General features: G+C 53.9%; 91 protein-coding genes, 1 tRNA gene and 1 pseudogene (2 of these 93 cut by a window edge). 57 read left to right on the plus strand and 36 right to left on the minus strand.

Annotated features, from left to right (window positions below; translation table 11 throughout):
* From H6F59_RS21200 to H6F59_RS21210, 3 genes are all read left to right on the plus strand, one after another.
* Positions 1–39: the 3' end of a hypothetical protein gene (locus H6F59_RS21200; protein ID WP_190705226.1), read on the plus strand. 267 nt of this gene lie to the left of the window's left edge; only the last 39 of its 306 coding nucleotides appear in the window; its start codon lies off the left edge, out of view; the stop codon is at positions 37–39.
* Positions 40–198: 159 nt separating this feature from the next.
* Positions 199–1,272, plus strand: coding sequence for a hypothetical protein (locus tag H6F59_RS21205; RefSeq protein WP_190705229.1), 1,074 nt, complete (start codon positions 199–201; stop codon positions 1,270–1,272).
* 113 nt (positions 1,273–1,385) lie between these two features.
* Positions 1,386–3,338, plus strand: coding sequence for a CHASE2 domain-containing protein (locus H6F59_RS21210; protein WP_190705232.1), 1,953 nt, complete (start codon positions 1,386–1,388; stop codon positions 3,336–3,338).
* Positions 3,339–3,649: 311 nt separating this feature from the next.
* Here the strand turns inward: H6F59_RS21210 and rpe are convergent, their stop codons facing one another.
* Together rpe and H6F59_RS21220 are read right to left on the minus strand one after the other, a co-directional pair.
* Entirely contained in the window at positions 3,650–4,357 is a 708-nt protein-coding gene (gene rpe, locus H6F59_RS21215) for a ribulose-phosphate 3-epimerase (RefSeq protein WP_190705235.1), read from the minus strand.
* A 419-nt stretch (positions 4,358–4,776) separates the two neighbouring features.
* Positions 4,777–5,958 carry an aldo/keto reductase gene (locus H6F59_RS21220; RefSeq protein WP_190705238.1) on the minus strand — a complete coding sequence of 394 codons (1,182 nt, stop codon included), beginning with the start codon at positions 5,956–5,958 and terminating at the stop codon, positions 4,777–4,779.
* Positions 5,959–6,303: 345 nt separating this feature from the next.
* Between H6F59_RS21220 and H6F59_RS21225 the strand changes: the two genes are divergently transcribed.
* Positions 6,304–7,158 carry a manganese catalase family protein gene (locus H6F59_RS21225; protein ID WP_190519164.1) on the plus strand — a complete coding sequence of 285 codons (855 nt, stop codon included), beginning with the start codon at positions 6,304–6,306 and terminating at the stop codon, positions 7,156–7,158.
* A gap of 432 nt (positions 7,159–7,590) precedes the next feature.
* Here the strand turns inward: H6F59_RS21225 and rpiA are convergent, their stop codons facing one another.
* Positions 7,591–8,298 carry a ribose-5-phosphate isomerase RpiA gene (gene rpiA, locus H6F59_RS21230; protein ID WP_190519168.1) on the minus strand — a complete coding sequence of 236 codons (708 nt, stop codon included), beginning with the start codon at positions 8,296–8,298 and terminating at the stop codon, positions 7,591–7,593.
* 239 nt (positions 8,299–8,537) lie between these two features.
* Between rpiA and H6F59_RS21235 the strand changes: the two genes are divergently transcribed.
* Positions 8,538–9,479 (plus strand): alpha/beta fold hydrolase, encoded by a 942-nt coding sequence (locus H6F59_RS21235; protein WP_190705241.1) that lies wholly within the window; start codon positions 8,538–8,540, stop codon positions 9,477–9,479.
* 6 nt (positions 9,480–9,485) lie between these two features.
* On the opposite strand, the gene H6F59_RS21240 is transcribed toward H6F59_RS21235, so the two are convergent.
* From H6F59_RS21240 to H6F59_RS21250, 3 genes are all read right to left on the minus strand, one after another.
* On the minus strand, positions 9,486–10,568 hold the full coding sequence (locus H6F59_RS21240; protein WP_190705244.1) for a serine/threonine-protein kinase: 1,083 nt from the start codon (positions 10,566–10,568) through the stop codon (positions 9,486–9,488).
* A gap of 467 nt (positions 10,569–11,035) precedes the next feature.
* A complete protein-coding gene (locus tag H6F59_RS21245) occupies positions 11,036–12,757 on the minus strand; it encodes an ATP-binding protein (protein ID WP_190705247.1) in 1,722 nt (573 codons plus the stop codon).
* Positions 12,758–13,050: 293 nt separating this feature from the next.
* Positions 13,051–13,593, minus strand: a complete 543-nt coding sequence (locus H6F59_RS21250) for a hypothetical protein (protein ID WP_242021615.1) — start codon at positions 13,591–13,593, stop codon at positions 13,051–13,053.
* Positions 13,594–14,092: 499 nt separating this feature from the next.
* On the opposite strand from H6F59_RS21250, the gene H6F59_RS21255 reads away from it, so the two are divergent.
* Complete coding sequence (locus tag H6F59_RS21255; RefSeq protein ID WP_242021616.1) at positions 14,093–14,713, plus strand: hypothetical protein; 621 nt, start codon at positions 14,093–14,095, stop codon at positions 14,711–14,713.
* A gap of 34 nt (positions 14,714–14,747) precedes the next feature.
* Positions 14,748–15,272 carry a hypothetical protein gene (locus H6F59_RS21260; RefSeq protein ID WP_190705251.1) on the plus strand — a complete coding sequence of 175 codons (525 nt, stop codon included), beginning with the start codon at positions 14,748–14,750 and terminating at the stop codon, positions 15,270–15,272.
* Between the two features lie 13 nt (positions 15,273–15,285).
* On the opposite strand, the gene ppc is transcribed toward H6F59_RS21260, so the two are convergent.
* Positions 15,286–18,399 carry a phosphoenolpyruvate carboxylase gene (gene ppc, locus H6F59_RS21265; RefSeq protein WP_190705253.1) on the minus strand — a complete coding sequence of 1,038 codons (3,114 nt, stop codon included), beginning with the start codon at positions 18,397–18,399 and terminating at the stop codon, positions 15,286–15,288.
* Positions 18,400–18,578: 179 nt separating this feature from the next.
* A complete protein-coding gene (locus H6F59_RS21270; protein ID WP_190705256.1) occupies positions 18,579–18,812 on the minus strand; it encodes a hypothetical protein in 234 nt (77 codons plus the stop codon).
* 406 nt (positions 18,813–19,218) lie between these two features.
* On the opposite strand from H6F59_RS21270, the gene H6F59_RS21275 reads away from it, so the two are divergent.
* From H6F59_RS21275 to H6F59_RS21285, 3 genes are all read left to right on the plus strand, one after another.
* On the plus strand, positions 19,219–22,401 hold the full coding sequence (locus tag H6F59_RS21275) for a DUF1574 domain-containing protein (RefSeq protein ID WP_190705259.1): 3,183 nt from the start codon (positions 19,219–19,221) through the stop codon (positions 22,399–22,401).
* Positions 22,398–23,879: an MBOAT family protein gene (locus H6F59_RS21280; RefSeq protein WP_190705262.1), complete on the plus strand. Its 1,482-nt coding sequence runs from the start codon at positions 22,398–22,400 to the stop codon at positions 23,877–23,879. Before H6F59_RS21275 ends, H6F59_RS21280 begins: the two co-directional genes overlap by 4 nt.
* 110 nt (positions 23,880–23,989) lie before the next feature.
* Positions 23,990–24,553, plus strand: a complete 564-nt coding sequence (locus tag H6F59_RS21285; protein WP_190705265.1) for a GNAT family N-acetyltransferase — start codon at positions 23,990–23,992, stop codon at positions 24,551–24,553.
* Between the two features lie 160 nt (positions 24,554–24,713).
* Here H6F59_RS21285 and H6F59_RS21290 read toward each other — a convergent pair whose 3' ends face one another.
* Positions 24,714–26,450 (minus strand): pseudouridine synthase, encoded by a 1,737-nt coding sequence (locus H6F59_RS21290; protein WP_313887280.1) that lies wholly within the window; start codon positions 26,448–26,450, stop codon positions 24,714–24,716.
* 185 nt (positions 26,451–26,635) lie between these two features.
* Between H6F59_RS21290 and treZ the strand changes: the two genes are divergently transcribed.
* From treZ to H6F59_RS21310, 4 genes are all read left to right on the plus strand, one after another.
* Entirely contained in the window at positions 26,636–28,471 is a 1,836-nt protein-coding gene (treZ, locus tag H6F59_RS21295; RefSeq protein ID WP_190705269.1) for a malto-oligosyltrehalose trehalohydrolase, read from the plus strand.
* Positions 28,472–28,589: 118 nt separating this feature from the next.
* On the plus strand, positions 28,590–31,409 hold the full coding sequence (gene treY / locus H6F59_RS21300; protein WP_190705273.1) for a malto-oligosyltrehalose synthase: 2,820 nt from the start codon (positions 28,590–28,592) through the stop codon (positions 31,407–31,409).
* A gap of 263 nt (positions 31,410–31,672) precedes the next feature.
* Entirely contained in the window at positions 31,673–32,794 is a 1,122-nt protein-coding gene (locus tag H6F59_RS21305) for a nuclease-related domain-containing protein (RefSeq protein WP_190705275.1), read from the plus strand.
* Between the two features lie 145 nt (positions 32,795–32,939).
* Positions 32,940–33,323 (plus strand): hypothetical protein, encoded by a 384-nt coding sequence (locus H6F59_RS21310; RefSeq protein ID WP_190705279.1) that lies wholly within the window; start codon positions 32,940–32,942, stop codon positions 33,321–33,323.
* A gap of 47 nt (positions 33,324–33,370) precedes the next feature.
* Here the strand turns inward: H6F59_RS21310 and H6F59_RS21315 are convergent, their stop codons facing one another.
* Entirely contained in the window at positions 33,371–34,285 is a 915-nt protein-coding gene (locus H6F59_RS21315; RefSeq protein WP_190705283.1) for a diacylglycerol kinase family protein, read from the minus strand.
* A gap of 115 nt (positions 34,286–34,400) precedes the next feature.
* On the opposite strand from H6F59_RS21315, the gene surE reads away from it, so the two are divergent.
* Positions 34,401–35,135 carry a 5'/3'-nucleotidase SurE gene (gene surE, locus H6F59_RS21320; protein WP_190705295.1) on the plus strand — a complete coding sequence of 245 codons (735 nt, stop codon included), beginning with the start codon at positions 34,401–34,403 and terminating at the stop codon, positions 35,133–35,135.
* Between the two features lie 75 nt (positions 35,136–35,210).
* Here surE and hpsU read toward each other — a convergent pair whose 3' ends face one another.
* The 6 genes from hpsU to H6F59_RS21350 form a co-directional block, all read right to left on the minus strand.
* Positions 35,211–35,819: a hormogonium polysaccharide biosynthesis acetyltransferase HpsU gene (gene hpsU / locus H6F59_RS21325; RefSeq protein ID WP_190705300.1), complete on the minus strand. Its 609-nt coding sequence runs from the start codon at positions 35,817–35,819 to the stop codon at positions 35,211–35,213.
* A gap of 22 nt (positions 35,820–35,841) precedes the next feature.
* Positions 35,842–36,804 carry a glycosyltransferase family 2 protein gene (locus H6F59_RS21330; protein WP_190705304.1) on the minus strand — a complete coding sequence of 321 codons (963 nt, stop codon included), beginning with the start codon at positions 36,802–36,804 and terminating at the stop codon, positions 35,842–35,844.
* Between the two features lie 49 nt (positions 36,805–36,853).
* Positions 36,854–37,792, minus strand: a complete 939-nt coding sequence (locus H6F59_RS21335) for a glycosyltransferase family 2 protein (RefSeq protein WP_190705307.1) — start codon at positions 37,790–37,792, stop codon at positions 36,854–36,856.
* A gap of 157 nt (positions 37,793–37,949) precedes the next feature.
* Positions 37,950–39,032 (minus strand): fatty acid desaturase, encoded by a 1,083-nt coding sequence (locus H6F59_RS21340; protein WP_190705310.1) that lies wholly within the window; start codon positions 39,030–39,032, stop codon positions 37,950–37,952.
* Positions 39,033–39,324: 292 nt separating this feature from the next.
* Positions 39,325–40,950, minus strand: coding sequence for an alpha-amylase (locus H6F59_RS21345; protein ID WP_190705313.1), 1,626 nt, complete (start codon positions 40,948–40,950; stop codon positions 39,325–39,327).
* A 148-nt stretch (positions 40,951–41,098) separates the two neighbouring features.
* A complete protein-coding gene (locus tag H6F59_RS21350) occupies positions 41,099–42,136 on the minus strand; it encodes an AEC family transporter (RefSeq protein ID WP_190705317.1) in 1,038 nt (345 codons plus the stop codon).
* Positions 42,137–42,785: 649 nt separating this feature from the next.
* Here H6F59_RS21350 and H6F59_RS21355 point away from each other — a divergent pair.
* Positions 42,786–43,058, plus strand: a complete 273-nt coding sequence (locus H6F59_RS21355; protein WP_190705320.1) for an Npun_R1517 family heterocyst differentiation transcriptional regulator — start codon at positions 42,786–42,788, stop codon at positions 43,056–43,058.
* Positions 43,059–43,267: 209 nt separating this feature from the next.
* Positions 43,268–43,942, plus strand: a complete 675-nt coding sequence (gene psb32 / locus H6F59_RS21360; protein WP_242021617.1) for a photosystem II repair protein Psb32 — start codon at positions 43,268–43,270, stop codon at positions 43,940–43,942.
* A gap of 219 nt (positions 43,943–44,161) precedes the next feature.
* On the opposite strand, the gene H6F59_RS21365 is transcribed toward psb32, so the two are convergent.
* A complete protein-coding gene (locus H6F59_RS21365) occupies positions 44,162–46,066 on the minus strand; it encodes a polysaccharide deacetylase family protein (RefSeq protein ID WP_190705327.1) in 1,905 nt (634 codons plus the stop codon).
* 198 nt (positions 46,067–46,264) lie between these two features.
* Here H6F59_RS21365 and pheA point away from each other — a divergent pair, with 198 nt between their 5' ends.
* Positions 46,265–47,170 carry a prephenate dehydratase gene (gene pheA, locus H6F59_RS21370; protein ID WP_190705330.1) on the plus strand — a complete coding sequence of 302 codons (906 nt, stop codon included), beginning with the start codon at positions 46,265–46,267 and terminating at the stop codon, positions 47,168–47,170.
* On the opposite strand, the gene H6F59_RS21375 is transcribed toward pheA, so the two are convergent.
* The 9 genes from H6F59_RS21375 to H6F59_RS21415 form a co-directional block, all read right to left on the minus strand.
* Entirely contained in the window at positions 47,151–47,792 is a 642-nt protein-coding gene (locus H6F59_RS21375; RefSeq protein WP_190519642.1) for an LON peptidase substrate-binding domain-containing protein, read from the minus strand. The two genes, pheA and H6F59_RS21375, sit on opposite strands and share 20 nt — an antisense overlap.
* 190 nt (positions 47,793–47,982) lie before the next feature.
* On the minus strand, positions 47,983–48,300 hold the full coding sequence (gene rpsJ, locus H6F59_RS21380; protein WP_017300626.1) for a 30S ribosomal protein S10: 318 nt from the start codon (positions 48,298–48,300) through the stop codon (positions 47,983–47,985).
* A gap of 109 nt (positions 48,301–48,409) precedes the next feature.
* Complete coding sequence (gene tuf / locus H6F59_RS21385; protein WP_190519247.1) at positions 48,410–49,639, minus strand: elongation factor Tu; 1,230 nt, start codon at positions 49,637–49,639, stop codon at positions 48,410–48,412.
* Between the two features lie 23 nt (positions 49,640–49,662).
* A complete protein-coding gene (gene fusA, locus H6F59_RS21390) occupies positions 49,663–51,738 on the minus strand; it encodes an elongation factor G (protein ID WP_190705334.1) in 2,076 nt (691 codons plus the stop codon).
* Between the two features lie 123 nt (positions 51,739–51,861).
* Complete coding sequence (rpsG, locus tag H6F59_RS21395) at positions 51,862–52,332, minus strand: 30S ribosomal protein S7 (RefSeq protein ID WP_190519252.1); 471 nt, start codon at positions 52,330–52,332, stop codon at positions 51,862–51,864.
* A 187-nt stretch (positions 52,333–52,519) separates the two neighbouring features.
* Complete coding sequence (rpsL, locus tag H6F59_RS21400) at positions 52,520–52,894, minus strand: 30S ribosomal protein S12 (RefSeq protein WP_190519254.1); 375 nt, start codon at positions 52,892–52,894, stop codon at positions 52,520–52,522.
* Between the two features lie 131 nt (positions 52,895–53,025).
* Complete coding sequence (locus tag H6F59_RS21405; protein ID WP_190705337.1) at positions 53,026–53,412, minus strand: iron-sulfur cluster assembly accessory protein; 387 nt, start codon at positions 53,410–53,412, stop codon at positions 53,026–53,028.
* 93 nt (positions 53,413–53,505) lie between these two features.
* Positions 53,506–53,925, minus strand: a complete 420-nt coding sequence (locus H6F59_RS21410) for a cupin domain-containing protein (RefSeq protein WP_190519258.1) — start codon at positions 53,923–53,925, stop codon at positions 53,506–53,508.
* A gap of 285 nt (positions 53,926–54,210) precedes the next feature.
* Entirely contained in the window at positions 54,211–56,031 is a 1,821-nt protein-coding gene (locus H6F59_RS21415; protein WP_190705340.1) for a phosphodiester glycosidase family protein, read from the minus strand.
* 447 nt (positions 56,032–56,478) lie between these two features.
* Here H6F59_RS21415 and gltB point away from each other — a divergent pair, with 447 nt between their 5' ends.
* Together gltB and H6F59_RS21425 are read left to right on the plus strand one after the other, a co-directional pair.
* Positions 56,479–61,176, plus strand: coding sequence for a glutamate synthase large subunit (gene gltB / locus H6F59_RS21420; RefSeq protein WP_190705344.1), 4,698 nt, complete (start codon positions 56,479–56,481; stop codon positions 61,174–61,176).
* Between the two features lie 311 nt (positions 61,177–61,487).
* A complete protein-coding gene (locus H6F59_RS21425; protein ID WP_190705347.1) occupies positions 61,488–61,667 on the plus strand; it encodes a hypothetical protein in 180 nt (59 codons plus the stop codon).
* 7 nt (positions 61,668–61,674) lie between these two features.
* On the opposite strand, the gene H6F59_RS21430 is transcribed toward H6F59_RS21425, so the two are convergent.
* Positions 61,675–62,745, minus strand: a complete 1,071-nt coding sequence (locus tag H6F59_RS21430) for an NAD(P)/FAD-dependent oxidoreductase (RefSeq protein ID WP_277882447.1) — start codon at positions 62,743–62,745, stop codon at positions 61,675–61,677.
* 85 nt (positions 62,746–62,830) lie between these two features.
* On the opposite strand from H6F59_RS21430, the gene H6F59_RS21435 reads away from it, so the two are divergent.
* From H6F59_RS21435 to H6F59_RS21450, 4 genes are all read left to right on the plus strand, one after another.
* Positions 62,831–63,682 carry a YaaW family protein gene (locus tag H6F59_RS21435; protein WP_190705354.1) on the plus strand — a complete coding sequence of 284 codons (852 nt, stop codon included), beginning with the start codon at positions 62,831–62,833 and terminating at the stop codon, positions 63,680–63,682.
* 48 nt (positions 63,683–63,730) lie between these two features.
* Positions 63,731–64,339 carry a J domain-containing protein gene (locus H6F59_RS21440; RefSeq protein WP_190705357.1) on the plus strand — a complete coding sequence of 203 codons (609 nt, stop codon included), beginning with the start codon at positions 63,731–63,733 and terminating at the stop codon, positions 64,337–64,339.
* 43 nt (positions 64,340–64,382) lie between these two features.
* Complete coding sequence (locus tag H6F59_RS21445) at positions 64,383–64,652, plus strand: DUF3143 domain-containing protein (protein ID WP_190519274.1); 270 nt, start codon at positions 64,383–64,385, stop codon at positions 64,650–64,652.
* A gap of 937 nt (positions 64,653–65,589) precedes the next feature.
* Complete coding sequence (locus tag H6F59_RS21450) at positions 65,590–66,303, plus strand: hypothetical protein (protein ID WP_190705360.1); 714 nt, start codon at positions 65,590–65,592, stop codon at positions 66,301–66,303.
* 355 nt (positions 66,304–66,658) lie between these two features.
* On the opposite strand, the gene H6F59_RS21455 is transcribed toward H6F59_RS21450, so the two are convergent.
* From H6F59_RS21455 to H6F59_RS21490, 7 genes and pseudogenes are all read right to left on the minus strand, one after another.
* Positions 66,659–66,740, minus strand: a tRNA-Leu gene (locus H6F59_RS21455).
* Positions 66,741–67,163: 423 nt separating this feature from the next.
* Positions 67,164–67,982: pseudogene (locus tag H6F59_RS21465) on the minus strand (DUF2235 domain-containing protein).
* A gap of 31 nt (positions 67,983–68,013) precedes the next feature.
* Positions 68,014–68,679: a ribonuclease HII gene (locus H6F59_RS21470; RefSeq protein WP_190705366.1), complete on the minus strand. Its 666-nt coding sequence runs from the start codon at positions 68,677–68,679 to the stop codon at positions 68,014–68,016.
* A complete protein-coding gene (locus H6F59_RS21475; protein ID WP_190705369.1) occupies positions 68,663–70,816 on the minus strand; it encodes an Rne/Rng family ribonuclease in 2,154 nt (717 codons plus the stop codon). The genes H6F59_RS21470 and H6F59_RS21475 overlap by 17 nt, the downstream gene beginning before the upstream one ends.
* 576 nt (positions 70,817–71,392) lie before the next feature.
* Positions 71,393–73,276 (minus strand): ribonuclease J, encoded by a 1,884-nt coding sequence (locus H6F59_RS21480; protein ID WP_190705373.1) that lies wholly within the window; start codon positions 73,274–73,276, stop codon positions 71,393–71,395.
* Between the two features lie 416 nt (positions 73,277–73,692).
* Positions 73,693–74,601, minus strand: coding sequence for a 4-hydroxy-tetrahydrodipicolinate synthase (gene dapA, locus H6F59_RS21485; protein ID WP_190705376.1), 909 nt, complete (start codon positions 74,599–74,601; stop codon positions 73,693–73,695).
* Positions 74,602–74,926: 325 nt separating this feature from the next.
* The gene (locus tag H6F59_RS21490) at positions 74,927–75,955 is read right to left on the minus strand and encodes an aspartate-semialdehyde dehydrogenase (protein ID WP_190705388.1); all 1,029 of its coding nucleotides are present in this window, start codon (positions 75,953–75,955) and stop codon (positions 74,927–74,929) included.
* Between the two features lie 304 nt (positions 75,956–76,259).
* On the opposite strand from H6F59_RS21490, the gene tig reads away from it, so the two are divergent.
* From tig to H6F59_RS21530, 8 genes are all read left to right on the plus strand, one after another.
* Positions 76,260–77,768 carry a trigger factor gene (gene tig, locus H6F59_RS21495; protein ID WP_190705393.1) on the plus strand — a complete coding sequence of 503 codons (1,509 nt, stop codon included), beginning with the start codon at positions 76,260–76,262 and terminating at the stop codon, positions 77,766–77,768.
* 185 nt (positions 77,769–77,953) lie between these two features.
* Positions 77,954–78,643, plus strand: a complete 690-nt coding sequence (clpP, locus tag H6F59_RS21500) for an ATP-dependent Clp endopeptidase proteolytic subunit ClpP (protein WP_190519297.1) — start codon at positions 77,954–77,956, stop codon at positions 78,641–78,643.
* A 12-nt stretch (positions 78,644–78,655) separates the two neighbouring features.
* Entirely contained in the window at positions 78,656–79,996 is a 1,341-nt protein-coding gene (gene clpX, locus H6F59_RS21505; protein WP_190705396.1) for an ATP-dependent protease ATP-binding subunit ClpX, read from the plus strand.
* A 2-nt stretch (positions 79,997–79,998) separates the two neighbouring features.
* Entirely contained in the window at positions 79,999–80,853 is an 855-nt protein-coding gene (locus tag H6F59_RS21510; protein WP_190705401.1) for an alpha/beta fold hydrolase, read from the plus strand.
* A gap of 81 nt (positions 80,854–80,934) precedes the next feature.
* Positions 80,935–81,273: a nucleotidyltransferase domain-containing protein gene (locus tag H6F59_RS21515; RefSeq protein ID WP_190705405.1), complete on the plus strand. Its 339-nt coding sequence runs from the start codon at positions 80,935–80,937 to the stop codon at positions 81,271–81,273.
* Positions 81,266–81,604: a DUF86 domain-containing protein gene (locus tag H6F59_RS21520; protein ID WP_199325916.1), complete on the plus strand. Its 339-nt coding sequence runs from the start codon at positions 81,266–81,268 to the stop codon at positions 81,602–81,604. Before H6F59_RS21515 ends, H6F59_RS21520 begins: the two co-directional genes overlap by 8 nt.
* A gap of 35 nt (positions 81,605–81,639) precedes the next feature.
* A complete protein-coding gene (gene bioA / locus H6F59_RS21525) occupies positions 81,640–82,926 on the plus strand; it encodes an adenosylmethionine--8-amino-7-oxononanoate transaminase (RefSeq protein ID WP_190705928.1) in 1,287 nt (428 codons plus the stop codon).
* A 19-nt stretch (positions 82,927–82,945) separates the two neighbouring features.
* Positions 82,946–83,152 carry a hypothetical protein gene (locus H6F59_RS21530; protein WP_190705409.1) on the plus strand — a complete coding sequence of 69 codons (207 nt, stop codon included), beginning with the start codon at positions 82,946–82,948 and terminating at the stop codon, positions 83,150–83,152.
* 79 nt (positions 83,153–83,231) lie between these two features.
* Here the strand turns inward: H6F59_RS21530 and H6F59_RS21535 are convergent, their stop codons facing one another.
* A complete protein-coding gene (locus H6F59_RS21535) occupies positions 83,232–84,524 on the minus strand; it encodes a pentapeptide repeat-containing protein (RefSeq protein WP_190705413.1) in 1,293 nt (430 codons plus the stop codon).
* 249 nt (positions 84,525–84,773) lie between these two features.
* On the opposite strand from H6F59_RS21535, the gene H6F59_RS21540 reads away from it, so the two are divergent.
* Positions 84,774–86,249 carry a site-2 protease family protein gene (locus H6F59_RS21540; protein ID WP_190705932.1) on the plus strand — a complete coding sequence of 492 codons (1,476 nt, stop codon included), beginning with the start codon at positions 84,774–84,776 and terminating at the stop codon, positions 86,247–86,249.
* Between the two features lie 81 nt (positions 86,250–86,330).
* Here the strand turns inward: H6F59_RS21540 and H6F59_RS21545 are convergent, their stop codons facing one another.
* Complete coding sequence (locus H6F59_RS21545; RefSeq protein WP_190705416.1) at positions 86,331–87,260, minus strand: isopenicillin N synthase family oxygenase; 930 nt, start codon at positions 87,258–87,260, stop codon at positions 86,331–86,333.
* A gap of 219 nt (positions 87,261–87,479) precedes the next feature.
* On the opposite strand from H6F59_RS21545, the gene H6F59_RS21550 reads away from it, so the two are divergent.
* From H6F59_RS21550 to H6F59_RS21665, 24 genes are all read left to right on the plus strand, one after another.
* Positions 87,480–88,265: a peptidylprolyl isomerase gene (locus tag H6F59_RS21550; RefSeq protein WP_313887283.1), complete on the plus strand. Its 786-nt coding sequence runs from the start codon at positions 87,480–87,482 to the stop codon at positions 88,263–88,265.
* 137 nt (positions 88,266–88,402) lie between these two features.
* Positions 88,403–89,539, plus strand: a complete 1,137-nt coding sequence (locus H6F59_RS21555; protein WP_190705420.1) for an SLBB domain-containing protein — start codon at positions 88,403–88,405, stop codon at positions 89,537–89,539.
* 134 nt (positions 89,540–89,673) lie between these two features.
* Positions 89,674–91,965: a polysaccharide biosynthesis tyrosine autokinase gene (locus tag H6F59_RS21560; protein WP_190705424.1), complete on the plus strand. Its 2,292-nt coding sequence runs from the start codon at positions 89,674–89,676 to the stop codon at positions 91,963–91,965.
* Between the two features lie 63 nt (positions 91,966–92,028).
* On the plus strand, positions 92,029–94,080 hold the full coding sequence (locus H6F59_RS21565; protein ID WP_190705428.1) for a hypothetical protein: 2,052 nt from the start codon (positions 92,029–92,031) through the stop codon (positions 94,078–94,080).
* 68 nt (positions 94,081–94,148) lie between these two features.
* On the plus strand, positions 94,149–95,156 hold the full coding sequence (locus H6F59_RS21570; protein ID WP_190705431.1) for a hypothetical protein: 1,008 nt from the start codon (positions 94,149–94,151) through the stop codon (positions 95,154–95,156).
* 940 nt (positions 95,157–96,096) lie between these two features.
* The gene (locus H6F59_RS21575; RefSeq protein ID WP_242021618.1) at positions 96,097–97,350 is read left to right on the plus strand and encodes a glycosyltransferase family 4 protein; all 1,254 of its coding nucleotides are present in this window, start codon (positions 96,097–96,099) and stop codon (positions 97,348–97,350) included.
* 223 nt (positions 97,351–97,573) lie between these two features.
* A complete protein-coding gene (locus tag H6F59_RS21580; protein WP_190705439.1) occupies positions 97,574–97,999 on the plus strand; it encodes a hypothetical protein in 426 nt (141 codons plus the stop codon).
* Positions 98,000–98,032: 33 nt separating this feature from the next.
* Positions 98,033–98,899, plus strand: a complete 867-nt coding sequence (locus tag H6F59_RS21585; protein WP_190705441.1) for an ABC transporter permease — start codon at positions 98,033–98,035, stop codon at positions 98,897–98,899.
* Between the two features lie 41 nt (positions 98,900–98,940).
* Positions 98,941–100,215 carry an ABC transporter ATP-binding protein gene (locus H6F59_RS21590; RefSeq protein WP_190705444.1) on the plus strand — a complete coding sequence of 425 codons (1,275 nt, stop codon included), beginning with the start codon at positions 98,941–98,943 and terminating at the stop codon, positions 100,213–100,215.
* A gap of 3 nt (positions 100,216–100,218) precedes the next feature.
* On the plus strand, positions 100,219–100,929 hold the full coding sequence (locus H6F59_RS21595; RefSeq protein ID WP_190705447.1) for a bifunctional 2-polyprenyl-6-hydroxyphenol methylase/3-demethylubiquinol 3-O-methyltransferase UbiG: 711 nt from the start codon (positions 100,219–100,221) through the stop codon (positions 100,927–100,929).
* Between the two features lie 207 nt (positions 100,930–101,136).
* Positions 101,137–102,420 carry a glycosyltransferase family 1 protein gene (locus H6F59_RS21600; RefSeq protein WP_190705449.1) on the plus strand — a complete coding sequence of 428 codons (1,284 nt, stop codon included), beginning with the start codon at positions 101,137–101,139 and terminating at the stop codon, positions 102,418–102,420.
* A gap of 46 nt (positions 102,421–102,466) precedes the next feature.
* A complete protein-coding gene (locus H6F59_RS21605) occupies positions 102,467–103,564 on the plus strand; it encodes a glycosyltransferase family 1 protein (protein WP_190705451.1) in 1,098 nt (365 codons plus the stop codon).
* Positions 103,565–103,739: 175 nt separating this feature from the next.
* Positions 103,740–104,795, plus strand: coding sequence for a glycosyltransferase family 2 protein (locus tag H6F59_RS21610; protein ID WP_190705452.1), 1,056 nt, complete (start codon positions 103,740–103,742; stop codon positions 104,793–104,795).
* Positions 104,785–105,369, plus strand: a complete 585-nt coding sequence (locus tag H6F59_RS21615; RefSeq protein WP_190705454.1) for a class I SAM-dependent methyltransferase — start codon at positions 104,785–104,787, stop codon at positions 105,367–105,369. Before H6F59_RS21610 ends, H6F59_RS21615 begins: the two co-directional genes overlap by 11 nt.
* A complete protein-coding gene (locus H6F59_RS21620; protein ID WP_190705458.1) occupies positions 105,369–106,457 on the plus strand; it encodes a glycosyltransferase family 4 protein in 1,089 nt (362 codons plus the stop codon). Before H6F59_RS21615 ends, H6F59_RS21620 begins: the two co-directional genes overlap by 1 nt.
* A complete protein-coding gene (locus H6F59_RS21625) occupies positions 106,444–107,571 on the plus strand; it encodes a glycosyltransferase family 4 protein (protein ID WP_190705461.1) in 1,128 nt (375 codons plus the stop codon). Before H6F59_RS21620 ends, H6F59_RS21625 begins: the two co-directional genes overlap by 14 nt.
* A 207-nt stretch (positions 107,572–107,778) precedes the next feature.
* Positions 107,779–108,654, plus strand: a complete 876-nt coding sequence (locus H6F59_RS21630) for a sulfotransferase (RefSeq protein ID WP_190705464.1) — start codon at positions 107,779–107,781, stop codon at positions 108,652–108,654.
* A 145-nt stretch (positions 108,655–108,799) separates the two neighbouring features.
* Positions 108,800–109,918, plus strand: coding sequence for a glycosyltransferase family 1 protein (locus H6F59_RS21635; protein ID WP_190705467.1), 1,119 nt, complete (start codon positions 108,800–108,802; stop codon positions 109,916–109,918).
* Positions 109,915–110,616, plus strand: a complete 702-nt coding sequence (locus tag H6F59_RS21640) for a bifunctional 2-polyprenyl-6-hydroxyphenol methylase/3-demethylubiquinol 3-O-methyltransferase UbiG (RefSeq protein ID WP_190705470.1) — start codon at positions 109,915–109,917, stop codon at positions 110,614–110,616. The genes H6F59_RS21635 and H6F59_RS21640 overlap by 4 nt, the downstream gene beginning before the upstream one ends.
* A gap of 79 nt (positions 110,617–110,695) precedes the next feature.
* Complete coding sequence (locus H6F59_RS21645; protein WP_190705472.1) at positions 110,696–111,610, plus strand: FkbM family methyltransferase; 915 nt, start codon at positions 110,696–110,698, stop codon at positions 111,608–111,610.
* 37 nt (positions 111,611–111,647) lie between these two features.
* The gene (locus H6F59_RS21650) at positions 111,648–112,670 is read left to right on the plus strand and encodes a glycosyltransferase family 4 protein (RefSeq protein ID WP_190705476.1); all 1,023 of its coding nucleotides are present in this window, start codon (positions 111,648–111,650) and stop codon (positions 112,668–112,670) included.
* The gene (locus H6F59_RS21655) at positions 112,667–114,085 is read left to right on the plus strand and encodes a hypothetical protein (protein WP_190705479.1); all 1,419 of its coding nucleotides are present in this window, start codon (positions 112,667–112,669) and stop codon (positions 114,083–114,085) included. The genes H6F59_RS21650 and H6F59_RS21655 overlap by 4 nt, the downstream gene beginning before the upstream one ends.
* Positions 114,039–115,292, plus strand: coding sequence for a glycosyltransferase family 4 protein (locus tag H6F59_RS21660; protein ID WP_190705482.1), 1,254 nt, complete (start codon positions 114,039–114,041; stop codon positions 115,290–115,292). The genes H6F59_RS21655 and H6F59_RS21660 overlap by 47 nt, the downstream gene beginning before the upstream one ends.
* A gap of 18 nt (positions 115,293–115,310) precedes the next feature.
* On the plus strand, positions 115,311–115,343 hold the 5' end (the start) of the coding sequence (locus H6F59_RS21665) for a glycosyltransferase (protein WP_190705486.1). 1,161 nt of this gene lie beyond the right edge of the window; 33 of the gene's 1,194 nt are visible here — the first part of the coding sequence; its start codon is at positions 115,311–115,313; its stop codon lies beyond the right edge, outside the window.

Raw genomic sequence — 115,343 nt, forward strand, 5'->3', positions numbered from 1 at the left:
CAGGTGCACGACCCCAATCTGCCCGATGTGTTCAGCTAGCTTTCTGGCAGGTTAAGTTTCGCAATCTATGCTGAATTTGGGATGTTGCCTGTGTATAGATCCTATCAAGGCAACTCAGTGGAATTTATGATGGCGTCTTTTTGGATATCGGGGCTTAGACTACAATCCAGCACAAGCTGGGGACGTTTTGCGCGACTCATGGGAGCGGCGCTGGTAGGCAGCAGCCTGCTAGCCATACCGGGGCAGCGGGCCCAGGGCCAGTCGATCTCGGCCGCTACCGTGACCGAAATTTTAGACAGCAACCAGGTCTACATTCAAAACCGCGCAGCCCAGGTCAACAGCGTAGCTCAGCAGCGCCAGCAGGTCAGAACGAGGGATGCTCGGGCGTCGCTGCGATTCAACACTGGGGCCGTGGCGCGCCTAGCCCACAACTCTAGTCTGGTGGTGGGTCAATGTGCCCAACTCAACCGAGGCACGCTACTGGTCAACGGCAACCTCAACGGCTGCTCGACCTCAGTCGTTGCTGGAGTGCGAGGCACAATTTATACCATCGAAGTCACCGAGACTGGGGAAACCATTGTTCAGGTGTTCGAAGGGGAAGTGGTGGTGGCGCGCAACCCCGAACCCATTGAGCCGATGGCCGACGACTTTGACCCACGTAACCCATCCCTAGACCCGGCGGTGCCTTCCACCGACCCGGTAGTACCCTTCGTTAATCCTATGGAGCCATCTACGTCTCCGGCTGAGCCATCACCTGTAGGCTCCCCTGACCCTGTCGTTACCCCTGACCCCGTCGTCACCCCTGACCCCGTCGTCACCCCTGACCCTGTCGTTACCCCTGAACCAACTACGCCAACAACTACGCCAACTACGCCAACTACACCGACCGGCGGGCCATTCACTGGACCGTCTCTTTTCCTCACTGCCCCTAAGCAGAGCAACTCTTCACCGGTCGATAGCGAAGACGCTAAACCAACTGATGAAACCCAGTCAGAAACCGTAGACTTTGCGCCAGCGGATTCGATTACCCTGGCAGAGGGGCAGCAGGTCATCGTGGATGCCGAAGATGACGAGGCGGTGATTACACCCCTAAGCCCAGAGGATTTTATTGACCTTTTAGAAGGTCCGCTGATTGACGGTTTTGCGGTAGAAATACCTGGCATGGCTAACCTGCGCCGCTCCTTCGAGCAACTGTTCCCAGGGATACCATTGCCCTACTATTGGGTGCCCGCCATTCCCACCCCGCCAATCCGATTTCCCTTTCCGTTCTAGAGGTAAGCTTCCAGCATGGGAAGCTTGCAGACAGTGAGGAATAGGGGTGCTGCCAGGCTCTGGCACATCCCAGAGCCACTCGTTCAGCGTTGGCGTCTTAGGGAGCGGTTGCCATGGTTAAATCCTATCGACGTATCTTTCAGATTGGGCATGGGCTGATGGTAAGCTGGGCGGTGTTTGGGGCGATCGCCCTCACCTCCCAGCACCCGTGGATTGTGTTGATTGAGGGCCAGGCTCAGTCGTTTTTGCTGCGGCTGCGGGGGCCGGTGCCCCCACCCGAGGAAATTGTGATTGTGGGCATTGACGAATATTCGCTGACCCAGGGCGACCTGTACCAAGCCGATCCAGAACGCTATCCGTTTTTGGAGCCTCTGGCGATCTGGCCGTGGCAGCGCCAAGCCTATGCCCAAGCGATTGAGCAGCTGATGGCCGCTGGGGCTAAGGCGGTGGCCCTTGACGTGTTGCTAGTTGACCCTAGCGGCTACGGACCCGACGATGATGCGGTTTTAGAAGAAACCCTGACTCGGTGGGGCGATCGCGTAGCCCTAGCCGCCGCCTACGACGTTTCAAGCAGCGACTTTGGTCTATTTACCAACCTGTTACAGCCCGTCTATAGCAGCCAGACTCAGGTGGGCCTCATTAACCTAGAGGTCGATGCCGACGGCAAGCATCGCGCCTTTCCCGATCGCGGCATTGAAACCCTGCGGCAGGCCCACAAATTCTCCGATGATTTACCGTCCCTCGCAGGCGCCACCCTGGCGGCAGCCAACTACCCCAACCCAAAGCGCCAGAGCCAACAGCTCTTCTTTTACGGCTCAGCAGGCAGTTTTCCGGTGGTGTCGTTTGTGCAGTTGCTTGACCCTAATAACTGGCCCCTAATCGCCGATCAGTTTGAGGGCAAGATCGTGCTAATTGGCCCCATGGCCACGTCGTTTCAAGACCGCAAGCGCACCCCCAGCGATGAGGCCATGCCGGGGGTTGAAATCCATGCCCACGCCCTCGCCGCGCTGATGGAGGATCGGGTGGTCAACGCTGCGATTGCCAACCCTCTAGCCCAAGGATTGCTGACGGCGGTCGCCATTGGGGCCATCGGTCTATGGCTCGGCTATCGCTTTACGCAGCCCGTGCCCAGGCTAGTGGGCTTTTTGGGTGCGATCGCCACCTGGGGAGCGCTGGCCTATCTACTGATGGTGCATGGCGATCGCCTCATGCCCGTCGCTATCCCCGTCGCCTGTCTGGGCATGGGTGGTGTTACCTACATCGCCACCGGGGCCGTCAGCAACCGACTCGAAGAACAGCGCTTGCGCCGCACCCTAGAGCGCTACGTGGCCCCGTCGGTGGCCCAAGAAATTCTCAACCAGCCCGAAGACTTTACTAGCCTCACCGTGGGGCAAAAGTTTCAGGCGGCGGTGCTGTTTTCAGATATTCGCGGATTTAGCCGCATTTCATATCAGCTGGGGGCAGTTGAAACCGTCAGCTTGCTCAACTCCTACCTGGATGTGATGGTGGATGCCATTCTGGAGCACCGGGGCACCATCGACAAATTCATTGGCGACGCGGTGATGGCCGAGTTCGGCGCACCCAAATCCCTCGGGCCAGAGCAAGATGCCTTGGGGGCTATCTCTGCCGCCCTAGCCATGCGAAAGGCGCTCGCCAGCCTGCGCATTATTCTCAAAGAAAAAGGACTGCCGCCGCTCTACAACGGCATTGGTATCAGCTATGGCGAGCTAGTGGTGGGCAATGTGGGGTCGGTGCAGCGGCTAGAATATACCGCCATTGGCGACACCGTGAACGTGGCCAGCCGCATTGAGGGGCTGACCAAAATGGTGGGCACCGATCTGCTCATCACTCAGCCCTGCTACGACCTGGTGAAAGACCACATCATCACCGTCGATCACGGCACCCACTTCCTGGCCGGGCGCGAGCAAGAATCGGTTCAGGTGTACGGCGTCGTGGCCTTCAAGGGCGAAAGCGATGACCTCTACCAGCAGGTGCAAAAAGACCTCATTCAACACTTGAGCCAGCCGAAGACAATCACCTTGACCAGCAGGGAAAAACCGACCTGATACCAAACCCGCATCACATAACCCCGACTCCCGACAAGCGAAACCGTAAGGGCTTAGGCATAGTCGAGCCAGAGGCTCTATGGCACTTGCCCAATAGAATCGGAGGTTTAACCAAGCAGAATTTAGTGTGACGTTGCGAAAGAAAGCAGGGTGAAGAACAGGGAATAGACTTGGATTTTGGCAATTCTGGATGGTCTTGACGGACGCTTTCCCACAACAAAAAAGGGGGAGTCAGCTTAGATGCTGATCTCACCCCCCTAGCGTCTACAACTCAGAGAAGTAGACAGTGTTAAATTCCACTGTTGAGCGAACTAGACAGCGGCCAGCTCAGGAGCAGGGCGCTTGCTGTGGCGAATGCCTTCGATCGCCGCCGCATAGTCGGGCGCATTGAACACCGCTGAACCAGCCACGATCGCATTGGCCCCAGCTTCTAGCACCTGCCAGGTATTGTTGGCCTTCAGACCACCATCCACTTCAATCCAAGGATCTAGACCACGCTCGTCGCACATGGTGCGCAGGGCGCGAATTTTGTCGACCATGGTGGGGATGAAGCTCTGGCCACCAAAGCCAGGGTTAACGCTCATAATCAGTACCAGATCGCAGAGGTCGAGCACATTCTCAATCAGCGACAGCGGGGTGCCGGGGTTAAGCACCACGCCCGCCTCTTTGCCCAGCTCTTTGATCTGGCCCAGGGTGCGGTGCAGGTGGGGTGAGGCGTTGTGCTCGCAATGAACAGTGATGATGTCAGCGCCAGCCTTAGCGAAATCGGCCACATACTTTTCAGGCTCAACGATCATCAGGTGCACGTCGAGGGGCTTTTGGGTGACGGGGCGAATCGCCTCAACGATCAGGGGGCCGATGGTAATGTTGGGCACAAAGCGACCATCCATCACATCCACATGAATCCAGTCGGCACCGGCTTCATCAGCGGCCTTGATCTCTTCGCCCAAGCGGCTAAAATCCGCCGAGAGAATGGAGGGAGAGATAACAACGGACTTTTGAGAAGAGGTGTGAGGCATGGGGAATGGTTCTCCTGTGCATTTGTGTTTATCGTAACAAAGTCTTAAAATCTCTTCTCAGAAAAGTTCTGAATTTGAGAGAATTCACCATCAATATATGATGAAGCCCTGGCATGGCCTATGGGGCAGTGGTTTCATAAAGTTAAAAAATTAGCTCCCCGTAGGTTGGTGAAATGCAGCGAAACCCAGCGCCGGACTGGGTTTTGTTGAATTCTGCGATCGCGCCATTCGACTCAGTAGATTGCAAATTCTCCGCAGGCCTCACCCCCGGCCCCTCTCGCAGGGATGAGAGGGGAGCCGGAATCAGACTTCAAAGCCCTCTTTCAACTTGGGAGAGGGATGTAGGGTGGGGGCTAGATGAAGACAAGAAAGCATGTCTGTAATCTGCTGAACCTACATATTCAACTTTGATAAACCATTTAGGCATTCGACAGTCGAGCCATCGCTTGACCGGCCAATGCGGCGTGGGTCTCGGCCAGCAGATGCGGAATTTTCTCGGCGTGAGGGCTGCGGCATAGGCATTCGGATAGATCTACCTGGCTCAGATTCTCGGCCTTTTCGCCAGGGAACCAGTGACCCGCGTTGCCCAGCATGTTGTAGCGAGCCTTGGCGTAGTCTTCCATATCAAAGGCGAGCAGCAGGTTGCGCAGCCGCAAAATAGCAGGGATGTTGATGTGGCCCGGAGTCTCGTCGGCGCTGGGCAAACCGATTTTCCAGGTGTGCAGCCAGTCCTCGCCCAGTACAGTTTGGGCGTGGCGGTGCAGGCGATCGAGCACGGGTTTGAGGTGCGCGTCGGCGTCTTCTAGCAGAGGCAGGGTCTTGAGGTGTTCGTCAAAATCAGTGGGGCGCGCCGCACCAATGCTGAGGGTGTGCACCTGGGGATGGCTGAGGCAAAACAGATCGTTGAACACCATTGGGCTGAGCGGATTGCACAGGTCCACTAGCTTGGCCGGGGGACTGTAGAGGTGGCCCCCTTTATCGGATGGGCTAATGATGAAGACGCCGACATCGTGGCGCTGGGCGGTGTCGAGCGCAGCCCAGTTATCCTGATTCACGTAGTACCAGTGCAGGTTGACGTAGTCGAAGGCATCGGAGGCGATCGCTTGCTGAATCACTGCCGTCGGCGCATGGGTCGAAAAGCCAATAAACCGCACCCGCCCCTGGCGCTGAAACTCGCGAGCCACCTCCATGCAGCCGCTAGGACGCAGGGTCCAATCTAAAATTTCGGCGGTGTTGATGCCGTGGAGGCCAAGCAGGTCGACAGTGTCTAAGCGCAGGTTGGCCAGCGATTGAGTTAGATTTTGGCGAAACTCAGCGGGGTCAGCCGTGGGGGAGACTTTAGTTTGCACAATCAGGCTCTCTCGCTCTAACCCCGGCAAAATCTGTCCCAGCTGAATTTCAGACGTGCCATAGCCCCGCGCGGTTTCGATATGGTTAATGCCCACCTCCAGCGCTCGGCGAATAGTGGCCTCTAAATTCTCCTGATTCTTGCGAGGAATATCGGTTGGCGGTACATCTTTCCATGAGTGCTGATACCGCATGCCACCGCAGGAAAATACGGGCATCTGAAGCTCAGTGCGACCAAAGCGGCGGTACTGCATAGGAGAATTTCACAAAAGGGCAAAGGGCTATCCCTCACGGTAGTTAAGGGATTGCTGGTTGTAAAGGTGCGCCTGAGGCAGGGGTGAGAAGAAAGGAGGTTGTAGGAATGCTCAGCCCGTCGAACAACAATGTAACCACAGAGACTAAAGCGTTCTACTAATTTAGCAGGAGGAGCAGATAGACCTTTAGCACGAGCCTCTCTACAGCTATGGGGGCAGATTGATCAAGAGTGCGTTTTAATGACCCCTTTGAGAGATAAGAAACCATTTTCATTTCGCAACCATGTGTGCAGTAGAGGAGCAAACTTCTAATGCTCTTTCCAATGCTGTTCACCAAAAAGATTCATGTTTTACCACAAGAAGCGCTTGCAATATTTCACTAAGCCTGAAAAGCCCGATCCGGTTTATGCAAAACAGCTACAAGAGTTGATTGGCGGGCCTTTCGGTGAAATGTCTGTGATGATGCAGTACCTATTTCAAGGCTGGAACTGCCGAGGTCCTGCAAAATACAAAGACATGATGCTCGACATTGGCACCGAGGAAATTGGCCACGTTGAGATGTTGGCCAATATGATTGCTCATTTGGTTGACAAAGCCCCTGCGGATGTTCAAGAAAAATCCGCTTTGGACCCCATTGTAGAAGGGGTAATGGGCGGCATGAAAACTGAAGATATCATCATGTCTAGCATGAACCCCAAACATGCCATCGTAGCTGGCGGTGGTGCGCTGCCCGCCGACAGCACAGGCTATCCCTGGAACGGTAACTACATCGTGGCCTCGGGCAACCTGATGGCTGACTTTTACTCCAACGTGCAGGCTGAAGCTCAGGGCCGTCTCCAGGCCGTGCGCCTGTACGAAATGTCTACCGACCCCGGCGTCAAAGACACCTTGAGCTACATGATTGCTCGCGATACTATGCACCAAAATCAGTGGCTGGCAGCGATCGAAGAACTCAAGGCCGATGGCTTAGAAGACGTGCCGGTGCCCAGCCGATTCTCGCGATCGCAGGAGAAACAGGACGTCTCTTACCAGTTCTGGAATCTGTCAGAAGGCACCGAAAGCGAGCAGGGGCGTTGGGCCAAAGGTCCTAGCCCTGATGGCAAAGGTGAGTTTGAGTATCTGGAAAATCCAGAACCTCAAGGTCCTGAGGGTGAGGCTCCGATTCCCAACCCCAAACTTTACTCCACTCCTAAGAAGTAGAGTTTCTTGACGCTCAAGCGTAAGTGTTGCTAGACGTTGCACCCTGCGGCGCGCCGACGCGCCGCAGGGTGCAACTGTGCTGTTAGATTCTGCATTGCCTCAATCGAATCTGTCTGCAAAATGCCTAGGAACCCAAGGTGAGGTTCGAGGTGGTGGGCACGCCGTTTTTGGAACAGTTCTGTGCGATCGCTATGTCCGGGAGTAGCCCCTATTGCACCCCAGTCAATCAGACCATTCTGACCCTGCACATGGAACGACACCTATCGCAGGTGGTTTAACGTGAGGAATGCTAAGCCACTGCTGCTCAAACTCTGTGGACGTTGGCAGCGAGCTTTTAGGGTTGATCATTTGCTCTTAAGTTTAGGATGCTGGGCGATCGCCCAGCATCCTAAACCTCATTCGGAACCCGCAAGCAGAAGCCCTAGGTTCGCTTTACAGCTTGCGAACGCTAGCCTGGCCGTCTTTGACTTCGCCTACCAACACTTCGGTGGCTACGCCCACAAAAAGGCCGTTGTCGAGCACTCCGGGGATATTATTGATGGTCTTTTCTAAGCCCGCAGGGTCGTCGATCGCATCAAATTTCACGTCTAAAATCATGTTGCCCTGGTCGGTGATGACGGGACCGTCTTTTTTAATGCCCATGCGCAAGTCGGGCTTGCCGCCGAGGGCTTCCAACGCCTTGGAAACCGGGGTAACGGCCAACGGCATGACTTCCACGGGCAAAGCGAAGGTTGTGCCCAGTTTATCCACCAGCTTCGAGCTATCGACAACGACGATAAATTCTTTGGCAAGGGAATCGACGATTTTCTCGCGGGTGTGGGCAGCGCCACCTCCCTTCACCAAGTTCATTTGAGGGTCAACTTCGTCGGCTCCATCAATAGCCAAAGCAATCTCGTCGCCTTCGTCAAGCGTGGTGAGGGGAATGCCGTACTGCTTGGCCAGCACTGACGCTTGAAAGGAGGTGGGCACGCCCTTGATGTTGCTGATTTCGCCGCTAGCTAGCCGCTCGCCAATGAACTGGATGGCATACGCGGTAGTCGACCCAGTACCTAGGCCTACCACCGTGTTTGACTGCACCCGCGCCGCCGCCTGGCGACCCACTTCCTGCTTCATCAACTTGACAGGATCCATCTCGGTCATGGCTCTAGTTCCTCTTGCAAATCACTGCGTTTTCGGGATCTAGCATGACCTAAAGCGGGGCGGCTGCATAGGGAGGGGTAAGGGGTGGGTGAGTAGATGGGTGGATGGGTGGGGGATGTTTCAATTTGTTGGGATTCTTGATGCTGGGAAGGGGGGTGATCCGCTTTGAAGTAGGAGCCTCTGACTCGCTAACATCGTAGAGTGGGTAGTGCCCACCATCCTCAACTGGGCTTTGTGCCGTGCCTCAACCTCCAACGTTACTCAGCAGTTTATCTTCTGGCCTCAGCGAGGCGGGCTATCAGCGCTTTTGGCACTGGCGGGGCTGGCGCATTCGCTACTGGTTTCACCCTGGGCCAGGGGATGCAGCGGTTCCGCCAGTGCTGCTGATTCACGGGTTTGGGGCCAACCTTAACCAGTGGCGGCACAACTTGCCGGCCTTGAGTCGGGTGGCTCCGGTGTATGCCATTGACCTGCTAGGTTTCGGCGATTCTGAGAAGGCGGCAACGCTCTACGGCGCAGAGCTGTGGGCGGCGCAGGTGGCAGATTTCATTCGTCAGGTAATTGGTCAGCCAGTAGCACTGTTGGGCCATTCCCTCGGGGCTTTAGTGGCGCTAACGGCTGCCCACAACCACCCTGATTGGGTGAAGCAGCTGGCGCTGATTACTCTGCCGTTGGAGGCCAACCGCGAGGATCTGGTGGCGGGCTGGGTGGCGGCTTTGGCGCTGCGAGTCGAGAGTTGGGTGGCCAACCCGCTGCTGATGCGATCGCTCTTTGCCCTGGTGCGTCGTCCCAGCATTTTGCGGCGAGCGCTGGCGGGCATCTACACAGTGGCTGAACGGGTAGACGATGACCTAGTGAATTTATTTGCGCTGCCCCCCAACGATCGCGGTGCGGCCCGAACGCTTTGTTATCTGGTGCGATCGCGCACCAATTCCAGCTTTAGCCCCTCAGTCAAAGACATGGTCGCCACGCTGCCGGTACCCACACTGCTGCTCTGGGGCGACCAAGACCGTGTCATCCCTGTAGCGCTGGCCGCAGGGTTAACGGCCCTAAACCCGCAGCTTTCCCTAGAGGTGGTGCCCGATGGTGGCCACTGCCTCTATGACGAATCTGACGTTGACTTCAACGCTCGCATACAGGTATGGCTGCAGGGAGCAAGCCTATCTTTGCAGCAGTCCTAAGGTTGCCTAGGGCCGCGACACCGGCCCTGCAGAACGCCCCTGCTCTTGGGGCAGCGCTCGCTTTTTGCGCCACTTGCGAATCGCCTGGGCCTCCCGCTGAATGGGGGTCAAATAGGCATCGCTGGGTAGATCAGCAGACTGATCGCCAAATTCGTCGGGCGGGTGCTGACGCGTATTCATGCAGCCGGCCAGCACGTCGAGGTGGGGCTCTAGCTCCAGGGCGCGCTCCAGCTCGTCGATGGTGGTGTAGCGGTCCTGGGAGTCGGGCAGCAGCATGCGATCGAGCACCATGGTCAGGTGGGGGCTGACGGTGACCGTGTGGTGCCAGCGAATCACCCCGCTGTGGGGGTCTTGGTCAAACTCGATGGGGGTGCGGGCGGTGAGCAGATATAGGCAGGTCATGCCCAGGGCGTAGACGTCGCTGGCGTAGCAAGGGCGCAGGGCTAGCTGCTCGGGCGGGGCAAAGCCAGGGGTGCCGACAAACTGGGTGGCCGGAGCCTGCATCGAGCCTTGCTCCTCCACGTCGGACAGGAACTCGCGCACGGCCCCAAAGTCGATCAGCACCAGGCGGCGATCGCGCTCACTGCGAATAATATTGGGGGGCTTAATGTCGCGGTGAATGATGCGATTGCGGTGAATGAACTTCACCACCGGAATAATTTCACGCAGAAAATATTTGACCTGGGCCTCGGTTAACCGCCCGGCACGACGCACCTCTTGGGCCAGGGTTTCGCCATGCACGTACTCCTGCACCAGGTAAAATTCGCCCCCAGTGGTGAAGTAGTCAAGCAGCTGCGGAATCTGCGAATGGCTGCCAAGATTAGCCAAGGCCCGAGCCTCGCGGCGAAACCGTACCTTGGCGCGCTCTAGGGATAGCTCACTGCCCGCTTTGGGGCAAAGTTGCTTAATCACGCAGTAGGGTTCCCCGGGCAGGGTGGCGTTTTGAGCTAAATAGGTAACACCAAAACCGCCCTGGCCCAGCTTCTTCAGCACGCGGTAGCGATCGCGAAACAGCCGGTGCGACTGGTAATAGTGGCGAATTTCAGAATTGGCTGCCCGGTCGAGGGCTTGGCCCGGTGAATTGACCATATATGCTTGTCCTGGCCTCAAAAGAGGGGAAGATGCCTGTTTCCCGGTTCAATGATGAGCCAACCGGGCCGTAGCCCAATGGCAGCTAAAAATGCGCAGGAACACAAAACGCTAGTACATCCGGAGCTAACCGCAGTGCAGGGTTATCCACTACCTTACCAATTCTCCCAACAATACTTAGAAACTTAATAGTTGAGTGGCGGCAATACTACATTAGTAGCAACGATTGAAATTAGGGTATCACGACAGGCCAGCTCTACTCAGCTATAGGTCTCATCTCTATCCAAAGGTGGACTTTTCCTCCGGAAGGATTTGGCTCCTGTGTTGATCGGGCGATGCCGAGACTGTTTTTTCCGCATTGCCCCCTTAGGTAGCATGCCCCAAAGCGACCTCGTCGCAACGGTTAGAACCATTCCAGGGATCTGACCACAACGGATCCCCTCTCCTGCGTGGCCTCTAAAGTTTCATTAAAACCCCAGATCGGCACGGGCCATTTCTGAGGCTTTAAACACCACCTCGTCAGGCAGCTCTTCCCAGGCAGTGGCTCCTACTTGAGTATAAAAAGTGCTGTCGTAGGGACGGGTGCGCACCACCACGGGCATGGGCACGGCATGGCCCAGTACCAGGGCCTGCTGCTTGGAGTCGAGCTTGGCCAGCACCGATCGCAAACTCTGCCCCCCCGACACACCGGTAAAGATAGCGTCAATATCTTTCTCGTCGTTGAGTAGGGCGGTGATGCGGGTGCCAATTTGCGACATCACCTCATTGTCAATGCCCGAGGGCCGTTGATCAACTACCAGCAGGGTGACAAAATATTTGCGCATTTCTCGGGCAATGGTGCCAAAGATGGTCTGCCGCGCTGTGGCTGGGTCGAGAAAGCGGTGGGCCTCTTCGATGGTGATCATCAGCTGACGGGGCCTGTCCACCACGTTCTTGGTCTGCAAGAAGCGATCGGCCTTTTTGACGTAGCTGGCGTGGATGCGCCGGGCAATTACGTTGGTGGCCAACATGTAAGCCAGCATGTTCGACTGGGAGCCAAACTCCACCACCACATGCTTGCCCTCGTCGATGGCTGCGAGAATCTGGGTGATGTAGTTGGTGCCGCTGGCCGCCTTCATATATTTAATGTCGGCCAGTCGGGTGAGCTTGCGCTGCAGCGCCATGATTGATGACTTGCTGCCCATCTTGGTCTCGCAGAATTCCTGGATCTCCTCGTTGGTCATGGTTAGCAGGCGATTGATCCAGGCCTTGCCAAACTCGTTGCGCAGAATGATGGCGTTTTCCAGGCTGGCCTCCGATAGATTCAGCTCGCCCCGCACCAGATTCAGGTCTTCCACATCGATCTGGTCAAAGCTGATGTATAGCTCCTGGGCATCGCGCACGCCGCGTCGCTGGGTAGCCTCGGGGTCGAGGGTAAACATCTGCACCTGACCAGGAAACAGCTGCCTCAGCCCCTTGACGGTGCTAAACTGCTTGCCCTCGCTAACGGCCTCCCAGCCGTACTCGGAGTGCATGTCAAAGATCAAATTGACTGCCGCCTGGCGTTGAATAATGCCCGCCAGCAGCAGCCGGGTGAGAAACGATTTGCCCGTACCCGACTTACCAAAAATGCCGTTGCTGCGCTCCACAAAGCGATCGAGATCCAGACAGACTGGCACCTCCATGTCGATGGGTTGACCGATCGCAAAGTTCCGCCGATGGGGGTCATCTTCCCAACCAAAGATGATGCGAAAGTCGCGATCGCTGGCGTCATACACTTGACTAAAGTGGGCCGGAATCGTCTTCACTGGCAGCAATTCCACGTCAGCGCTACTCTGCACTTCCATCGATCCGTAGCTGCTGTCAGCCCCTTTTTTCTTCGCCTTTCCCTTGCTCCCTACTCCCTCACTCTCCTGCTGCGTAAACATCAGCATCGGCGTCAGGTTGATCGTGCCGTAGGTGCCCGTCCCGGCCAGCACCTCCTGCAAAAACAGGTTCGACGGCTCTGGCGGATGGGCCAAAATGCGCTGGCTGCCGGTGCCTAAGGTGACGTCGGTGAGCATGCAGAAAAACTGCGATCGCTGCCCCTGCACCACCAGAAACTTGCCCACCCGCATGTCTTCTACCGAAATATCGGGGTGCAGGCGCACCTCTAGCCCCTGGCTCAGCGAACCCTGGATGACCGACCCCAGCGGCTGACTCATCCCCATCAGGCAGTCCTCGTACGTATTGTGTTGCCCCTAAGGGCTTAGAGTGGAGCGCCAGCGGCACACAACATGCCTTGGAGTTGGGTTCCACTTTGTTTCACCCAACCTACGCAGCCCTTCAGTTTTCTTTTGACGGCGCTTTCGCCTCGTCAACTCCGCCAATTCTAATACACTTGTCCTGGTTGGCTCAACTTTGATCAAAAATGTCCCGGGCTACCGAGTTCGATAGCTCAGGACAAAATCGTAACCAAGACATTGGCAAGTTCAAAGAGTAGAGTTAAAACCAAATCAAGCCGCTAAAACTGGATGCCGACGCCGCCCTGCACCGAGATAGCCATATTGTTACCTTGGCGGTAGGCATCGAAGGCAAAAATAGCGTTGCCAAAGGCGACTAAGTTGCTATTGGGAAACAGATGGTCAATTCCCGGCTGAACGACAAAAGCTGTCTTGTCACCCACAATAGAGGGGTCGTCGCCACCGCCGCCGACAAACGAGGCCCCGGCTCCCACATACACATCGGTATTCCAGCTCAGCGGCACGTCGTAGGAAACAGTGGGCACGAACGCAAAGTCACCGCCAAAAACAAAGCCCTGAGCCCGCAGCGAAACCGGATACTGCAACAGGCGATAGCGGCCCGAGATCACACCCTGTACACCGCCGCCCTGGCCGGTAGCTGCGTCGCTGGTTAAGCCTATGCCGGCCCCAATGCCGACATAGCTACCGTAGGCTACCTGGGCCTCGGCGGCCTCTGGAGCGATCGCCGCACCCGTAGCGGTAGCGGCCACTGCTAGCAGAGCAGCCCCTGCCGTACGCCCCATCCAACGCCCTAAGCTTTTCATGGAGTTACTCCTCAACCCTTCAAACGATTGTGTGTTGGCTGACTGTGCGGGCTTACCGATGCCGACCCGAACCCATGGCTGTAGGGCGATTTTGGCCCTTATACCCTTAGTCTGCCGATAAGCTTACTGCATGGTTCAGATTTCGACACACCGAATTTTCCCAGTCGGTAAGATTGTTGAGAAATCCGAGGCAGGGGCAGAGGTCTCGCTAGAGAAGCAGCACATCGACGAAAAAGGCGTGTCCATCTACCGCAAATGGCGTGTCTAAGCACCAAGTCTATATAGCTTAAGTGAAGGAACCAACGGGAGGACTCAGACTCAATGGCAGACGGGTATTCTGAGGTTAACTAGCTGACAACTAACACTGCGATCGCTGTGATGAACGATTCCAAAGCCCTCTTTGACTACTGGCACAGCAAAGTACGCCTCAAAAATCTGAGCATTGTCTCTTCCCCTGGCCACGTTGAGACCCATCGCCTGCGCCACGATTGCACCAACTATGATCAACCTCCGCGCCAGCCGCGAAGTCGCGCTGCTAGACGAGCTAGAACGCAGTCAGGTCATTGCCGTCATCAAATACCAGTGCACAGCCCAAGTGCTTCAACGGCGGGCAGGCTTTCTCAACAGCCATATTGCAGAACTTCAGAGCGAAGTTCAAGATCTCGCCCATACCAAGGGCAAGTTTCAAAAGATTATCCAAGCGCTGCAGGAAATCATCTTTGGTAAGGATCAAGATATTCAGGCGCTGCAAAACCGCATCTCTATTCTGGAGACAGAAAACGAGACCTTAAGAGCCGAAACAGAGCAGGCCAAAGCGTATAGCGAGCTTCTCCAAGAGTTTGAAACCCTCAAGAAAGAATTTGAGAAAGTCGCTAAGCGCAAGCAGGAACTTGCCAAAAACAATCAGAGTCTTGGCGGTCGAGTAAGCCATACTAACCGCTTCCGGAACGAGCGCGACGCAGCGCGGGCAGCGGCAGAAGAGCTGCGCCAAAAGCTAGCTCAGGTTACAGACCATAACCAGCACCTCCACAGCGAAAACGAGGCGCTAAAGTCAGAACTATCTCAGCTCCGTCAGCAGACCAAGCTAGGCATTGTAGAAATTCGCCGCAATGGGAATTAATGATTTAAAGGCTAGAGCCTATGAGTTAGCCGGTGTGACTACTACCCGGCAGCTCAAAGCTAAATACGCGGCGATTGCTCAACTCAACCTCCGCCTTAAAGCCTCCTGGCAAGAGGCGAGCGCCGTTCTACAGACGAACCCAGTCAGCGATAGCACCCCAGCCAAAACCATCGCCGAGTTAAGAGCTGAGGTTTATACGCTGGCCCAGGTCTCCACAACTCAGCAGCTCAAAACTAAGTACGAGCATTTAAGAGCACTTAACTTCAGCTTCAAAACGTCCTGGGAAAAGGCTCTCACCCTCTTGAGTGCCAACCAACAGGACTTTCGAGCCTGGCTGGCCAACCCGCCCGAAGAGTACAAGGCCCTATTTGCCGAAATTGAAACAGTTTCCGATAGCTTTAACTCCAAGCTAGAGAAGGTCAAACAGTTGGGGCAAGAAGCTCGGGCGATGGCCATCAGCCTTGAACAGCTAGCCGAGGAATCCCAAGAGGAAGCAGAACAGCTGCGGCAAGAGGCCGAAACTGCCCACCAGATTGCTCAGCAGGCGAATCTCAACTAGCTGAAACCCGTAATCAGCCGGTATTGCGCATCCCTGCTGCGATGCCGTTGATGGTAAGCAGTGCGCCGCGCAGCAACTCGCCTTGGCTGTAGCGCGATCGAATCACCCCCGTCGCCGCCTGGTCTTTGTACTGGCGCAGGCGCTTCAACAGGGCCACCTGCAAAAAGCCCAGAGGCACGATGGTGCCGTTGCGCAGGTAGACCGATCGCTGCAAATCGGGGTCACCATCGAGCAGCCGCTCGCAGTCGGTAATTCGCAGCACCATGTCACGGGTCAAGTAAAACTCTTGAGAAATGGTGCTAAACAGATCCAAAAACCGCTCTTTGTCTTCGGGGGTGGTGAGTTCGCGCACGTAGTGCTCAGCAATTTGCAGATCGACCTTAGCCAGAGTCATCTCCACCTTGGAGATCACCATCTTGAAGAAAGGCCACTTGCTGTAGAAGTAGCGCAGCACCTTGAGGTGTTCTTCAGGCGCTTCGTCCACAAACTCTTGCAAAGCCGTGCCCACCCCGTACCAGGAGGGCAGCAAAAACCGGGCCTGGGTCCAGCTAAACACCCAGGGAATCGCCCGCAGACTACCGAGGTCTTTCTTACCTCCCCGGCGCGAGGGGCGCGAGCTGATCTGGAGCTGGCTAATTTCCTGAATGGGAGTGACTTGGTGGAAGAAGTTGACCAGATCGGGCTGTTCGTAGATCAGCTGACGGTAGTGGCTGCGGGAGCGAGTGGCCAGCTCCTCCATGGTCTCGTTCCAGGGCTGAATGTCGTCGACACTGTTACTCAGCAGGCTGGCCTGAATGACGGCAGTGGTCACCGTCTCCAGGTTGTAGAGAGCCAGGTCAGAGAGGTTGTACTTAGAAGCCAGCACCTCTCCCTGCTCGGTGATTTTGATGCGGCCTTTGATGCTGCGGCCCGGCTGGGCCAAAATCGCCTCGTAGGCCGGGCCGCCGCCGCGCCCTACCGAGCCGCCGCGTCCGTGGAAGATCCGCAGGGAAACGCCGTAGCGATCGGCGGTGGTCTGAAGCGCCTGCTGAGCCTTGTGGATTTCCCAGTTGCTGCTGAGAAAGCCGGAGTCCTTGTTGCTGTCGGAGTAGCCCAGCATCACCTCTTGCAGGGGCACGGCTCGGGGCGTGGCCACGCTGCCGGGGCCTTCGTTGGCGGGCTGCTTGGCTTGGCCTTCTAGCAGGTTGCGATACAGGGGCAACTGAAACAGCTCCTCCATGACCGCTGGGGCGCGCTGGAGGTCTTCGACGGTCTCAAATAGGGGCACCGGCTGCAGGCTGCTCAGCTCGGCGCTGGGGTCGTAGAGACCCGCCTCCTTGGCCAACAGCAGCACCTCCAGCAGGTCGCTGACGGTGTGGCTCATGCTGATCACATAGCTGCCGCAGATGTCAGGGCCAAACTCCTGGTGGAGCTGGCGCACCATGTGCAGAGTAGCGATGGTCTCGCGGGTTTTGGCGGAGAAGGGCAGCTCGCGGGGGGTGAGGGGGCGGCGGGTGGTGAGTTCGCTGACCAGCCAGGCAATTTTGTCGGCCTCGGGCAGCTCGCTATAGGGCTGGGGCAAAACTTGCAGGTACTCGGCGATCTCGTCGAGGGCGTCGGAGTGGCGGGTGCTCTCTTGCCGCAGGTCAAGCTGGGCCAGGTTAAAACCAAAGATTTCGACCTGGCAGATCAGGGTGTTGAGGTCTTGGCAGTTGAGGCCGGTGGCTTCTAAGTTGCGCTGAATCAGCCGCAGCTCGGCTAGAAACTCGTGGCCATAGCGGTAGATGGGCAAGCCGCTGGGGTCGTTGGAGTGGTCGGCAAAGGGGTCACTTTGATAGAGGCGCTGGCTGCGATCGCAGGTGTTCTTGAGCCGCTGCTTGATATAGGCCAGCTTGAGGCGGTAGGGTTCTTGACGGTAGCGAATGGCCAGCTCGTCATAGATGTCGGCCATTTTGACCTGGTCTTGCTCCAGCGATTCGAGCAGCTCGGGCAAAACCTCGCTCCAGTGGAGGGAAAGGCTAAGCAACTCGACCAGGCGATCGATAGATGCCATGTACTTGTTGAGCACCAGGTTGCGCTGGTAGCAGGCGGTCTTCCAAGTGACCTCGGGGGTAACGGAGGGGTTGCCGTCGCGATCGGCCCCTACCCAGGAGCCAAACCGGCAAAAGCGGTGGCGGGGAGGGTCAAGTTCGGGGAAGGTGGTGGCGATCGCCCGCTCAAACCGCTGATATAGCTGGGGCAGGGCATCAAACAGCACCACGTTGAAGTAGTGCAGGGTATAGTCAACTTCGTCGAGCACCGAGGGCTTAAACTGGTGCAGCTCGTCGGTGCGCCACCAGAGGCGAATTTCTTCGGTGAGCTGTTCTTTGAGTTCCTCGATCTCCCAAGAGGAAGCCAGGCCTAGGGTTTGGGCGCTCTCTTCAGCCTGATCCATCTGGCGCAAAATACTGGCGATCCGCCGCTGCTTGTCACGGATAGTGTGGCGCACAATTTCGGTGGGGTGGGCGGTAAACACCAGCCGCACGTCAAGCTGATCGATCAAGTTTTGGATTACCTGGGGCGGCACGTTCAGCCGCTTGAGGGTAGGGAATAGCCAGTGGAAGGTACCTGCCTCTTTGCGGCTGCTGGGGGGGTCGGCAATGCTGCGGGTCAGCAGGTCAGCCTGGAAGAGGTTGCTCGACTCGCTGTCGCTGCTGCTATTGCCAAAAATCGATTGGCCGATGCGCTGAGCCAGCTCCGAGGTTTCGTAGGCGGCCCGGTACTGCTGCTGCTGATCGCGCTGCTCGTAGTGCTGTTCGACGATGTTAATCAGCTGAAAGTAGAGGGCAAAGGCCCGCGAAGCCCGAATGGCGTCTTCGAGGTCAAGAGCTTCGACCACGTCGACCACGGCTTTAACCCGAGCCTCAGCGGCGGTGGGGGCCTGCCCATCAGGGGAGCACATGCGCCGCAGCTGCTGGAGCAGTTTTAGGAGTTCAGGGCCACAGGCGTGCTCCAAGACGTTTTCCCACAGGTCTTCGACCACGCGCAGCCGGTGGCGCAGCAGCAAATCTTGCCACGAGGACTGATCATCCACCGCTGCGGGCAGGCTAGCCGGGTCAGTCTGAGCTGCGGGCCGGGCATCCCCGGAGGAGTGGAGCGTTGAACTCATGGGTATGACAGCAGAGAGAACGGGGATATCGCAAAGATTCTATAGGATTACCCTGACCGGAAGAAGTTTGTCCAGATGAACAAATTGAAATCGTTACAGCGTTATCAGCGCTTATCAAAGCTGTCAGATCCTTCTCTGGCAAAGGTTTTCGAGAAAGCAAAAACCCTGTCAAAACAGACCTAACTCTCCGATGCCGGGGTTGCGATATCGGGTGCACCTAGCGGCATTTTTAAGTTGGGCAAGCGATCGCCTGCGAAGAGCTGCTCGCTGACTAGACCCAGCTGGGTCAGCCCATCGGCCAGGGCACGGGTCACCAAAATACCGAGCAGCACCGGGGGCACCAACAGACCCACCGCCACCTCAGCAGACTGGCGGTTAACCGGGGCAGAATCAGAACGGCGCGACGAGGTCATAGGATAATCACAAGTTGGGGCACAAATGGAGGAAAATCTAGGGTCAAGGCCGCCGCTGAAAGCTCCGTTAGAGGGGTCTCGGGGAGCGATCGCCCAAGCGTACCGTCGGCGCAATTGATCACTAATATATTAGACAAGGGGCCTTACGCTTGACTAGGCAGCCTTGGCCAGGGCGTCCCTGTCATCCCCCCCATTGTTGAGCCAGGTTGTTGAGCAGGTAGGATGGGGCAAGTAGGATGGGGTCAATGGCTGAGCACCCCTGGGCTGACCCAGTTTTGAAATTGCCCCAAAAGAAATCGGCTGATTGGCGCTGGAGTTGGTATAAATTAAACCGACTGCGCCACGGCCAGGCGCTGTCTCACAATTCGGGAGTGTGGCCCTAGCCTAGCCGTTACCCTGACCCCCTATGCCTGTGTCTTTATCCAACCCCACCCTTAGCCCCAACTCACCAACAGCCACCGTGTTGGGCTGGCTGAAGCAGGCCATGGGGTTGCCCACGGCGGAGCTGCACATCAAGCTGCGGGGCAACATTCTCCACGTGCTCTGCGAGACCCCAGCGGCGCTAGATCAGTCGGCGGTGCTGCTCAAGCTGGTGCGATCGCTGATCGAAGGCGGCGACGACCTGGTGCGCCAGCACTACCCCCAGGTGTATCAGCTCTACGTCTACAGTCGGCTAGAGGGCAACCCTACCCCTGAATGGACGGCCCCCATCTATCTCAACCGGCTGGAGCGTCACCTGGCCCAGCTGGTGCTCGAAAACCAGGATGAGGCCGATATCAAGGCCACCCACTCGCTGCTGGAGAAATATAACCAGGGCCAGTCAGCCCGAGGGGTTGAGGGCGGCAGCGGGGCGATCGTACTGTCGAACCTGAGTCTGGCCCGCAAGGGCGATCCCGAGGCAATCGCCTGGTACCTGAGCGAGACCCTCAGCAGCCTTGACGTTGGGGTGTGGGTCAGCATTAAGGCCATACCCGGCACCGCCCACCTGCACCGGATGGCGATTCCCGTTGGGCTAGCGTCGCGGATCGCCGGCGATGATGGCGAAGCCACGGCAGACGACCCAGCGGGCACCGACACAACCATCTCTCGGCTGTGGATTCTCTGCGAGGCTACCTACAGCCCCGACCCCTCGCTGATTGCCCGCCCCACGGCAGAACGGCTACGGCAGCTTCAGCTCACCCAGTTTAAGGATGCGGTGCTGCTGCTCCAGGTGCGGGGCGAAACCAAGCCCGACTGGAGCCTGCGCATTGACCTCACCCCGCCCGAGGAAATGCTGCGGGAGTGGGGCCGCTGGGGCGATACCGATGCGATCGCCCGCCTGCTCTCGGCAGCGGTGGCCAGCTGGCACTTGGGCGTCACCGCCGAGTTGACCAACGGCACCCTGCACCTGATCTGCTCACCCCAGAGCGGCGACCACGATACCCAGCAGGCCGAGGGGCTAGCCGCCCAGGAGGCCGTGCTCGAAGCCCTGACGACACCCCTCAACGACCTCGCCCCCCAGGGCATTCCCCGGGCCGTGATCTACGGCCAAGCCGGGGCCAACGCTACCCCCGCCTGGGTGCAGTACCTCGACCTGCCCGCCGCCGAGCACAGTGCCCTAGCCGACACCCCCGAGTACCTAGGCCAGACCGGCGACCTGCCCGCGATCGCCTTCCTGCTCACCCGGCTGCTCAACCCCAGCCTCGACGACCGCCTGGCCACGGGCGGCCAGCGGGTGCAGCTGCTGCGCCGCGACGGGCTGCTGCACGTCATGGTCGATGGCCCGGTGGCCCCCCGCCGCCGTTTAGTGGCCCCGCCCATCAACGACTATTTGCACTCCCTCAGCCCCATGGGCATTGAAGGAGTGAGGATCTACGGCAGGCGATCGGGGCAGTCGCAGCCCGCCTGGACCTTCGGCCAAGATTTTTTGGCTCGCCGCCGCCTGGTGCCCGAGGCCACCCCAGAGTTCACCGCCTCTGACTCCTACGTCAACGAGCTGCTGGTGCGGCCCGACGGCCCCGTCACTGCCGCCGAAATTGAAGCCGAGTTAGAGGAGGACGTTGCCCTCAGCCAGTGGGTGCAAGACGTATTGGCCCAGGGCCGCCACCTGCTGCTGCGATCGCAGCTGCTGACCAGCGCTACCCCCGACCTGGGCGACGGTGTCGAGAGCCTAGACAACCTGGGCCGCTCCGACGGGTTCAAAATTGCTGTCGTGTGGGCCGCAGTAGGCGTCCTCGTCGCCCTTCAGGTGGATTGGCTGCTGGGGCAGATTATCACCCCGCCGAGCCAGCAGGCCAAGGCTGAAGACATTGCCCCCCCTCCAACCGAGGCTCCTCTAGCCAGCGACCCATTGGCGGAAGATCTGGCAGAGCTTGACTGGCCCGGTTCCCAAAGCAGCGACAACGGCTGGGGCGAAGGTGGCTTTACCAGCGATTCAAACGGCGATACCGCTGGGGCACAATCCCTCGACACCAGCCCTAGTCAGCCCATCGTCGCCATCAATGACCTGGTCGAGCAGGCGTCGTTCTCCAGCTTTAACAGCGACCAGATGAACGAGAAGCTAGCGCTTTACTACCAGCGCCTAGAGCAGTCTGGCCCTCCCGATGTGATGATCGTGGGTAGCTCCCGCGCCCTGCGGGGGGTTGACCCCGTGGCCCTGCGCCAGGAGCTAGCTACCATCGGCTACGACAATGTCAGCATCTTCAACTTCGGCATTAACGGGGCCACCGCCCAGGTGGTTGACCTGGTGATTCGCCAGGTGCTGGAGCCCGACCAGCTGCCCCAGCTAATTATTTGGGCCGACGGGGCGCGGGCCTTTAACAGCGGCCGAGTCGATGCCACCTATAACGCCATTGCGGCCTCCCCCGGCTACCGCGAGGTGGCCAACCGCCGCGCCGAAGAGCTGGAGGCCGTCGCCACCCCCGGCGACCCCACGACCCCGGGTAGCCCCGAAACTTCAACCGGGTCGTTGCCCAAGAGCTACGCCGCCATGGATGAGTGGCTCAGCGGTCGACTGGCCACGGTCTCGGCGGTGTATGCCGATCGCGATCGCCTCAAGGGTTGGTTTCAGCAGCAGCTGATGGTTGCCACCCCTACCCCCACCGGTTCCAGTGAAGAGGGCCTCGACGCCGCCATGCCCGAGGGCAGCACCATCGACTTCGATGGCTTTTTGGCCCTCTCGGTGCGGTTTAACCCGGCCACCTACTACCAAGATTTTGCTCGAGTTTCCGGTCGCTACGACGGCGACTACGACAGCTTTCGCCTAGAGGGCCAACAGGTGGAGGCCTTCGCCAATCTGCTCAGCTTTACCCAAGAGCAGGACATTCCCATCGTGTTCATCAATACCCCGCTCACCGATGAATACCTTGACGACTACCGGCGAGATGCTGAGGCCGAGTTCTTGCAGCACATGCTCAAGCTCTCCACCACCGAGACCGGGTTTCTCTTTCGCGACTTTGCCCAGCTCTGGCCCGATCGCTACGACTACTTCTCAGACCCCAGCCACCTGAACCGCTACGGCGCCTATCAGGTCTCTAGCCAGCTGGGGCAAGACCCGCTAATTGCCTGGCCCCGCCCCGCCACTCCCCCTGCTCCCCCCGCTCTACCATGACCCTGCCCTCCCTGGTCTACGCCCTGTTTTTGCTCAGCGTCGTCGGCGTGTTTTGGACGCTGGAATCGCTCCAGGCGCGGCTGTGGCTGCTGGTGGTGGCCAGCCTGATCTTCTACGCCTCGATTCAGGTGCAGTATCTGCTGCTGATGGTGGCGGTGCTGATCGTGACGTTTTTTGTTGGCAATGCGATCGCCGCCCCCCTCGACTGGCGCATTCCTAACCCCCGCTGGCAGCTAGCTGAACGGGGCTGGAACCAGCGGCGCACCCAGCTGCTGTGGCTGGGCGTAGGCATCAACGTGGCGCTGCTGCTGGGGTTTAAGTATGCCGAAGGACTGTTTCGCTGGCTGGGGATCGAGCTGGGCACCGCCCCGGACGATACTCTTACCCGCATCATCATGCCCCTGGGGCTGAGCTTCTTTGTCTTTGAGTGCATCGCCTACCTGGTAGACGTGTATCGGGGGTCGCCAGCGGCGCTCAACTTCTCTGACTTTGCCGCCTACAAGCTCTACTTCCCAAAGCTGATCTCTGGCCCCATCACCCGCTTTCACCCCTTTATCGACCAGGTTGAGCAGCAGAAGCCGCCGGGCCTCAACACCGCCGTCGAGGGGCTGTGGCTGATCGCCTATGGCGCAATGAAAAAGCTGCTGATTGCCGACCACATAGCCATTTTGGTCAACCTCAGCTTCGACAACCTGGAGCGGGCGGGCAGCGCCGACATCTGGCTGGCCACCTTTGCCTACGGCCTGCAGCTCTACCTCGACTTCAGCGCCTACGTCAATATTGCCCGCGGTAGCGCCCTGCTGATGGGCATTAACCTGCCCCAAAACTTCGACGCCCCCTACTTCACCACCAGCCTGGCCGACTTTTGGCGGCGCTGGCACATCACTCTGGGCGACTGGCTGCGCAACTACCTCTACTTTCCCCTGGGGGGGTCGCGGCGGGGGCTGGTGCGCACCTGCCTCAACCTGATGGCGGTGATGCTGATTGCGGGGGTCTGGCACGGCAACAACTGGGGCTTTTTAATCTGGGGCGGTCTGCATGGGGCGGGTCTGGTGATCCACCGGCTGAGCCTAGCCTGGGGCAAAGCGGTGCCCAAACTCAAGGCGTTTTGGGGCACGCTGCCGGGGACGGGGCTGGGCTGGCTGCTCACCCAGGGGCTGGTGTTCTTTAGCTGGCTATTCTTTCGGCTGCCCGAGCCCGATCGCTACACCCTGGCCCTACAGCGGCTCTGGGGCACCCCGTCAGATGCCCAGTTTAGTCAGCTGGTCTATCTAGAGTCGCTGGGCTTTACCTTTACGCAGCTGCTGCTGCTGCTCTGTGGTGTGGTGGGGCTGATGGCGGGGGCCTACGTGATCAAGCGGGGGCTAAAGCTAGAGCTGAGCTGGCCGGTGAAGCTGCTGCTGGTGCCGTTGTTTAGCGTGCTGGCCTGGCTGCTGGCTCCGGCGGAGACGTTGCCGTATATTTATTTCGACTTCTAGGCTGGCTGGGAGTAAAGAGTTGGAGGGTGGGAGAGTTGGAGGGTGAGAGGGTGGAGTTAACGCCACTTGCCAGAGGTTGAGGGAAGTCGGAACCGTCCTACCCAGAGGCAATGGATTTACCAGCTGAGCAACCAATTCTGTATACGTCGCGGTTGGTGCTGCGGCCGTTTGTGCTGGCGGATGTGGCGGCGGTGGTGGCGCTGGCGGGCGATCGCGCCGTGGCCGAGAATACTCTCTCTATCCCTCACCCCTATAGCGAAGCCGAGGCGGAGGAGTGGATTAACCAACGGCCAACGGCCTGGGCAAAGCAAAAAGCTATCAACTACGCCATTACGCTGCCTGACGACACTCTCTGCGGTTCGGTTGGGCTAGCTTTGTACCCGGTCTACAACATGGCCGAGCTGGGCTATTGGATCGGGCGGCCTTACTGGGGGCAGGGCTATGCCACGGAAGCTGGGGCCGCCGTGGTTGACTTTGGGTTTAGCGCCCTGGGGCTGAACCGCGTCAATGCTGTGTATTTTGGCGACAACCTCGCTTCAGGCCGGGTGATGGAAAAGTTGGGCATGGCAAAGGAGGGCTATCGGCGGCGGCAAACCCCGAAGTGGGGAGTGTATCGCGATGTGGCTCTCTGCGGTCTGCTGCGCGAAGACTGGGAAAAAGGCAGGCAACCATAGAACGGGCGTAGGGTCGAGTAATGGCCTGCATTGAGATTCACCAGGCTGATCATCGGTTTAAATTTAGGTTTTGCCAATGGGCTGGTTGGCGACAAGCGACTCCGTGTCTGGTAGGGCACTGCCCACCAGCAAATAAACTGTTTCCTAAAAGCTGCTTCAGCTAAAACGGCACAGCGGAGTTTAGGAGAATTGCATTCTGGCTGTGGGGATGCGTAAATTGCAGGGTTTGGGCGTGGAGGTGCAGGCGCTGCCCCGGTTCGCTGTGACCATAGAGGCGATCGCCCCAAATCGGCGCGTTCAACCCCTGAGAATGGGCGGCGTGGACGCGCAGCTGGTGAGTACGCCCCGTTAGCGGGTAAAAGGCGATTCGCGTTAGCTCTCCCTCGCGGTCCAGCACCTCAAACTTGGTTTGGCTGGGTTTGCCGTGCTGCCAATTCACCTGCTGCCGGGGCCGCTGCGTCGGGTCGCCCCACAGCGGCAAGTCAATGATCCCCGCCGATGCGGCAATATCCCCCACCACGATCGCCTGGTAGGTCTTCTGCACCTGGCGCTGCTCAAACTGCTGGCCGAGCAGGCGGTGAGTCTCGGCATCGAGCGCCAGCACCAGCACCCCAGAAGTGTCTTGGTCGAGCCGATGCACAGGCTGCAAAAACGCTCCCTCAGGCAAGGCCGATTCGCGAAGCGATCCCAAGGGGAATCGCAGGCGGGTGAGCACGCTGTCTTGGCGATCGCTGTAGCGCCCCGGTACCGACAACAGCCCCGCAGGCTTATCCACCGCGATTATCCACGGGTCTTGATATAGAACGGAAATCCCCAATTCTGGTTGGATGTCCCCAGTTTGCGCGAGTTGTAGGGGCGCAGCATGCTGCGCCCCTACGGGGATATCGCTTGATCCCAACACCTGAGCCGACAACCCCGACAACAGAAACCCCATAATCGGCTGGCAGCGATCGGCGCAGGCCCCGTGAAACTTTCCCGGTTGCTTGTCGCCCTGGGGTGGCCCCCACCAAAACTCGGCCATCGCCAGTGGCTCAAGGCCGAGCTGAGCCGCCGCGTGCAACAGCTTAGGAGCGCAGCAGTCGCCCGTGCCCGTAGGCAGATTGCCCTGCCCCACTAAATTCTGGATGGCCAGAGATTCGCCCGCAAAGTTGGTGAGGGTACAGGCGGCGTGCATCTCGGCCTGGAGCTGGCGGGAGAGATCTCGTCGCCGCTGCCTGAGAATGACGATTTCGGCATCGGCAGATTGAATGGTGGCTTCTAGAGGGGCAATGCGATCGCGCCACCGTTGCTTAAACTGCCGCAGCTCGGCCTTGTCGCCCCGACTCTCCTGCTCCAGAGCTGCTAGGGCTGCCGTGAGGGATTCTCCTGCTAGCGTGCAGACTAGGGTTTGGCGTTGGCGATCGCGGCAATGTTTGCGATCGCGGTGCCTTTGGTTGAGCTGGGTGCGATCGCGGGCCTGCTCTTCCTGCAACCGAGCGTAGGTCTCTCGCTCGGGCAACCGCTGCAACACCAGCAGCTGGTCTTTAATTGCCCCCAGCGCGTCGAGGGTGCGGGCCTCTTGCAGCGCCACCTGCGATCGCCCCGGTATCGGCGGCACCCAGCCGGGCACCCGCTCTTGCCCCTGCCACAGCCCCGAAAACGCTTTGAGCACCCCGGTTTGCCCCTCCGGCGATTGCACCACCAGCACCCCAAACATCTTGCCCTCAGACAAGTGGGCGTCGCCGAGCTGGGCCATGAGGGTTTGGGCGATCGCCCGAGCCATTGCTGTGCGGGGCAGTTGGTAGTGCTGCCCCGTGCGAGGACAATAGCCTTGGTAATAGTAGTCAGCCGCCTCTAGAGCAGACAGCCGCACCCCGTCTAAAAAGGCATCGAGCAAATGAAATGGTAGGTCAGACACGGCCAGAGAAGTCTCTAATCCTTCTGACTATAGAGCGCTTACGCAGGGCCATGATTTCCGTCGAAGTGAAGAGCAAGATCTATCTAAGAGGAGATTGGGGATCAATTCGGCGCTGATAAAGTAGCGGAGCGTGATGCTTCCCTTAGAGCATTGCCCCCTACTTCAGCCACCAAATATTATTCCCCATGAGATCAGACCTCAAAGTTGGAGCCATTCTCCAAGACAATGGACAGTGCCATTTTACACTTTGGGGGCCTGAGCTAGACTCTGTCGAGCTGCGGCTTCTCTCGCCTAAAAAAGCCTCTTTTCCAATGCAGAAAAGTGAGGAAGGCTATTGGACAATTTCGGTTGATGACGTAGCCGAAGGCACACAGTATCAATACTGCATAAACGAGGCCGATGTGCGGCCCGACCCAGCTTCGTTTTATCAGCCCGAGGGGGTGCATGGCCCCTCGGCAGTGGTTGACCTCAATACTTACAAATGGAACGACGACGGCTGGCAAAATATTCCCTGGTCAGACTACGTCATCTACGAGCTGCACATCGGCACGTTTACGGCTGAGGGCACCTTTGACTCGGCGATCGCCCAGCTAGCCGACCTCAAAGCCCTCGGCATCACCGCCGTCGAAATTTTGCCGGTGTCGCAGTTTCCCGGCGAGCGCAACTGGGGCTACGACGGCGTGTTTCCCTTCGCCACCCAAAACTCCTACGGCGGCCCCAACGGGCTCAAGCGCCTGGTCGATGCCTGCCACCGCGAAGGGCTGGCGGTAATTTTAGACGTGGTCTACAACCACCTGGGGCCAGAGGGCAACTACACCGGCAGCTACGGCCCTTACACCACCGACAAATACAACACGCCATGGGGCAATGCCATCAACTTTGACGACACCTGGTCGGATGGGGTGCGGCACTACTGCATTCAAAACGCGCTCTACTGGCTGCGCGAGTTTCACATCGACGGGCTGCGGCTCGACGCCATTCACGCCATCTACGACTTCAGCGCCAAGCACCTGCTAGCCGAGATGGCCGAGGCCGTGGCAGAGCTATCTGAGCAGGTCGGCAAGCCGCTGTACGTCACCGCCGAAAGCGACCTCAACGACACCCGTATCATTCGCCCCGCCGAGCAGGGGGGCTTTGCCCTGCGCGCCCAGTGGAGCGACGATTTTCACCATGCGTTGCACACCATGATTACCGGCGAACGCTACGGCTATTACCAAGACTTTGGCACCTGCGAAGCCCTGGCGACAGCAATTCGCGATCGCTTTGTCTATAGCGGCACCTATTCGCCCTTTCGGCATCGACGACACGGCAACTCAGCCACCGATTTGCCCTCCGATCAATTCATTGTCTGTGCTCAAAACCACGACCAAATTGGCAACGCGAAGGGATGCGATCGCCTCACTAAACTGGTGCCCTTTGATGCCCTCAAACTGACGGCGGGGGTGCTGCTGACCTCACCCTATATTCCCCTAATTTTCATGGGTGAAGAATACGGTGAAGAAGCCCCCTTTAACTACTTCATTGACCACAGCGATCCCGATTTAATTGAAGCCGTCTATGAGGGACGCAAACGCGAGTTTAAAGAAGCCCATGGCTTTGGTGAACCCGCCCCCGCCCACGAGGTGGCCACCTACGAAGCGTCAAAACTAAACTGGCACCTGCGCGGCGAAGGCAAGCACAAAACGATGTTGAGCTACTACCAACGTCTGCTGGAGCTGCGGCGACAGCTCAAGCTTAATGCGCCGTCCTATTCCAAAGATATGGAGATTAGCAGCGACGAAGACACCAAGGTGATTGTCTATCGCCGGGCGATCGCCGATGGGCAACTGCTCTGCCTAATGAACTTCAACCCAAACGCTAGCGTAATTGAGCTAGCGCCGCCCCAGCAGCCTTGGGTGCTGACCTTTGACTCGGCCGCCACCGAGTGGGCTGGGCCAGGCTCCTCCCTTCCTGAAAAAATCACTGAGGCCCAGTCCTTAGAAGTGCCACCTCTTGGGTTTGTGCTCTATACAACAACGTAGGAACGGTTGTCTTTCTAAACGCTCTAGCATTAACCAGAGCGTTTAGAAAGCTATGGACCCCAACGGCAATTTCGGCCTGGCACAAATTATTTAATCCTTCATCTTTTCTGAGTTCGCTATGCGTATCCCTACCGCGACCTACCGGCTTCAGTTCAACTCAGAGTTTGGGTTTGCTGCGGCCCAAGATATTGTGGAATATCTCAAAAACCTTGGGGTTTCAGATATCTACGCCTCGCCGATTTTCAAAGCGCGAAAGGGCAGTACCCACGGCTACGATGTGGTTGACCCCACCCAACTCAACCCCGAGCTGGGTGGCGAAGCGGCGTTTCAGCCGCTGATTGATACGGTGCACCACCACGGCCTGGGCTGGCTGCAAGACATTGTGCCCAACCACATGGCCTACGACGGCCAAAACCCGTACCTCATGGACATCATGGAGTACGGCCCCGACTCAGAATATTTCAACTTCTTCGACATTGAGTGGGAAGGGCCCGAGGAGCTGGGGGGCCGAGTTTTGGCTCCCATGCTAGGCGATTTTTACGATCGCTGCCTAGAGCGGGGCGAAATTCAGCTTAGCTACGACGAGACTGGGCTGAGTGTTAACTACTACGGACTGCGGTTTCCGATGCGCATCGAGTCCTACGGGCGGTTTTTGAGCTACCAATCGGGGCGGCTGGCCCAGCAGCTCGACACCAGCGATCGCACTTTCGTCAAGATTTCAGGCATTCTCTACCTGGTCAAAAATGCGATCGTCGATCTCAAGGGCCGTGAATACCGCGATCAGGCTCAGTTTGCCAAAGGGCTGCTGTGGGATGTTTACCAAGAAAGCGACGCCGTTCGCGAGTTCATCGACCAAAACCTGGTGATCTTTAACGGCACCCCCGACCAGCCCAGCAGCTTTGATCTCCTCGACGAACTGCTCTCAGAACAGTTTTACCGCCTGTCATTCTGGAAAGTGGGAGCCGAGGAACTCAACTACCGCCGCTTCTTTACCGTCAACGAGCTGATCTGCCTCAAGATCGACAACCAGGAAGTCTTCGATCAGACCCACGATCTGATCTGCAAACTGGTCAAAAACGATCAGTTTAACGGCGTCAGAATCGACCACATCGACGGGCTCTACGACCCCACTCGCTATCTAGAGCGGCTGCGCGATCGCCTAGGCGACACCTACATCGTCATCGAAAAAATTCTTGAAGACGAAGAAACCATACCTCCCGAATGGCCAATTCAAGGCACCTCGGGCTACGACTCACTGATTCAGCTTAACGGCGTCTTTTGTCAGCAGGATAATCAAGACGCCTTTACCCGCATCTATCAACAGCTGACCGGCGAATCCACTCCCTACCCCGAGCTAGTAGCCGCCAAGAAACGGCTGATTGCCGAGACCAACCTGGTCGGCGACATCAACAACCTGGCGCGGTTTCTCAAGCGCGTCTGCCAGCAATATCGCTACGGGCGCGACCTCACCCTCTACGGTCTGCGCACTGCCATCGAAGAGGTGCTGATTGCCTTCCCGATCTATTGCACCTACGTCAACCAGGAGAAGATCTCTGAGCGCGATCTGGCCTACGTGCAGGAGGCGATCGAGGCCGCCCGCAAGCGCATTCCTCAGCTGATCAACGAGCTAAATTTAATCGAGCGATTCCTATCGCTCAATTTTGAAGGCTCGCTGCCCGAGGAGGAAAAGGCCCAGTGGCTGCACTTCGTCATGCGCCTCCAGCAGTTTACCGGCCCGCTGATGGCCAAAGGACTAGAAGACACCCTGTTCTACGGCTATAACCGCTTTATCAGCTTGAATGAGGTGGGTGGCACACCCGGGCATTTTGGCCTTTCGATGCGGCAGTTTCACCAGCGGCAGCAGCAGCGGCAGCAGCAGTGGCCCCACGCCATGAACGCCAGCTCGACCCACGACACCAAGCGCAGCGAAGACGTGCGCGCCCGGCTCAATGTGCTCTCTGAAATCCCCAGCGAATGGGAGACGGTCGTCAACCTCTGGCGCAGCCTCAACGGCAGCCACAAAACGGTGGTGCGCGACCAGGTGGTGCCCGACGCCAACGACGAATATTTTCTCTACCAAACCCTGGTGGGGGCGTTTCCGTTTGAAGATAGCGAGCTGGCTAGCTTTAGCGATCGCGTTGCCGACTACGTGGTCAAAGCCGTGCGCGAAGCTAAGGTGCACACCGCCTGGCTGCGCCCCGACGCCGACTACGAAGACGGCTATGTAGCCTTTGCTCGCGCCATTTTGACCCCCGGCGAAAAGAACAATTTTCTCCCCGAGTTTCGCAAGTTTCAGCAGCGCATTGCTGAATATGGCATCTACAACTCGCTCTCCCAAGTGGTGCTCAAGCTGATGCTGCCAGGGGTACCCGATATCTACCAGGGTCAAGAACTGTGGGATTTTAGCCTGGTTGACCCCGACAACCGCCGCCCCGTTGACTACAATCTGCGCCGTCACTGGCTGCAAGAGTTGCAGCAGTGGGGCGACGATCGCGCTGCCCTGCTCCAGAACCTATTGGAGTACCGCCAAGACGGACGCATTAAACTGTGGGTGACCCACTGCGGGCTGTCGGTGCGGCAAGCCTACCCCGAGCTGTTTGAGCAGGGCGACTACCAGCCGCTGTTTGCGCGCGGTGATGCAGAGGAGCACATTTTGGCCTTTGCTCGCCAATGGGGCAACCAGTGGGTGGTGGCGATCGCCCCCCGTTTTCTCACCAGCCGCATTGAGCCTGGCGAATACCCCATCGGCAAGGTATGGGGTGAGACTACTCTTGCCCTGCCCAGCGGTGCTCAGCACTGGCAAAACTGGATCACAGGCGAATCGGTTACTACCACCGAAGATGCCGCCCTGTCGGACCTGTTAGCCACATTTCCGTACGCTATCTTGGTTGGCACAGCAGCCGACCAGCCAGCCCCAGAAGCCACCACTGAATCCTAAAGCGATCGCCGCTCCCTATTCAAACAGGAGTATTTATGACCTTGTGGGACAGCCATCTTGGCTGTCCCACAAGGCTTGTAATTTTGGTTGATCGGCTGATAACTCACGCAAGAGTCTAGTCAATCTCTTCAAAAGCCTCTTTGCCAATTGGGGAATATTACCTAGGGCCAGACCCTACGTCACAGCAGGGCTTCTAGCTACCCACGAGACTGGAGAGTAGAAATTGGGCACTGTATTAAGCGAAAGCCCTAAATCTACTATTCATGATTGTTAAAGAGCTAGATCCTCTCGCCCCTAACGCCAATAAGCAGATGCAGGCGGGGCACAGGGCTGAAGAACAGATGGCGTTTTACCTGCGCCGGGCATTTGGCGAAGATCCCAAAATCAAGGTACTAAACGGATTGCGGCTAGAGCGCCGGGGAGAGGTGGCCCAAATTGACCATCTGCTGATTAGCACCCACGGCTTTATTTTGATCGAGAGTAAGAGCGTCACCACACAAATCCGGGTCAATGAGCAGGGGGAGTGGTCGCGCCAGGTGGGGTCAGTTTGGCAGGGCATGCCATCTCCTCTCCTGCAAGTTGAGCGTCAGGCAGAGTTGCTCAAGGCCCTGTTAAACGACCACGTTGATCAGTTCTTCCGCAAGGTGCTAACGCTCCAACTCACCTTTGCCTCAGTTCCCTTTGATGGGCTGGTGGCTATTTCTGACATTGGGGTGATTCAGCGGCCTCCCGGTTTTGCTACTCAGCAGGTACTCAAAGCCGATCAGATCACTAAACGAATTCAGGAAATGCATGCTGCCTATCGTCGGGCCAGCAGTTTATTCTCCCTCAACGTGAGGGATGCCGGGGCCGAATTTAACGACAGGAAAGTAACCAACCTGGCGGAGTTCTTGCTGCAACAGCACAGTCCCCAAACCCAGCTGCCTCCTCTAGAGGTTCCTACAGCGTTGCTCAGTTCTGTAGAACCGCCATCTATTTCGAGATCTAAGCAGGTTGTTCTTCCTGTCGCCAAACCTCAGTCTGATCGGCCACCCTTACCCCAGTCTCAAATGGCACCAGCTCCAGTTATCCTCAAGAGCTCTGCCCCGACTACCGTTAAACCCCAGCCACGGCCAGTTCTCTCACCCCAACCTCAAGCATCTGTTCCATCATCTGCTGGAGCCGCTTTGGTTCCTGCCTGTCGCACCTGTGGCAGCAGCCACTTAACAATTGTGTATGGCAAATATGGCTACTACTTCAAGTGTGCCGATTGTGAGGGCAACACGCCGATTAAAGTAACCTGCGCCAATGGCGAAAAAGCCAAAATTTCAAAGCAAGGACGGGAGTTTTATCTAGTGTGCCAGGACGCACCACAACCCCAACTCTTTTACATCAATCCGACTTAATGAACGAGGCGCATAACCAATACGCAGTGCAATGACACTTGCAATCAGTTGCTTAGCCAAGCGGTCGCCATATAGGTGTCTCCCCGCGGAAGGATGGCAAAGCTAGATCCCGTACCTAAGCTTAAGGCATTGTATGGGAGGCATTATGGGCGTTCGCAAGCGGATATTTATACTGAGTTCTGCGATCGGCGCTGGTATTGTCACTATCGCCATTGGGCTCATTCTTTGGAGCACCACCCTATCCCCAGCCAGCCAAGCCAAGGGTGTCGGGGTTGAGCCAGCGCCTATTCAGCTTGAGCAGGCTGCCAACCAAGCAGAGGACCTCTCAAAGGATGTCTACAGCGGGCTTGACACTACTAAAGAGATTATCGGTAAGACTGAACCCCGCAACCAAGCTATTGAGCGTGGCCGAGACGCCGCTAGCCAAAAAATGAAGGAACTGAGCGATCGCGCCCGTCAAGCAGAAGAGCCTGGGGAAGACGTACTGTCTGCTACCGACAAGCGAGTGCTCAAGCACATCACAGAGTAAGTTAGCAAACCCCAATACCAAAACTACGCTTCCTAAAAAACCATTTATTAGGATTTAGGCAAGAGAAATTCAAGTGATTGGGGGGCAACGCTTACGTCAATAACGATAGAGCCATCTGGCGAGGCTAAATTGTCCTTAGACAGAATTTTGTCATCAACGTGAATATCAAACCCTTCTCCCTGAATCTGTAAGTGTCGGCCCTGATACTGCGTGAACGGGGCTAGATCACATTTGCCAGCTAAGCAGTCAGATAAGTAATTGGTAATCTTATCTTGCTCGCCCTCTCGCACCAGCACAACGGTCAACAGCCCGTCATTGAGGCTAATATTTGGGGCAAGGTGGAGGTTGGGTCCAACATATTCGATGTTCATAACCTCCAGCAAAATATATTCGCCTGAAATATCTTGCCCATCTAAAGAAAGGGTTAGAGAGCGGGCAGGACATCGAGAAACCCGCTGTTTTAGCAGGTCTAAGACAGTTGCAAGTTCCTCTTCAGCAGTTGCCACATGCTTTAGATGACCGCTGTGCTCAACCTTAGACATGGTTCGAGCAAATAGTCCCATACCCAAACTTTCAATCAATTGAGTTGTGCCCCAGGCTCCGCTGGCGATCGCACTATCAAACTTGATGCGTGGCGCAGTAGCCCATCCCTCAACAAGCTGCTCCAGAGGAATGTCCATCAGGCCCAACGTTTTGGCAATATTATTGGCTGTTCCCATGGGCAAGACAGCCATCGGAATATCTTGCCCGACCAAGCGTTGAGCCACCTGACCAACGGTGCCATCCCCCCCAGCAGCGATTACTAAGTCGCCAGGATTTTCCAAGGCAGCAACCCATTTGTCGTGTTTGGTCGACTGGTAGTTAACCTCATAACCAGACTGTTCAATTAGAAATAAAAGTACATCTTTGGAAGGGTGTTTATCATCGCCTGCCTTGGAATTATGAATCAGCGTAACTTTCATAAAAATTCTCTAAAAAGCCCAAAAACAAGATTTGAACAGTTTAGAACCTGTGGTTTTGCCATCCCTCGGCACAGAGGCAGATGGTAATAACCCTAGAGGAGGAAAAGAGGTTTAGATGCGGATACTTATTGCTAACGACGACGGAATTTACAGCCCTGGTATTGCAGCCCTGGCAGAGGTAGCCGCAACCTTTGGCCAAGTGCGTATCGTCGCACCCGATGTAGAAATGTCTTCGGCGGGGCACTCCATTACGGCTTCGCGCCCCCTCTCCTACAAGCGCACACCCCTGCGAGATTTTGAGGCCTACCGCGTCAACGGTACCCCCGCCGATTGCGTAGCACTAGGTGCTTACAACTGGGACAAAGTGGATGTAGTGCTGTCGGGTATCAATTTAGGCAGCAACTTAGGCAATGCAATGTGGCATTCAGGCACTCTTGCGGCGGCCAAGCAAGCAGTTCTGTTGGGGATGCGCGGCATTGCCCTCAGTGCGCCCGCGACTGAGAGTGAGCCCGATTTTGACCTACTAAAGCCCTACCTGGCAAAGGTTCTAGAGTTACTCTTGCCAGATCCAGACCTAGCCTTAGTCAACGTCAATTTTCCTAACCAGGCTCCTCAGGGCTTGCGCTGGACTCGCCAGTCGGTGCGACAGTACGACGGCCAGGTCATGCCTAGTAAGGATCCGATGGGGCGGCAGCACTTCTGGTTCACAGTGATACCGCTGGAGGCTCCTGAGGCCGGGACCGATCGCTGGGCTGTAGACCAAGGCTATGTCTCGATGACACCCCTGCGCCTCGACCTAACCAATGAAGATGCCCTAGCTCAGGCACAGATAAGGCATCCCTGCGACTGAGTTCGAACTAGCACTGATAGTTACTTGGGCTCAGTTCGACAACAGAGGTTGGCAATAACGGGGCAAATTTCAGCCCTAGCCATTCACCATCTGACGCGGCGCTACGGCACGGCAGGGGGTACCGTAGCAGATCTGCCCCGACGGCAAAGACTTCAATACGCTGCTGCGGGCTCCTACTACACTGTTGGCTCCTACCGTTACCCCAGGGGCCACGAAGCAGTCGGTCGCTACCCAAGCACCGTTCTCAACGGTCACTGGCGCAACTATCAAGCCAAAGCGCGGGTCGTGAACGTCGTGGCTACCGGTGCATAAATAGCTTTTTTGTGAAATTACGCAGTGTTGGCCAATGGTGATCTGGGCCAGGCTATAGAGCACTACGTCATCCCCAATCCAGCTGTGGTCGCCGATACTCACATTCCACGGGTAGGTGAACCGAGCGGTAGGGCGAATCACCACACCCTGGCCAACAGTGGCCCCAAACTGACGCAGCAGCCAGCGCCTCGGTGCGTGGGAGGCATGGGGCGTGAGGGGAAATAGCACCGCCTGCAACAGCCACCACAGCAGAATGACGACCTTCGATCGCCCCGGTTTGTACCACGACTGGTCGTAGGCATCGAGCCGTACCCAGGGGCGCTCGCCGCCGCTATCCAAAGGGCTATAACTAAAATCAGGGGGAGCCGTCATATTCAGCCGCCATCAAGAGGTATTAAGGGGCTGATTCTACCGAAATAATCGATGGCTGAACTACTGGCTGTGGTAGGGTCGCATTTTCTTTGGGAGTGACATTAAGCTGCCCGCCAAACTGCCTCAGCTCGAACAGTTTTACCCCAATCTGGTACTCATACTGGCTCAGCAGTCGCCCATAAATATAGCCCGCTCGCCCGTCTAAAAAGCCTAGCCGCAGTACATAAAACAGCACAAACCGCAGCAGCGGTTTAAAGGGCAACCGCACCCAAATTTTCTTGAGAAATCGCTTGCGCTGCACCGCATCGCCAAACAAATTTGCGCCGATAGTGCCGCCGTCACCCATGCCGGTGAGCAGGTTGTAGTAGACCTGGGCCTCCCAGTTGGAGTAGCGGTTGTGGCGGGCTAGCCAGTGGTACAGGTCGCGAAAGTCTTCGTGGAGCATGTCGTGCTTTAGATAGCCCACGGCACCTTCGACCATGACGTGCTCGTGCACTTCGTTATCGCCAGTGTTGGGAATATCGGCAGTTTGCAGATTTTCGTAGCGGCCCTTCTGGTGGCGAAACAGGCGCAGGTTCCAGTCGGGGTACTTGCCGCCGTGGCGAATCCAGGTACCCAAGAAAAACACGCGGCGGTTCAGGTAATAACCGTCAAACTCGTTCCGCTGAATGGCGGTAGTAATCTCATCCCACAGTTCTGGGGTAATGCGCTCGTCACAGTCGACAATGAGCACCCACTCGTGGCTAAAGGGCAAATTGTCTAAGGCCCAGTTTTTCTTTTTGGGCCAGTGGCCGTTGAAGTCAAACTGCACCACCTTAGCCCCAGCAGCGGTGGCGATCTCGATGCTGCGATCGCTGCTGTTTGAATCCACTACAAAAATCTCCGCCGCCCGCTCTAGGCTGGCCAGACAGGCAGGCAGATTTTGCTCCTCATCCTTAGCCGGAATCAGCACAGAGATGGGGACTTTGGGGGTCGTCTTAACCATGGTGAATTCCATTACGTGAGGGGTTTACTCAACAAACGCTAGGCGGTGCTTAGGGGCAGACCTTCGCCCCAGGGCGAGGCAATAGGTGGCGCAGACCGCCCACCACATAGCCCAATTGCCCGTAGGCGTAGACCAAATTTTCAAACCGCAGTGCTGGGTCAGACCAGTAGCGCAGAGTCTTAACCAGCCCCCGCAGAAGACACAAGCTTCGCACCCGCACCCGCTCTAGGGTTAGGGTGTGGCTGAGCTGCTCGCGGTAGCATTCGCTAATGCCCTGCCACCAGCTGCGGCGCAAAAACCAGCCCTGACGCAGTCGTTCGGGAGCCACGTTGTGGGCCACCTGGGCTTGGGGCACAAACAAAACCTCATGCCCAACGGCCAGGGCCAGCTGAGTCAGGTGCAATTCTTCGTTCGAGAGCAGGTTTTTGCCCACTCGACCGAGCTGCGGGTCAAAGCCGCCCACAGCCTCTAGAAAGCTTTTTTTGACGCCGTAGTTGAGCCCTCGAGGGGTTTGACCTGGGTTAGTGATGAGTCGCGTCGTAGTGCCCAAATCGTAGGCACCCAGGCTCTCAGAAAGCGTGGACGACAGCCAGCGAGGCGGGGTCATATCCTGGGGCCAGATCAGGCTGACGTAGCCGCCCGCGATCGCCGCCTTGGGGTGCTGTTCAAAGGCCGCCGCTAAGGCGACCAGCCAGTGAGGAGAGGCTTCGGCATCGTCGTCGAGGTAGGCAAGAATAGTACCCTTGGCGATCGCAGCACCCCGGTTTCGCGCTGCCGACAGCCCCAAGGTGCTCTCATACACATAGGTCAGCGTGGGATGAGATAGGTAGGTTTCTACCACGGCCCTGGTGTCATCCGTCGAGGCGTTGTCCACCACAATAATTTCGTAGGCAGCGTAGGTTTGCTCTAGCAAGCTGGCGATCGCTGCCCCCAAGTAGCAAGCCCGGTTGTGGGTACAAATAATGGCTGAAATCAGGGGTTGAGTCATCACCAACACTATTGCTGTAGGGCTGCTAAACCAATATCTTCCGCCTGTTCAAACACTGAAATGGGCAGCCTAGAACCGCGCTGATTCTAAACTGCCCATTTCAGTCTATAGACTACCGAAGCTTCCCGTCTGTGATGCGACGGACATCACCAACCAGTTACTGGCGGTAGCTAGGATGGGGTTGGTAATAGACCTTCGCCCCTTGGTCCGCCACATAGTGGCAGGCCCAAAACGATCGGGCAAAGCTTTTCCACACCGGTTCCTCAGAGCGGCGATAATAATCGCCCAAAATTGGCTTAATCGCCTCTGTTGCTGTCTTCAGGTGATAGTGGGGAATAGCCAAGAAAATGTGGTGGGCCACGTGGGTGCCAATGTTGTGGTGAATGGGGTTGATAAACCCATAGTCACGGTCAATGGTCGACAGCGCCCCCTTGAGAAAGTACCACTCGTCCCCCCGATACCAGGGAATATCTGGCTCGGTGTGGTGCAAAAACGTCACCAAATCAAGCCACACGATAAACACCAGGTAGGGTGCTATGTAGTAAGTTGCCAAAAACAACAGCCCCTGGGTTAATCCTACCCAGGCCAAAAACACGACCGTAGCCGACCAGCACAGAGTGCTCACCAGCACGTCACGCCGCTCAGAGGGACGAAACAACGGACTGCTGGGCATGAAGTGAGAGCCACTGCGCCCCGACGACCGAAAGAACAGATAGAACGGATAAGCAAACAACGCGCCGTAGAAACGCACCATCTTTTGCGCCCAAGGCATAGCTTGATAGGTCGACTCGTCCATCGGGTACCAGCTTTCGTCAGTGTCGATGTTGCCCGTGTTGGCGTGATGGGTGCGGTGGCTAATTCGCCAGCCGTGGTAAGGCACCAAAATAGGCGTGTGGGACAGATGACCGACCAGACTGTTGAGCCACTTGTAGCGAGAAAATGACCCGTGGCCGCAGTCGTGGCCAACCACAAAAAGAGCCCAGAACATCGTGCCCTGAGCCAGCCAAAATACTGGGAAAAATAGCCAAGAGTTAATTGCGTGGGCCACGGCATATAGCGCCGCAATAATCCCTAAATCTAAAAAGAAGTAGGCCAGCGACTTAAGCACGGAAGGCTGAAAACAATGGGCCGGAATCGCCGCCTTGAGATCTTGAAGGGTAAAGTCTAGCTCCTGGGCTGAGCGAACGTAGGCCGAAAATTCTGCGTCTGTAGCTCCTGGAGGAACACGATCTACTTGCACGAAAGTACCAATTTAACCATAGAGACGAACGCCCAGCTGCTTCCAAAAAAATGAGCGGGCGTTACACAGCTTAACTTTTCGCGGCATAAAATTCTATCCCGCGATGGAGGAGCATAGTCAGTGAGTTAAAGCAATCTTTCTGCTTAGCTGGAGAAGGAAGGGTAGGTTGAAGTTCTGAGACTGTCTGTTGAGATTACAGATAGATGGACTTTATTGCGCGATCGCGAAGCAAGTGCTGTGCCCTCAACCTCTCCAAGCGGGGCGATCGCCGATCTCAACCCGGCAGCAGTCCTTACTTAGGGCGCTCCTCTACCCACACCGACACCGAGCCACCATTGCAGCGAAACTCCGCCCAGCCGTCGCCATTGGTCGTGATAGTTTGAGAAGTATGCCCAGTCAAGTCGTAGAACGTGGTGTTGGGCTTACCCACCTCCATCCACTTGGTGCCTTCTGATCCATTGCTCAGCAGCACTGCCATGGCGTGGGGGTGGCCATCAGAGCCGAGCCGCGTCCAGCCCACAACATTGGGATGGTCAAAATAGTCGTACTGGGGGCCATAGGCAAAGTGCTGGCGGCCAATCAGCAATCGATCCAAAATCTCCCGATGCGAGTCCATCCAGATCTCGTACTCGTTGCCATCACGTCCCTTATCCACATAGTGGGCACCGTAATAGTCGCAGTAGAAAATACAGGGATAGCCTTCGTCTCGCAGCAAAATCATGGCGTAGGCCAGGGGCTTAAACCACGATTCCACCACAGACTCCAGGGCTTGTAGGGGCTGGGTGTCGTGATTTTCGACCAGGGTAACGGCCAGCAGCGGCATCTCTTTAACCACGGTGTTGTCAAAGATAGTGCGCAGGTCATAGTTGTTGCCCGCCTTACTGGCTTGGTAAAAGTTGTGGTGTAGCGGCGCGTCAAATAGGTCGAGCTGCCCGCCCGAGTTGCCGGCATACCAACTCAGCGCCCCCAGGTCATAGGTCCAGTATTCGCCCACGCAAAACAGATCGCGCTGGGCATAGTGTTCCAAGTGGGCCAACCAATCCACAAAGAAGTCACCGCAGATGTGCTTGATAGCGTCTAAGCGAAACCCGTCTACCCCAATGTGGTCGAGCATCCACTCGCCCCAGTATTTCAACTCGCCGCTCACTTCAGGATGGTCAATATCTAGATCACAGCCCATCAGGTAGTCAAAACTGCCCCGTTCCCAACTCACCTTGTCTTCAAAGGTTTTGCCCTCAATTAGCCATACGGCTTTGTAGTCGGGTTCATAGCTGTTGTAGTCAACGCCGTCAAAGTGGTACCAATGCCACTTCATGCTTGAATATTTATCGCCTCGTCCGGGAAAGGTGAACTCTGTCCATGACTTGATCTGGCGCATTTCTCCCAGAGGACGGTGGCGATCGCTTGGATCCATCGGAATTGCCTTAAATTCCTCTTCACCATCGGCCGCCATTTTGTGGTTGAACACCACATCGGCGTAGACGTTAATCCCTAAATCGCGGCAGGCTTTGACCGCTGCGACGTACTCATCCTTAGTGCCGTACTTCGTTCGCACTGTGCCCTTTTGGTCAAATTCTCCCAGGTCAAACAGGTCGTAAACTCCGTAGCCAACGTCATAGCACCCGCCAATGCCTTTGTAAGCAGGCGGTAGCCACAGAGCAGTAATGCCGGCGTTGGCGAGGGCCTCAGCCTCCTCCTTAACGCGGTTCCAGTGGCTACCATCAGCGGGGGTATACCAGTGGAAGTACTGCATCATAGTGCCGTTAAACTCCCCCCGCTTACGCCGACTCCGCAAGATGTCGGCGTTAGCCTGCAGCCACTCCTGTAAAGACGTTTTAGCGGTTTCTGCTCCCTCTGGAGTGAGATTAGGGCCAATCGCCTTAAACCTATCCTTAAGCTGCCGAAAGGGATTAGACATAGCGACCCCCAGGGGAATAATTTCCACCAGAATAGGGGCAAACCCTAAGAGTTTGGTAAAAATTAGAGCTCAATTCCAGAAAACTCACGTTTCCCTAGCCTAATTACTAAGACCTTTTCCCACTGCCTCTCCCCCCTATGCAAACTGCCTAGCCAAACACTAGGAGCCACAGCGGAATAGTGAGTAGCAGGCCTCCTGTAGATAGGGCAATGCTGGCGGCGGCCAGTTCTCGGTCGAGATCGTACTCTTCGGCCAAAATTAGTCCCGCGAACGCGCTTGGCATTCCCGACATCAGCACCAGCACTAGCACCCCATCTTTGGGCAGGCCTGCGCCCAAGGTCACCGCCCCTACCATCACGGGCAGCACCAGCACCTTGAGCATCGCCGGTACCAGCGCTGGCTGTAGACTACTCCACCCCTGCAGCTGGCTCAGCCGCAGCCCCATCAGCACCAGCGCCACCGGAATCACCAACCACACTGACTGATGCAAAGCCTCGTCAAGCAGGGGCGGCCAGGCCCAAACCTGGGAGACTGAGCCTAACGCAAAGGCCCATAGCGACGGCACGGTCACCACGTCACGCAGCTGCTGCCAACGCGATTTGGTCTGGGCACCGCGTCCAAACCAACTGGCGATAAACACTCCTAGTCCATAGGTGCCGACCACGTTTTGGGTCACGCTATAGAACACAGCCCAGCCTAAGTAAGGACCACTAACCAGAGTAGGCACGATGGCTAGCCCGACAAACCCCGTGTTACCCAACATAGAGGCCAGCACAAAGCTGCCCTGGCGGGGTTTATCAACCCAGGTCATCGTGGCGGTGTCAGGCCACAAAGCCAACTCCACCGGCTGTGAGGGCAGTAGCTCTGACCCTGGAGCGACCCCGATTTCAATAGCGACGGCCTCAGCCGGGATGGTAGCGGCCAGCGATCGCACCACCGCTAACCCCACCAGCCCCAACCCCAGCCCCAGCCCTAGCGAAACAACGGTATACAACGGGGCTAGACCTGTGTCTTCCGCAAAGTGAGTCTGACGAGCCAGGGTAAAAATTTCGAGGGGAATGCCAATCCAATACAACCCTCGTCCCAGCAATCGAGGTAACGCCGCCGGCAAAAATCGGCCCAGCCCAGCCCCCAGCCCCACCCAAATGACCAGCGGCAGATAGGCTTGAATCAGAGAATTACGCATTTTGGCAGTTCGCTATGGCACTTACCCCACTCAGTAGTCTACGGAGTTTTGGTCATGTTGACGTTTATTTAGTGCGATCGCAGCTCTAGCCGTAGACCCGACTTCAATGCCAACCACCAATCGCTCAATATGTTTTTAAACAAAATCATTGATCCATTGAATGTTAGTTTCTTACCTGTCTTAAAAAAAAGCTGAAGTGACCCTACAACAGACCTTTAGACGACAGCTTGGCTCTAAAAAGGGCGTTGAAATACAACTAACTACAACATCTAGACGGGCTTAAAGTATAAAAAAATGAGCCTCTTCTGAAATTGTACGGACGAGTTTCAATACTATTAATCTTGGCCTCACAAAACTGTATCAATCCTGTAAAAACAGGTTAGAAAACCCAGGGTTAGCTGTTTTTTTTGATTTGATGATATCAGGTGGTTCAATCTGCGCGATCGCTGCCTAGTAACAGGCAACATCACTTTGGCTCAAAGCCACCTCATCGTCATCAATAGGGATTGCATCACCGCTACAACTGTGAAATTCTCCACAGCCTACAACGCTTCGATGCCCCTGCCAGCCCTCAGCAGGACAAACACCCTAGCCCCCGGTCTCCTTTGATGACTCCTTTCATGCTTAGTTAGGGAGTACATATTTGACTATGGCTACGTCTGCACCCCGTTCGTCGGTTGAGCCTCAGGTTGGCGTTTATGAGTGCGCCATTACTCTCAAGTTTCGTATTTTAGAAGACAGCCACGTCATGGCCGATCGCGAACACCTGCTGGAACAGCTGATCGATGCCTTTTCTTATGGCAGTGACGAGTTCGTTGAGCAGCTTGACGCCCAGGTAGAGGTTGCCGAGGTTGCCGAACTCCAAGCATCACCACTGATGCGGCGACAGCTAATTCGGCTACGCAATTTGCCTTCAGCCTAAGAATACAGCCTCCAGTTGACTGACCTTTAAGGGGCAAACAAAACGACCTAGTTCCCTCGGGGCTCTTAGCCCCGTATATTGGTTAATAGGCCAGGGTAGAACCCAGTTAGTTCCTTCTGGCTCAGCCGTTGTTGTAGCTTAGGCCCATGAATAGTTACCCTTCCCAACGAACGCATAGCCGCTGGATTCAGGTCTGCTGGAGCGCGCTCTTGGGCCTAGTTTTACCCCTGGTCGTGCTAGGGCTATTCGCCGAGCCTGCTGAGGCCGTAGCCGTATTCCAAGTTCCAACAGTAGCGGCGGGCGAGCCTACCTGGGTGGTTGACGAAGCCAATATCATCAGCCGTATCAATGAAAACAAAATTTCGAGTCGTTTCAGCGAGCTGGCGGCCGCTACCGGCAACGAGGTGCGCCTCGTAACTATCCACCACTTCGACTACGGCGATACCATTCAAAGCTTCACCGATAAGCTATTTGAGCGCTGGTACTCCACCCCAGAAGAGCAAGCCAATCAAACCTTGCTGGTCCTTGACGAAGTCACTAAAACCGTGGGCATTCGCGTTGGCGATCAAGCTGCGACCCTACTTACCGACGATATTGCTACTAGCGTTGCCCAAGAAACCGTGCTGTTTCCCTTACTGGAAGGCGACAAATATAACCAGTCGTTTTTGGCTGCCAGCGATCGCCTCGGGGCAGTACTAGGCGGCCAAGCAGATCCCGGCCCGCCAAACTTTGACGACTCCTTTGACAGCGAAAGTACCTTTGCCTCCGCCGAAGAAACCGCCGAAAACCGCGGCAACAGCACAGTGGTTCTAATCGTTTTGCTAGTACTTGCCACCGTTATCCCGATGGCAACCTATTTTTGGTACGTTGGATTCGGCAACTAAATCAGACGACACTCGCTGCCCAAATCTGAGTTCGAGATAAGCAAGTGGCTTGAGTTACTAGCTAATTTGCCAGACCGAATAGCCTAAGCGCTTGGTCTGAAAACGAGTTATCTAGCCTCTAAACCTTGCTTCAAGTTATGCATGCGTCTATAGGAAACTTGAGCTAACTAGTTTTGAGCCCAGGACACTGCCGCCCTGGGCTCAAAATCATTAGGCGTTCTATCGCTTAATTGTGGTTGGGTTCTCTTGATCCAACACCAAAGGGCACGGACTGCCGTCGTTGGCTTCAGGAGGCACCAGTCCTAGAACGTGGGGTACCGGGCGCGGAATATAGCCCACCAGGGAATCTCCCTGATAGGCCAGCGAAGTACTAGCCCCAGAGTCAAGCATGACAGCATCACGCAGACCGGCCTGGTGCAGCAGTTCGCCTAGCTGTACCGAATCAACCATGGTGTGGGTCACCCCAACTACCGGCTGCCCAGCAGTATTAATACCCCAAAAGGCTCGATGGCGACGGGCATCATAGTCAAACAGGGTGCCAAAACTACTAGCGGGCTGGGGTAAACCATCTTTAACTAACCAGCCAGCCGCCACAAAGGCATCGGTTACCCCAGGTAGCTGCTGGGCTAAACCTGCCAGCGTATTGTGACGGGTAGCGTCAAAGGGCACAAACTGAACCTCGTTAGGAGCAATTAGCACCAGAGGGCGGCTGTTGAGCTTAGGCGTTTCTCCCGGATAGCCTGGAACAAACTGCCGTGTGCTTTGGCTCAGGACTGGACCGATCATGACGTTGGAGTCCAGGTACTTGAGGGAGAAAAAGCCCCCGTCAACAGCTCCGGCAACGTTGCTGCCCGCTAGCATTTCTGGCAACTGGTAGCGACTGTTGGCGTGGATAGTAACCGGATGCCCGCCGCTGATCAGCGAGAACGACTGATCATCTCGATCTATCTTTTGCACAGCGACGGGAGTAGCAAAATTAAACGCAGAATCGGCGGCAACAGGCATTACTCCAGCCGCCGTAGGGCCACCCCAGGCCACCTCAAGCAACGACTGAAGATTGGATTGACCAAACCGCTCGATGGCTAGCAGCGATTCTGAGGCACCGGCAAATTTTTCGTCACTCTCGCGCATCGTGAACCCCGCCAGATAGCCGGCATCGGCCACGGCTTGGGCAACCCGCTCATCATAGTGACCAGTGGGATAGCCAAAGTACTCGATAGGAATACCTAGTTGAGCCTCTAGTTGCCGCTTCGACTCAACCACTTCATAGACTAGGTCCTCATCGCTGAGGGTTCGCAGGTCAGGGGGGTGAGTCACGCTATGGGAGGCAATGGTTACTAAAGGGTCAGCTGCCATAGTCTTGAGCTGATCCCACGTGAGGGTTGAGCGCCCAGCGACGGTACCATCGACCTTACCCGGGAAGACAAAGAAGGTGGCTGGTACCTGATACTTTTGCAGCAGCGGATAAACATGCTCGTAGTGGCCGAGATAGCCATCATCAAAGGTGATGAGCACAGGTTTTTCGGGCAGTGCCACACCGGTACGTAAGTGCTGCACCAGTTGGTCAGGGCTGATTGGCGTTAAGCCATTATCCAGTATGGTTTTTAGGTGAGCCTCAAAGTCTGCGGGGGTAAGGTCAAAAAAGACTTCCGGTGGATCGAGGACATCGTGGTACATCAACACCGGCACCCGGGCTTCGGCTGCTAGAGGATGAATACTGGGCCAGGGTGCGGCCCCTAGCTGAGCGAGCGCCTCGACAGCCTGAGTTACAGCAGTACTAGGGCTAGAACCATGAAAGAGGCTTTCGCCCGCTGTAGCGCTACTAATCTCTGCCTGATTCAGACCCGCAGGGCGACGGCACAGCCTCTCACTGCTGACTACGGTAGGAAACGCATCTACCCCAGGGGCATCGGCTAGAGTCAGGAAACTTGGGTTGAGGGCTTGGGGCTGGTCGAGGGCCGCAGGGGCGGCAAGCCCCACGCTGCCAATGCTGATTAAGCCGGTACTGAGGGCACCGGCCAAAGGCACAGCGGCCCCAAGCAAAAATGCTCCCGACCCTAACGTAACCAGTGTTCGCACCTTAGACGGCTTAGCGCCATCTGTCTTCTTTTTGCCCTTGACCATTGCTGCCACTCCCCACCAAGTTAGGCCCCGCCTAAGACCCATTACATATTACTGGGCAATGCCGACTTTGTTTGCCCAGAGTAGGCCGCATTTCGGTTAAGGAGCTGTTAATTTAGGCCGGTCAGAGATCGGTGGTCAGAGGGCGCGATCGCGACAGCCTCGTCTTACTATGAAACAAGCCCGCTATTGCAAGTCCTCATGACCGTCACCATTGCCTACCTAGGGCCTGAGGGCACCTATACCCAGCTTGCTGCCCTAGCCTATAGCCTTAACCTGGAGCAGCACACCAGCCCACCGGTCAACTTAGTGGCCTTCCCAAGCATTCCCAAAGCCATGCAGGCCACTGCTGATGGCATGACAACCTTGACGATTGTGCCGGTCGAAAATTCTACCGAAGGGGGAGTTACTACAACCCTAGATACTCTTTGGCAGCTTCAGCAACTTAAAATTCACCACGCTGTGGTCATGCCCATTCGCCACGGGTTGCTATCTCAAGCAACTTGCCTCAGCGTCATAGAAACAGTTTTCTCCCATCCCCAAGCGCTGTCTCAATGTCAGCGGTGGCTCGAGCACAACCTGCCCCAGGCAAACCTGGTTGCCACCCGTTCTACCACAGAAGCCCTCGACCACCTGACCGATAACAGCACAGTAGCCGCCATTTCTTCGGAATGGGCAGCCCAGCTCTACAACCTACCGATCTTGGTCCACAACATCAACGACCATTCCGACAATTGCACGAAGTTTTGGGTGCTTAAAGATGACAATAGGGAAGCAGATCCGGTCAAAGGCCGGTACACTTCTCTAGCTTTTAGCCTGCCGGTGAACAGTCCTGGAGCGCTGCTTAAACCGCTGGACGTATTTGCCCGTTCCGGCATCAATCTCAGCCGCATTGAGTCGCGACCCACCAAGCGATCGCTGGGAGAATACCTATTCTTTGTCGATTTAGAGACTGATGCGTATAGTCAAACGGGACAGCAAGCCCTTAACGAGCTCCTGTACTGCACCGAATCCTTGGTTAATTTTGGCACCTATGACGTGGTCACCGCAGACCCTAGCCTAGCTGCCGCCAAAGCTAAAACTCAATCTACTCAAGCACTTCCTTAAGAGCAGTACGGGCTGCCAGGTGATTGCGGGTAGAGGTTAGAATCTCAGCCTCACGCTCTAGCCTCACGCTGGTATCGTCCATCTCGAGCAGTGCTTGCTGCTCAAGGGCCACCCCGTGCAAGTTACTAGCTACCCAATACGACAGCTCAATGGGAATATCGGGGATATTATCGGGTAGATCAATATCTTGATTGGTCAGCTTAGCTGATAGATGAACCACGTCCCGCAGCAGCTGGTCCACGTCGGAAGCAAGCGGGCTGAGATCTTGGTTGGTGGGTTTATCTTCAACCCATTCTACTAGCCCAACTCGATAGGGCTTATCGCGCACGTAGCTCAACACCCGAAACCGCTGCTGGCCTAAAGTGAGAATTTTGAGACGATCATCAGGCAGTCGCTGATAGTGAAGAATTTCAGCGCAACAACCGACATTGGCTGGCTGCCCCGTGGCAGGGTCTAGCATCAGAACTCCAAAACGGCGATCGCTCTGGAGAACAGTGTTCATCATGATCCGGTAGCGAGGCTCAAACACATGAAGCGGCAGATGTCTTCCCGGAAATAAGACCAACTCAGGCAACGGAAAAAGCGGTAGTTCTCGCACAGATAAGGACTCGGAGAATGACATCATCGCCTCTTGCGAATTCAAGCGCACCGCACTCTGGCACGGCAGCTGCAACACTTGTTTACATAGAGGTATTCTAACCCAACTCCCTAGTGGAATGCTGCGGTTCAGAACATAGTCTCTTCGTAACTCAATCTAGTCAGCACAAAGAACCCGCCAAATATTAAGCATTCAGCGGGTTCAGCATCAGGACTTAGAGCTTAACTTCGATATCAACCCCGGCAGGCAGGTCCAGTTTCATCAAAGCATCAATGGTTTTAGAAGAAGGCTGGTAGATATCAATGATTCTGCGGTGGGTACGGCTTTCAAAATGCTCCCGAGAGTCCTTATCCACGTGGGGAGAACGCAGGACGCAATAGATACGTCGTTTAGTCGGCAAGGGGATAGGGCCAATAGCTGTGGCGTTGGTGCGATTGGCAGTATCTACAATCTTTTCGCAGGAGGTGTCAAGCAGTCTGCGGTCAAAGGCTTTGAGGCGAATTCGAATTTTTTGTTGCTGAATAGTAGCCATAGGTTTTAGAAGAATGAGTTGTCAAGGTACAGCGGCAAAAGCTCTGGAAACAAAAGACAGGAGCAAACCCTGGAGGCTTACTCCTGCCCTTAGTAAAGTAGTCCAGAAACTACTTCAGGATTTTAGAAACCACACCAGCGCCCACAGTGCGTCCGCCTTCGCGGATTGCAAAGCGCATGCCCTGCTCAATGGCAATGGGGTTAATGAGTTCGACAGTCATCTTGATGCGATCGCCGGGCATAACCATTTCAGCGGCGCTACCGTCGTCAGAGGTAAAGGCAATGATGCTGCCGGTTACGTCGGTGGTACGCACGTAGAACTGAGGCTTGTAGCCGGGGAAGAAGGGAGTATGACGACCACCCTCTTCCTTCTTGAGGATGTAAACCTCAGACTCAAACTGGGTATGAGGGGTGATGCTGCCAGGCTTAGCCAACACCATGCCGCGCTCGATGTCCTCTTTTTGAAGACCTCTTAGTAGCAATCCAGCATTGTCACCGGCCATGCCTTCTTCAAGACTCTTCTTAAACATCTCAACCCCAGTAACAGTGGTGCTACGGGTGTCGCGAATACCGACCAACTCAACAGTTTCGCCAACCTTGACCTTGCCGCGCTCAATTCGCCCGGTAGCTACGGTACCACGACCGGTGATCGAGAACACGTCCTCAACAGCCATTAGGAAAGGCTTGTCGATATCGCGCTCAGGGGTAGGAATGTAATCATCAACGCTGTCCATCAGCGCTAGGATTTTGTCGACCCACTCGTTTTCACCGCGGCTAATTTTGGGAGTAGCCGTTAGGGCTTCCACAGCCAGCAGGGCAGAACCAGAAGTGATGGGAATATCATCACCGGGGAAATCGTAGGAGCTGAGCAGTTCGCGCACCTCTAGCTCAACCAGCTCCAGCAGTTCTTCGTCATCAACCTGATCTTGCTTGTTCAGGAAGACCACAATGCTAGGTACACCTACCTGCTTGGCTAGCAGAATGTGCTCCCGGGTCTGGGGCATAGGGCCGTCAGCAGCAGAACAAACTAGGATGGCACCATCCATTTGAGCCGCGCCAGTGATCATGTTCTTGACATAGTCAGCGTGCCCGGGGCAGTCCACGTGGGCGTAGTGGCGAGTCTCAGTCTCGTACTCCACGTGGGCCGTATTGATGGTGATACCACGAGCCTTTTCTTCGGGTGCCGCATCGATCTCGTCATATTTGCGAGCTTTAGCGCCACCGGCTGCCGCCAGTGTCATGGTGATGGCGGCCGTCAGAGTGGTTTTGCCATGGTCAACGTGACCGATAGTGCCGATGTTGACGTGGGGTTTATTGCGTTGAAACTTTTCGCGTGCCATTTACGTTACGTGTCCTTTCCTTTCTAAGCGTTCCCAGTGTTTTTAGAGATAATGGCCTCAGCCACGTTCCGAGGAACCTCACCATAGTGGCTAAACTCCATCGAAAAAATGCCCCGACCCTGCGTTTTAGAGCGGATGTCGGTAGCATAACCAAACATCTCAGCTAGGGGAACATGGGCTGTAACCTTTGCAACGTCAACCTCTGTTCCCATACCCTCGATCTGGCCACGGCGGGAGTTTAAATCTCCCATGACGTCACCCAGAAAATTTTCTGGAACTTCAACCTCGACCTTCATGATCGGCTCTAGAAGGACGGGAGACGCCTGCATGACGGCTTCCTTCATCGCCATTGACCCGGCAATTTTAAAGGCCATCTCTGATGAGTCTACATCGTGGTAAGACCCATCGACCAGAGTAACCTTTAAATCAATTACGGGGTACCCAGCTAGGATACCAGATTCGCAGGCCTCTTTCATGCCCTGTTCAGCTGGGGAAACATATTCTTTAGGAATTGTCCCTCCAACAATCTTAGACACAAACTCGAAACCGCTGCTTTCTTCAGAGGGTTCTACCTCGACTACTACGTGACCATACTGGCCTTTACCACCGCTCTGGCGAATAAATTTGCCTTCGGCTCTTGTAGCTTTACGAATGGTTTCCCGATAGGCCACCTGGGGAGCGCCGATGTTGGCCTCTACCTTAAACTCGCGCAGCATACGGTCGACCAGAATATCAAGGTGAAGCTCCCCCATACCAGCGATCACGGTCTGGTTAGTCTCTGGATTAGTGCTAACTCGGAAGGTGGGGTCTTCCTCTGATAGGGATTGCAGAGCCTTAGACAGCTTGTCCATATCCTGCTTGGTTTTAGGCTCTACCGCCACGGAGATCACCGGCTCGGGCACAAAGAGCGATTCAAGCACGATTGGATCCGCAGGATCGCAGATGGTGTCACCAGTAAAGGTTTCTCTGAGGCCAATGGCAGCGCCCAGATCCCCAGCTCGTAATTCGTCGACCTCAATGCGATCGTCAGCTTTCAACACAATGAGGCGAGAAATCCGCTCTTTTTTGTCTTTGGTGGCGTTGTAGATATAGCTACCCTTCTTGAGCACCCCAGAGTAGACCCGCACAAAAGTGAGCCGTCCGTAGGGATCGGCCATGATCTTAAACGCCAGGGCAGCTAGAGGAGCGTCGTCATCGGCAGGTCGCTCGCCTAGTTCGCCATTGGGCAAATGCCCTTGAATCGGCGGCACCTCAATGGGAGAAGGCAAATAATCCACAACAGCATCTAACAGCAGCTGCACCCCTTTATTTTTAAAGGCAGAGCCACACAGAACCGGTACGATAGTGCCCTGAATTGTTCCTTTACGCAAGGCAGCAGCGATTTCAGCTGAAGACAGCGGCTGCCCTTCAAAGTATTTTTCCATCAGGGAATCGTCGGTCTCAGCCACTGCTTCAACTAGCTTGGCTCGATACTCCTCCGCCACATCCTGGACATCAGTCGGTATCTCTGTGTCGTCGAAGTTTTGACCTAGATCGTCATGATAGATACGGGCGCGCATGGCAACTAGGTCAACAACGCCCTGGAAGTCGCCCTCAGCCCCAACGGGAATTTGAATTGGTACGGCATTTGCCCCCAAGCGATCGCGCAGCTGACCGCAGACTTTCAAGAAATCGGCCCCAGTGCGGTCCATCTTATTGACAAAGGCAATGCGAGGAACGCTGTAGCGATTGGCTTGACGCCAAACGGTTTCTGATTGAGGTTGTACCCCTCCCACCGAATCAAATACAGCGATCACCCCGTCCAAAACGCGCATAGAGCGCTCGACCTCAATGGTGAAGTCGACGTGACCAGGGGTATCGATAATATTGATTTGGTGGTCGCGCCAGCTAGTGGTAATAGCCGCAGCCGTGATGGTGATTCCGCGTTCCCGCTCCTGCTCCATCCAGTCGGTGACGGCGGTACCCTCATGAACCTCACCAATTTTGTGCACCATGCCTGAGTAGAACAGGATGCGCTCTGTGGTGGTGGTTTTGCCAGCATCAATATGTGCCGCAATCCCAATGTTTCTAACCCGCTCTAGGGGCGTTGTTCGTACCACAGCTCCTTCCTCGTGACTCTATCGATCGCTTCGGCAAACCCGAACAAACAAATTTATTCTAGGAAATTGAAACAGCGATCGCCAATCGAGCAGAAGCTCTGCGGCCACAATCACCGTTTCAACTTAGTACCGGTAGTGAGCAAAGGCTTTGTTCGCTTCTGCCATCCGGTGAGTTTCTTCACGCTTGCGGACTGCACCACCTGTCTCATTGGCGGCATCCATCAGCTCATTAGCCAACCTAATGGCCATCGACTTACCAGGGCGCTGACGAGCGAACTGGGTCAACCATCGCAATGCCAAGGCAACACTACGCTCGGAGCGAACTTCCATAGGCACTTGGTAGGTAGCACCCCCCACTCGGCGGGCCTTTACCTCAACCAGAGGAGAAGCATTACGCACCGCCCGTTCAAAGACATCCAAGGGATCGCCACCACTACGCTCCTTAATAATTGTGAAGGAGTTGTAGATGATTTTGTCAGCCAAAGACTTTTTGCCACTGGTCATGAGGCGACGGCTCATCATAGTAATGAGCCGGCTGTTGTAGACAGAATCGGGTGGAATTGGGCGCTTTTGAATAACGGTACGGCGAGACATGATTCAAATTCCAGTGATTGAAGGCTAGCTGAGTGGACAAAAAAGATTCGTTAGCTTAGCTGAGACGAATTGAAAGGCTGGGTCAGTACGACCTATAGCTCAAAATAGAGTTAATGACAGGCTTAAGTTATAAGCCTAAGCATGCAACCCCGTACTAAATTTAGGCCATCCTGACGCTTTATCCAGCTTAGGCTTTAGGACGCTTGGCGCCGTACTTGGAACGGCCCTGGCGACGGTCTTTTACGCCAGCGGTGTCAAGGGTGCCGCGAATGATGTGGTAGCGAACACCGGGAAGGTCTTTGACCCGGCCGCCACGAATCATGACTACGGAGTGTTCCTGCAGGTTGTGACCAATGCCGGGAATGTAGGCAGTGACCTCAAATCCGGAGGTCAAGCGCACCCTAGCCACCTTCCGCAGAGCCGAGTTGGGCTTCTTAGGAGTTGTGGTATACACACGGGTACAAACCCCCCGACGCTGCGGACAGCTCTTTAGAGCAGGGGATTTGGTTTTTTTGTCGGCTTTTTGGCGCTCACTCCGGATGAGTTGCTGAATCGTGGGCATAGGACGCTTCTGCTGCTACGGCTGATAATACTCGAGTTTTCACAAGATCCAATGCTAGCACTCTGACGAAGCTTTGGTCAAACGCCGTAATTTATACCAATCTAGAGCGTTGCCCGCTTGAGATCCGGATCTCATGGCGTTGGCAAATGAGCGGCAGTGCAGTCTTGAGTAACTGGGGTGTCAGCACTCAAAGCGAAGGCATTGCCGCAGCCGCAGGTGCGCTGGGCCAGCGGGTTCGTAAAGCGAAACCCGCCGCCCATCAAATCTTCGGCATAGTCGATGGTGAGGTCTTCGACTAACTCCACCTGATCGACAGGCACTGCCAAGTTGATATCACCGCAGGTCAGGGTTGCCAGCGGCCTTTGAGGCGTAATATTTGAGGTTAGTTGGTAGGTCCAATCGGCACAGCCACCCGGCTCAAGGGTTAGACAGATCTGAGACGAAGATCCGGTGTGGGCAGTATGCTGATGCAGCAGTCGTTTGAGTTCTTGAGCAGCGGCGGGACGAATTTGAACCATAGGAACTTTGCAGTAACGGTCAAAAAACGGCGGTAATGCTGAGCTTAGCACCACCGCCGTTTTTCATTGTGCTGATTTAGTCAGGACAATAGCCTAGATGTTCTCGGCCCGAGAATAGTCGTCTTGAAAGCGAACAATGTCGTCTTCGCCTAGATACTCGCCATTTTGGACTTCAATCAGCACCAGGGGAATAACGCCTACATTCTCTAGGCGGTGCTGGGTGCAGGGCGGTACGTAGGTAGATTGGTTGGTAGACAGAAGAATCTCGTTTTCGCCGCAAACCACTTTGGCAGTGCCGGACACCACAATCCAGTGCTCACTGCGATGGTGATGCATCTGTAAGCTCAGGCGATGCCCAGGCTTGACTTCAATACGCTTAATTTTGTAGCCTCGGCCCTCTTCCAGCACTGTATAAGAACCCCAGGGGCGCAGCCCGGTTTCAGCAATTTCTTTGCCGTTGCTGGTGGCCAGGGCCAACGCGGTGGGCTGAATCGACTCTTGTAGTTTTGGCATACCGAATAATTCTCCTAGAACCTGAATGTATAAGACTGTGGCGGAATAAGCGACTTGGGAGAATCGCGTTGTCCTATGGTGCCCATTGCGATCAGACTTTTGTTTTGGCCCAAGAGTTTCAGATGCACAAGGCTCGGGCGAGGTTTTCAGGCAATAGTCTAACAAGCGCACATTGGCAGAGCGGAGTATCTGGGCAGAGCAAGACACAAAAACACAGATTCTTTATACCTCCTTTGAGGTTTTAAAGAATTTGGGGCAGATACTGTGGCGATGCGACCCAAAAAGCTACGGGAAAAACAAGCCGATGCCGTTATTGACCCTAGCTGCCGTGCGGGGAGAACGATTGATCAGCCGACCGCCTAGATAAAGACTGGCGGAGCTACCGCCATCTAAATTAAGAGCGTTGGTGCTGCCCAGCTGAAGCATGATTTGAGCCAGCTGATCGAGGGTGGGGCCTGGGCCTTGAGGGCTGTTGTGAACGGCTACTAGCAGAATTTCGCCGGTGGCGGTGAGGCCGATAGCGCTACGAGGAGCAGCCTGGGTGCTAAAAGCTGTGCCGAACTGCTCTAGATTGGCATCGAGGACGAGGGCGCGATCGCGAATCAGCAACGGTCCACCACCAATCAAGTTGGGAAAGGGAGCCATCGTCGCGGGGAGGAGATCAGAGGCGATGGTAACCCGCTGCCCTGGGGGCAGGGCTTGGGCAGCAGTAGCGTAGGAGCGCAGGGCCAGCAGATAGCCATTGGGAGGAATTGGTAGCCCCCCGGAGCCAATGGTAGCTGCAGGCTGCTGGGCCGTAACCACGTCATCCACCACCGTAACTACAGTTTCGCTCTCAATTACAGGGCGGTAGGTTGATCCCCAGGCGGGAGTGTAGAGGCCGATACCTGCCTGTACATAGCCGCTGTTGATCGCCAGTACTGGATAGCTTTGACCGCTGGCGGTGGTAAGGGTCTGCTGCAAAGCGAGACGCTCCATGCGCACCTGACCCTGATCGTTCCACCCCACGACACCACGGCTGAGAATGGGGCCTGAGATCCAGGTGTTGTTAGCCCGTACGGCCCCAAGGGGATATTGATTATTGCGGTTGAAGAACCCGGCGTTGATGGCAGCGGCAGCCTGCCACCGTTGGGCAATGGTTGTTAACGGGGCAGTGCCCACCGCCGTAGTGGGGTCAGTCCAAATGGGGCGCAGGCTGGTTTGGGTAGGGTCGATTTGTAAGTAATAGACGGGAAACGGCCGACCGGCTACAGAGACGTACCGCTGCTGCCAGCGCACTCCAGGGGCCCAAGCAATGCTGTGGGGTTGGAGATTGTCGGCACGAATGTCGATCACGATCTGGTTGGGGTTAGCCTGGGTCACCAGACGGGGCGGAGAACTGGTGCTGGCCTGAAGGCGGATGCCGCCAGTAGTGGGAGAGACGCTCAGCGCTCCTAGATACGAGCCAGCAGGGGCAGCGATCGCATCCCCAACTACTCGACTATCGGCGGTAGCCCCCAGCGTGAGGGTCAGGGCATCAGCACTGTCGGCTAGAGTAGCGGGTACTGGGCCTGATAGGTCCACGATCAAGCGCTCACCCCCAGGTTGAGCAATTCGACGCAGCGCTATCACTTGGGCCGGAGCAGTGGTAATTTGCAACGTGCCCCCCTGGGGCTGCACCTGCCAGCCATGGCGGACAGCTAGGGGCATGATGTCAAGAAACCGATAGCCGCCCTGAACCCATGCGGAGAGTTCTACAGGGCTACCAGGTGCAGTAAACCACTGTACAGGCTGTCGATTGGGGTCACTATTGTTGAGTAGGGTAGCCCCTAGGTACGCAGTCAAGCCGTAGTCGGCTAGGCCAATTTGACCATTGACCATCATCCAGGGAACGGCGACAGGACTGCCATTAATGGTCAGAGTTTGGCCTTGGGCGGCAGGGTTTACAGCTGCATCGGCTATGACTGTCTCAGCAGGTGGCGAGGCAGGGGGGACAGCTAGAATGGGAGCGGGGGCGATCGCAGCCACAATACTTAGCCCCAACCAGCCAACCCAGCCTCCCACAACCCAGCGGCGTTTCAGGCAAAAGTGAAAGAGTAATAGCGTCAAGGCTGGCCATTTAACCATAAAAACCATCGCCGTATGAAGGTCTAATGCTGACTGGGTAAACGGCAAACCACCAAGCAATCAAACGCTGTTTAGGAGGATTTTGAAACAACCGCTACCGTTACTGCCGCTTAATTCTAAGAAGCTGTGGCTACATGCTGAGTCTAAGGTTTGTAAACTACTGATAAAGTCTGTAAATTACAGATAAAGCGCCGATCGCGCCAATGCTTTATGACTAGGACCACTGCCCCTAGTTCCCTCTGACAGACCGAGATAATTGACTGAGTCGCAGGCACTAACCCCTAAGTCTGCCCGAGGTTGCCGCGGGATTGGCTCCCCGTTCTAAGACTGTACCTAGCAATTTGATCTCAAAGGCGTTGCCATTTTGCTATGGGATGTGTGCTGCTAGGCTAGTTCTCCCAGCTAAATTCGTTGCTCTGCTTTTACCACACCTTATCTTCCTCTTCCATGGGACGTACACCTGTGAATCACCCCTACCAACCTCGGCAGCACACCCGTTCTGAATGGCCAAATTGGGGGCCAAAGTCGCTAGTTGAAGAACGCGATGCTTGTGGCGTAGGCTTTTTGGCCGATCGCCAGAATCGCGCCAGCCACGATCTAGTGGCCAAGGCTCTAGCGGCCCTCGACTGTATGGAGCACCGAGGGGGGTGCTGCGCCGACCAAGCTTCTGGTGACGGGGCCGGGGTGATGACGGCCATCCCGTGGGCGGTGCTAAATCGCTGGGCGGAGGAGCAGGGGTATGGAGCGCTAGAGAGCGATCGCACCGGCGTAGCGATGATTTTCCTGCCCAACCATAGTGAGACCGCGGCCTTTGTGCGCGACACCTTTAACCAGGTGGTCAAAGACGAAGGGCTAAGCGTGGTGGGATGGCGACCTGTGCCTGTACACCCTGATGTGCTGGGCCCCCTAGCGAAGCAGTACCAGCCTCACATTGAGCAGCTAGTGATCGCTTCAGCGACAGAAACCGGCGAAGACCTGGAGCGGCGGCTTTACCTGGTGCGTCGTCAGGTGCTGCATTTGGTTGCCAAGGCGGCCGCCAATCCTGACGAGCGGGCAGCGGTCTCTGTAGCTGATCTGAAGGAGTTCTATGTGTGCTCCTGCTCTTGCCGGACGATTGTGTACAAGGGCATGGTGCGATCGCCGGTGCTGGCCGCCTTTTACGACGACCTCCGCGATCCCGACTACATCAGCTCGTTTGCTGTGTATCACCGTCGGTTTAGCACCAACACTATGCCCAAGTGGCCCCTGGCCCACCCCATGCGGTTGCTGGGTCACAATGGCGAAATCAACACCCTGGTGGGCAACATCAACTGGATGGTGGCGCGCCAGGCCGATCTCCACCATCCGGTGTGGGGCGATCGCGTGGATCTGCTCAAGCCCATCGTCAACGCCGAGAACAGCGATTCTGCCAACCTCGACAACGTCATGGAGCTGCTAGTGCGATCGGGCCGTTCTCCTCAGGAAGCCTTGATGATGATGGTGCCTGAGGCCTATAACAACCAGCCCGAGCTAGACGCCTATCCTGAAATCACCGATTTCTACGAGTACTACAGCGGCCTGCAAGAACCTTGGGATGGTCCGGCACTGATCGTCTTCAGCGACGGCACCCAGGTAGGAGCCACCCTCGATCGCAATGGCCTGCGTCCGGCCCGCTACGTGATCACCAAAGACGATCTGCTGATGGTGTCGTCGGAGGCAGGAGTACTCGATGTAGCTCCCGCAGACATCGTAGAGAAGGGTCGTCTTGGCCCTGGCCAGATGATTGCGGTCAATCTACAGAGTCAGGAAATTCTCAAAAATTGGGCCATCAAGCAGCGGGTTGCCACTCGGCACCCCTACGGCCAGTGGCTCAAGGACAACCGAGCCGAGATCCAGCCCCAGCTGTTTGCGGAAGCAACTCTCTACCCCGCTGCCGACCTGCTGCCCCAGCAGAGCGCCTTTGGCTATACCGTCGAAGACGTCGACATGATCATTCAAGACATGGCGGCCCAGGGCAAAGAGCCCACTTTCTGTATGGGCGACGACACGCCCCACGCCGTGCTGTCAGAGAAGCCCCACCTGCTCTACGACTACTTTAAGCAGCGCTTTGCCCAGGTCACTAACCCAGCCATTGACCCCTTGCGCGAGCGGTTGGTGATGTCGCTTGCCACCCAGCTTGGCGGCCAGGGCAACCTGCTGGATGAGCAGCCCGAGTACGCCCACCTGCTCAAGCTGGAAAGCCCGGTGATCAATGAGGTAGAGCTAGAGCAAATTCACGAGTCGGGCTTTGCCACCGCCACCCTATCCACGCTGTACGCCACTGTGGATGGCCCTACGGGTTTGGCAAAAGCGGTGGCGGCGTTGTGCGATCGCGCCGACGCAGCCGTTAAGGCCGGCAAGACAATTTTAGTGCTGAGCGATCGCGTCGATGCCGAAGGAAATCCTACTTGGCTGAGCGCGGACGTCAGCTACATTCCCCCCCTGCTGGCGGTGGGCGCGGTGCATCACCATCTGATTCGCGGCGGGTTGCGCATGCGTGCCTCCCTGGTGGTCGATACGGCCCAGTGCTGGAGCACCCACCACTTTGCCTGCCTAATTGGCTATGGGGCTAGTGCCGTGTGCCCTTACTTAGCACTAGAGTCGGTGCGCCACTGGTGGGCCGACAGCCGCACCCAAAAGCTCATGGAGACCGGTAAGCTGCCGGTGATCACCCTCAACGGCGCTCAAGACAACTACCGCAAGGCGGTGGATGCGGGCCTGCTGAAAATTCTCTCGAAGATGGGTATCTCGCTGATTACCAGCTACCGAGGCGCGCAAATCTTTGAAGCCATTGGCATCGGCTCCGACCTGCTAGATCTGGCCTTCCGGGGTACTACCTCTCGGTTAGGGGGCCTTTCCATCATAGATTTGGCCCAAGAGACGATTCAATTTCACCAGCGGACGTTTCCTGAGTTGTCAGTCAAGCGCTTGCAAAACATGGGCTTTGTGCAGTCTCGGCCCAGTGGCGAGTACCATATGAACAACCCCGCCATGTCGAAGCTGCTGCACAAGGCAGTGGCCGATCGCCAGTACGACCACTACGAGCTGTACCGCGCCCAGCTCGAAAATCGTCCGCTCAGTGCCCTGCGAGATCTGCTTGATTTTGAGAGCGATCGCCAGCCCATTGCCATCGATCAGGTGGAATCGGCAGAGGCCATTATGCGCCGCTTCTGCACCGGAGGCATGTCGTTAGGAGCACTGTCGCGCGAGGCTCATGAGGTGCTGGCAGTGGCAATGAACCGCATCGGCGGCAAGTCGAACTCCGGCGAAGGGGGCGAAGACCCGGTGCGCTTTAAGGTGCTCTCCGACGTCGATAGCGAGGGTAATTCTCCTACCTTCCCCCACTTGCGGGGTCTAAAGAATGGCGACACCGCCAGTTCTGCCATTAAGCAGGTGGCTTCAGGACGGTTTGGGGTTACTCCCGAGTACCTGATGCACGCTGATCAAATTGAGATCAAGCTGGCTCAGGGGGCTAAACCCGGTGAGGGAGGTCAGCTACCTGGCAAAAAGGTGAGCCCCTACATTGCCATGCTGCGCCGCTCAAAGCCTGGGGTAGCACTGATCTCACCGCCGCCCCACCACGACATCTACTCCATTGAGGATCTGGCCCAGCTAATTTTTGACCTGCACCAGATCAACCCCAAGGCTGGGGTATCGGTGAAGCTGGTGTCTGAGGTGGGCATCGGCACCATCGCTGCCGGAGTCGCCAAGGCCAATGCCGATGTGATTCAAGTGTCGGGCCATGACGGCGGCACCGGAGCCTCCCCCCTCAGCTCGATTAAGCACGCCGGTGTGCCCTGGGAATTGGGCCTGACCGAGGTGCACAAAGTGCTGATGGACAACGAGCTGCGCGATCGCGTCACCCTGCGCGTTGATGGCGGCCTCAAAACCGGTTGGGACGTGGTGATGGGTGCCCTAATGGGAGCCGAAGAATTTGGCTTTGGCTCCATTGCCATGATCGCTGAGGGCTGCATTATGGCTCGGGTTTGCCATACCAACAACTGCCCAGTAGGGGTGGCCACTCAAAAAGAAGAGCTGCGCCAGCGGTTTACCGGCATACCCGAGCACGTGGTGAACTTCTTCTTCTATATCGCTGAAGAGGTGCGATCGCTGCTGGCTCGCCTAGGCTACAGCTCCCTGATCGACATCGTGGGCCGAGCCGATCTGCTCAGACCCCGTACGGATGTCTCCCTGGCTAAAACCAATGCCCTCGATCTCACCACCCTGATGGATCTGCCCGACGGGCGGGGCGATCGCACTTGGCTGAACCACCAAGCCGTCCACAGCAATGGCCCAGTGCTCGACGACGATATGCTGGCCGATGCTGATATTCAGCACGCCATTCAGAACCAGGGAACGGTGACTAAAGCCTATAGCGTGGTCACCACCGATCGCACGATCGGAGCTCGGGTTGCTGGGGCGATCGCCGAAAAGTACGGCAATAACGGCTTTGAAGGGCAGCTCAACCTAAACTTTGAAGGCAGCGCCGGTCAGAGTTTTGGGGCGTTTAACCTACCGGGTATGACCCTAACCCTAGTGGGCGAGTCTAACGACTACGTCGGCAAGGGCATGCACGGCGGCGAAATTGTGATCAAGCCCCCCGTTGACATTACCTACGATCCATCGACCAATGTGATTGTTGGCAACACCTGTCTCTACGGAGCCACCGGCGGCACCCTCTATGCATTGGGCACCGCTGGCGAACGCTTTGCCGTACGCAATTCAAAGGGGCAAGCGGTAATTGAGGGCGCTGGGGATCACTGCTGTGAATACATGACCGGTGGTGTGGTTGTCGTGCTGGGGCCGGTGGGCCGTAATGTCGGTGCCGGCATGACCGGTGGTTTAGCTTACTTTTTAGATGAAACCGGTGGTTTTCCAGTGCGAGTCAATCCCGAAATTGTCAAGGTTCAGCGGGTCATCACCCCGACTGGGGAAGCACAGCTTAAAGCGCTGATTGAGGCCCACCTAGCCCACACCGGCAGCCCCAAGGCCAAAGCAGTTCTAGCCAACTGGAACGACTATTTGCCTCAATTCTGGCAGGTGGTACCGCCCTCTGAGGCCGATACGCCAGAAGCCAATCCCGAGACTACCGGAGCGGAGAAGGTGCTGAGTTCCAGCCAGTCGTAGGGCTTTAGGGAAACGATAGTCGACGACGGCTGCCCGCCCCTACTATCGTTTCCCTTTTAACCCATGTTGCTCACCCCTTTGTTCCGGCAACATCAAAATAGGGACCTGCCCTGGTATCCCTTTGTGCTACAGTAAATCTCTAGTTTTGGCATGTCGTAAGTTAACGAATGCCGGTGCGGGCAGATCGTCCGGCTTGAGATTTTTGTTGGCCTTGAGTGCCTTCTTAAGCCTGAGATCGGGGTTATATCCCTGCTGTAGGTGCCGTGTCCTTGTTTACTGATCTCGTCTGCCCTGTTGTCTGAGGTTATTTAATGTCTAAGCGTCGCAACCCGAAAAAAGAAAAAGCTCTACGCAACCAGGCCTATGCCCGCAAATTCCGCAAAAAGCGGACGGGTAATCAGCGCTTCTTCCGCCGCAACAATACTGGCGCAACAGATGAGGACAACAGCGAAGACAAAGAGAATAGCGAATACTCTAACAACAACGCTTAGACCAACGCTATTTCAGGGCTGTGGCGATAAGTTCAGCAGCGCGGTAGCCTGAGGCGATCGCGCCCTCAACATTTCCCCCACTGCACCAGTCGCCGCAACCCACTAGAGTCGGCATTGCTGGGGAATGCAGCAGAGGAGATCCTAGGGGCTGTCGCACAAACCCGTAGCGCCAGCGATGAACCTGCATCCAAGTTGGGGAGCCGAGCCAAGACGCTAAGCTCCCTGCAGCAGCAGCGAGTAGTTCCTGACCGACAGACTCTAGATCGCTGCGATCGATGTTGTTGGCCGCGAAGACTGCGCTGCTGTGCACCACCGTCACCGGCTCTTGAGGGTCGGTGCGCTTGCTACTGTCTAAGGCAGCCCAGCGCAAGATTGGGTGGCTGTTGCCACCCACCATCCAACCACCCCGAGAGGTTTGATTCGGAAGGTTGGCAGATTCATCAGAGCTGTACCCAGCCATTGCGGTAATGACGGCGTCAAACTCTACGTTCTGAAGCTGGTGCATGAGCTTGAATAGGCCTTCGTTCTGGGGCGCAGCCTTATCCATTAGAGCGGCGGCTTGCGGGGCAGGAATGGCTACAACCACAGCCTTTGCCTTTATCGAGCTAAGTTGTTCCTGGCGATCGGCGCTCAAGGTTTCTCCCTCAATTCGCCAACCCTGGGGCAGCGGAGTTAGCGCTGTGGCACGCCACTGGCGGTGAATAGTCAGTCCTGGGGCTAGAGCCTTGGCGACAGCGCTCATGCCCTGGGGCGCTGTGTAGAGTGTCTCCGGCAACCCTGCCTTTAAAGAACCACCGGCCTCTAGAGTAAATGGCTCTGGCTCCCAAGACTGTAGTACACCAGCCTCCAGCAGCGCAGGCAAAAAACTGAGTGTGGAGTCAGAAAAAGGCTGTAGATGCCGACAACCGTGATCTACAGCAGTAAAACCACGGCGGCGAGTGGCTAAGCGCCCCCCAAGCCCACGAGACTTATCGATCACTATCACCTGGTGGCCGGCTTGCTGGAGCTGCCGGGCTGCCGTCAGCCCACTGAGACCAGCTCCGATGACCACGACATCTTCCATACCCATTTCTTCCAAATTTTGGTGTGTAGCCGTTGCTCAACATCCTATCTTGGGGAATTGTGTAAAAATGTAAGACAGTTTTTAAATATGGTGATGCCCAGTGGATGAGCTGCGGTCTGCCCTGGAGCTAGCAACAGACGAAGAACTCGAGGCCTTAACAGAAATGCTGTTTCGGCCGCGCTTTAACCCATTAGATTATCTGCAAAAATCTGACCCACTGACGGTCAAGAGCGGCACGCGGCAGCAGTGGCTCGATCAATTAGAGCAGCGCTTTCGTTTTTTGGCAGCGGATGGGCTGACGGTAATCAATGGCCAGAGCCAGCGGGTCAGCTATCGTCAAGCGCTGGTTCAGATTTGCCACTACCTCAAGGTGCCTTACCTGACCGCTTGGTCTACCGACGATTTAGAGGCAGAGGTGTTTTTACACCTGCTTCGCAGCAATCTCAAGAAGCTGCCAAAAGCAGAGCGCGATCGCCTTCAGCAGTCGGTGCAAAAGTCTCTACAGGGGTCAGCCCAGTTTCAATCCTTGCCCTTGGCCTTGCAGGCTAACCCCTTGAGTCTATTGGCCAAGGGCAGCAGCGCCGTGGCGATTAGCACAGTCCTACAGCCCTGGCTGCTTCAGCATATTGCTCAGCAGATGGCCTTCCACATGGCCCGCTACGAAATAACCCGGCAGGCGATGATCAAAGGGGGTGGCACAATGTTGACCCAAGTACACCGGCAGTTTGCTCTACGCATGGCCTCCCGAGGGGTAGCCACTAGTGCCGCTCGTTACGGAGCTACTCGGGCCGTATTTTCGGTGCTAGGGCCTGCGTTGTGGGGCTGGTTTTTAGCCGATTTGGGCTGGCGCGCGATCGCAACCAACTACGGTCGGGTGATTCCTGTCGTATTCACTCTGGCTCAAATTCGCTTAACCCGCTCCTTTGACGATTGGGACTTAGCTCCGGGATAGGAGACAACAGCCTATATCCCTTGCTAATTGCCCTACTAGTGGGACGCCATGCCTGACGTAAACCCAAGACCCAAAACCCACTACGACCAACTAGGGGTCAAGCCTACTGCTAGCCCTCAACAGATACGGCGTGCCTTTCGCGACCTCAGCAAGCTCTACCACCCCGACACCACTAATTTGCCCGCCACCGAAGCAACTGAAAAGTTTCAGCAACTCAATGAAGCCTACGCCATTCTCAGTAGCCCCGATCGGCGCTGGACCTACGATCAAAAAGTAGGCTACTCTCGCATATCAGTCATGCAGCCTCTGGAGCCACTAAGTCGTCCAGCCTCCTTTCAGCGACGAGAGCCTGCCAATATGTATCTCGACCCCACCGATCGCCCCCTATCAGCTGGAGAAATTTTTGCTCTCTTTATCTTAGGGCTCACGTTTGTGGCTTGCTTAGCCTTGGTGGTGACCGTGAGTCTGACCCGAGGAGATTACACTGCCAACCTAGAGATTTTGCCCGCAGAGGCAAGCCCTAGCATTGAAGTGACTCTAGACCAACAGCCACAGGCAGAACCTCCGGCAGGGGATACTTCCCTGAGGGCTCCTTCTTTGCCAAAAGCGCGACCTAATCCAAAATCCTTAACATCTGCACCACCTACCTGGCTTTAGATACGGTATCTCTGTCTACTCTTTGTTTCTATAACTCATAGCCATGGCACTTCCCTCCGCAACCACACCTCTTTATAACTACCCGCTACCCGACATCGAAGCTTGGCTACAACAACAGGGCTGTACCCAAGACGACGCTCTCCACTGTTGGCACGTGATTCGTCCCCGATGGGAAGCTGAAATTTTGCTTGAGACCGACTGTATTGTGGTGCGCTATATCAGCGCCGGGTCAGACAATAAGGACATTCAGCGAGTGTTTAAATACTCTCTCAGTCGCCAAGATTTGGAAGAAGCCATTTTTTCTGGCCCTTAAGTCTAAAACCGACTTTTTAGCATAGTTGTATTAAGTCAATACTTTCGACCTATAGGGCCTAGTCAAGGTCGATTCTGAGAGGTTGTTTGAGAAGAGTTCTGTCATAGCATAAAACACCTTCAACGTCCAACCTCTTCTAGACAGAGGGCCTGAACCAGTTCAATGCTCTTTTTGAATTCTTTAAAGGAAATTCAAAAAGAGCATTGAACTTTGCTACCAAAGCTACGAGCTTTCAAGCAGTCTCTTACAGTCTTTCGCCGTAGAGACTAAGCAAAGATATTTTTGAAACTTCCTAACCCCGATTGGGCAGCAGCTACAAGCCCAATCAGGTTAACTCTTGGCGCAATTTATTAGATCGTAGGTACTGGCAGAAAACATTAAGAAAGGGTCATTCTCTGCATCACCCTTCATTAGTTAATTCTTAGTCATAGGGCTGTGCTGAGAGAAGCGCATCGTTCTTGATACTTAGGGCAAAAATTGTCCTGATATTTTTCGCTATATTTCCAAATCAAGTTTATAAAGACATTCTATTTATGCCCGTTGGCAAGCAGCCATTTCCAAAAAACTCTATGTCGATGTAGGTGTTTTCACAAAAAACCTACGTTTACCAGGATGTTGTTCGCAAGCGCTTTATAAAGTCGAGGCGAAACTATGGTTAAATCTAGGTTAACCGAGAGCGAAGAGAAGTTCATGCTTAGGTTATGAAAAGCGGCTTGAGGAGCACTTTGGTTTATGGAACTGCTTCTCGTAGTTCGTTTGCATACTCTAACCTGCTCTTCTTCACTGTGCGATCAGTGATTTTTTAGCTGCTACCTAAACCTGCTTCAACACGCATATGCGCCTTCCAGAAGGCGGTGTTTCCTGAAAAAGCGTTCGTGTATTTACCATTTAGAACACCTGTCTAAAAATTACCTTTTACACTTTTTGAGGAGGCGTTATGACGACTTTGAATGAAACCCAGGCTAAAGTTCGACAACAGGGCGAACAACCTAGATACGACATTTGGCTAAACTGTTTCATTACGCTATTAGCGACCAACCTACTTAGCATTTATATTGCTACCAACGGTACCTCTGACTTAGGCTTCGTGTTTCAAGAAGACGGTGTGCTCGAGAGTCTAAGCGCTGTATTCTATTTTTCTGCCGCGGGCATTTTTGCCTTTGGCTTTAAAAATAAATTCGCTCCTCTAAGGTTTTGGTGTTTATTTTTCGCAGTTTTAATGTTTATGGTAGGTGGCGAAGAAATTAGCTGGGGACAGCGCATCTTCGGTATTGCTACACCAGCATCTTTAGACTCTGTCAATGTTCAGAATGAATTCAACATTCATAATATTGATGGAATCCATCAGCATGTTCGTATGGCTGGAGTTGCCTTTGTAGGAATTTTCTGTTTTCTTATTCCTGTCTCCAACCGATTCAGTCAGCAGATGAGGCAGTTTTACACCCAGTGGGGCGTACCTCTATTTCCCTTAAACACAGCTTGGCTAGTCGTGCTATCTACGCTGTTTATGGTTATTCCACGAGCTATTAACTTGCCAGATCTCTTTGTTCCAGATGAAATTGGGGAGTTTCTACTTTCCTTTGCCTGGATTCCTTTTGCCCTTAACAATTCCTTAGAAAGCCGCTTTGGTAAGCTCGAGCATTACCACTAGGTCTATTCTTTCAATTACGAGCCCTAAAAGCCGCCACAGTTTGAGACCGTGGCGGCTTTTTAAGCTATCCATAGCTGTTATGGGCGATCCAAGCGCGGCTGAAGAACTCGAACTTTCTGCTACCGTTACTTATGTTCGAAGTGAACTGCTTAACGCTATAGTTTTAGCCCTCAATCAGGTTAGGGAGTGTAGCCACAACCGAAGACTCTTCGCCACGACTACAAGTCTCGCATTCACTTCAAAAGTGTGCCTCTCCTTAGAGGGCATCTGTGTGGCAAGCTTAGAAGAATTTTGGCTAGTCAGTCAAAGCAGTATGTGAAGCGGCTAGCTGCTTCACATACTGCTTTACCAACAATGCGGATGAAAGGACTTGAACCTTCACGTCCGAAGACACTAGAACCTAAATCTAGCGCGTCTACCAATTCCGCCACATCCGCGTTCGGTGATTTAGCATAGCAAACAACGGTGGACTGTGGGAACCTTTTGACCCGTTCTTTTTAAATTAAATTGCTTGGCTCAGGTGGAGATGTACGAGTTGAGCTGACTCACTAATTCTGGGGGAGATTGCTGGGACGGTAGCCAGCACCTAGTGCTTGCCAGCGCTGGAACACGCTGGGGTGAAGAACTGCCTCTGGAGGAATACTACGGGGCTGGAAGCCTGTCAGTCGAAACAGCCAAGAAATAGGTCTAAAGGTGAAGCGGTTGGGTCAGGGCGAATGCTGGGCGTCTGAAATGAGTTTGGAGACGTTGAAGCAGGCTGTAGTAGACTCAGGTCGAACTTTAGACCTAGGCCAAGACTGGTTTGTATGGTGTCAATCATCCACAGCAAAGCACCATCTGCGAGGGGCAAGGACCCCAACTCACCGCCGCCAACGGCCCCATGGTCGCCTGGAACCAAACTTGTTGAAGGGTTTGACCCGCATCAATGTTCTTCTGACTTTGCTGCATGGGGGTTTAAAGTCAAAAACTTTGCGCATTTCATCGATAGCAACGGCATGGAGAGCATGATCGATGATGTTGCTGAGCTGGTAGTCGTGGAATTCATACTTTTTGTTGAGCAGTTAGCTGAGCAGCGGAATAGTGCGAGGCACTCCAAGGGCGCCTACTGTCTCCCAGCAGCCCAGTACGGTGACTCTGGCGGGGCGCACGCTGGTGCTAAGAGACTGCATGGCCCTCTTTTTGCGCTCTAGCTCGCGAAGGTTAAAGTCGTCTTTGCCGATCCGGCGTTCGTCATTGTAATGGCCTTGACTGCGGCAGATGTCGCAGACAGCTGGTACTTTGAGCACTTCGGCGCTGGGCAACAAACCGCCAGCAATGCGCATTAGCCCGGCTAAGCTACGCACGGTATAGGCTCCACGGCTAAAGCCAAACAGGTAGATTTCATCGCCATCATCATAGTTGAGGCAGAGAAAGCGATAGGCTGCCTGGATGTTTTCGTCAATGCCCCAACCAAAGGCTCCGCCAGCGAGGCGATTGAGCAGCTCACCACCAGAACCGATACCGGGGCTGTATTCCACTAGCTGAGGCTGTTGCAGATCTTTATCGTTAGTTTGAATAGTTTGGGCTAGCTTGACCACGTTGGTAGGAAGTTTTTGGCTAGCTTTTTGCCAGGTGCCATTGCAGCAGACTACAAGACGTTTCATGGCAGGTTCCTCTGGAGCGGGTTGAGGGCAATCCATGCTTCGATGGCTTGCGGCTTGGGGCGCATTGCTATTGAAGGTTTTGTTGAGCGCTGGTAAGGGTAGCTCTAGCCTGATGCGAGCCACACCCCTTGAAGGAACGGCGGTGCTGGGGCGTTGGTCCTAGCGTTTGCAGAGCTAGACGATGGGCAGCACTGCCGTAACCTTTGTTGCGCGCCAGGTGATAACCGGGGTAGCGACGATCGAGGCGCACAATGAGGCGATCGCGCCATACCTTAGCCAAGATGCTGGCAGCGGCAATCTCAGTGTGGATGCGATCGCCCTGCACCACCGTTCGCTGAGGCAGGTGTAAGTGAGGAATGAGCTGGTTGCCATCAACTAGGCAGAGGTCTGGCAGAGTAGACAGGCGGCGCAACGCCCGGCTCATCGCCAAAAGACTGGCGTAGAGAATATTAAGTCGCTCAATGTCGTGGATAGTGGCTAAGCCCAAGGCATAGTCCGTAGCCAGCCGTTGAATGGGCTCCACCAGGCTTTCGCGGCGGGCTTCGCTCAGGCACTTGCTATCGGTCACCCCCAGCGACTGAAGTTGCTCACAGGCTTGGGGCGACAGCACAACCGCCGCCGCTACCACGGGTCCAAATAAACACCCTCGCCCCACCTCATCAACCCCAGCAATCTTGGTTGCTGGGTGATACTCACAAGCCTCAGGGGTCAGTAACCTACTCGTCGCCACCATCGCCAGCCGAGGAGGAACGACGGCGGCGGCGACGGCGCACGCTGCTAGACGATTCTTCTGGCTCGGCTTCGGGGGTAACCTCTATGGAGTTCAGTTCAACAACGGGAGCAGGTTCAGCAATGGGGGTGGGTTCGATCGTCGGCTCTGGGATTGAGGCGATCGCTTCAGGAGATATGACATCTGCCTCCTGGGCTTGAGCACGCGCCGAGCGCGTGCGCACTACGCGGCTAGGAGACGGCTTAGGCAATGCAGGCTCTGGTTCTGTCATATCTACCAGCGGCATCTCAACGGGCTCCTCAGCCGGAACTTCCATTGGGGTCAGTGACACAATCTCTGGCGGGGCCTGCCCAGGCAACACCACTGACACCACTACGTTGCGGGGGTCAGCCACCTCTTGGGTCGACAGAACCATGGGTGAAATGCCCATCATGGCGTAGATACGCTGCTCGTCGGCGGTCATTTCCACAGTTACTACCTGAGGAGGCACAACGGACTTCCGATTCCGAGCCGGCTCGCTCTGTGAATCAACCCGTCCCCCAGTTCGTCCGCGACCTCGGGGCGCAACCTTTTCGTCTTCAGTTTTGGGGGTTACCAGTGGTGGCAACGACTCAATTGGCTCTTTAAAGTCAACCGGGGCCGGCCCGTTATCTTTCACCACAGGCGCTTCTTTGCCATTGCTTCGGGTCGGCAGAGGGTCGCGGCGGCGACGGCGGCGGTTGTTGCCGCGGCCCGCTTTATCTTGATAGCTAGGGTGGTTGCCCAAATCCAGCTCTTGCAGGTCAGGACGACCATCAAAATCGCCTGCATCACCAAGGGGAAGTGGTGGCGCCACCTGAGGAGCCGGACTTCCCCCAGAGACCAAAGCACGGGGAGCGACTTCATTGCCATTGTCTATAGGCACCTCACCGGGCAAATGCACCAGATGGCCCAAACCACCGCAGGTCGGACAAGGTCGCCCAAACAGCTCGTAAATGTTTTGACCCTGGCGCTTACGGGTCAGCTCTACTAGGCCTAGCTCAGACAGCTGAGAGATCTGGGGCCGAGCTTTGTCAGAACGTAGGGCTTTAGTGAAATGTTCAAGGACTTGCAGCTTGTCACGCCGCGTATCCATATCGATAAAGTCAACGACAATCACCCCGGCGATATTGCGCAGGCGCAGCTGCCGGGCAATTTCAGCAGCAGCTTCGCAGTTAGTCCATAGGACGGTTTCGCGAGCCGTGGCAGAACGCGTAAAAGAGCCAGAGTTGACGTCAATCACCGTTAACGCCTCGGTGCGCTCAATGATGATATAGCCACCGGAGGGCAGATCTACCCTCGGCTTCAAGGCCTCGCGAATCGCCGCGTTGACTCGAAAATACTCCAGGATGGGAATGCGTTCGCGGTGGTGGTCGATCAGCACTCCGGCAGGCACTTGGCCATCGCTCCAGTTGGCCAGGTGTTGCTTCACCCGCTTCATGCCAGTACTGGAGTCGGTGACAATGCGGTTGACTTCTGCATTGTAGGCGTCGCGCAGCACTCGTTGAATAAAGTCGTCATCGCGATTGAGCAGAGCCGGGGGTCGAGTGCTTAAGGCCTGCTGCTGAATGCTTTCCCACTGCTTTTGCAGGGTTTCTAAATCTTCAATGATGGCATTTTCGCTAATGCCCTCGGCTTCGGTACGCACCAGCAAACCCATGCCCGCTGGTTTGATCAAAATGGCTAAAGCCCGCAGGCGGTTGCGCTCGCTCTCGCTGCGAATGCGCCGTGATAGGTTGACCCCACGCCCTGAAGGCATCAGGACTAAATATCGCCCCGGCAAGCTAATATTGCCAGTCAGACGAGGCCCTTTGTTGCCCGTAGGCTCTTTCATAATCTGCACCAGCACTTTTTGCTGGGGCACGACTAATTCGGTGATGGAGCCAGCGCTGCGCTTCAGCTTTAGGGGACCCAGGTCCGTGACGTGCATAAAGCCGTTGCGCTCGCTGTCGCCAATATTGACGAAGGCAGCATCAATGCCAGGCAGCACGTTTTCTACGGTGCCCAAATAAATGTCGCTAACCTGGTGGCTACCGGTGGCCACAATTAGCTCTTGAATCTGATCTTCAGAAAAAACCGCAGCGATCCGGTTTTGCTCAGCAATAACAATCTGCTTCGGCATTCAAATTCCTCATACGACGCTCACCAGGGCGAATAAAATCTGCTTTTCCCGCCCTAAGTGGGTGATTTGGCTATTCACAAGCCACGTCAACACCGCTACTGAGCGATCGGAAAACTCGTTTGCAAAGGTTTCGCAATAGAACCCACTGCAATACCGCAATGAATCCTGCTTCCTAAGGGCATGCACAGATCCCCTAACTCGCTGGGCGACTCTGAGAATTCTTGTTCGTACTGGATCTCGTTTGCGCTAGATCTGCTTGGGATAAACCGCACAAGCTGAACAAAAATTCTGACAGAAGCACTTAGCGCTAAGGATGTGTAGCTGCTTAAGACACTTGCTATGCACCTTTGCTCAGGTACATCAGCTCCTGCTGAGTGCATTATAGCGCCAAGCAGCGGCAGCAACACAATATTGCCTATCTTTCTACCACAGGTAGAGCAAATTTGCACCTGTGATATTGGGCTAAGTGGCTTGCAACATTGCGCTGAAAACCCGCAATAAAAAGGGCGGGGCGATCGCGGCCCTAACTGTGCCTGCGATCGCCCCACCCTCTAATTCTTCAGTTCTCCAAATTGATTAGGAAGCGGAAGCCGCCGTAGTCCGAGTCCGAGTGCGGCGCTCGGTGACCGCGCCTTGGAGCTCGGGTTGAAGCTCGGGCTCAATCTTCGGCGGTGATTTTTTCTGGGTCTTAGGCTCAACCTTAGGTTTGGGGTCAGCTGGGGCCTGGGACTGAGGCTGTGCCACAGTCGCCACACCAGAACCCTGGATTAGCAAGATCAGCATGGGGTCACGCTTGTCAAACTCGCGTCGGACTAAGCGGCGCAGGTCTTGGTCAAGGGCTGCTTTAAGCGCATCCAGGTCAAGGGCAGATTTACCATTGCCGTTAGACACTACCAGCTCTGCGCCACGACTTGAGAGCACCTGAGTGATCACCTGCTTCACCTGACCCTGGAAGCGTTCTTGGGAGATTGACTGAGCCACTCCGCGAATTTGCACGGTGGGGTCGGCTACTAGTTTGCCGTTGCTGCCCACAGTGGCCGCAATAGTGACTAGGCCATCTTCAGCTAGCTGCTGCCGCTCCTTGAGCACATCACGGCCCACCACTCCAACGCGGGAGGCATCAACTAGCTCAATGCCCGAGGGCACTTGACCAGCAATGCGAATGCCAGCGGGGTTGACTTCGACAATGTCGCCGTTGTTGATGATCACCATATTTTCGGCGGGTACACCCATGCTTTGGGCGGTTTCAGAGTGCTTCACCAGCATGCGGTGCTCACCGTGAACAGGCAGAAAATACTTAGGCCGGGTAAGGGCCAGCATCAACTTTTGGTCTTCCTGGGCACCGTGGCCCGAAACGTGGATGCCTTTATCTTTGCCGTAGACCACGGTGGCCCCGCGCATCATCAGCTTGTCGATGGTATTGACAACCGAAATGGTGTTACCAGGGATGGGGTTGGCGGAGAACACTACGGTATCGCCTTGCTTGATCTTGATCTGCCGGTGGGAGTCTTCGGCGATGCGGGTCAGGGCCGCTAGTGGTTCGCCTTGGGAGCCCGTTGTGAGAATCAGCACGTTCTCATCAGCAGTGTGGCCTAGGGATTTGAGGGGTAAAAACAAGCTTTCGGGGCACTTGATGTAGCCCAGATCACGGGCATGGGCAATCACGTTGAGCATCGAGCGGCCCACCACAAACACCTTACGGTTATGCTTTTGGGCTAGCTCCAAAATCATGTTGACGCGGTGGACTGACGATGAGAAAGTCGTCACCATCAGTCGTCCTTTGGCCTTACCAAACTCGCGATCAAGGTTGGGGAAGACCGAGCGCTCTGAGGGAGTGTGCCCTGGCACCTCAGAGTTGGTGGAGTCACTCACCAAGCAAAGTACGCCCTTTTCGCCAGCCTCTGCCAGCTTTTGGATATCGAAGGTCTCGCCGTCGACGGGGGTGTGGTCAAACTTAAAGTCGCCCGTGTGAATGACAATGCCCACAGGAGTGTGGATGATCACCGAGCAGCTGTCAGCAATGGAGTGGGTGTTGCGGATGTACTCCACTAGAAAGGAGTTGCCCACTCGCACGGTTTCGCGGGGGCGCACGGGGCGTAGCTCGGTGCGATCGCTCATCCCAGCCTCTTCCAGCTTGCCCTCCAAAAGGGCCATCGCCAGACGAGGGCCGTAGATTACCGGAATGTCAAATTGCTTGAGGTGAAAGGCAATGCCACCAATGTGGTCTTCGTGACCGTGGGTGACAATCATGCCCTTGATCTTGTGGCGATTTTCCCGCAGATAGGTGACATCGGGCAGCACAATATTGACCCCATGCATACCGTCGGTGGGGAAGGCTAGCCCTGCGTCGAGCAGCATAATTTCGTCATTAATCTCGAAAACGCAGGTGTTCTTGCCGATCTCGTGCAGCCCCCCCAGTGGGATGATTTTCAGGGCAGTATTGGCAGATTTTGAAGTCATAAACAATCTCTTCAGTAAATAATTGAGATGAAAAATTGAACAGTTAAACAAAGAATTGCCGGCAACTACGGCCCAACCGCATCGGCGTTTTTGAGCTGTGCCATACCCCAACGGGTGCGGCCGTTTGCTTGCCAAGATCCAACACGATTAGAGTGCTAGCTGTTGAGAGTAGCCACTATAAAAGGAAGTTGAGGCCCAGTTCGATGTCGCAACATCGATAGGTAGAGCAGCTAGGGCCATAGACAATACAGATAGAGCCATAAATACGGTTCACACAGAACGAAAGGATAAACGGACTATTCAGTTGTTAGAAAGCTAGAGAAGTAAGCAGCTCTTGCCAGAGAGGCGAGCCGAAACCAGTTTGAAAGTAAACGAAGCGCTGATGCGACCACTCACAGCCTAACGGCACTACTAACCTATGCTTTGGTGGCTAGAATACCCTGGTCAGAGAGCTGCTGGAGCACCTCTGCGATCGCAACACTCACAGACTCATCATCGGGCATACACAGGGGCGATCGCACTGCCCCTACCGGCCATCCCTGCTGTGCTAGAGCTACTTTTAATGGCACTGGGTTTGTGGTGACAAACAAGACCTTGAATAAAGGCAACAGCTGCAAATGTATTTTGGTGGCCAACCGGGTCTCTCCGGCTTCGTAGGCCTGCACCATCGCTTGAATCTGAGGGCCAACTAGGTGACTGGCTACGCTCACAACCCCGCAGCCGCCGACCGAGAGCATCGGCAGAGTCAATGAGTCATCCCCAGAGTAGATGCCGAACTCGGCAGGGGTATAGTAACGAATTTGACTGGCCTGGTCTAAACTTCCACTAGCCTCCTTGATAGCTACTATATTCGATATTTCTGCCAGGCGGGCAGTGGTTTCAATTGCCAACGCACAACCCGTACGTCCCGGAATGTTGTACAGCATGATGGGCAGCTCGGGCACCGCTGCCGCAATCTGGCTAAAGTGCTGGTAAAGCCCCTGTTGGGAGGGCTTGTTGTAGTAGGGCACCACCTGTAGAGACCCATCTAGTCCCAGCTCACAGGCATGGCGAGTAGCCTCAATGGCCTCAGAGGTTGAGTTAGACCCAGTACCTGCGATCACCTTAGCACGGCCAGCCACCGCTTCGCGAACCGTCTTGTATAGCTGATACTCTTCTTGCCAGCTCAGAGTGGGCGACTCGCCTGTAGTGCCACACACTACCAGCCCGTCGCTGCCATTGTTTACCAAGTAGTCGGCTAGGCGCTCAGCCACGGCATAGTCAACGGAGCCTTCTTCAGAGAATGGCGTCACCATTGCCGTTAGCACTCTGCCAAAATACGTCACCCGAAATGCCTTATGTCCTACGAAGTTTAATGACCCTGAGATTATACCAAGTTCGCCCCTAGCGGGTCGGCCCTGGGAAAGATTCTAGAATGGAAAGCCCAATGGGGTGGGCGCACCATACCGACAATTTGAGCGGCGATCGCGACTTGGAAACTGGGTTTACCCAAAGCGTCCACAGATGTCACCACCATCCATCCTGTAGCTGCCTACTAACTGCTAGCTGCCTACTAACTGCTAAGCATGATCGAGAAAGCGATCGGTGTCCATCTTGGTAACCTACCCTTAAGGATTACCCAAAGCTTTTTGGATCCGCTCAGCGTCAGTCTTAATAGCTAGCCCCAACGGCTTGGGGAACTTGCAGCAGTTCAGCAATCTGCACCGCGTTTAGGGCTGCCCCCTTGCGAATTTGATCGCCGCTGAGCCAGAGTTCCAAAGCATTGGCGTTCGAAATATCCTGACGGATGCGGCCTACTAGCACATCATCCTGGCCGCTGGCTTCCATAGGCATAGGAAAGTAGTTCCGCGCCCAGTCTTCAACCACCTTGACTCCAGGAGCCTTGGTCAGTAACGCCTTAGCTTCCTGGGGGGAGAACGGTGCCGCAAACTCAATATTAACTGCTTCAGAGTGGGCCCGCAGTACGGGAACCCTCACACAGGTAGCCGAAATTCTCAGGCTGTCAGCCCCAAAAATCTTGCGGGTTTCGTTTACCATCTTCATTTCTTCTTGGCAGTAGCCCTGCTCGTTGAGGGGCGAGTTGTGGGGAAACAGATTAAACGCCAAGGGATAGGGAAACGCCTCAGCCACCGGCTCTTCTCCGGCCAGAATAGCGCGGGCCTGCTGCTTCACCTCTTCCATTGCTCGCGCTCCGGCCCCACTAGCCGACTGGTAGGTTGCTACGACCAAGCGCTGGACAGGATTCACCTGGTGCAGCGGCCATACCGCCAGGGCCATGAGAATTGTGGTGCAGTTGGGGTTGGCGATAATGCCTTGATGGGTTCGGGCTGCCTCAGGATTTACCTCAGGCACCACCAGGGGCACGGAGGGATCCATTCGATAGGCGCTGGAGTTGTCGATGCAGACAGCACCCGCCGCGACGGCCTTGGGCAACCATTCCTCAGACACCGAGCCGCCTGCCGATGCCAGCACCAGGTCAATGCCGTCAAAAGAACCGTCGCCCAGCACCTGAACAGGAATCTCTTCGCCCTTGAAAGTCAACGTGGTGCCCGCCGACCGGGGAGACGCCAGCAGAGTCAAATCTTTTAGAGGAAATGATCGCTCATCCAGCAACGCTAGCAACTCTGCCCCTACGGCCCCAGTGGCCCCCATGATTGCAACTCTTAGCCCGTTCGACACAGCGCCACCTCAACCTACTCATAAGAACGCATTGCATCAGCCGATACTAACATTTCGCCTTGGGCTAACAAACAGCTTCGCCGCTAGCCAGACAGGACTCAAATATAAGGAAATAACAAAACTGCTAACCGCGTCATTGATGGGCTAATGCCCTTAAGACCAAAGCCTAAAGGCTCAGAATTGTGGACTAAAGCCAAGGAATGACGGCCAAGCTGTGACGATGGAGTATGCTTATTAATTGCGCCAAAAGTTCCTTACTGGTTTGGAGCGCGCGCAGCCGCCGTCTAGTTAGCCAAAAGACCCCATGAAAGTTACTCAGGAAGTACTGCCCGACAGCCAGGTAGGACTAGAGATCGAGATTCCCGCTGATCTGTCCCAAAAGACCTACGATCAGGTGCTAAATAAGATGATGCGGACGGTCAATGTGCCGGGTTTTCGCAAGGGCAAGGTGCCTAAGCAGGTCTTTTTGCAACGGGTTGGGTTGACCCAGTTTAAGGCAGCGGTCATCGAAGAGCTGGTGCAGAATGCAGTCGATAAGGCCATCAAGCAAGAAGAAATTGATGCGATCGGCAACTACCAGCTGAAAAGCGGCTTTGAAGAGCTGATCAGTCAGTACGAACCCGGTCAGCCCATCACCATTCAAGCCTCTGTAGACGTTCCCCCCCGAGTCACCCTAAAAACCTACAAAGGGTTGTCCGTACAGGCCGAAGAAGTTCTCCCTGACCCCGAGCGAGTCGACAGCACCCTAGCCCAGTACCAAAACAATCTGGCTACTCTAGTGCCCATCGAAGATCGCCCCGCTCAGGCTGGCGATGTAGCGGTGATTGACTTTGTTGGAAAAGTTCAAACCGACAGCGGTGAGTTTGAGGAATTTCAGGGCGGTTCTGGCACCGACTTCCAGGTAGAGCTAGAGGAAGGGCGGTTCATTCCCGGTTTTGTGGAGGGCATCATCGGCATGGCCCTAGAAGAGGCCAAAGATGTCGAGATTCCCTTCCCCGACGACTACTCTCAAGCCGAGCTAGCGGGCAAGCCAGCGGTGTTCTCTATCACCCTGAAGGAAATTAAAGAGAAGGAGCTGCCCGAACTCGACGATGACTTTGCCCAGGAGATCAGTGAATTTGAGACCATCGAAGCCCTGCGCACTTCGCTGATCGAGCGATACCAGGAAGAGGCTGATGAGAAGACTAAGGCCAATAAAGATGCGGCCCTCGTCAAAGCTCTAGTGGAGCACCTAGAAGCCGAAATTCCTAACACTCTGGTGCAGAAAGAGGTGGACTTTTTGCTCACCCAAACCATCATGCAGCTCAGCCGTCAGGGCATTGACGTCAACAAAATGCTGTCCCGGGAGCTGGTTGACGGCATGCGCCAGCGCACCCGTCCTGAGGCGATCGATCGCCTACGCCGCACTCTAGCTTTAGGGGAAGTGGCCAAGCAAGAGGGCATTAAGATCGAAGAAGAGGCTTTGCAAGAAAAGATCAAGGAAGCCATGGCCGAGGTAGAAGACCCCAGCCAGATCGACCCCGATCGCCTCAAGCAGGTGTTGACTGAGGAACTGCTCCAGGAAAAAATTCTGGCCTGGCTAGAGGAAGCCAACACAGTTGAGCTGGTGCCCGAAGGCACTCTGCAAGAGGAAGCGATCGTTGACCAAGCCGATGCCCTTGAAGCCACCGTGGTCGAGACCGACGATTCTGAGAGCGATGCCATTGAGGTCGAGGCCACTGCAGTAGCGGACGATGCCGGGGAGACTACCGAAGCTGATGATGAGGGTGAGCCCGAGGCCGGCAAGACCAAAAAAGCAGCTAAAGACGCTTGAGCCGGTTATAGATTTCGGTAAACCGTCGGTTAGCCCGCCCCGTGAACCTAATTTTTTGGGGCATAATGTCGGGTAGGCTAACCAATGGCTTGTTAGTTTACCCGCCTGGTTTAACTGGTTGTGACCTGGGCGCTCTGCTAATAACACAATATTCCTAAGCCCTTGAAATCTCGCGCAAACCCACTATGATTGCATCGAACCCATTGAGTAGCCCTATCTTGAGCTTGAGCCAGTCTGCCCTTAGCGCTAACCAGGTTCGCAGCATGTTGCCCGTCGTTGTAGAGCAATCGGGCCGCGGGGAACGGGCGTTTGACATCTACTCTCGCCTGCTGCGGGAGCGCATCGTGTTCTTGGGCACTCCGGTGATGGATGAGGTAGCCGACTCCATCGTTGCCCAGCTTCTTTACCTGGATGCTGAAGACCCTGAGAAGGATGTACAGCTTTATATCAACTCTCCAGGCGGTTCTGTCACAGCGGGTATGGCGATCTACGACACCATGCAGCAAATTCGCCCCGATGTGGTGACGATTTGCTTTGGGCTAGCGGCCAGCATGGGCGCGTTTCTGCTCTGTGCCGGTGCTAAGGGCAAGCGCCTCTCCCTGCCGAGCTCGCGGATTATGATTCACCAGCCACTAGGGGGTGCCCAGGGCCAGGCCGTAGATATCGAGATTCAGGCGAGGGAGATTCTTTACCACAAGAACCGGCTGAATGAGCTGATCGCTCATCACACCGGGCAGCCAATAGAGCGTATCGAGAGTGACACCGAGCGCGACTTTTACATGTCTGCCGCCGAATCAAAGGCCTACGGGCTGATTGACGATGTTGTTGAGCAGCAATATCTTCCCGCCGCCCCCACTATGACTGCACTAAATTAGGGTCATTATTTTATGTCTAAGTACGACTCCCATCTTAAGTGCTCGTTTTGCGGCAAGTCTCAGGAGCAGGTGCGCAAGTTGATTGCGGGGCCGGGGGTCTACATCTGTGACGAGTGCGTTGACCTGTGCAACGAAATTTTAGACGAAGAGCTGTTTGATTCGGGCACTGCGATTGCCCAGCCCGTGCCCCGGCGCGATACTCCCACTGCCGATCGCCCGCGTACCGCTCCAGCCATCGCCCTCAACCAAATTCCCAAGCCGCGGGAAATCAAGAATTATCTCGATGATCACGTCATTGGCCAGAACGAGGCCAAAAAGGTCCTGTCGGTGGCGGTCTATAACCACTACAAGCGCCTTAGCTATCTGCAAGGGTCTGAGGGAGAAGCAGCTGACGATGTCGTTGAGCTACAGAAGTCAAACATCTTGCTGATTGGCCCCACGGGCTGCGGTAAGACGCTACTGGCTCAGACCCTGGCTCGCATTCTCGAAGTGCCCTTTGCCGTAGCCGATGCCACTACCCTCACCGAGGCGGGCTATGTGGGCGAGGATGTGGAAAACATTCTGCTGCGGCTGCTCCAGGTGGCCGACTTGGATGTGGAAGAAGCCCAGCGCGGCATCATCTACATTGACGAGATTGACAAAATCGCCCGTAAGAGCGAGAACCCTTCTATCACCCGCGATGTGTCTGGCGAGGGCGTACAGCAGGCGCTGCTAAAGATGCTGGAGGGTACCGTAGCCAACGTGCCGCCCCAGGGGGGCCGTAAGCACCCCTACCAAGACTGCATTCAGATCGACACCAGCAACATTTTGTTTATCTGTGGCGGTGCCTTTGTCGGGCTAGAAAAAATTGTTGAACAGCGGATTGGCAAAAAATCGATTGGCTTTGTGCAGCCGGGCGAAGGGCAGTTCTCGCGCGAAAAGCGTACTGCTGACGTGCTGCGCAATTTGGAACCCGACGATCTGGTGAAGTTTGGCTTAATACCTGAGTTTATTGGCCGAATTCCAGCGACCTCGGTGCTAGAGCCGCTGGACGAAGAATCGCTAATGGCAATTTTGACTGAGCCGAAGAACGCATTGGTGAAGCAGTTCCAAAAGCTGATGCTGATGGACAACGTGCAGCTTGAATTTAAGCCAGATGCACTGCGGGCGATCGCCCGTGAGGCCTATCGTCGCAAGACTGGTGCCCGCGCCCTACGCGGCATCATCGAAGAGCTGATGCTCGACATTATGTATGAGCTGCCCTCGCGCAAAGACCTGAAGCGCTGCACGATCACCCGAGAGATGGTGGAGCAGCGGTCTACTGCGGATCTGCTGCTGCATCCCTCGTCTATGCCTAAGCCCGAGTCTGCTTAGCCATGCCCTACATTAACGTCAACCAGGTTAACCACTACTACGAGTGGGTCGGCACCAATACGCCGCGCGATCCCAGTTCTTCAAAACCGGTGATGGTCTTCATCCACGGCTGGGCTGGTTCGGCTCGCTACTGGCAGAGTACGGCGACGGCATTGAGTGATCGCTATGACTGCCTGCTCTACGACATGCGTGGGTTTGGGCGATCGCGTCTGTCTCCCGATCAGCAAGCAGAGGCTGCAGCACGAGGTTACGAGCTAGACACCTACGCAGACGATTTGGCCGAGCTGTTGAAGGCACTGAATCTGCCCAAGGTTTCGATCAACGCCCACTCTATGGGGGCGTCGGTAGCGGTGTACTTTTTGAATCAGTACCCGGAGCTGTGCGATCGCGCCATTCTCACCTGCAACGGCATTTTTGAGTACGACAAAGCTGCCTTTGAGGCGTTCTACAAGTTTGGCGGATACGTGGTGGCCTTCCGGCCCAAGTGGCTAGGGAAAATTCCGCTGGCACCGCGCTTCTTTATGGCCCGGTTCCTCAGCCGCCCCATTCCCGCTGCGGAGAAAATTGCGTTTTTAGACGATTTTTTAAACGCCGACTACGCCACTGCCCTCGGCACTATCTTCACCTCGGTCAGCAAAAAGGCGACAGAGGTGATGCCTGTTGAGTTTGCCAAAATTACCGTGCCGACGTTGTTGGTGTCGGGAGAGTTTGACAAAATCACCCCGGCGGAGCTGGGGCGAACGGCAGCGGCTTTGAACCCCAAAGTCGAGTATGCCCTGGTAAAAAATACTGGGCATTTCCCTATGCTCGAAGACCCGGAGACCTATTTGAATTACGTCAATGCCTTTCTGGCGTAAGCTATCGGCATCATGCATCTGTGGTTAGTCAACCTTTAAGAAAGAAGAGAACACTTAGATACAAAAATTGCGATCGCGTTCATGGCTTTAGCTAGCTCAGTTCCCCAAATTTATGAGCGCCTCGGCATTCTTCCCCTCCAACTGGCAGAATTTTCTCAGCGCTGGGGCATCGCCGAACTTGCCCTATTTGGCTCAGTGCTACGCGATGACTTTCGAGATGATAGCGATGTGGATGTGCTGATCACCTTTGCGCCAAATGCGCGTAAGGGGTTACTCACCCTAGCTAAAATGCAGCATGAGTTACAAGCTATCCTCAACCGAAAAGTGGATTTGGTCAGCAAGAAGTCTATTGAGCAAAGCCATAACGCTATTCGTCGTCAAGTAATCTTGGCATCTGCACAGGTTATCTATAGTGCGTGATCAGCAATGGATTGTTGACATGCTGCAAGCAGCTAGAGAGATTTTAAGTTTTGCCGAAGGTTTTGATCGGGCTGACCTAGAGAGCGATCGTCGCACCTGCTCCGCTATTCTGTACGAGATTATTGTCATTGGTGAAGCTGCAAATCGACTCTCCGATGAATATAGGGCCTGCCATGCCCATATTCCCTGGCAAAGTATTGTGGGAATGCGAAACATTCTTGCCCACCAATACGATCAGGTTGACACCGAGATTATTTGGGATGCCGTCAGTATCGATGTCCCGGAGTTGATTACTATGCTAGAGCCGCTATTAACTGAGGACAACCTATGACTCAGGGCATTTGTCCTCTAGCCTGTTAGCCCATGATGGATAGGCTTCCCACGGATCAACTGATAGCGCTGGATCGTCGCCATGTATGGCATCCCTACGCGGCTATGCCTAACACCGGGCCACTGTTTGCGGTGCGATCGGCCCAGGGAGTTTATCTGGAACTAGAAACTGGGGAGCGATTGGTCGATGGCATGTCGTCGTGGTGGACCTGCATTCACGGCTACAACCACCCCCAGTTGAACCAGGCCGCCCAGGAACAAATGGGCCGCATGAGCCATGTCATGTTTGGCGGGCTGACCCATCAACCGGCGGTGCAGTTGGCTCAAAAGCTGGTGGCAATAACGCCAGAGCCCTTACAGCAGGTGTTTTTCTGCGATTCCGGCTCGGTGGCGGTCGAGGTAGCCATGAAGCTGGCGATCCAGTACTGGCACAACCGGGGAGAGCCGCAAAAGCAGCACTTTCTGACGATTCGCAACGGCTACCACGGCGACACCTTTGCAGCAATGGCAGTGTGCGACCCAGTGAATGGCATGCACCACCTATTTCGCAACAGCTTGGTGGAGCAGTATTTTGCCGATGCACCTCGAATTCCCTTTGAGGGTGTGTGGGATGAGAAAGACCTGGCCAGCTTTGAGGCGATTTTGCAGCGTCACCACGGGGAGATTGCCGCCGCGATTTTTGAGCCGGTGGTGCAGGGGGCGGGGGGCATGCGGTTTTATAGCCCGCAGTATGTGCGCCGGGCAAGGGAACTGTGCGATCGCTACAACATCCTCCTCATTCTCGATGAAATAGCTACGGGCTTTGGCCGCACGGGCAAACTGTTTGCCTGCGAATACGCAGGCGTCGCGCCGGATATTCTCTGCGTCGGCAAAGCCCTCACGGGCGGGTTTATGTCCCTAGCGGCCACCCTCACTACCGAGCATATCAGCGAAACCTTTGCCCAGGGAGAAGCGGGAGTTTTCATGCATGGTCCCACCTTTATGGGCAACCCCCTAGCCTGCGCAGTGGCCCTAGAAAACTTGAACCTGTTGGAAAGCTACGACTGGGCCGCAAGGATACACGCCATAGAAACTCAGCTCAAGCAGGAGCTAAACCCCTGCCGCAACCTGCCAGCGGTGAAGGATGTGCGGGTTTTGGGAGCGATCGGAGTGGTAGAGCTGCATGAACCGGTGGATATGGATGTGGTACAGCCCCGTTTTGTCGCCCAGGGAGTATGGCTGCGCCCCTTTGGTCGTCTGGTTTACACCATGCCGCCATACATTATTGAGCCCCAGCAACTCGCCCAGATCACAACGGCCATCTATGAGGCTTTAATCGCTTAGGTCACACCCTTTGCAGGCCTTGGGATTTACTAGAGGCGGATGGCTACTGTACGACTCCACCAACCGCATGACGGAAGAGTTTGGTTTGATTGCGGTGGCGATCGCCCATCACCCCAGCCAGGCTATTCCCCTCGCCAGCTCATGGTTTAGCAATGCCAGCGACTACCTGGGTATGAAGGTATCGCTAGCATTGCGCAAGTTGGGGGCAACGCCAGAGTTTAAGTGAGAAAGTCTTGAACTTTGAGTTGTGCATTAAAGTCCCACTGCAAAAACTCAAAACTAATCCATTTCATCCCCCCCTTACCCTAACGTCCCAGTCGGTTAGGAATATCCTCACAGCCGCCGGGAACAGTGGCGCGGGTAGCCTCACCACCCCAGGCTCCAATGTAGCGGCGCTGTTCCTCAGACAGGCGGTACACGCCGCTAAAATTAGCCCCTTCAACTACGGCCCCGGTGTTGGCTCCGGTGGTGTAGTCGGGCGCGCCGGTGCGGGTGCGGGGAGTGGCGGTGGCAGCATCTCCATAGAAAAGCCGCGCCTCCATTAGATCGGCTCCAGACAGATTAGCTTGGTACAAAATAGAGCGGGCAAAATTGGTTCTTACCAAGTCGGCCCGACGCAGATCGGCGCGAATCAGGTTGGTTTCGCTGAGGTCGGCCCAGCGCAGATCGCTACCCGACAGGTCGGCGGCGGCCAGCATAGCTCCCAGGTCGATGACGCGAGTGCCAGTCAGCCGGTCTTCTTCATAACCACCCCGGCCGTCTAGGATAGGGCGGCCTAAGCGATTGTCGCGGCGCAGGGGGGTGAGCAGCTTAGACCGCGAGAGAAAGCGGATGACCTTGGCCTTGCCCCCAGCATCGACGCTGCTGAGAATGGCGGCGGTGCGGGCTTCGGCGATGATTCGCTCCTGGGGCCAGTCTTCGAGCAGGCCTTCGTCATCTAGCACCAGTTCTGAGATGCCCTGAAAGTAGGAGTCGATAGTCTGCTGCTGGGTAATCAGGTTCTGCTGCTTGGTCAGGTCGCGGGAAATAACGTACTGCCGCCAGGCCACAAACAGGGCCAAAAAGGCGATGAAGATTTGCCCGATCGCCCCCAAAAAGTCTCCCAAGGCTCCCAGAATATCCCACCGCAGAGTCAGCCCCCAGGTCAAAATGGCCCGATTAATGCCAGTGATATTCGTTAGCCCCGCCAGCCCCACTAAAACCCCTGGGATGGCAATCAGCAGCGACTGCTGCCGGGCAGACAGCTCCCCCAGCACCTCTTGCAGAAAGGGCCACATGAGCCGAATCGACACCAGGGTAGCCACCAAAGATCCAGCTAGGGTGAGCCAAAAACTGCCGGTGATTAGCCCCAGCCCAATCACTGCGACCGCCACGATAGTAATCGCGCTGGCCGAGGTGACCGTAGAGTCAACCAGCAGGGGCTCAACGTTTGTCGGGTCGGAAGGGTCTAAGTCGAGCCGAGTGGCACCCGGCACAGACCCCGCTACGCTGTCGCCAGGGAGCGGCCCGGCCAACTGGTCTGGGGTAGCGACTGTGCCGTTATCTGGGGTAGCGGTGGGTAGCGGTGGCTGGGCAGGGTCAGGGGTCGGGGGAGTCATGGGCGCGCAACAATGAGCAAGATCAAAACTAGGCCCCTGGGATACGACGACAAAGGGCAAATTGTCTGGCTATATTTAAGCACCTTAACCTTGGAACTATAGTCGTTGGGCTGGGTTTGCCCCATCAATAGGCTAAGACGGCTAACCTCGACTAGGCGGCTCCGGCCTATCGACGGTAGACTGATGGGGATTTTGCCCGCTAAAACGGGCGTTTCAGCACATATTGAGGAGGGTAGGGGCAGCGGCATTATGGTGATTACTGGGTTGATTTTGCTGGCCGCGATCGCGATTTTAGTCTGGGGCTACCGCCGGGCCTCGCCCTACGGCACTGTAGGCATCTTGGCCTGGCTGCAATCGGTGGTGCTGATGGCCCCGTGGCTGCTGTTCTTTGGGCTATTTGCCCTGGGTGTTTACGTCAACTTGGCGGGGGTGCTGCTGCTGTTGCTGGGGTCTACGGGCCTTTATATCTATATAGGACGACGCTTGCGCGCTCTGGGGCAAGACATGCTCTCGACCCAACGGCCCGCGCCAGCGATGGACTCTGCCCCTGAGACTACCGATCGCCTAGAGCCTCTCGATCAACCTACCCCAGCCCCAACCACCCCAGACACTATAGTCATTCCCGCCGAAGATCTGACGCAGATTGAAGGCATCTTTGGCCTCGACACCTACTTTCGCACCGAGACGATTCCCTACGATCAGGGAGCGATTTTTCGCGGCAACCTGCGGGGTGAACCGGCGGCTACCCAGACCAAGCTGGCAGAACGATTGCAGGAACGACTAGGCGATCGCTACCGCCTGTTTTTAGTCGAAAACCTGGAGCAAAAGCCCACGGTAGTGGTGCTGCCCGCCACCGCCGACCCGGTCAAAACCACCCCAGCCCAGTGGGCACTGGCCGGGGTGCTGGCGATCGCCACCCTTTTTACCGGCCTAGAAGCCGGGGCGATTTTGCAGGGCTTCGACCTGCTGCAAGACTTTTCTCGCTGGCGGGCCGCCCTGCCTTTTTTAGTAGCCTTACTGGTGATCCTGCTCAGCCACGAAGCCGGCCACTGGATTGCCGCTCGCCGTTACGGAGTACGCCTCAGCCCGCCCTTCCTCATCCCCGCTTGGCAGATTGGGGCCTTTGGCAGCCTCACCCGGTTTGAGTCCCTGCTGCCCAACCGCAGCGTGCTGTTTGACATCTCCCTGGCCGGGCCAGCTGCTGGAGGCATCATTTCCTTGGCCATGCTGGTGGGCGGGCTGCTGTTGTCGCACCCTGGTAGCGCCTTTCAAATTCCCTCTGGGTTCTTTCAGGGGTCGGTGCTGATCGGGGCTTTGGCCAAGGTAGTGTTGGGCTCAGCGCTGCAAGAGCCCTTGGTGGATATTCACCCGCTCACCATCATGGGCTGGCTAGGACTGGTAATTACCGCCCTCAATTTAATGCCAGCCGGGCAGCTCGATGGCGGCCGCATGGTTCAGGCCATCTACGGCCGCAAAACCGCCAACCGCACGACGGTATTTACCCTGGTAGTGCTGGCGCTGGTAGCGTTGGCCAACCCCCTAGCCCTCTACTGGGCTGGGGTGATTGTGATCTTGCAGCGCACCCTAGAGCGCCCCTGCCTCAACGATATTTCTGAACCCAACGACGCCCGCGCCGCCCTCGGTCTGCTGGCCTTGTTTTTAGCCCTGACGGTGCTACTGCCTCTCACCCCTAGCCTGGCCGGTCGCTTAGGAATTGGAGCGTGATGAAGTGGGGTAAGGGGTAAGGGGGTAGATTGTTCAGCTATCAGCCACTTACCTACCCATTCACTCCCTACTCCCCACCCCCTACACCACCGGCTCTACCTGAATTTCCCCCAGTCGTTGGGCTAGATAGGCAGCGGCAGTGATCGGAGGAAATTGAGGCGTTCCCCCAGTGCGATCGATCAAACTACCTACCGGGGTCAGGTCAATCTCGGGACGGGGATGGACAAAAAACGGCATTGATAGGCGGGCCTGGTTGCTGGGTTGAGGATTGACCACCCGATGGGTAGTGCTTCTAAACAGCCCGTTGGTGAGGTTTTGCAGCATATCGCCAGTATCCACCACGATCTGGCCGGGGGTGGTTTTGACGGGTAGCCAATGCCCATCCTGGGTGAGAATTTCGAGCCCAGGGGCGGTGGCCTCGCAGAGCAGGGTAATGAGATTGATATCTTCGTGGGGGGCGGCTCGCAGACTACCGGCGGCAGGTTGGCCCACGGGCGGGTAATGGGCTAGGCGCAGCACTGTGTTGCCCCCGCGAGCCATATCCACTAACCAGTCGTTGGGCTGGCCTAGATAGTCACCGCAGGCTGCCAGCAGAACTTCTGCGCAGGCCATGAGCTGCTCATATAGGCGGGTCATCACTGGGCGAAAGGAGGGCACCTCCTGGGGCCAGGGCGAATCGGTAGCAGTGAGACTGTAGCGGTTGACGTGCCAAAATTCTTTGAGATCGGGCGAAGTGTGGCCCTTAGCCTGCTCGCTACCAAAGCTCGAGAAGCCCCCACCGCCATGCTGGGATAGGGAGTACTGGGTTTTAGCAGCATCGGGTAGGGCAAAGAACTCAGCAGCTACTTGGTAAGCTCGCCGTACCACCTCCGGCGACACCGGGTGGGGCTCCAAAATAAAGAAGCCAATGTCCTCTAGGGCCTGGCCCAGGGTTGCGATCGCCCGCTGTCGCACCGCCGTAGGGCCAATTAAATCTGCGTAAGACACCACAGGAATGGGCGGCGGGGTCATGGTGTGATCCTTGAAGAGGAAAAATAGGTTGGCTGGATTGTAGCAGCCCAGTCAAGGGTCTATAACTAACCCAAAATTGCTGTTTCCCAGCGAGCGGACGACTGCGAATAGCAACCCAAAATTTGGCCAAACTCGGCGATCGGGCGGTCTAATCGACCGAGATGCCCTGGCATAATGCGATAAGGTTGGGCTACGTAGCTTGCTAACGCGTTATTGTCTGTGAACAGTCCTGCTAACCCAGAGCCCAGTCCAATGCTGCACATCGGCGACCAGGTGTTGACTCCCGCCGATGCTGTGCTCCGGCTACAGCGCTACGGGATGTTGCCCGCGCTGATCAAAGAACTAGTAATTGACCAAGCGATCGCCGCCACCACCCTCACCCTAGAGCAAAGCGCCCAGGCCCTAGACCAGTTTTTGCAGGCCAATCAGGTGACGACCCCCGAGCAACAGCAAGGGTTTTTAACCCAGCGCGGGCTGGCCGAAGACGATCTTTTGGCGCTAGCTCAGCGGGCTCGAAAGCTTCAGCAGTATAAGCTCGACACCTGGGGGCACCAGGTCGAATCTTATTTCTTACAGCGCAAGGGCCACCTCGATCGGGTTTTGTATTCTCTAATTCGCACCCGCGATGCTGGCCTGGCCCAAGAGCTTTACTTTCGCATCAAAGACGACGGCCAACCCTTAGCCGACCTAGCCCGTCAGTATTCCGAAGGGCAAGAGGCCCAAACCGGAGGCCTGATCGGCCCCGTAGAGCTGTCGGTACCCCACCCGGCCCTGGCCCGAATTCTCTCCATTAGCCAACCCGAGCAGCTCTGGCCTCCAACTCGCGTCGGCGAATGGTTTGTGGTGGTGCGCCTGGAAAAATTTTTGCCGGCCCGATTGGATGACGCCACTCGCCAACGTCTGATCGACGAGCTGTTCAACACCTGGTTAGCTGAGCAAGTACAGCGGGAGCTTCAGTCCAATGCCATCTCAGGCGTAAACTCTCTGCCACTAAACAACGACTAGTCCGGCTATCTTTGCCTAGCGAAGGTAAACCTTTGCGAACTACGGAGGGCAAACCTAGGCCGATCGCCCATCATGAACTCGTGGTGCACCCGTAACATTTTGATACGATATGTCCGGACAGCCCAAGGAGGTCAATAATGGCCCGCTTTCAACCGATGGACTGGGGAATGGGGGTGCTAATGGTCGCCGCCACCTTCAGTGGTTTAGCTGGTAGAGCCCTGGCAGAAACCCTGCCCCTAACCAATCCGACAGAGCCTGAGGAGGCTACCCCGCTACCTATTCAAAGGCCACAACCTGGACTAGGCACAGCTGAGGAGAGTTTTCCTGAGGCCTATGTGCTGGGGCCGGGCGATCGCATCCGCATCGATATTTTCAACATTCCAGAGTTCAGTGGCCCCGAAAACGGCATTCACGAGGTGCTGGTCGATGGCACATTGTCTCTCCCCATGGCTGGTGTAGTAGCCGTGCAAGGGCTGACCCTAGCCGAAACCCAGGAGGCCCTAGTTGCTAGCTATGCCCCGTTGCTGACCCGACCGCCTCAACTCACTGTCACGCTGCTGTCGGTCCGCCCCGTGCGGGTGGTGGTGGCTGGCGAAGTCAACCGCCCCGGCACCTACACCATTGAGCTAGAGGCCGAAGCCAGCGGGGGCAGCGCTGGGGCCGGTCGCCAGTGGCCCACCCTCACCCAGGTAATTCAGGAAGCGGGGGGCATTACCCAGCAGGCCAACATTAAAGATATTCAGGTGCGGCGGCCCCAGCGCCAGGGTGAGGCCGTTCTCACTACCAGTCTGTGGGAACTAATTCGCACTGGCGACATTAGCCAAGATGTGCGCCTGCGCGACGGCGACACCATTGTGATTCCCAAAGCCGTAGCGATCGTGCCCGAGGAGTCAGTGGCGATTTCTAGCGCCAACTTTTCTCCAGAGGAAATACCAGTGCAGGTAGTTGGTGAAGTAGCACGCCCCGGCGGGGTAACGCTGCCCGCTAACTCCACCCTAAACCAGGCCATTCTGGCCGCAGGCGGATTTCAGCGCAGTCGGGCCCGGAATTCCACGGTAGAGCTAGTCCGGCTCAACCCCGATGGCAGCGTTGACCAACGCACCGTGAACGTCGATCTATCTGCGGCTGCTAACGACACCACTAACCCGATATTGCGTCCCAACGACGTAGTGATTGTGGACCGCAATATCGCCGCCGCCGCTGGCGACACCCTAGGACTCTTTCTGAGCCCTTTTACGTCTCTGACTACTGTCTTGCGGATACTCGGCTTTTAACACCGCGTCTCGGCGGCAGTCTAAATCCGCATCAAAACTTGTGGTTTAGGTTCAATCAGATCTGAATCTAGGTCAGTTTTGAAGTTTTGAGCTATAAATTAACGAACTCTTGGGAGTATTCCCAGACATATCCTATGCCTTTCCCCCATTCCTCCACCCATGAAACCAACGGCAACGGTCACGGCCATGCCAAGCCTGGTTTTATGACTGTTATGGCGCCGCCATCCTTGGTGGAGCAGAGAGATGAGGTAGACTTCAATCGGCTCGTAGGGGTATTCAGGCGTCGAGCGGGCGTATTTCTTGGTGTGGCGGCCCTCTCCTTGGCAGGGTTCACCCTTTGGCACCTCAGCCGTCCGCCAGCCTACAGCGGTAGCGCTAGCCTCTTGGTGGAGCCCGTTACCGCCGCTAATACTCCGGGCCTAGACACAGTTACCGGAGTCCCCAGCCCATCAGTCTCTACTAGCCTTGATTACACTAGCCAAATTAGAGTGCTGCGCGGTCCGGCGGTGATCAATCCTATTTTGGATAAGATTCAGCAGCGCTACCCTGACATTAACTACAATTCCCTACTCAACGGCCTCGACATCACCCAAGAAGGCGAATCTAAGGTGCTGCGCATTAGCTACAGTAACGCTGACCCAGCGGTAGTAGGATTTGTGCTTAACCAGGTGGTCGAAGGTTTTGTCAACTACAGTGTGCAGGACCGTCAGGGGGAGCTGCGCCGAGGTCTGACGTTTTTAGATGAACAGCTGCAGGAAAAATGGCAGGAAGTTGCGGCTATTGAGGGGGAGCTCAGCGAGTTTCAAAAGCGCTATGACCTAGTCGATGTCAACGCCACCAGCGAAAGCGTTACCCAACGGCTCAACCAGATGCTGTCTGACCAAGAACAGCTGCGGGTGGAGCTGACTGCCCTAGATCCCCTCTACGAAAATCTGCGGGAGCAGGTAGGCTTTGACCCCAATACCGCCATTCGGGTGGCAAACCTCAACGAGTCACCGACCTACCAGTCGCTGCTGGAAGATTTACGTGAAATCGAGCAGACCATTGCCGCAGAGTCAGCCCGGTTTCAGGCTGACACTCCTATGATCGAAGCGCTGACAGACGAGCGGGAGAAGCTTTTACCGCTGCTGGAGGCGGAAGCCCAGCGCCTCGTAGGGTCGGCAGTAGAAGCCGAAACCTTGGGCTACCAAGGATCAGTAAGTCGAGATCTGATGCAGCAGCTGGTCGACACCGCCAACCAAATGCAGGTCTTGCAAACTCAGGATCAAGCAATTGGCCAGGCTGTGCAGCAGCTGCGGGCAGAGATTCAGCGGCTAGCAGACCTCTCCCGGTCGTATCAGCAGATTAGCCGCGAGCTGACCGTAGCGGAGACTAGCCTCGATCAGCTTTTGGCAAGTCGGCAAGATCTGCGGTTTCAAATGGCGCGGCAGGCGTCACCGTGGGAGCTGATTTCTCCCCTAAATGAGACGAGCATTGCCGAAACGAGCAATCTGCCTCGCAAACTGCTGCTCAGCGCGGTGTTGAGCCTGATGCTGGGAGGGATTGCGGCACTGCTGCGCGATCGCCTCGACCAAGCCTTTCATAGCACTGACGAACTGATCAAAGCGACTCAACTGCCCAACTTAGCTGGGGTACCCAATGCCTCAGCCTTGCAAAAGCAGCCCCTGCTGATGGTGCCCAATCTATCTGCCACCATGGCCGATGTACTCACTCAAAACCAGAGTCCCCACAAGCTATACACCTCCTTTAGCTTTGCCGAGGCATTCTACTCACTAGAGGCCAACCTGCGCATGCTCAGCTCTGATACCCCTATACAGGTGGTAGCGCTGACCTCCTCAGAGCCCGGTGAGGGTAAATCAACCATATGCGCCCACTTGGCCATTGCTGCCGCCAACATGGGCCGCCGCGTACTGTTAATTGACGGTGATCTGCGCAAGCCCAGTCAGCATCTGATTTTTAGCCAACCAAACCGTCAGGGGTTGAGTGATCTGATTACTCAACCCCTCGATGACCCCATGGATCTAGTTCAGGTGATACCGGGTAATCCCAACCTACACTTGCTAACGGCAGGGGCACGGCCCCCCGCCCCTGGCCGCCTGCTGTCATCGCGCAAAATGCAGCAGATTACTGAGCAGTACCGCCGCCACTTTGACCTAATGATTTTTGATACCCCACCCCTAGCAGGCGGGATGGTTGATGCCAAGCTGGCCGCAGCCCACGCCGATGGGCTACTGCTAGTGGTGCGACTCAATCGGTCTGAGCGAGCGGAGATCCAAAGGGTGCTGGCCGACCTGGGCAACACAGTCCAGGCTCCGCTGCTGGGTCTGGTGGTCAATGGTGTGCCCCACAGCCGTCAGAGTGGCTACGACTATTACTACGGTTACTACGGTCGCCCTAGAGTGGCCGCAGGGATCAATGACGGTTAGTCGGTGGTTGCCCTGTGAACAGCAGGTGTGGTGATAACAACGGGATGTGAGGAGCAATAGGGAATGAAGCGCAAATCAAGACCACTAATTACTGGCGGACTATTAGGACTAGCTGGGCTAGGGTTGCTGCCATCACAGGCTGAAGCCACCCCTGACAATTTAGCTGTAGCCCTTGATCCTAGTTTGGGTACAGCTCTAGCTGTAGATCCGCACCCGGTGATGGAGCCCGAACCGTCGGCCCAGACCACCGAACCTCAGATCGACGAGCAGGGGGTGCCCCAACCCGCCTGGACTCCAGATGGAAATCACCCTGTTGTGGCCGCAGCAGCGACTGCTGCTCAGCAGCCAGCGCTAGCAACAGCGGTCGTCATCCCTCAGACAGAGCCATCGGCTCCGGCCATTGCTGCCGTAGAAAGCAGTATTTCAGAAATCTCAGAACCCGCCGTCATAGCTGCCCCGGCAGCAGTGCCAGAGGCCCCCGCGATCGCCCCTGCTGCCGCACCAAACCCAGCATTGGTGAGCCCAGAACCCTCAGTCAATACCCTGGCAGATCTGCCAGTCACCCCTGCGCCAACGCCAGCGGTGACTCAAGCCGAAATGCCAGAGGCCGTAGACAGTAACCAGGCTGCGATCGCCAGCCCTTCCATCGACACACCTGCTACCCCGGTAGTTATTGAGAACGTTGCTGACAGCACCGAGGCCGCGCCAACCGTTACTCCAGCTGAAGTTAGCACCAAACCCACAGCCAGCAAACCCGCCCAGGTTCTTCAGCTACCTGGGGTAGCGCCTCGCCCCGCAATTCCTACAGCAGTAGAGCGTTTAGCTGCCACCCCAACGCCAATCGCGCCCCCCCCAGCCCCAGAGGCCACCCTTGATCGCCCTGCCTCAGAGGCAGTGACATCCGCCTCTAGTACCGGGTTGCAGCAGCCCCCTAATGTGGCAGCCCTGCGATCGCGGTCAACAGCGGTTCAAGCGTTGCTGCGCGACCTGCGCACCGCCTACGGTCTGGAGATCCAGGGTGACCCTGCCCAACCAGTCTCTCAGTCTGAAACCATAAGCCGGGAGCCACAGCTGCCGCCGCTGCCCTCACGAGCCAACCGTAGCACTTCGTCTGAAAACACCGCCGCTAATCAAATTCCTGTAGCCGCCCCATTGCCTTCCCCAGCGATAGCTCGTCAGACCGCTGAGCGAGAGCCACAGTTACCGTCATTCGCCGGACAGAGTTCCAACGTCGCTCTAGCCTTACCGTCCCCTCGACCCACTCTGTCGACTGGTCGAACCGCCCTAGCCGCGCCGCCAGTAGAGCTAACCGCAGCCCTGCTCTCTGCCGATACGGTTCCCGTCACCACCGCTCAAGCCACACCGTCATCTTCCGATGCGACCCAGCTGCGCGACAGTCTGCGCGTCGCACCGCTCACGACCACCGCTGGAGCTACACGCTCTTTTCCCCCCTCGCCTAATGCCGGCATTCCATCGGCCTTTGGGGCCAACTGGGGAGATGTGTTTTTTAGCGCCTCGCTAGCTGGAGCCGACCGCATTCGCCCTGAGGCCGATGGTAGTCTCTCTATGGGCTTTGGGTTAGGCGACTCGCGCCGGGCCGTAGGGGTTGAGCTAGCCTACAACCTACAGAGCGTGCGACGGTTTGGCGAAAACGGCGGCTTCGACGCCAAAATTCATCGTCAGGTCTACAGCGATGAAGAAACCCAGGTGGCCGCCGCCGTGGGGATCAATAATTTTGCGTCCTATGGTGCCAATACTAACGGCAGCGAGGCCAGTCCCTACGGTGTGGTCACGGCGGCTCATCTACTCCAGCCAGAACATCCCAGTAACCGTCTGCCCATTACCGCCTCCCTAGGGCTAGGGGGCGGTGCTTTCAGCGGTGAAAGCAGCGATGTAGGAGTGTTTGCCGGCGTTGGGCTCCAAGTGCATCCACAATTTTCTATCAATACTGCCTGGAGTGGTGTGGGTCTAAATGTGGGAGCTTCCATTGTGCCAGTGACCACGGTACCCCTTACCCTCAACTTGCTCTATGGCGACGTCGGCAACAATACGCGGGCGGGTTCCGTCGCAGTGTTGAGTATCGGCTACGGCTTTAACTTCGGTCCCCGATTTTAAGCCCCTCTCACTCTGCTACTGCTCCCTTCGACATCAACTGCACTTCATTCCTAGTTAGGAGAATCCCCGTGGACAAACTGGCGCGCCCGCTACGGCAAACATGGCTCATGCTAATTCTGGTAAGCGGCAGCTTGGCGATCGCCCTGCCCGGACACGGTGGTTCGGTCCCTACGGGGCTAAGCAGCGGCGTCAGCGTCGGCGGCTCAAATTTGTTGCCTATCGGTGCCTCTACCCTATGCATTTATCAAGAGGTGGATCAAGAGGCGGATCAAGAGGTGGAACCAGTCGGATGCCAGGAAGAGCAGCTGGAGTCAGCCTCTGCTAACGCCACCGTAGACCCCACCACCGGAGATATCACCCTGACCACCGCGGCCCAGCAGGCGCTCAATACCTCGGCCAATCAAATTGCTCAGGGGCTCAGGGGCACCAACCCAGTCCTGGTCGTTCTCCTGACCACGCCAGGAGAAATTAGCTTGACCATCCCTAGCCCTGTGGGCGCCAGCGGCCCCAGCGAGGCCGAAGATGCTGCTGAGACGGTAGATGACATGGCGGCAGCAGCGGCAGCGGCGATCGCCAACGGTGAAAGCGTCTCCCTAACTAGCAGTCGGGGAACCCTTGGGATTGCCGCCCCAACCGTTTCTCAAGCCAGCGGCAGCAATACTATCCTGGTTACCTCAGCGGTGTTTACGCTTCAGGGTGGCACCCCCATGGTGGCACCCCTACGGGGCACCTTGGCGCAAATTGCCAATACTACCGGTTTCTTGACCGCCGCCTTTGCAACTGGCCTCACCCCCAGTCAGGTAGCTCCCTTCACTGAAATGGCTCTAGCCGGAGCCGACTACCGCGATCTAGTGGCGCTGTTCAACACGGTTAGTGGGCTCATTCCCCCTCAACCCCAGCCTCGCTCTACGGCCCTAGCCGTTGACCCCACCCTATTAGAGGAAGCTATTCAAGCCTACAACCGCATTGTTGACAACAGCACTTCAGAAATCCTAGCAGCCTTGAGCCAAAACTCAGATTTTGTCGCCTTGGGGCGATCGCTACAACAGTTGCGGGCAGCCATTGAGGTTAGTTAATATCTCAGGCCCATCAATTACAAGTAAGATGTCTATTCCTGCGCCCAAAAATGTGAGGAGTAAAGCTCAGGCGGAGAAGTATATTTAGTCGAGCTTGACTTTATCAAAAAGACTTGAACTGAACCGCTGTTTTGTTTACAGCGGATAGGAGTTTATTGAGCAAACCTAGCTCAATAACTTCAGTTTATGGTGGTTGATTGCGATTTTTCTTGAGTTAAACCAGCAGTTTTTATTTGTGAGTTCTGCTTGCAGCAGCATGAGCATTGAGGCCTGCCAAAACCTTAATACTTTGAGCATCAGCATCTGCTTGATAAAGCCTTGGGCATCCTGCTGCCGAATTTAACTAGTCGAAGAGTGAATCCACCCTAAAAAGTTGCTTGAAGTTCATCCCTAAGATAGATTCCGAAAACTTGGCTCCTAGACTTATATAAGGTCGGCAAAGATTCAAGCTTTGCTTTTATACTGGCATCTAACTAACACTTAGATAAGCGTTTTTTAGAAGCGGTTGTCTTAACAATTTAGTCGAGTAGGTCAGATGCTGAGCCTAAAAATTTAGTGCTATTCGCCCCTAAACCTTTCCAAGAAGTGAGGGTTAACTTTGAAGTTCAAAGGCCCAAATTCGCAATCATGAGGTAAATTGTAAAAAATAATATTTCCAGGGCCTTCCTCATCAACCCTCAAGAAATACTCTGACCACAAAGAATAGATTTTGAAATTTAGTGACAACCTCGAAAATGTTGCCCCCAATACATACTTTGAGCTCTAGTTAAGGGCAATATCACGTCTAATTGAGGTGATTTCTTAACTGATAGACCTGCAGCCATCTAAAAACAAAGCTCAAAACAGAGTATTTAGCTGTCATCCGTGTTGCATCGCACAATGAGTGGATCCTATGAGAGCAAACCACAGCCGGCCTAGCCTTCCCTTGCAGGTCTCAATTTTGACTCAGTTTTTTCCACCCGACTACGCCGCTACCGGGCAGCTTGTGGAAGAACTAGCCCAGAGCTTTAGTCGACAGGGGGTAGGGGTGCAGGTGTTTGCAGGACAGCCCGGCTACGCCTACGATCGCAGGCTCGCTCCCAAGCAGGAAGAGGCCCAGGGAGTGACTATTCGCCGCACGCGCACTTCGCGGCTCTGGCCCAAGCGAATTCGGGGGCGCGCAGTAGGCGGGTTGCTCTACTGTTTACGATCGCTCATCAAGCTCCTGCACCCAGCCCGCCGCGGCCAGCTGTTGATAGTCACCACCGAACCTCCCTATCTGCCGGTACTGGCCTATCTGATGTATTGCCTGTTTGGCCAACCCTATCTGTGCGTGGTGTACGACCTTTACCCCGAAGTGGCCTTGGCCCTGGGAGTGGTCTCAAAGCGTCACTGGCTGGTGCGCCTGTGGCGCTGGCTTAACTGTCGCACTTGGCAGCGAGCTGAGGCCATTGTGGTGCTAAGCCAAACCATGAAGCAGCGCATTGTCGATCACTGCCCCGAAGCAGCCGACAAAATATCGGTGATTCACAACTGGGCTGACCCCAGCCTGATTGTTCCCTTGCCAAAAGCGAACAACTGGTTCGCTTTACACCATCAGCTCGATCAAGTCTTTACGGTGCTCTATTCCGGCAATATGGGGCGCTGCCACGATATGGACACTATCTTGGCAGCAGCCTTTGCTCTACGCCACGAGCCCGTCAGGTTTGTGTTTATTGGGGCCGGGGCCAAGCGCCAGTTCTGTATAGACCGTACGGCCCGCGCAGCGCTGACCAATTGCTTGTTTCTGCCCTACCAAGCAAAAGAAACCCTGCCCTTTTCTCTCACCGCCTGTGACCTCAGCTTAGTCAGCCTGGTAGAAGGGGTAGAAGGGCTAGTGGCCCCCAGCAAACTGTACGGCAGCCTAGCTGCAGGCCGACCTGTGGCTGCTATTTGCGAACCCCATTCCTACCTGCGATCGCTGCTGGCCGAAGGGGGATTTGGCCGTGCCTTTAGCAATGGCGATGGTGCGGGGCTAGCCAATTTTATTCGAACATTGGTGGCCAACCCAGCTCTAGTTCAACAGATGGGCAGCCGAGGTCGTCGCTACATGCAGCAAAAGTTTACCCCCGAGCAGGGTACCAACCGCTATTTTGAGGTTGTAAAAGCTTGCCTGCAAACTCCGGCAGCGCCCCCGCTGGCTGAGGTGCCCAAGGCTACTGTCTCTCGCCTCTGACCGCACCGACCATGGCAAAAGAATCTTAAAAAACTGGCTTTAGCCCTTGCCTAATTCAATAAATCCTGTACCCTTCTGGCATGGAGTGGGCTTTGACGGTCACTGTGATCTCAGTCTCTCCCCCGCAACCTCGGCAGCCGCCGAGGCCGTAGTCCAGGACGGGTGTGGCTATCTTTATCCAATGCCTTTTAGTTAGCCCTGTGCTCTTTCCCATTTTTCCAATATGACTCAGCCCCGCCGCAATCGTAGCCGATCTAAACGACGCGCCATTTACTGCCCCGACCACGGCACCTACCTCGACAGCGTTAGCCAAAAGTATCCGCTCTACACAACTGAGCCCGAGCATCTCCAGCAGCGGGGGTTGAGCCGACTGCGATCGCTCACCGTCATCGCTGGTTACGGCACCGTTCCCTTGACCGGTGAATGGCTCGAGGCCTTTTGGTGCGATTACTGCCAAGAAACCCGCTGGTACCATGTCCACAGAACCGTCGCTAATCGCTACATGGTTGTAGCTGCGCCAGAACACCTCTGGATGCAAGCCAGCGGCGTGATTCTTCCCACCGGCAACCCCAGCGTTAGCGAGTTTACCCGCCGACAGGCTCGCCAAACCCAGTACCAGGGCATCAAAGACTTTCGCCGCATTGGTTAAGCTAGCGCTTAATTCCGACTTAGGTAACTTTCAATGACCAAGCTGAAGATTAAGCGGCGCCGGCCATCAAGTGATCCCAGCGAAGCCGAGCTGATTATTGAAGCGGGTCGCACAGAGAAAAACTATTGGCAAGATATCTGGCGCTATCGAGAGCTGTTTTATTTTTTAGCTTGGCGCGATATTTTAGTGCGCTACAAGCAAACTGCTATCGGAGTGGCGTGGGCGCTCATTCGGCCATTTCTAACGATGGTGGTGTTTACAATAGTGTTTGGTCGTCTAGCCAACTTGCCATCGAACGGGGTACCCTACCCCATCCTGGTATTTTCAGCCATGCTTCCCTGGCAGCTATTTTCTACGGCTTTATCAGAGTGCAGCAACAGTCTGATTGCTAACGCCAACCTACTATCGAAGGTATATTTTCCTCGCTTAGTAGTACCTACTAGCGCTGTAGTAGTTAGCTTTGTAGACTTCGCCATCTCTGGCATCATTTTGGTGGCGCTCATGGTGTGGTTCACCTACGTACCCAGTTGGCGAATCGTTACCCTACCGCTGTTTACCCTAATTGCGCTAGCCGCTTCTATGGGTGTAGGACTATGGATGGCTTCCCTCAATGTGCAGTACCGCGATTTTCGCTATATTGTGCCGTTTTTAGTTCAGTTTGGCCTCTATATTTCTCCGGTGGGGTTTAGCAGCAGCATCGTGCCCGAGCAGTGGCGGCTGCTGTACTCGTTAAACCCTATGGTCGGAGTCATTGACGGCTTTCGCTGGGCCATTCTAGGAAATGAGGCCAGCATCTACTGGCCGGGGTTTGCCCTATCGACGAGTCTAGTCATGCTGCTGCTGGTGTCTGGCATCTGGTATTTCCGCAAAATGGAGCGCACCTTTGCAGACGTGATTTAGCAGCCGATGCCTCCATACCACGACCTTCACCGACGGCTAGCATGTCTGATACAGTAATTCGCGTCGAAAACTTGGGCAAGAAATACATCATTGGCCATCAGCAGCAAGAGCGCTATACGGCTCTGCGAGATGTATTGGCTAACAGGGCCAAAGATATTACCCAGATTTTCAACCCAAAAGCTAAACGCCAAAAACCAAACTCAGAGGAGTTTTGGGCTCTCAAAGATGTCTCATTTGAGGTAAAGCGGGGCGATCGCATCGGCATCATCGGCCGCAATGGGGCAGGGAAATCAACCTTATTAAAAATTTTAAGCCGGATTACAGAACCGACTAATGGGCGCATTTCTATTAAAGGCCGGGTTGCCAGCTTGCTGGAGGTGGGCACAGGGTTTCATCCAGAGTTAACCGGACGAGAAAACCTTTTTCTCAATGGCACAATCTTGGGAATGGGTAAAGCAGAGATCAAACGCAAATTTGATGAGATTGTGGCGTTTGCGGAAGTCGAGAAATTTTTGGATACGCCTGTAAAGCGCTATTCCTCCGGAATGTATGTTCGCCTTGCTTTTGCAGTAGCAGCACATTTAGAACCAGAAATTTTGATTGTGGATGAGGTGCTGGCGGTTGGAGATGCCCAGTTTCAAAAGAAGTGCTTAGGCAAAATGGAACAGGTGGGACAGCAGGGAAGAACTGTCCTATTCGTAAGCCATAACATAGCTGCCATGCGATCTCTTTGCAGTCGAGCTATTTTGCTGAATCAGGGCCATTTAATAGAAGATTCTAATGTAGAAAATATAGTCGCCAAATACTTAGCAGAAGAAGACATATCCGAATCTGTAGTTAAATGGGATTCGCGAACAGCGCCCCAATCACCAGAGATTCGATTCATTAGAGCCTACATTTTGAATGATCAAGGTGACTATGCATCTTTACTAGATTGCCGTAAGGGATTTCAAGTTGCCGTTGAATACGAAATTCTCAAGCCTCTTCGAGATTTGAGAATTGGCTTTTTTATGCAAAATCTAGAAGGAGTAGCAATTTGCGGCTCCAATGATCCCATGGCATGGATTAAGCCTGTAAGAGAACCAGGTCGTTATGTAAGTCAATGTGATTTCCCCGGCTACATTCTCAATGCAGGAAGGTACTCAGTTTATTTTGGTGCGGATATTCCTCCTTATACAAAACTACTCGTATCAACTCCATATTGCTTGAGCTTCACCGTAGAAGATGTCGAGGGGCACGGATTACTAAATGAAAAGCTACCGGGAGTTATTCGTCCAAATCTTAATTGGAAAGTAAATTATTTAGTTCACTCATAAAATATGGAAGATCTATATACGATTGAAAACGCATTGCAATTCAAATGGGCTTCTGTTACTGGAAGTTTGAATCCTGAACGAGTTTCTCACCTCAAGTCCTATGTTATTGGGAAAAAAATCCTCGATGTTGGTTGTGGTGGCGGAGCATATGTAGAGTTTCTATCTCAACAAGGTTTTGACATCACAGGAGTTGACAAACACAAGCAGTTTCTTCAATTAGCTCAAGAAGAGAGCGCAGCAGGTACTTACGTTCAAGGAGACATTGCAAAACTGCCATTCCCAGACAAGACATTTGATTCTTCTTATTGTTTTGATGTCTTAGAACATGTCGACGATAAATTGGCAATAAAAGAATTAGCGAGGGTTACAGCTAATCGAATTATTATTGCTGTCCCCAAAGAAGATGAGATAATGAATAAATACAATCTTACATTTTTACATTATCAAGACAAGACTCATTTAAGAAATTATACGGAAGATTCTCTCAAAAAACTTGCATCGAGCATTAATCCTTCGAATATTCATATATTTACTGAATTAGGAATTCCAACTAGATCTCTAGTTAAAGAGATGATAGAATTCAAAGAGACTCAACATGATAACAGTCCCAAAAAAGCTTATAGAAAAATGCTCAATTTTTTGCTTCAGAAATTGCTTAATAGAACGTATTACAAAGAAGTTTATACAGGATTAGTGGCAGTAATTGATATTTAACTTTAGACAAAAGTCCTTTTAATATTATCAATTATATTAGCTTCAAAGAGTGTTTGAATAGTTTATTAGAGTGAATACATAAGAAACTGCTTTGAAATAAAGCAGTTTCAAAAAGGTGAGTGGTGTTTTATAACTGCTAACTTCATGAGCATACATACATAGATAGATAGATAGATAGATAGATAGATAGATAGATAGATAGATAGAATGAAAGTTTTATATGACATTACAGTTTTGGGCATGGGGCATATCATGCCTCGTGCAAAAACAGGAGTTTTTAGGGTTGCAGAAAATTTAGCCTGTGGCTTGAAAGAAATAGAGGAGTGTGAACTAGAATTTTGTGTTAGTTCAATTCCTGATTGGTTGTTTGCTTCCTTTGATTATCTAGATGCTAATGACAAACTTAATGCAGTTTCGTTTCCTCATTCTTGGAGAAGCAAACGCCAGCTCTGGAGCTTTCAGAATAGATTAAATTTACAGATTGAAGATTCTCATGGCTTAAGAAGAAATTCATTAAGATTAATACGAAAGCTTGTAAGTTCAGCCGGTCAATCAGCTAGAAGAAACTACAGACCTATTGAATCCAAAAGCATTTCAAATAGCAACATTTATCACTCACCGTTTCATCCAATTCCAGAGGAAATTCGAACAGCAAGTCATCTGCAGAAGTTTTTGTCAGTAATGGATTTAATCCCAATTCTCTTTCCTGATTTCTTTGAGTTTGATGAGAGTGGCACTATTAAGAAAGCAATTAACAGCTTAGATCCAGAGTCCTGGATTTTTTGTATATCCCACTCAACTAAAGAAGATTTGTGCAATTACACAAAACTGATTGATCCTTCAAAAGTTTTTGTAACTCATTTAGCGGCTTCTGAACTTTTTTATCCCTGTACTAATTCTCAACACTTTAAATATGTTTGTGAGAAATATAAAATTCCAAAGTCTCCTTACATCTTAAGTCTAAGCACACTGGAACCTCGTAAAAACATCGATCACATCATTCGTTGCTACATTCAGCTTGTTGAGCAGGAAAAATTGCAAGACCTACATCTGGTACTAGTCGGCACAAAAGGCTGGAAATACGACAAGATTTATACTGAACTATCCAACAATCCTATTCTGAAAGACCGCATTATTGTCACAGGTTATGTCGCAGATGAAGATTTAGCTTCTCTATATAGTAATGCTCTTGCATTTGTTTATCCGTCATTTTATGAGGGTTTTGGTTTGCCACCTTTAGAGGCAATGCAATGTGGCATTCCTGTAATTACTTCTGATACTTCTTCTCTCCCTGAAGTAGTAGGTGATGCCGGTATCATGCTTAATCCTAAAGATGTGGATGGGATGTGTCATAGCTTATTAAAATTGTATTCTCAACCTGCTTTACGGCAAGCTATGGCTCGTAAGTCTATAGAGCAGTCTAAGAAGTTCAGTTGGGAGAAGTGTGTTCAAGAAACAGTCGCGGCTTACAAACTCGCTCTGTCGGTATAGATTCTTGGCGTTCTCTCTTTACAACTAGGTATAAGTATTTTTTGTTATGCGCATCCTTTATGATGGGCAGATTTATGCCTCTCAAATGGCTGGAGGCATCAATCGTTATTTTAGTAACTTGATCAACAATTTACCAAAATCTGTTCATCCAGTTCTAACGACTTGCCAGACCTTAAGTGTCAATTATCCTAGTCACCCCAATCTAAAAACTTTCCATTACCAGAGGTTTGGCTTTCGTCCCGGTCGAGTTTCCTACTGGCTTGAACCTTACTACTTCAAAACAGTAAATTATTTGAATACATTTGATGTTATTCACCCTACCTACTACAATCTGCTATCCCGGCAAGACATTAGCCAATGCCGCCATCCTGTCGTGTTGTCTGTCTGGGACATGATTCACGAGATTTTTCCTGAGCAGATGGATGCTGATGGTAATCATCGTGAGATAAAACGAAAAGCAATTCTTGCAGCGCAAAAAATTCTTTGTATTTCCGAAAATACAAAGAAGGACTTGTTGAATAGATATTCGATATCAGAGAAGGATGTAACAGTTACCTACTTAGCCTCTGAGTTAGATATTAGTATGTCCTACAGTTCAGATTCTGTTCCTGAATGCCCCTACTTTCTTTACGTCGGCAGTCGTGCAAGTTACAAGAACTTTGAACGTTTACTTATCGCGTTTGCAAAAGTGACTTCTAGCTGCGATGATTTAGCACTTTGTGTGGTGGGTTCACCGTTTACAGAAGACGAAAAAAAATTAATCCACGACCTCGAGGTGGAAGACTATATTGAACATTGTGGTTATGTAGCCAATGATCACTTAGCGAAGCTCTATCGTTGTAGTCTCGCGTTTGTTTACCCATCTCTTTACGAAGGTTTTGGTATTCCTCCTTTGGAGGCTATGGCTTGTGGGACAGTGGCGATTGTAGCGAACTCGTCCAGCCTCCCCGAAGTTGTTGGTGATGCTGGGTTGCTCTTTGACCCACAATCTACGGATGAATTGATTGACCAACTAAAGGTTGTTTTAGATCATTCAACAGAGCGCGATCGCCTAATTAGCAAAGGCCAAATTAGAGCAAAGCAGTTTAGTTGGGATAAAACTGTAGCTCAAACTGTAGAAGTTTATCGCACCGTCGTTGCTTAAGAGGCTCTTATATAAACCTTCGGAGGCTTGAGGAACTCTTCCAAAGTTGTGTTTTGAGTCAGTGTGAAAGTCATCTTAACAACTATCCCCCCATTTCATCATAACTACAGTTTAAAGTCGTCCACTCCTTGCTGCTAGGGACGAAAAAAATCATGAGTCTTGCGCGATTGGCCTTATGCCACAAGTAACAAAAATTCCGCTGCTGAGCGACTTACCTGCCCCTCCCTCCGGTAAAACAGGATGGCCCTGGACTAAGCAAGGTGAACCTCTAGCCGAGCAAATGCTTGATGGCCCTGAGTATCCCCGCATCAGCATTGTGACCCCTAGCTACAACTATGGGCAATACATTGAAGAAACTATCCGTTCAGTTTTATTGCAGGGTTACCCAAATCTTGAATTTATTATTATTGATGGTGGCTCTACCGACGAGACACTCGACATCATAAGCTCCTACGAACCCTGGCTTTCCTTCTGGTGTAGCGAACCTGATGAAGGACAAACAGATGCTATTAATAAAGGATTTGAGCGTTGCACAGGCGACATCTTTGTATGGCTAAATGCTGATGATGCCTATCTCAGTTCAACTTGCTTATGTGAGGTCGCAGACCTGTACTGTCAAGGCAATCAGCTCATTGTTGGAGCTTGCTTAAACGTCAATGAGTATGATCAAGAGCTCATTATATATGAGCAATATAATGGCATTTCTCGACCTCAGACGTTTGATGATTATGTCAAGTTTTGGTCTTTCGTACCGCTTCCCCAACCTGCTGTATTTATTGATAAAGGGTTGTGTGATAAGGCTTTTCCATTGAATATCAGTCTTAGTACAACAATGGATTACCAGCTATTTCTACGTGTTCTGGCTCAAAATCCAAAGGCTGTTTGGGTTGATAATCGTTGGGTCAAATTCAAATACCATGGGTTGAATAAGACACTCCAAACAAATAAGAATCAGTACGAAGAGTACTACAAAGTAGCCAGTGCAGAAGCCAAACAAGTGTATTCCAGATTGAAGAGGTTGACTTACCAAACTACAGCCCGCGATTTTATGGCATTAGGATCAATTATTTCTTCTCCAGACAAAGAAAAGCTCAAGATTATTCTTAAGGTACTCACTCATCGAATAACGCTTATACGTCTTCCTCTGTTTTGGAAAGTTTTATTCAAATCCTTACTAGGCCAAGCAATTTATCAGCAAATCAAATATTGGTGGAAACGCTATGCAGTCTGAAGCTAATCGTTTGGAAGTAACAGCTGCTAATACCGACGAAGGATATCGTATTTTATCTGTTGGCTGTGGTAAGCAAGAGTCTAGACCTAGTGTTGTTCGATTAGATATATCGGCAGACGTCGATCCCGACGTTGTTTGGGATTTAGGAAAGTTCCCCTATCCCTTTAGTAACGCCAGTTTTGACGTGATTGAATGTTTTGATGTAATCGAACACCTGCACGAAATTCCTCCAACAATGGAGGAATTTCATCGCATCTTGAAACCAGGAGGCATCCTTAAAATTACAACACCTCATTTCTCCTGCGCCAATTCATATATTGATCCAACTCATCGTTGGCATCTAAGCTACTTTACATTCGATTATTTTTGTGATGGTCATGAGTTGTCTTATTACTCAAAGGCAAGATTTACAATCCAATATCGTTTTTTGATGTTTCAAGGAGGGCGCTTTAATCGCTCGCTTGTTTCGCGATTAGCCAATCGGTTTCCCAAATCCTACGAAAACCGATGGGCTTGGATTTTTCCGGCTTGGTATCTCTACTTCGAATTGACATCTATCGTAGAGGTTAATTGATGCGTGTTGCTCACATTACCCCCACTTATTTTGATAACGATTCAGTCATTGGTGGTGGAGAGCGATATCCAACTGAGTTAGCAGCCTGGATGTCAAAACATACCCCAACCGCTTTGGTCAGTTTTGCTCCCAGTCGCCAGACTCGCTATCTTGACAGTCTCCGAGTTGAGACGTTTCCGGTTCAACACTTCATTCATGGAAACCGCGTCAATCCCATTAGTTTTCGCTACCTTACATCAGTAATCAACGCAGATATTGTCCACATTCACAACATTAATACTGTTGTATCAGATATGGCATGTATGATAGGGCGTTTGTTTAACAAAAAGGTGTTTGTAACCGATTATGGGGGCGGTGGTAGTTTGATACTCAACCACAAACTTCCAGTATTTCAGGGATATCGAGGAGCCATTGCTTACTCCCAATTTGGGATGGGATTTATTCCTGAATCATTGCAGCGGAAAGCAATTTTAATCAAAGGCGGCATCGACATTAACAAGTTTTGTCCTAATCCTTCCCTGCGGAAAGAAAACAAAATTCTATATGTAGGACGCCTATTACCCCACAAGGGTATTAATTATCTAGTTGACGCAATGCAGATTCTCCGAGAAACGGATTATCGTCTAGTCATTATCGGCAGAGCTTACCATGACCAGTTTTATAGGGACTTGAAAGAGCAAGCAGAGGGGTTGCCTATTGAGTTTGTTCATAATGCTGACGATCAACGTCTCATCAACGAGTATCGAACGGCAAAGGTAACTGTATTGCCTTCTGTACATACTACTTGTTATGGCAACTACACTTCCGTACCAGAACTTATGGGCTTCACCTTGCTAGAGTCACAAGCTTGTGGAACTCCGGCCATTTGTACCGATGCAGGGGCAATGCAAGAGTTTGTAGAACATGGAAAAACGGGTTTGGTAGTTGAACAAAACTCAGGGGAGGCGATTGCTAAAGCCATCCGTCAAATCATTAATCTATCTCCAGAAGAGTTTGAGCAATGGCAAATCCGCTCCCGCCAATGTGTAACATGCATGGACTGGAAAAGCGTCGTCGAGCAACACCTAGAGCTTTATGCAAAATCCTAGTTTGCGGCAGGAAATGACTAAGAAGCTTGAAAAACAATCTCTTCGCATTTTGCTCGTAACTCATGCTCCGCTACTGCCTGAACATGGAGCAGCCCAAGTAGCAATTAACCTAGGCCAAGCTTTCAAAGCTCTAGGGCATGAAGTTGCCCTTTGGTCTCCACAACCTATCCCGCCAGAAATTCAGCAATGGAATCGATCGCGTTACATGCAAAAAAAACTACAAAATTATTTAGAAACTCAAGATACATTTGATGTTATCGACTGCCCCCCAATTTTTATTACAAGATCCTTTAAAGAAAAATCTATTGTTATTTCCAGGCATGTACAGCCTGACTTGTTATATATATTAAGCACCTTAAATATCGATCGCAATACAAGTTTAAAGAACTTTCTTAGTTTTCCATTAAGATTGTGTGTCTCTATCTCTGATACTGTCAGCATTATTTGTGGGTGGTATATAGCTGATTACATTTTTTGTTTAGGTACGCATGAACTGAAATGGATGACAAAATGGTTTCCATCTTTACGTGGAAAACTTAGCGCTTATTACAACGCAATATCTGAGAATGAGCAGGAAAGCTTAAAGAAAATAAGAGAAGCTAGGAGTCTTGAGCAGCTACCTCACATCAGATTTTTGTGGATTGGTCGCTGGGTAAGACATAAAGGCATTAGGGAATTAGAAAATTTTATAAGTTCTTGGCTCTTAAATAGACCTCAAGATTGCTTCACAATTGCTGGATGCGGTAATTATGAAACCTCAAAATCTCTTTCTAGATTGAATAAAGTAGAGCAGGTCAGCATAGTTTCTAATTTTGATAGATCAAAGCTTTTGGAACTATTAAATAGCCATAATATCGGTTTATTTTGTAGCCAAATAGAAGGATGGGGACTTTGTCTAAACGAAATGTTGGAGTCTGGAATGCCTGTTTTCGCAACCAATACAGGTGGCGTTTCAGATCTCAAGCGCTTGTTAGGTGATAACATTCTTGCATTTCCGCCCAATCCTCAGTCAATAAACAAGGCAATAAGGCAAAGCACTTTTGATCACACTTACTACAACTATTTCTCCTGGAATTCTATTGCAAATTCCTATCTTGAAAAAATATTCAACTAGGTTAAAATCATTACTTTGATGAGCATGAAGCTATTCGCGCAAACAGGTACGACCTGTTTACTAGCTTGAGCAGGGGCCGTTGGATGATTATCTCTGCCAACAACTCAAGGCGCCTTCTCTTGAAATAGCTCTAGCATAAGTTTTGAGAGCTTCAAATGTATCTTCTCCTAATGGGCTAGTGCCCAGTCAGTGAAAACAATATCTTTTATGAATTCATTCTTTGTCATAGGCTGCCCGAGATCGGGAACAACTTTTCTAATGGAATGCTTAGAAGCATTGCCCTATACAGAGTGTGTATCTGGAATCTCTTTTCCGGTGCCTATGGCTCATCTTGCCGCTCAACAACTGCCTGAGCAAACAATGCACTGTTTAGAGTATGGTCTAAGATCTACGCTAGACGTGTATCTTAATGCTATTCCCAATTCTCGGTTCAAAGCATTTCACCGCTTAGTAGCTGGCTTTCTAGGAGTTAGCGAAGCCAAAAAAATATTTCAGCGGCGACGGCAACTTGAAAACTTGATTTACAAGGAGCCGTTTTTCAGCTTTTCACCTGATTTCCTTTATAGAGCAGTGCCGGATTGCAAAATCATATATTTGTATCGCGATGGACGCGATTGTGCAAACTCATTAGTTGAATGCTACGACGTGCTCACCAATGCAAAGCTCAAAACTCTAGATACATCAGAATCAACACTAGGATATCAACACAAAGGCTTTTGGATACCTTGGTGGGTTGCCGCCGAGCAAGCAGATGTCTTTGTTGAAGTATCACCTTATGTCCGTTCTATTTGGATGTGGAAAGAAATGGTAAGTTGCTGCGAATCCTTTTTTGGTCAAGCCAACGTGATAACCAGTGGACGAGTTTTGAAAATAAAATACGAAGACCTAGCACATGAGCCTATAACTTTTGGAGAAAAAATCGTCAACTACATTGGTGCCGATTTTGACAGCCGTCTCCAAAAACGCTTTAGGCAAGCTTCAGTTAAAGCTATTGGAAAGTACAAGAAGCGAGATGCTTCAGATATCAAATTGGCGGAACAATTGGCATATCATGAGTTGAGCTTATACGGTTACATTGCGTAGCTCAGCATCTCTAATTTTCAGTTAATAGGCGAAGTGAAAGTTTATACAAGTTCTTTTTTGGCTTTGACTAAAAAACAAGTATGATCAAGCAAATAGCTATATTGAAGTCAGCAATCGAGACATCAAGCTGAAAAGTCATTTCTGGATGAATGGTCAAATAAATAAAGAAATTTGCCAGATTGTCCCGAGTCTTCCTCCGGATATTAATGGAGTAGGTGATTATGCTCTAAATTTAGCAAATCAGCTTAGGTTAGATTTCGGCATCAACACGCATTTTATAATTTGTGACCCGGCCTGGGTAGGATCTGACAAGTTAGAAGGATTTCAAGTTGATCGAATTAGTTACCGATCAGCAAAATCTCTTATTGCTCAATTAGTTAACATTGAGCCTAAAAGTCCTATTCTGCTTCATTATGTTGGTTACGGTTACGCCAAACGGGGGTGTCCGACTTGGCTAATAAATGGATTGAAAACTTGGAATCATCAATGCCAACAGGTACACCTGGTGACAATGTTTCACGAGACTTCCGCCTTTGGCCCGATTTGGACAAGTGCTTTTTGGTTCTCTGCAACACAGAGATTTTTAGTAAAACAGTTAATCAGGCTAAGCGATCGCATCTTCACCAGCAAACGTTCCTACGCGGAGCTACTGCAGAGCTATGCCCCAAGAAAGTTCACAACTATTCCATCAATTCCTGTCTTCTCAACCGTAGGCGAGCCAAAGAATCCTTCCAGCTTATCTGAACGTACCCGTCGCCTCGTCATCTTTGGGGGGCGCAGCCAACGCATCAAAGTCTACGAAGATTCCTTAGAACAACTCCTCCAAATTTGCCGATATTTGGACATTCAACAGATTTGTGACATCGGACCAGTTCTCGACACACTTCCTGCTGAAATAGATAACATATCGATTACCGCTGCGGGTTGCCTTCCCAGTGAAAAGATCTCTACCATTCTCTCCAACTCGATCGCAGGTTTTTTCAGTTACCACCCTGCATTCCTTGGCAAATCCACGATTTTCGCAGCGTACTGTGCCCACCGGGTCATACCTATCAGTGCTACTATGACCGATCTCCCTGAAGAGGGGTTGCAACCTGGCAAGCATTACGCCCTTCCAGATCAATACAACACCGAGAGAAGAAATATGGCATTGATGCAGGCGATCGCAGACCAAGCTTATGCCTGGTATCAAGTGCACAATTTATCGGCACAGGCCAAAACCTACTACACGCTTCTGTCAGATTTGGACGTCCCACAACCATGAGCCAGTCAGCCCTAACCCCCACAGCACTGCACCAATATCGGCAGCAGGCTGCCGAAGCCAGCGCCGGAATCAGCAGCGAAGCCATCTATACCTGTTTCGAGAAAGAACTACTGCACCGTTCAGCTAGTGGATCTGTGCTGGACTGGGGATCTGGACAGGGGTTGCTAACCCAACGATTGCTGAACCTAAAGCAATTTCAATCCATTACTGCCACAGATATACAGTCCCGTCCTAAAACTATTGATGCGGCCATTCAATGGAGGCAGGCTGATCTTAACAACCCGCTGAACCTGGAAGCCGAAGTCTTTGATGTAATTGTCTCCGCAGAAGTTATTGAGCATCTCGAAAATCCCAGGGCTATTGCTCGGGAGTGGTTTCGATTGCTTAAGCCCGGCGGTCTCCTTATATTTAGCACTCCTAATAACGAGAGCTGGCGGGCAATCATAGCCTTGCTTCTGCAAGGACATTTTGTTGAATTCGGTGATTCATCCTACCCTGCACACATCACCGCTCTGGTGCGAAAAGATATCACTCACATCTTGAGCGAAGCAGGCTTCTGCTTACCCGAATTTTTGTTTACTAATGTTGGGAAAATTCCTAAACTCCCTCGCTATCACTGGCAGAACCTATCGTTGGGTTTCTTGAAAGGACTACGCTTTAGTGATAACGTTCTGGCTATTACTTATAAGCCTCAATGAACCTTTAAAGTTACGAAGTGCGAATTGCAGAAGCAATTCCAATAAAAGATTAAATTACAAACATCAGCCACCTTAAAGTATGGGAGTCATTAGCTTCATTAATCGCCCAGAATATTTCTTTCAACCCAATCAGATAGTTAAACGATTTAGGTTGAACTTTAAAGCTTCTCCCGTTTCGGAAACTTTCAGCTTACCCTGGGGAGTTGAAATTAATGCTTTTCCTGGAGAAGTTGTTGGCCGCTCTATCGCTGCCATGGGAATCTATGATTTATGTGTATCAGAAACACTTTGGCGGATTATTGACGAGGGTGAAACTTGCGTTGATGTAGGAGCAAACATTGGTTACATGACCAGTTTGATGGCACATCGCGTTGGTTTGGAAGGAAAAGTTAGCGCCTTTGAACCTCATCCAAGCATTTACCAACGCCTCTCTGATAATGTCCGGAATTGGAGTATAGAAAAGAACTGGACTCAGGTTGAGGTTAGCAACCTGGCTATTTCTGATCAACCGGGTGAAGCCCAGTTGTTTGTACCTACGAACTTTGACCTCAATCAAGGCACAGCTTCTCTTACGTTTTCCTCAAATGAGGATGAAGCTGATTATTCAATAGGCCAGCAACTTGTAGTTGAAACTGATACTTTAGACAATCTATTTGATAATTTTACAATTGGGCTCTTAAAAATCGACGTTGAGGGGCATGAAATAAACGTGCTGTCAGGTGCGGAAGAACTGCTAATAAAAAATCGAATTCGTGACATTATTTTTGAGGAGCACAGACCCTATCCAAATCCTGTTTCCGAATTTTTGAAAGAAAAAGGATATTCCATATATAGGGTTACAAAGGGATTACGCAAACCTAATTTAGTGTCACCCCAAGCAGCAAGTTTTCATCCCTGGGAGCCTCCTTGCTACCTAGCTACAAAAGACATTGATCGTGTGGCTAATCGTTTTAAACCGTTGGGTTGGAAATGTCTTAAAAATACGACGCCATAATACCAGCACGAGCTACTTTGCTGACGCAACATTTCCCATGAAAATTCTTCTATCCTCAACTTATTTCTATCCGAATTTAGGGGGTAGTGAAACTGACGCTGAAATTTTTGCCAGAGAATTTGTTAAATTAGGACATACTGTCAAAGTTGTAACCCAAACTCCAGGGAGTAATTTCGATGATAGGGGCGCAACCTTCCCCTTCGAAGTTATGCGACAGCCTAGTGCCTTGCATTTGCTCAAACTCACACGCTGGAGTGATGTTTGTTTCCAGAATGGCATCATTCTCAAACAAGCTTGGGCACTGTGGCTCACCCAAACCCCTTGGGTCATTCGTCACCAAACCTGGATTCAGCATCCTGGCCAACAGCCTACTTGGTTAACTCAGCTGAAACTTCGAATGGTTAAGCTTGCCACGTCGATCGCTATCAGTAAACCTATTGCTGATCACCTCAATCATCCATCCACCTTGATTCCTAACCCTTATCGTGAAGACTTGTTTCGCCATCTTCCAGAGATTCCACGCATTAAAGAATTGGTGTTTCTGGGGCGTTTGGTATCTGATAAAGGCTTAGATTTGCTGCTAAGCGCCATAGCAAAGCTTAAGAATGATAACTTATACCCTCGACTAACTGTAATTGGCACTGGTGAAGAGGGTGAAGTCTTACGTCAACAAGCCGAGGATTTCAAGATCAATGAACAAGTTCATTTTATCGGAGCAAAGGTTGGCGAGGAGTTAGTTCACTTACTTAATGCACACCAAATTTTGGTTGTTCCCTCTCGTTGGCACGAGCCGTTTGGGGTTGTAGCCTTAGAAGGCATTGCCTGTGGTTGCGTCGTTGTTGGGTCATCGGGAGGCGGGCTAAAAGACGCTATTGGTGATTGCGGTACTACATTTCCCAATGGTGATGAGGCCTCTCTGAGGCAGGTGCTTTACCAACTGCTTACTCAGCCCGAGTTACTAATTCGCTATCGGTCTAATGCAACTAGTCATTTAGCAAAGCACCAACAGACGGCCGTAGCTAAAGCCTATCTTCAAGTTTTAGAGGCTGCTTGCCAATGAGCAATCTTCTTATAGGTTTGTTGGCCATTGGTCTGATAGTGCTGCTCTCTGCCCAAAACTGGCAGCGGTCTGTAAAAGTAGTTCTGGTTTTAGTAGTGCTCGAAGGGGCATTACGAAAGTGGGCGCTCCCCCAGGCAAGTCAGTTCATCTACTTCCTAAAAGATTTCGTTTTAATTGGCGCTTATCTGCGATACTTTTTGCTGTCCCCGGTTCAAACCCGATTATTCATTCAGAAACCTATTGTTTTAATACTAGTCGGTTGTGTGGCAGTTTGGGGAGGAGTACAAGCTTTCAACCCAAGCCTAGGCTCACCAGTAATTGGTCTATTTGGCTTCAAAAGTTATTTTCTATACGTGCCCCTGGTTTGGCTAGTGTCCCAAATGTTTAGCACTGAGGAAAAGCTATATCAATTTATTCGTAACTATCTGCTCCTACTGATTCCAGTATGCATTTTGGCTATTGCTCAATTTTTCAGCCCGCCTACTAGCCCGCTCAACGTATACGCCTGGGGTGAAGATGGTCCTGCTGTAGTAAGTTCAGGCTTAGGTACAGTAAGAGTGACAGGTACTTTTTCTTATTTGACGGGTTACGCAACTTACTTGTTGACCTGTTTATGTCTGCTGTTGCCCGTAATCTCTCGACCTCAGCCTCGTCTATGGCAAGTTTTAACTCTAACTGAAGGCGGGCTGATTGCGGTAACCGCTTTTATGACCGGGTCTCGTGGCCTTGTCTTTGGTTCTGTGCTGCTGATAGCTGGCTACGGGCTCCTGCTAGCTCTAACTAGTTTCTCTAGTTTCTCCGTTAGCGCACGTAAATTGGTTTTGCCAGGCATAATAGGTTTTTTAGCAGTTTCACAAGGCGGACGACTGGCCTTTGAGTCATTTTGGAACCGCGTCGAAAATGCCAACGACAGTCTTATTGCTCGAGTCTTAAGCCCTTTTACTGAGCCTTTTAACAACTTTTATCTTAAGGGTTTAGACGGCTACGGTTTAGGCGCTACGTTTCAGGCTAATGCCACTATCCGTCAAGCGTTTCAGCTTCCTCCAGGGGAAATTATCCCAGTCTATTTTGAAAATGAGATGGGTCGAATTGGCTTAGAGGTTGGACCTGTAGGATTCTTCCTCTGGTATGGCTTACGGCTAGTGCTGCTTTTCACCCTATTTAAAGTTTTTCTCCAGCTTACTCATCCGTTTTTGCGTCAGCTTGCCCTGAGTGTCTTTGTCTATCAGGGCGTAACTTTTATTGCTCAAATGGTCTACAACCATACTGCTAATGCGTATCACTGGTTTTTTTACGGTTTTATCTTTCTGCTTCCTTATCTAGAGCGGGTAGACCAATGGCAGCAAGCTCAACAACCTAATTTTTTACATGGTCAACCGACGCATTTCTCTGGTGCATCCCACCAGCAACCCTAACTCTCGCAATGCGGCGATCGCATTAGCTGAGGCCAACCTGCTGCACGAAGTTATTACTGCTGTCGCTTATGATCCCAAAAGTCAATTAGCCCGGACCATTCGACAGCTGCCTAGGTCTATCGGACTGCCCCTTAGCCAAGAGTTGGAAAGACGTACTTGGGTTGCACCAGGAAGTTCAACCATACGCACTCATCCTTGGAGAGAAGCCCTGAGAGTTGCTTTAGTAAAGTCAGGAGTAAGCACCAAGGTAGGGTTAGGGCAACAAGGACCTATCAATTGGGTATATAAGTCCCTCGATCGCCATGTGGCCCGGTGCCACCTCAACGAAATCGATGCCATTTATGCCTATGAAGATGGCGCAGCCTACACATTTGAAGCTGCTAAACAGCGAGGTATACGCTGCTTTTATGAATTACCCATTGCTTTTCACCATACTAGCCGACAGATTCAGCAGGATGAGGCTGGGCGGTTCCCAGAGTTTGCTTCCGCTCTTCAAGCTGCCCATGAACCTTTGTGGAAACTAGAGCGTAAGGATCAAGAAGCTGCGTTAGCCGATCATATTTTTGTAGCCTCTTCCATGACGCGTCAATCGCTTTTAGATGCGGGTATAGCTTCTGAGCGCATCTCAGTAATTCCCTACGGCGCGCCGGTTGACTATTTTCGGCCTCAACCTAAGCTTGACAAAAAGTTTCGAGCGCTATTTGTGGGTCGAGTTGGCCCTCGAAAAGGTGTTCACTACTTATTACAGGCTTGGAAAAAGCTTAAGCTGAGCGATGCCGAGCTTAAGCTAGTGGGTGTCAACGAATTTCCAACGGGTTGGTTGGAGTCGTTTCAAGATTGCATTCACTATTTGCCTAGTGTTCCCCACACTACTTTGAGGCAGCACTACTGCAATGCCAGCGTTTTAGTTTTTCCCTCTTTAGTCGAGGGTTTCGGTCTGGTTATGCTTGAAGCTATGGCTTGTGGAATTCCGGTTATAACTACTCCTAATGCCGCAGGTCCTGACATTATTACTGATGGGGTCGAAGGATTTATAGTTCCTATTCGTGACCCTGAAATACTTCAAGAAAGGCTAGAGTGGTGCCGTGAAAATCCCGATAAGCTGGCTCAAATGGGACGTTCCGCTCGAAAAAAGGCTGAACTCTCAACCTGGTTCGGCTATCGCCAGAAGCTGGCCTCTAAAATCCAAACGTTACTTTCTGAGTAGCGAGGAGTAGATAATAACATGAGCAAGAGACTTAAGAAAAGAGATTCAGTT

The organism is Nodosilinea sp. FACHB-141, assembly GCF_014696135.1.
GTDB lineage: Bacteria > Cyanobacteriota > Cyanobacteriia > Phormidesmidales > Phormidesmidaceae > Nodosilinea.

Bases quoted from the DNA above. Each gene is read 5' to 3' on its own strand.
- H6F59_RS21205 (WP_190705229.1), top strand. From the start codon at position 199: ATGGGAGCGGCGCTGGTAGGCAGCAGCCTGCTAGCCATACCGGGGCAG.
- H6F59_RS21210 (WP_190705232.1), top strand. From the start codon at position 1,386: ATGGTTAAATCCTATCGACGTATCTTTCAGATTGGGCATGGGCTGATG.
- rpe (WP_190705235.1), bottom strand. From the start codon at position 4,357: ATGCCTCACACCTCTTCTCAAAAGTCCGTTGTTATCTCTCCCTCCATT.
- H6F59_RS21220 (WP_190705238.1), bottom strand. From the start codon at position 5,958: ATGCAGTACCGCCGCTTTGGTCGCACTGAGCTTCAGATGCCCGTATTT.
- H6F59_RS21225 (WP_190519164.1), top strand. From the start codon at position 6,304: ATGTTTTACCACAAGAAGCGCTTGCAATATTTCACTAAGCCTGAAAAG.
- rpiA (WP_190519168.1), bottom strand. From the start codon at position 8,298: ATGACCGAGATGGATCCTGTCAAGTTGATGAAGCAGGAAGTGGGTCGC.
- H6F59_RS21240 (WP_190705244.1), bottom strand. From the start codon at position 10,568: ATGGTCAATTCACCGGGCCAAGCCCTCGACCGGGCAGCCAATTCTGAA.
- H6F59_RS21245 (WP_190705247.1), bottom strand. From the start codon at position 12,757: ATGGGGATGAGTCAGCCGCTGGGGTCGGTCATCCAGGGTTCGCTGAGC.
- H6F59_RS21250 (WP_242021615.1), bottom strand. From the start codon at position 13,593: ATGAAAAGCTTAGGGCGTTGGATGGGGCGTACGGCAGGGGCTGCTCTG.
- H6F59_RS21255 (WP_242021616.1), top strand. From the start codon at position 14,093: ATGATCAACCTCCGCGCCAGCCGCGAAGTCGCGCTGCTAGACGAGCTA.
- ppc (WP_190705253.1), bottom strand. From the start codon at position 18,399: ATGAGTTCAACGCTCCACTCCTCCGGGGATGCCCGGCCCGCAGCTCAG.
- H6F59_RS21270 (WP_190705256.1), bottom strand. From the start codon at position 18,812: ATGACCTCGTCGCGCCGTTCTGATTCTGCCCCGGTTAACCGCCAGTCT.
- H6F59_RS21275 (WP_190705259.1), top strand. From the start codon at position 19,219: ATGCCTGTGTCTTTATCCAACCCCACCCTTAGCCCCAACTCACCAACA.
- H6F59_RS21280 (WP_190705262.1), top strand. From the start codon at position 22,398: ATGACCCTGCCCTCCCTGGTCTACGCCCTGTTTTTGCTCAGCGTCGTC.
- H6F59_RS21285 (WP_190705265.1), top strand. From the start codon at position 23,990: ATGGATTTACCAGCTGAGCAACCAATTCTGTATACGTCGCGGTTGGTG.
- treZ (WP_190705269.1), top strand. From the start codon at position 26,636: ATGAGATCAGACCTCAAAGTTGGAGCCATTCTCCAAGACAATGGACAG.
- treY (WP_190705273.1), top strand. From the start codon at position 28,590: ATGCGTATCCCTACCGCGACCTACCGGCTTCAGTTCAACTCAGAGTTT.
- H6F59_RS21305 (WP_190705275.1), top strand. From the start codon at position 31,673: ATGATTGTTAAAGAGCTAGATCCTCTCGCCCCTAACGCCAATAAGCAG.
- H6F59_RS21310 (WP_190705279.1), top strand. From the start codon at position 32,940: ATGGGCGTTCGCAAGCGGATATTTATACTGAGTTCTGCGATCGGCGCT.
- H6F59_RS21315 (WP_190705283.1), bottom strand. From the start codon at position 34,285: ATGAAAGTTACGCTGATTCATAATTCCAAGGCAGGCGATGATAAACAC.
- surE (WP_190705295.1), top strand. From the start codon at position 34,401: ATGCGGATACTTATTGCTAACGACGACGGAATTTACAGCCCTGGTATT.
- hpsU (WP_190705300.1), bottom strand. From the start codon at position 35,819: ATGACGGCTCCCCCTGATTTTAGTTATAGCCCTTTGGATAGCGGCGGC.
- H6F59_RS21330 (WP_190705304.1), bottom strand. From the start codon at position 36,804: ATGGTTAAGACGACCCCCAAAGTCCCCATCTCTGTGCTGATTCCGGCT.
- H6F59_RS21335 (WP_190705307.1), bottom strand. From the start codon at position 37,792: ATGACTCAACCCCTGATTTCAGCCATTATTTGTACCCACAACCGGGCT.
- H6F59_RS21345 (WP_190705313.1), bottom strand. From the start codon at position 40,950: ATGTCTAATCCCTTTCGGCAGCTTAAGGATAGGTTTAAGGCGATTGGC.
- H6F59_RS21350 (WP_190705317.1), bottom strand. From the start codon at position 42,136: ATGCGTAATTCTCTGATTCAAGCCTATCTGCCGCTGGTCATTTGGGTG.
- H6F59_RS21355 (WP_190705320.1), top strand. From the start codon at position 42,786: ATGGCTACGTCTGCACCCCGTTCGTCGGTTGAGCCTCAGGTTGGCGTT.
- H6F59_RS21365 (WP_190705327.1), bottom strand. From the start codon at position 46,066: ATGGTCAAGGGCAAAAAGAAGACAGATGGCGCTAAGCCGTCTAAGGTG.
- pheA (WP_190705330.1), top strand. From the start codon at position 46,265: ATGACCGTCACCATTGCCTACCTAGGGCCTGAGGGCACCTATACCCAG.
- H6F59_RS21375 (WP_190519642.1), bottom strand. From the start codon at position 47,792: ATGTCATTCTCCGAGTCCTTATCTGTGCGAGAACTACCGCTTTTTCCG.
- rpsJ (WP_017300626.1), bottom strand. From the start codon at position 48,300: ATGGCTACTATTCAGCAACAAAAAATTCGAATTCGCCTCAAAGCCTTT.
- tuf (WP_190519247.1), bottom strand. From the start codon at position 49,639: ATGGCACGCGAAAAGTTTCAACGCAATAAACCCCACGTCAACATCGGC.
- rpsG (WP_190519252.1), bottom strand. From the start codon at position 52,332: ATGTCTCGCCGTACCGTTATTCAAAAGCGCCCAATTCCACCCGATTCT.
- rpsL (WP_190519254.1), bottom strand. From the start codon at position 52,894: ATGCCCACGATTCAGCAACTCATCCGGAGTGAGCGCCAAAAAGCCGAC.
- H6F59_RS21405 (WP_190705337.1), bottom strand. From the start codon at position 53,412: ATGGTTCAAATTCGTCCCGCCGCTGCTCAAGAACTCAAACGACTGCTG.
- H6F59_RS21410 (WP_190519258.1), bottom strand. From the start codon at position 53,925: ATGCCAAAACTACAAGAGTCGATTCAGCCCACCGCGTTGGCCCTGGCC.
- H6F59_RS21415 (WP_190705340.1), bottom strand. From the start codon at position 56,031: ATGGTTAAATGGCCAGCCTTGACGCTATTACTCTTTCACTTTTGCCTG.
- gltB (WP_190705344.1), top strand. From the start codon at position 56,479: ATGGGACGTACACCTGTGAATCACCCCTACCAACCTCGGCAGCACACC.
- H6F59_RS21425 (WP_190705347.1), top strand. From the start codon at position 61,488: ATGTCTAAGCGTCGCAACCCGAAAAAAGAAAAAGCTCTACGCAACCAG.
- H6F59_RS21440 (WP_190705357.1), top strand. From the start codon at position 63,731: ATGCCTGACGTAAACCCAAGACCCAAAACCCACTACGACCAACTAGGG.
- H6F59_RS21445 (WP_190519274.1), top strand. From the start codon at position 64,383: ATGGCACTTCCCTCCGCAACCACACCTCTTTATAACTACCCGCTACCC.
- H6F59_RS21450 (WP_190705360.1), top strand. From the start codon at position 65,590: ATGACGACTTTGAATGAAACCCAGGCTAAAGTTCGACAACAGGGCGAA.
- H6F59_RS21470 (WP_190705366.1), bottom strand. From the start codon at position 68,679: ATGGTGGCGACGAGTAGGTTACTGACCCCTGAGGCTTGTGAGTATCAC.
- H6F59_RS21475 (WP_190705369.1), bottom strand. From the start codon at position 70,816: ATGCCGAAGCAGATTGTTATTGCTGAGCAAAACCGGATCGCTGCGGTT.
- H6F59_RS21480 (WP_190705373.1), bottom strand. From the start codon at position 73,276: ATGACTTCAAAATCTGCCAATACTGCCCTGAAAATCATCCCACTGGGG.
- tig (WP_190705393.1), top strand. From the start codon at position 76,260: ATGAAAGTTACTCAGGAAGTACTGCCCGACAGCCAGGTAGGACTAGAG.
- clpP (WP_190519297.1), top strand. From the start codon at position 77,954: ATGATTGCATCGAACCCATTGAGTAGCCCTATCTTGAGCTTGAGCCAG.
- clpX (WP_190705396.1), top strand. From the start codon at position 78,656: ATGTCTAAGTACGACTCCCATCTTAAGTGCTCGTTTTGCGGCAAGTCT.
- H6F59_RS21510 (WP_190705401.1), top strand. From the start codon at position 79,999: ATGCCCTACATTAACGTCAACCAGGTTAACCACTACTACGAGTGGGTC.
- H6F59_RS21515 (WP_190705405.1), top strand. From the start codon at position 80,935: ATGGCTTTAGCTAGCTCAGTTCCCCAAATTTATGAGCGCCTCGGCATT.
- bioA (WP_190705928.1), top strand. From the start codon at position 81,640: ATGGATAGGCTTCCCACGGATCAACTGATAGCGCTGGATCGTCGCCAT.
- H6F59_RS21535 (WP_190705413.1), bottom strand. From the start codon at position 84,524: ATGACTCCCCCGACCCCTGACCCTGCCCAGCCACCGCTACCCACCGCT.
- H6F59_RS21540 (WP_190705932.1), top strand. From the start codon at position 84,774: ATGGTGATTACTGGGTTGATTTTGCTGGCCGCGATCGCGATTTTAGTC.
- H6F59_RS21545 (WP_190705416.1), bottom strand. From the start codon at position 87,260: ATGACCCCGCCGCCCATTCCTGTGGTGTCTTACGCAGATTTAATTGGC.
- H6F59_RS21555 (WP_190705420.1), top strand. From the start codon at position 88,403: ATGGCCCGCTTTCAACCGATGGACTGGGGAATGGGGGTGCTAATGGTC.
- H6F59_RS21560 (WP_190705424.1), top strand. From the start codon at position 89,674: ATGCCTTTCCCCCATTCCTCCACCCATGAAACCAACGGCAACGGTCAC.
- H6F59_RS21565 (WP_190705428.1), top strand. From the start codon at position 92,029: ATGAAGCGCAAATCAAGACCACTAATTACTGGCGGACTATTAGGACTA.
- H6F59_RS21580 (WP_190705439.1), top strand. From the start codon at position 97,574: ATGACTCAGCCCCGCCGCAATCGTAGCCGATCTAAACGACGCGCCATT.
- H6F59_RS21585 (WP_190705441.1), top strand. From the start codon at position 98,033: ATGACCAAGCTGAAGATTAAGCGGCGCCGGCCATCAAGTGATCCCAGC.
- H6F59_RS21590 (WP_190705444.1), top strand. From the start codon at position 98,941: ATGTCTGATACAGTAATTCGCGTCGAAAACTTGGGCAAGAAATACATC.
- H6F59_RS21595 (WP_190705447.1), top strand. From the start codon at position 100,219: ATGGAAGATCTATATACGATTGAAAACGCATTGCAATTCAAATGGGCT.
- H6F59_RS21600 (WP_190705449.1), top strand. From the start codon at position 101,137: ATGAAAGTTTTATATGACATTACAGTTTTGGGCATGGGGCATATCATG.
- H6F59_RS21605 (WP_190705451.1), top strand. From the start codon at position 102,467: ATGCGCATCCTTTATGATGGGCAGATTTATGCCTCTCAAATGGCTGGA.
- H6F59_RS21610 (WP_190705452.1), top strand. From the start codon at position 103,740: ATGCCACAAGTAACAAAAATTCCGCTGCTGAGCGACTTACCTGCCCCT.
- H6F59_RS21615 (WP_190705454.1), top strand. From the start codon at position 104,785: ATGCAGTCTGAAGCTAATCGTTTGGAAGTAACAGCTGCTAATACCGAC.
- H6F59_RS21620 (WP_190705458.1), top strand. From the start codon at position 105,369: ATGCGTGTTGCTCACATTACCCCCACTTATTTTGATAACGATTCAGTC.
- H6F59_RS21625 (WP_190705461.1), top strand. From the start codon at position 106,444: ATGCAAAATCCTAGTTTGCGGCAGGAAATGACTAAGAAGCTTGAAAAA.
- H6F59_RS21630 (WP_190705464.1), top strand. From the start codon at position 107,779: ATGAATTCATTCTTTGTCATAGGCTGCCCGAGATCGGGAACAACTTTT.
- H6F59_RS21635 (WP_190705467.1), top strand. From the start codon at position 108,800: ATGAATGGTCAAATAAATAAAGAAATTTGCCAGATTGTCCCGAGTCTT.
- H6F59_RS21640 (WP_190705470.1), top strand. From the start codon at position 109,915: ATGAGCCAGTCAGCCCTAACCCCCACAGCACTGCACCAATATCGGCAG.
- H6F59_RS21645 (WP_190705472.1), top strand. From the start codon at position 110,696: ATGGGAGTCATTAGCTTCATTAATCGCCCAGAATATTTCTTTCAACCC.
- H6F59_RS21650 (WP_190705476.1), top strand. From the start codon at position 111,648: ATGAAAATTCTTCTATCCTCAACTTATTTCTATCCGAATTTAGGGGGT.
- H6F59_RS21655 (WP_190705479.1), top strand. From the start codon at position 112,667: ATGAGCAATCTTCTTATAGGTTTGTTGGCCATTGGTCTGATAGTGCTG.
- H6F59_RS21660 (WP_190705482.1), top strand. From the start codon at position 114,039: ATGGTCAACCGACGCATTTCTCTGGTGCATCCCACCAGCAACCCTAAC.